This window comes from Streptomyces sp. NPDC051636 (assembly GCF_044453765.1).
GTDB lineage: Bacteria > Actinomycetota > Actinomycetes > Streptomycetales > Streptomycetaceae > Streptomyces.
The window spans coordinates 57,158-155,510 of sequence record NZ_JBITDA010000020.1 but is presented as its reverse complement, the minus strand read 5'-3'; the positions used below and the strand labels follow the sequence as shown (position 1 = coordinate 155,510).

The following is a 98,353-nucleotide window of genomic DNA, read 5'->3' as shown; positions in this document are numbered from 1 at the left end:
CGACGCGAGAGCGCAGCGCAGCGGAGCGGAAGCGCCCTTTACTCGGCTCGCGCAAGCACGACAATCGACGAGAAGCGGGCGGCCCCACGGTCACTCCCCAACCCGCCTGCTCTCCAGTGGGCCCAGATACGTCGGCGTCAGCCCGCCCGTGTCGATCACCCACCTCTGCAGCACCACCGTCGGATCCCCATCCAGAACTTCAGCCGGTGCACTCCGGCCCGCGCCACCGTGTGCCTCGTCGCCGTCCGGTTCACCTTGCCGGAGGTGTCGCGTGCCCAGACCGCGTTCAGCAAGCCGTCGTCCGCGCCGACGTTGATGTGCCCGGCAGCACCCAGACCTCGCCGCGGCGCGCGGGGAGGGGACGTCGTCCGGCCGTACGCCGGTCACCCGCTCGATGTCGTCCCGGAGATCCCCCGCGATCCGCACGACTCCCGGGTGATCCTCGGCGTTGACGACGACCGGCGCTTCCACCCCGGATTTGGTCAGTGGCATGACAAAGACTGAGAGGGGTGGCACGAGGCTACAACAGGTCGTACCCGCCGAATAGCTTCGAACAGCGAAGAGGCCCGCACGACCGAAGTCGTACGGGCCTCTTCAGGCCTACCGGTCAGAGACCTACCGGGTCAGTTCAAGATCACTTGGTGATCTTGGTGACCTGGCCGGCGCCCACGGTCCGGCCACCCTCACGGATGGCGAACTTCAGGCCCTCCTCCATGGCGATGGGCTGGATGAGCTCCACCTTCATCTCGGTGTTGTCACCCGGCATGACCATCTCGGTGCCCTCGGGGAGGGTCACCACGCCGGTCACGTCCGTCGTACGGAAGTAGAACTGCGGGCGGTAGTTGTTGAAGAACGGCGTGTGGCGGCCACCCTCGTCCTTGGAGAGGATGTAGGCCTGCGCCTCGAACTCGGTGTGCGGGGTCACCGTGTTCGGCTTGATGATGACCTGGCCGCGCTCGACGTCCTCGCGCTTGATACCGCGGAGAAGCAGACCGACGTTCTCACCGGCCTGACCCTCGTCCAGCAGCTTACGGAACATCTCGATGCCCGTAACCGTGGTCTTGGTCTTCTCTTCCTTGATGCCGATGATCTCGACTTCCTCGTTCACCTTGAGGACACCGCGCTCGATACGGCCGGTGACGACCGTACCGCGACCGGTGATGGTGAAGACGTCCTCGATCGGCATGAGGAACGGCTTGTCGACGTCGCGCTCCGGCTCCGGGATGGCGGTGTCGACGGCGTTCATGAGGTCGAGGACGGACTGCGTCCACTCCTTGTCGCCCTCGAGCGCCTTCAGCGCGGAGACCTTGACGACCGGGACGTCGTCGCCCGGGAACTCGTACTCGGAGAGGAGCTCACGGACCTCGAGCTCGACGAGCTCCAGGATCTCCTCGTCGTCCACCATGTCGGCCTTGTTCAGGGCGACGACGATGTACGGAACGCCGACCTGGCGGGCCAGGAGCACGTGCTCCTTGGTCTGCGGCATCGGGCCGTCGGTGGCGGCGACCACCAGGATCGCGCCGTCCATCTGCGCGGCACCGGTGATCATGTTCTTGATGTAGTCCGCGTGACCCGGGCAGTCGACGTGGGCGTAGTGACGCGCTTCGGTCTGGTACTCGACGTGCGCGATGGAGATGGTGATACCGCGCTGACGCTCCTCGGGCGCCTTGTCGATGTTGTCGAACGGGGTGGCCTCGTTCAGCTCCGGGTACGCGTCGTGCAGCACCTTGGTAATGGCGGCCGTGAGGGTCGTCTTACCGTGGTCGATGTGACCGATGGTGCCGATGTTGACGTGCGGCTTAGTCCGCTCGAACTTCGCCTTCGCCACTGGGGTCCTCCTGTGGAGTGGTTCTGTACGCCTTACTTCATCGGCGCCAGGTGATCTTTGCTGTTAAGTCCCGGAACCCGGGGCATTCATCCTGGAATGCGGCTGAATGCCCCTTGAGGCTCCGGAGTCAAGCCTACGGCGTGCGAACGGAGTGCGTTACTCGCCCTTGGCCTTCGCGATGATCTCCTCGGCGACGTTCCGCGGAACCTCGGCGTAGGAGTCGAACTGCATCGAGTAGCTTGCGCGACCCGACGTCTTGCTGCGGAGGTCGCCGACGTAGCCGAACATCTCCGACAGGGGCACGAGGCCCTTCACGACGCGGGCACCAGCCCGCTCCTCCATGGCCTGGATCTGACCACGGCGGGAGTTGATGTCGCCGATGACCTCGCCCATGTAGTCCTCGGGCGTGGTGACCTCGACGGCCATCATCGGCTCGAGCAGCACGGGGCTGGCCTTGCGCGCGGCCTCCTTGAAGGCCTGCGAACCGGCGATCTTGAAGGCGAGCTCGGAGGAGTCGACCTCGTGGTAGGCACCGTCGTGCAGGATGACGCGGACACCGGTCATCTCGTAGCCCGCGAGGATGCCGAACTGCATGGCCTCCTGAGCGCCGGCGTCCACCGAAGGGATGTACTCCTTCGGGATGCGGCCACCGGTCACCTTGTTCACGAACTCGTACGACGTGTCGCCGCCCTCGAGCGGCTCGATGCCGATCTGCACCTTGGCGAACTGGCCGGTACCACCAGTCTGCTTCTTGTGCGTGTAGTCGACGCGCTCGACGGCCTTGCGGATCGTCTCGCGGTACGCGACCTGCGGCTTGCCGACGTTGGCCTCGACCTTGAACTCACGGCGCATACGGTCGACCAGCACCTCGAGGTGCAGCTCGCCCATACCACCGATGATGGTCTGGCCGGTCTCCTCGTCCGAGTGGACCTGGAAGGACGGGTCCTCCTCGGCCAGGCGCTGGATCGCGACGCCCAGCTTCTCCTGGTCGCCCTTCGACTTGGGCTCGATGGCGACCTGGATGACCGGCGCCGGGAAGTCCATGGACTCCAGGATCACCGGCTGCTTGTCGTCGCACAGCGTCTCACCGGTCGTGGTCTGCTTCAGACCCATGACGGCGATGATGTCGCCGGCGCCCACCGAGTCGATCTCCTCACGCTTGTTCGCGTGCATGCGGTAGATCTTGCCGATGCGCTCCTTCTTGCCCTTGACGGAGTTCAGCACCGAGGTGCCGGACTCCAGGCGGCCCGAGTAGACCCGGACGAAGGTGAGCTTGCCGAGGTGCGGGTCGCTCATGATCTTGAACGCCAGCGCCGACAGCGGCTCCTCGTCGGACGGCTTGCGCTTGACGACCGTCTCCGGGTCCTTGACGTCGTGGCCCTCGATGGCCTCGATGTCGACCGGGGAAGGCAGGTAGCGCACGACCGCGTCGAGCAGGGGCTGGACGCCCTTGTTCTTGAACGCGGTGCCGCAGAACACCGGGGTCACGGTGGTGCCGGTGCCCTTGCCGGACGCGATGGTGATACGACGGATCGCGGCGTACAGCTGCTCCTCGGAAGGCTCCTCGCCCTCCAGGTACAGCTCCATGATCTCTTCGTCGTTCTCCGCGACGGCCTCGAGCAGCTTGCCGCGCCACTCCTCGGCGGCCTCGGTGTGCGTGGCCGGGATGTCGACGGTGTCGTACATCTCGCCCTTGGTCGCCTCGGCGGACCACACGAGCGCCTTCATGCGGACCAGGTCCACGACGCCCTTGAAGTCGGCCTCGGCACCGATCGGGAGCTGCATGACGATCGGCTGCGCACCCAGGCGGTCGCTGATCATGTCGACGCAGCGGTGGAACTCGGCACCGGTGCGGTCGAGCTTGTTGACGAAGCAGATGCGCGGAACGCCGTAGCGGTCCGCCTGACGCCACACCGTCTCGGACTGCGGCTCAACGCCGGCGACGCCGTCGAACACCGTCACGGCACCGTCGAGGACGCGCAGCGAGCGCTCCACCTCGACGGTGAAGTCGACGTGGCCCGGGGTGTCGATGATGTTGATGGTGTGGTCGACGTCCTCCAGCGGCCAGTGACAGGTGGTGGCAGCAGAGGTGATCGTGATGCCACGCTCCTGCTCCTGCTCCATCCAGTCCATGGTGGCAGCGCCGTCGTGGACCTCACCGATCTTGTAAGACACACCGGTGTAGAACAGGATCCGCTCGGTGGTGGTCGTCTTGCCCGCGTCGATGTGGGCCATGATGCCGATGTTGCGCACCTTGGCCAGGTCAAGTGAAGTGGTAGCCATAAGGCTTCAGTCTTCTCTCGGTCTCGATGTGGGTAGCGACTACCAGCGGTAGTGCGCGAAGGCCTTGTTGGACTCGGCCATCTTGTGGGTGTCCTCGCGCTTCTTCACGGCCGCACCGAGGCCGTTGGAGGCATCGAGAAGCTCGTTGAGGAGACGCTCGGTCATGGTCTTCTCGCGACGGGCGCGGGAGTAACCGACCAGCCAGCGCAGCGCCAGTGTGTTGGCGCGGCCGGGCTTGACCTCGACCGGCACCTGGTAGGTGGCGCCACCGACACGGCGGGACTTGACCTCGAGGGTCGGCTTGATGTTCTCGAGAGCGCGCTTGAGCGTGATGACCGGGTCGTTGCCGGTCTTCTCGCGCAGGCCCTCCATGGCGCCGTAGACGATGCGCTCGGCGGTGGAGCGCTTGCCGTTCAGCAGCACCTTGTTGATCAGGGAGGTCACCAGAGGAGAACCGTAGACCGGGTCGATGATGACCGGGCGCTTCGGGGCGGGGCCCTTACGAGGCATTCTTACTTCTCCTTCTTGGCGCCGTAACGGCTGCGAGCCTGCTTGCGGTTCTTGACACCCTGGGTGTCGAGCGAGCCACGGATGATCTTGTAGCGAACACCCGGCAGGTCCTTCACACGGCCGCCGCGCACGAGCACGATGGAGTGCTCCTGCAGGTTGTGTCCCTCACCCGGAATGTAAGCGGTGACCTCGATCCCGCTGGTCAGACGCACACGCGCGACCTTACGCAGGGCCGAGTTCGGCTTCTTCGGGGTGGTCGTGAACACACGCGTGCAGACGCCGCGACGCTGAGGGGAACCCTCGAGTGCGGGCGTCTTGTTCTTCTCGACCTTGTCCTGCCGGCCCTTGCGGACCAGCTGCTGGATCGTAGGCACTACTTCTCCGGTTTCTGTGTGCCGATAGGTACAGCTAACCTGGAACTTCGCCGACCCACGCGGTCGGGTGTGTCGAATCCGGCAGACTCCCGCCGCAAGGCGAAAAGGGCGCAGATTACGGTGGCCAGTGACGGCTCGCTATGCGGTTTGAAGGCACGCACGAGAGCCAGGGCACACCCCAGGCACAAGGTCTGAGCGTACCTACCTCACGGACTTCGGTCAAAACAAATGGAGCGCAGCCTGACACGCCGGGTGCCCCGGGTCACCCCGTTTGATTCACCCCAGTTGTCCCAGCCGCCGGAATGATCTTCCGGCTGCCCTCCCCATGATCTTCCGGCAATGGCCGGTTCGCGCTCTTCCGCGCTCGGCGTCAGCGGGCTTTCTGTACGTTGATCCGTCCGCTGCGGGGATTCGGGGGGCCGAACATGACGACGTGGACGCCGTCGTACTCAACGGACGACGGGGGTCTGGACGACCGGGTGCCGTTCCTGGCCCGGCTGGAGCGCGAGGACCGCTCGGCGCTGCTGGCTCTGGGCCACTCCCTGGACTTCACGCCGCGTACGGTGCTGATCCGCCAGCACGAGCCGTCGGCGCACGTGCTGTTCCTGGTGCACGGCTGGACGAAGGTCACCGCCTCGGCGGCCAACGGCTACGAGGCCCTCCTGGCGCTGCGCGGCCCCGGTGACATCGTCGGCGAGTCGGCCGCGCTGACCGGGCGCTCGCGGTCGGCGACGGTCACCGCGCTGGAGCGGGTGCGGGCGGTGGCGGTGGAGCGCGAGCGCTTCCGGGACTTCCTGGGCCGCTCCCCCGCCGTCTCCTTCGCCCTGCTCGGCCTCACCGCGGACCGCACCCGCGCGGCAGACCGGCGCCGGCTGGAGTTCGCGTCACTGAGCGTGCGGGAGCGGTTCGCCATCCTGCTCCTGGACCTGGCCCGCACCCATGGCCGCCGCACCCCCGCGGGCATCGAATTGGCCGTCCCCCTGAGCAAACAGGAACTCGCCGGCTCGGTGGGCGCCTCCCGCGAGATGGTCCAGCGCCTGCTGAGGGAACTCCGCGACAAGGACGCCGTCGCCACGGGCCGCCGCACGATGCTGATCATGCGCCCGGACATCCTCCGCCGTATCGCGGCGACGGACCCGGCGGCGGGGATCCCGTCACCGACGGGGCCTGGCCAACGCTGACCTGCCGCTGCGCAGCTCCTTCGCCGACCTGCCCGTCCCGCCATCGCCGTCCCCCCTGCGCCTTCTGTGTATCCCGTCACACTCGAAGTGGGTCATCCGCCCTCACAGGGACGCCCCCGCGGCCAGCAGTCTTCTCGTCTGCCCGCCACCCCCCTCGAGAGGCCGCGATGACCGACCCCGTGATCCGGACGATCCTGCTACTCGACATCGAGAGGTTCAGTGACCGGGACGACGTGGAGCAGGCCTATCTGCGGCGGATGCTCTACGACATCACCGACCGCACGCTGGAGAGCGCGGGCATCGACGAGACCCGGCGGCTGCGGGCCGACCGCGGGGACTCGGTGATGGAGCTGATCGACGCGGGCGCCCCGGTGACCGCGCTGCTGCGAGCCCTGCTCACCGAGGTGCCGGCGCAGTTGCGGACGGTCAACCGCATGGCGTCCCGGTCCGCGCAGATCCGGCTGCGCGGTGTCCTGGCCACCGGCTGGGTCGCCGTCGACGAACACGACGGCTGGGTCGGCTCCGACCTGAACCACGCCTGCCGCCTGCTGGACGCGGACGTGCTGCGCGCCGCCCTGCGCGAGCGCACCGGCGACTTCGCCCTGTGCGTCTCCCACGCCCTGTACGAGGGCGTCGTACGCCACGACCACCCGGGCATCCCGGCCGCCGACTTCCACACGGTGACGATGGCCGGCAAGAACGGCCCGTTGACGGCGTGGCTGCACGGCCCCGTACCGGCCACGACCGAGCACCGAGAGGACCACCGCGATACGGGGGAGGGGGAGGCGCCGGGCGGATCGGGGGACCGCCCGGCGCCGCGGGTGCCCCCGCAGGGCGGGGCCCCCGAGGACCGCCCGGCGCCGGAAGGACATCGGGGAGCCCCGGCGCCGGGTGCCGTCTTCCACTTCGACGGCGGCGCCCCCTCCTTCGGCGGCAGCCTGGTCGGCGGCGACCAGCACGGCGTCAGCGGCGGCCAGGTCACCGGCGATGTCAGCCTGGGCGGCCGCGAGCGGGGTGAGCGCGCGTGAGCACGCCCGAGCAGCCGGAGAACGGCAGACCGGCCCCGGCGGCCGGTCCGGAGCCCGGCGAGCCGCCCGCTGCGGAGGAGGACCGGCCGCGCACCGCCGAGGCCGGCGAGGAGCGTGACCAGCCACAGGACGCCTGGGCCGCCCGGCGTGACCTGATCGACCACAGCCCGCGCACCATGAACGTCGGGGACCGGGCCCGCTTCGGCGGCGGCCTGGCCGGCGGTGACCAGCACGCCGTCAGCGGCGGCCGGGTCACCGGCGACGTCATCATGGGCAGCAAGACCGAGTACCACTTCGCGATACCCGGCGCCTCCGCGCCCGCCTCGGCCTCCGGCGAGGTCCCGCGGGTCACCCTGGACCGCCTGGCCCGCACCTTCGTCGCCGACGAGGAGGTCATGACCGGCCTGCTCGAGCGGCTGCGCCGCGACCGCGTGCTGGTCCTGTCCGGCGCCCGTTTCACCGGCCGGCGCACCGCCGCCCTGATGCTGCTGCACCGCCTGGGCGCCGACCCCGTCCGCACCCTGGTCCGCGACACCGACCCGAGCGCGCTCGCCGAGCGGTTCACCGGTGACGACCAGGCCCGCGGCTACGTCCTGTGCGACCTCGCCACCCGCCGCGACCGCCCGCTGCGCGAACCGCACCTGCTCGCCGCCAGGGACCGCCTCGCCGAGCGGGACGCCTACCTGGTCGTCACCCTCGGCTCCTCCGCCGTACTGGAGGACGTACCGGCGGAGGAGTGGCATCCGCCCGCGACCGCCGAGGTCCTCGCCGCCCACCTGCGCACCCGCACCGACGAGGTGACCGCCGAGAAACTGCTCGGGCTGACGGCCGTGACCGAGTTCCTGGAGCGCGGGCACCAGCTGCGTGAGGTCACCGCCTTCGCGCAGCTGCTCGGCCGGTACGCGGCCGGGGAGGCCTCCGAGCAGGCGGTCGCCGACTTCTCACTGGTCTCGCTGGAGAACCAGGTCCAGGAGTGGTTCGAGGAGGACGAGAGCGCGATCCACCTGCGTGACAAGGCCTTCCTCGTCGCCCTGGCCGCCTTCGACGGCGGCCCGTACGCGCTCACCGCCGAACTGAGCGACCTGCTCTACCGCTTCCTGCAGGAGACCGAGAACCCGGCCCGCGTCCCGGAGGTCCCCGTCTTCGGCACGCACGTCGGCAAGCGGCTCCAGCTGGCCCGCGCTGAGCGATACGAAGACGACGAGCACACCGAATGGGGTCCGGTGACCCAGCAGAAGGCGAGGTTCCGCGACGAGCGGGCCTCCCTGGTCCTGCTGCGCGAGGTGTGGACCGGCCACCCCTCCGCCCGGCCCGCCCTCATCGCCTGGCTGCGCCGCCTCGCCGACGACGGCCGCCCGCTGGTGCGCACCCGCGCCGCCTCCGCCGTCGCCGTCCTCGCCCGCACCGACCTGCCCTCGGCGATGGCCCTGGTCATCGAACCCTGGGCGACCTCCAAACGCTTCCGGCAACGGCTGGTCGCGGTCAACGCCCTCACCCTCGCCCACCTCATCGACACGCCCAACATCCCGCGCATCCTGGACGCCTGGTGCGAGGGCGACGACGCGCGGCTGCGCTGGGTGGCCGTGCGGTCGTACGGGCTGATCGGACCGGAGCGTCCGGAACAGGCGCTGGCCGCGCTGCGCGGCGCCGCACGGCGGCTGTACGAGGACGGGCCCGGCGACCTCGACGGGTCGATGGCCCGCGAACTCGCCGAAGCCGTCGAGCTGTTGCTGCTGTCCCCCGCCAGCGACCGGGTCCTCGCCGAACTGCGCACCCACCTCGAGGACGACCGCGCGGTACGCGACCTCACGCTCGCGGGCTTCGTGAACGCCTGCCGCCGCACCGAGGGCGACGAACGGTACGGCACCCCGCTGGTGCTCGCCTGGTACGCCCGCGCGGCGACCACCGGTGACGCCCCGGCGCAGGGCATCCCGTACCTGTGGCGGGCCGCGCTGGCCGACCCGAACTCCACCCGGCCGGCGCTCGACGTGCTGCGCGAGTGGGTCCTGATCGCCGACCGCTCCTCGGCCACCGAGTGGGCGCTGGCCGCCCTGCTGCCCACGCTCGTCACCACGCCCGCCGAACACCAGCGGCTGAGCCACCTGCTGCGCACCATGCCCGGCGAGGACGGCAATCCCCCGCCCCCGGTGGCGGCCCGCCTGCTGACCACGCTTCCCACCCGCTGACCCACCCCAGAACGCCTCCCGCCCGTTCGCGGGGCCGCCCCAGGAGATCCGCCCATGCCCACCTTCCGCCAGCCCGAGTGGCAGCAGCAGGCCGACCGGCACTCGCACCTGCTCGACCCGGTCCTGACCGTGCGCCAGCTGTCCCGCTTCGAGTTCAGCCTCAAGTCGTACGTCCGCATCGACAACGCCCTGGTGTTCTCCACCGCCCAGGGCGGCTACGAGGCTTACCTGCCGCCCCGGCGGCCGACGCGCGCCGACATCGTGGCCAACCACTACACGGCCGTGTACGAGGTGGACATGGGTGTGCACCCGCACACTGACGACCTGCTGCTGCCCAGTGACAACGACGCGTTCGAGTTCACGGCGGCGGTCGACCTGTCCTGGCAGGTGCTGGACCCGGCCCGGTTCGTGGCCACGGGGCACCGGGACGTGCCCGCGCTGCTGCTGGGCGAGCTGCAGCAGGCGGCCCGGCCGGTGACCCGCCGGTTCGCCGTCGCCGACAGCGCGGCGGCGGAGGCGGAGCTGCTGGAGCGGATGCAGCTGCTGGGTCCGCTCGGCGCGCCGGCCGGCCTCCAGGTCACCTGGACGCTGCGGCTGCGCCGGGACCAGGCCAACATCGACCACGAGCTGCGCAAACAGGCCATCGGTCACTCCGCCGCCGAGCAGATCCTCGCGGCCCAGCGGGGCATGGACATCGACGTCGCGGTCGACCTGCGGGGCCGGCAGCAGGACGCGCTGCAGATCGAGCGGGCCATGGCGTACGGCCACCAGCAGCAGGCCTATCTCCTCCAGCAGCAGCAATGGCAGCACCAGCAGGCGCTGCTGGCGGGGCAACAGCAGCTGGAGCTCCAGCGGCTGGAGGCCGAGAAGATCAACTTCTACCAGTACCACCTCCAGCAGGGCGGCGTGCACGCCTGGGCGCTGCACCTCGCCCAGCACCCCGAGGACTCCCGGCTCGTCATGAACAGCATGCGCGAGGACCAACTCCGCATGATCCAGGCCCAGATGGAGCTGGTGAAGCAGCTGCTGAACGGTGACGCGGCGGAGAACTGGGAGCTGGAGGGCCCCAAGCAGCTGGCCCTGCGCACGGTCAACGACATCCTCAACCAGCGCCTGCCGGGCGTACCGCAGACCCCGCCGCCCCTGGCGCCGGGCGAGGGACCGGCCTACCCGCAGGCGGGGCCCGCCCCCGCGACCGGGAACGAGGAAGAGCACCGGACGACGCCGGGGACACCCACGGACGCCACGCCGCCCGTACCCGGTCCGTATGGAACGCCCGGCCCGGGTGCCTTCCCCGCACCCCCGTCTCCCCCGTTCCCCTCCACTCCGCCTGCTGCGGGGGCCTTCCCTCCGCCCCAACCGACCGCGCCGCCCACCGCACCGCCGGCCGCACAGGCGCCGTACCCCGGCGTGCCGCCCGTGACACCGGCACCCGCACCCGCACAGGCACACGCACCGGACCCGCAACCGCCCGCGTCCGCCTCCGCAGCCGTACCCGCTCCCCCGGCCGAGCCCCCCGCGTGGCAGCCGCCGCCCGGTTACGGGAGTGCTCCGACCCGGCCCGGCGAGGACTCGGCGGGCGGCGGCTCATGACCGACCCTGCCCCCGCCGCCCCCGCCGACCTCGTCCCCTTGTGCGAGCGGCTCCTCGCCGAGCTGCGCAACGAGGTCGCCCGGGCCGACAGCAAGGCGTCCGTGCTGGTGGCGGCGCTCGGGATGACCGCGGGGGTGTTCAGCGGCCTGCTGGCCGGCCGGGACTGGACGCCCTCGGAGCTGTCCGGTGTCGGTACGACGCTCTGGTGGGCCGGAACCCTCGCGCTCGGCCTGTCGCTGTTCGCCCTGCTGCTCGCCGTCCTGCCCCGGTTCCGCTCGGGGACCTGGGCGCCGGGCCGCCCTCTGTCGTACTTCGGCGACATCCAGCAGGCCGTCCGGATGGGCCGGTTGGAGGCCGCGCTCGGGGACACCCGGCGCGACCCGACGACCGGGCTGACCGCGGCCCTCGCCGAGATGAGCCGCATCGCCGCGCGCAAGCACCAGTGGATCCGCACCGGCCTGATCGCCTTCTGCACCGGCACGGTCCTGCTGCCCGCCTCGCTGCTGATCCGCTGAGCCGCCCCTCCCCACGCATCCCGCACACCGCTCCAGAAGCACGAACCGAAGGAACGACCATGACCCAGCCGCCGCCCTCACCCTCGGAGTACCCGGGACACCCGTACCCGCCGCAGTACCCGCAGGCCGCACCCCAGTACCCCCGGGCCTCCGCCCCCATACCGCCCCAGTACCCGCAGTCGCCGTACCCGCAGCCCCCGCTCACGCCCCCCGTCGCCCCGCCGGCCGTGCCGCCCCCGCCCGCCCCGGGCGACCCCTCCCACCCGCACCACATCAGCACCGACGCCCGCCGGGTCCACATCTCCGCGCACCAGCGCCGTACGGACGCCACAGCGGTCGGCGCCCTCCTGCTCTACCTGCCGAACTTCCTGTGCAGCCTCTTCGTCGTCGGCCTGGTCTCCCTCTTCTTCGGCAACCTCGCGTTCGTCGTGATCCTGCTCTGGCTTGCCAGCGGCGCACTCGTCTTCCACCGCCCCACGGAAAGCGCCCTCGCGCGCCATCTGCTCCGTCTGCGCTACCCCACTCCACAAGAACGAGCCAAACTCGAACCGGTCTGGCGGGAAGTCACGGCCCGTGCCGGCGTCGAGGGCCGCAACTACGAGCTCTGGGTCGAGGACAGTGACGCCCTGAACGCGGTCGCCGCGGCCGGCCACATCGTCGGCGTCACCCGGTTCGCCATGAACAACCTCCCCAACGGCGAACTCGCCGCCGTCCTGGCACACGAGCTGGGCCACCATGTGGGCGGCCACGCCTGGTCCGGGCTGCTCGGCTACTGGTACGCGCTGCCCGGCCGGATCGCCTGGCGCGTCCTGAAGGCCGTCTCCACCGTCGCCTTCCACGTCTCCAAGGCCTTCGGCTGCCTCGGCGTCGCCTTCGTCGTGCTGGGTGTCGGCGGCCTCGCCGTGGCGACCATCAGCACGCTGTACGGTCTTCCGCTGCTGATCCTCGGCGTGCCGTACGCGCTCGCCGCCGTCGGCCGCCGCTCCGAGCTGCGCGCCGACGAGCACGCGGCCGCCCTCGGCTTCGCGCCCATGCTGGTCGGCGTGCTGCACAGGCTGCACCAGCAGGAGGAGCAGGAGAAGGCCGCGCTCGCCGCGCACAACGGCGGGGTCCCGGTCGAGGAGAGCGCCCTGGCCAAGCTGCTGTCCTCGCACCCGGACCACCACACGCGGCTGCACCACCTGCAGCCGTACCTCCAGCAGCACGGCTGACTCGGGTCTGAGTCAGCCGAGCGGAGTCGCTGCGTGTGCGGGCCCGGTCACCGCCGGACAGACTGGGGCCATGCCCGCACCGCCGGCACGACGACCCGACACACCGCCGCCGCCACCGCCTCCGCCGCCTCCTCCTCCGGCCTCACCTCCGCCCTCGCCTCCGCGTGTGCCGAGGTCGGCCATGTGGGAGAAGGCGGCATACGTCGCGGCACCGGGGACGATCGTCCTCGGGTTGCTCTACTACTTCGGCAGCGTCTACACCCAGGCGTACTACTCCTCCCTGGGCGTTCTTTCCAGCGACCTCCAGCTGTCCGTCCAGAGCATCGTGGCGCAGAGCCCGCAGGCGATCTTTCTCCCCCTGTGCCTGCTGATGGTCTGCGGGCTGGTCGTGCTGCTCGTGCTCGGCAGAGTGGGGCACCTGCTGGCCCTTCCCGAGTACGCGACCAGGCGCCGTAAGGTGACCCGCTGGCTGCTCCGCGCCGGGTTGGGCCTGATGCTGCTGGGCCTCCCCGCCTTCTACTCGGATCAGCTGCTGATCCCGGTGCTCCCCCAAGGCTGGGCGACCGCCTTCGTGCCGCCCCTGGTGATGGGGCTCGGAGCCACGCTGGCCTTCTTCGCCGTCCAGTTGCGCCTCGGCCAGAGCAGGCATGTGAGCAGTCAGCGGGACCGGACCGGCGACCGGCTGTGGCTGGCGGCCGGTGCCCTGCTCATCGGCCTGCTGTCGTTGAGCCTGTTCTACGACATGGCACGGTATGTGAACGAGAGTGGGCGCGGTGCGGCCATCCGGGTGGCGGACGGGGGTTACCGGCGCGCCCCGCAGGTGTTGGTCCACTCGCGGATGCCCCTGCCCACCAATGCCCCCGACATCGTCCTCAGGGACTTCGGTGAGAACCGCGGACCGTTCCGTTACCAGTACCAGGGCTTCCGCATCGTCGCGAAAGCGCCGAACCGCTTCTATCTGGTCTCCTACGCCTCGCGCTACGCGAACCGCGTGATGGTGGTGCTTCCCGACGACGGCAACATCTGGTTGGAGGTCAAGGGCGAGTGAGGGCGAGGCGCCGGGGGAGGTCGCCTCAGCCGGGTGGGGAGGTATCCGTCGTCCCGGGCTCTGTCGTCGTCTCAGGCTCTGTCGTCGTCCCGGGCCCTGTCGTCGTCCCGGGCCCTGTCGTCGTCCCGGGCCCTGTCGTCGTCCCGGGCCCTGTCGTCGTCCCGGGCCCTGTCGTCGTCCCGGGCTCTGTCGTCGGCGGGCTGGAGGAGCCGGTGGTCGAGGTCGACGGCCCGACCGCCTCCCCGGAGAAGGTCGCGGTGACCGTGTCGCCCTGGGACGTCATGGCGGTCAGCCGCACGGTGTACCGGCCCGGTTCCGAGGCGATGTGGCGGAGGACGGCCACACACTGGCCCTTGGGCGGCACTTCGACGTTCTCACAGCCGGTGACCGAGGTCTGCGGACCGGAGCTCCGCCCATAGGGGGCTCCCGCGGCGATCGGTCCGGCGCTGATGTCATGGAAGGTCGTGGACTGATCGTCGTAGGGGTTGACGAAGGCCACCCTGCCGCCCGCCGGCTCGCCCACCTTCGCGGTCGGAAGAGGGATCGCCTCCGCGGAGTCCTCACCCGGAAAGAGGGTGGCCAGCGTGGAACTGACGACCGGCTCGGCCGTCTTTCCGGAGCCGCCCGCCGACTCCCCGAACCGGCACCCCGCCGTCATCGCCAGCGCGGCGATCACGGTTGCCCCGGCAAGGCCACGGGTCGTAGCAGACGTCATGGCGTCGGCACCTCCCATCCGGTCGGATCGGCCCCCAAGCTCGCACACCGGCCGTCAGGAGCCCGCCGGGGCCGCTCCGCTCCCCTCGCGCGATCACTCGAAAGAGCACCCGGACAACGCCGAAGGGCGGCCACCCCGCAGGGTGACCGCCCTTCAAGCGGACGCTCGCTTACTGGTTGTACGGACCGTAGTCGTAGTCCTCCAGCGGAACGGCCTGGCCGGAGCCCGTGCCGAACGGCGAGTAGTCGATGTCGTCGTAGCCGACGGCCGAGTACATCGCGGCCTTGGCCTCCTCGGTCGGCTCCACCCGGATGTTGCGGTAGCGGGACAGGCCCGTACCGGCCGGGATGAGCTTACCGATGATGACGTTCTCCTTGAGGCCGATCAGGGAGTCGGACTTGGCGTTGATCGCCGCGTCCGTGAGGACCCTGGTCGTCTCCTGGAAGGACGCCGCCGACAGCCACGACTCGGTCGCCAGCGAGGCCTTGGTGATACCCATCAGCTGCGGACGGCCGGAGGCCGGGTGACCGCCCTCCTGGACCACACGACGGTTCTCGGTCTCGAACTTCGAGCGCTCGACCAGCTCGCCGGGCAGCAGCTCGGCGTCGCCGGACTCGATGATCGTCACGCGGCGGAGCATCTGCCGGATGATGATCTCGATGTGCTTGTCGTGGATCGACACACCCTGCGAGTTGTACACCTTCTGGACCTCGCCGACCAGGTGGACCTGGACGGCACGCTGGCCCAGAATGCGCAGCACGTCGTGCGGGTTGGTGGCACCCACGGTGAGCTTCTGGCCCACCTCGACGTGCTCGCCCTCGCTGACCAGGAGTCGGGCACGCTTCGAGATCGGGTAGGCCGTCTCGTCGCTGCCGTCGTCCGGCGTGATGACGATCTTCTTGGTCTTCTCGGTCTCCTCGATCCGCACGCGCCCGGAGGCCTCGGAGATCGGGGCGACACCCTTCGGGGTACGGGCCTCGAAGAGCTCGACGACACGCGGCAGACCCTGGGTGATGTCGTCACCGGCCACACCACCGGTGTGGAAGGTACGCATCGTCAGCTGGGTACCGGGCTCACCGATGGACTGGGCGGCGATGATGCCGACCGCCTCACCGATGTCGACCAGCTTGCCGGTGGCCAGCGAACGGCCGTAGCACATCGCGCAGGTACCGACGGCGGACTCGCAGGTCAGGACCGAGCGGGTCTTGACCTCCTCGACGCCACGGCCGACGAGCTCCTCGATGAGGACGTCGCCCAGGTCGGTGCCGGCCGGGGCCAGCACCTGGCCGTCGACCACGATGTCCTCGGCGAGGCAGCGCGCGTACACGGACGTCTCGACGTTCTCCGCCTTGCGCAGGACGCCGTCCGCACCGCGCTCCGCGATCTGCAGCTTGAGGCCGCGCTCGGTGCCGCAGTCCTCCTCGCGGATGATGACGTCCTGGGAGACGTCGACCAGACGACGGGTGAGGTAACCCGAGTCGGCGGTACGCAGGGCGGTGTCCGCCAGACCCTTACGGGCACCGTGCGTGGAGATGAAGTACTCCAGCACGGACAGACCCTCACGGAACGACGCCTTGATGGGCCGCGGGATGGTCTCGTTCTTCGCGTTCGACACCAGACCACGCATACCGGCAATCTGACGCATCTGCATCATGTTGCCTCGTGCACCCGAGTTCACCATCATGAAGATCGGGTTGGTCTTCGGGAAGTTGTCGTTCATCGCCTCGGCGACCTCGTTGGTCGCCTTGGTCCAGATCGCGATGAGCTCCTGCGTGCGCTCGTCCTTGGTGATCAGACCGCGCTCGTACTGCTTCTGGACCATCTCGTCCTGTGCCTCGTAGCCGCGGACGATCTCCTTCTTCGCCTCGGGAACGACGACGTCGGAGATGGCGACGGTCACGCCGGAACGGGTGGCCCAGTAGAAGCCGGCCGCCTTCAGGTTGTCGAGCGTCGCCGCCACGATGACCTTCGGGTAGCGCTCGGCGAGGTCGTTGACGATCTCGGAGAGCTGCTTCTTGCCGACCTCGTAGTCGACGAACGGGTAGTCCTCGGGCAGCAACTCGTTGAAGAGCGCACGGCCGAGCGTGGTCTTCAGACGGAAGCTGTCACCCTGCTGCCACTCCGGCTCGCCCTCCTCGCGGACCGGCGGGGTCCAGCCGCGCGGCGGGATGGTGCCCACCGGGAAGCGGATGTCGACCGGCGCCTGGAGCGAGAGCTCGCCGGCGTCGAACGCCATGATCGCCTCGGCGACGGACGCGAACGAGCGGTCCTCGCCCTTGACGTTGCGGCCCTCGGCGTCGGTGGTGAGGAAGAACAGACCGAGGACCATGTCCTGGGTCGGCATCGTCACCGGACGGCCGTCGGCCGGCTTGAGGATGTTGTTCGAGGACAGCATCAGGATGCGGGCCTCGGCCTGCGCCTCCGCGGACAGCGGCAGGTGCACGGCCATCTGGTCACCGTCGAAGTCCGCGTTGAACGCGGTGCACACGAGCGGGTGGATCTGGATGGCCTTGCCCTCGACCAGCTGCGGCTCGAAGGCCTGGATGCCGAGGCGGTGCAGGGTGGGCGCACGGTTCAGCAGAACCGGGTGCTCGGCGATGACCTCTTCGAGGACGTCGTACACGACCGTACGGCCGCGCTCCACCATGCGCTTGGCGCTCTTGATGTTCTGCGCGTGGTTCAGGTCGACCAGGCGCTTCATCACGAACGGCTTGAAGAGCTCCAGCGCCATCGCCTTGGGCAGACCGCACTGGTGCAGCTTCAGCTGCGGACCGACGACGATCACGGAACGCGCGGAGTAGTCCACACGCTTACCGAGCAGGTTCTGACGGAAACGACCCTGCTTACCCTTCAGCATGTCGCTGAGGGACTTCAGCGGGCGGTTGCCCGGACCGGTGACCGGACGGCCACGACGACCGTTGTCGAAGAGGGCGTCAACGGCCTCCTGAAGCATGCGCTTCTCGTTGTTGACGATGATCTCGGGCGCGCCGAGGTCGAGGAGCCTCTTCAGACGGTTGTTTCGGTTGATCACACGGCGGTACAGGTCGTTCAGGTCGGAGGTCGCGAAGCGGCCACCGTCCAGCTGCACCATCGGACGCAGGTCCGGCGGGATGACCGGCACGCAGTCCAGCACCATGCCCTTGGGGCTGTTGGAGGTCTGCAGGAACGCGGAGACGACCTTCAGGCGCTTGAGCGCACGGGTCTTCTTCTGGCCCTTGCCGGTACGGATGATCTCGCGAAGACGCTCGGCCTCCTCGTCGAGGTCGAAGGACTCCAGGCGCTTCTGCAGCGCCGCGGCACCCATCGAGCCGTCGAAGTACGTGCCGAAGCGGTCCCGCAGCTCGCGGTAGAGCAGCTCGTCGCCCTCGAGGTCCTGGACCTTGAGGTTCTTGAACCGGGTCCACACCTCGTCGAGACGGTCGATCTCGCGCTGCGCACGGTCGCGCAGCTGCTTCATCTCACGCTCGGCGCCCTCGCGCACCTTGCGGCGCACGTCGGCCTTGGCACCCTCGGCCTCCAGCTCGGCCAGGTCGGCCTCGAGCTTCTTGGCGCGGGCCTCCAGGTCGGCGTCGCGGCGGTTCTCGATCTGCTGCCGCTCGACGGAGACGTGCGCCTCCAGGGAGGGCAGGTCGCGGGTGCGGCGCTCCTCGTCAACGTACGTGATCATGTACGCCGCGAAGTAGATGACCTTCTCGAGGTCCTTGGGGGCCAGGTCGAGCAGGTAGCCCAGCCGGCTCGGGACACCCTTGAAGTACCAGATGTGCGTGACGGGCGCGGCGAGCTCGATGTGGCCCATCCGCTCACGGCGCACCTTGGCGCGGGTGACCTCGACGCCACAGCGCTCGCAGATGATGCCCTTGAAGCGGACGCGCTTGTACTTGCCGCAGTAGCACTCCCAGTCCCGGGTCGGGCCGAAGATCTTCTCGCAGAAGAGTCCGTCCTTCTCGGGCTTGAGGGTGCGGTAGTTGATGGTCTCGGGCTTCTTGACCTCGCCGTGGCTCCACTGACGGATGTCGTCAGCGGTGGCCAGGCCGATCCGGAGCTCGTCGAAGAAGTTGACGTCGAGCACTATGCGTCAATCCCTCTCAGGGTCGTAAGTCTGTGGTCTGAAACGGGGGCCTGGGGGTCGGCGGGGCCCTGTGGCTGAGGGTCCCGCCGGACTCCCGTCAGACCTCTTCGACGCTGCTCGGCTCGCGCCGGGACAGGTCGATGCCGAGCTCCTCCGCAGCGCGGAAGACATCCTCGTCGGTGTCACGCATCTCGATGGACATACCGTCGCTGGACAGCACCTCCACGTTCAGGCAGAGCGACTGCATCTCCTTGATGAGCACCTTGAAGGACTCGGGGATGCCGGGCTCGGGGATGTTCTCGCCCTTGACGATGGCCTCGTAGACCTTCACGCGGCCGGTGACGTCGTCGGACTTGATGGTCAGCAGCTCCTGGAGAGCGTAGGCGGCGCCGTAGGCCTCGAGCGCCCACACCTCCATCTCGCCGAAGCGCTGGCCACCGAACTGGGCCTTACCACCCAGCGGCTGCTGGGTGATCATGGAGTAGGGACCGGTCGAGCGGGCGTGCAGCTTGTCGTCGACCAGGTGGTGCAGCTTCAGGATGTACATGTAGCCGACCGAGATCGGGTCCGGGAACGGCTCACCGCTACGGCCGTCGAACAGCCGCGCCTTGCCGGACGGGAGCACCATGCGCTCGCCGTCGCGGTTCGGGATGGTGTGCTGCAGCAGACCCGCGAGCTCGTCCTCGCGCGCACCGTCGAAGACGGGGGTCGCGACGTTCGTGCCCGGGTTGACCTGGTCGGCGCCGATGACCTGCAGGCGCTGGGCCCACTCGTCCGCGAGGCCGGAGACGTCCCAGCCGCGGCTGGCGAGCCAGCCGAGGTGGATCTCCAGGACCTGTCCCGGGTTCATCCGGGACGGCACACCCAGCGGGTTGAGGATGATGTCGACCGGGGTTCCGTCCTCGAGGAACGGCATGTCCTCGATGGGCAGGATCTTCGAGATGACACCCTTGTTGCCGTGCCGGCCGGCGAGCTTGTCACCGTCGGTGATCTTGCGCTTCTGCGCGACGTACACGCGCACCAGCTGGTTCACACCGGGGGGAAGCTCGTCGCCCTCCTCGCGGTCGAAGACGCGCACGCCGATGACCTTGCCGGTCTCGCCGTGCGGCACCTTCAGCGAGGTGTCACGGACCTCACGGGCCTTCTCACCGAAGATCGCGCGCAGCAGGCGCTCCTCCGGCGTCAGCTCGGTCTCACCCTTCGGGGTCACCTTGCCGACGAGGATGTCACCGGCGATGACCTCGGCACCGATACGGATGATGCCGCGCTCGTCGAGGTCGGCGAGGACCTCCTCGGAGACGTTCGGGATGTCCCGGGTGATCTCCTCGGGACCGAGCTTGGTGTCACGGGCGTCGACCTCGTGCTCCTCGATGTGGATCGAGGAGAGGACGTCGTCCTGCACGAGGCGCTGCGACAGGATGATCGCGTCCTCGTAGTTGTGACCCTCCCACGGCATGAACGCCACGAGCAGGTTCTTGCCGAGCGCCATCTCACCGTTCTGGGTGGCCGGACCGTCGGCGAGCACCTGGCCCTCGATGATCCGGTCGCCCTCGTTGACGATGACCTTCTGGTTGACCGAGGTGCCCTGGTTGGAGCGGGCGAACTTGGCCAGGCGGTACGTGATGTACGTGCCGTCGTCGTTGGCGGTGGTGATGTAGTCCGCGGAGACCTCCTGGACCACACCGGCCTTCTCGGCCTTGACGACGTCGCCGGCGTCGACGGCGGAGCGGTACTCCATGCCGGTACCGACGAGCGGGGCCTCCGACTTAATCAGCGGAACGGCCTGGCGCATCATGTTCGCGCCCATCAGGGCACGGTTGGCGTCGTCGTGCTCGAGGAAGGGGATCATGGCGGTCGCGACCGACACCATCTGGCGCGGCGAGACGTCCATGTAGTCCACGTCGTCACCGGCGACGTAGTCGACCTCGCCGCCACGGCGGCGGACGAGCACGCGGGCCTCGGCGAAGCGGAGGTCGTCCGTCAGCGTGGCGTTGGCCTGCGCGATGACGAAGCGGTCCTCCTCGTCGGCGGTCAGGTAGTCCACCTCGTCGGTGACCTGGCCGTCGACGACCTTGCGGTACGGGGTCTCGACGAAACCGAACGCGTTCACCCGGCCGTAGGAGGCCAGCGAACCGATCAGACCGATGTTGGGACCCTCGGGCGTCTCGATCGGGCACATACGGCCGTAGTGAGACGGGTGCACGTCACGGACCTCGAAGCCGGCCCGCTCACGGGAGAGACCACCCGGGCCAAGAGCCGACAGACGGCGCTTGTGGGTGAGACCCGACAGCGGGTTGTTCTGGTCCATGAACTGCGACAGCTGGCTGGTGCCGAAGAACTCCTTGATGGAGGCGACGACCGGCCGGATGTTGATCAGGGTCTGCGGCGTGATCGCCTCGACGTCCTGGGTCGTCATGCGCTCGCGGACGACGCGCTCCATACGCGCCAGACCCGTACGGACCTGGTTCTGGATGAGCTCGCCGACGCTGCGCAGGCGACGGTTGCCGAAGTGGTCGATGTCGTCGGTCTCGACGACGATCGTCTCGCCGCTGTCGCCGACCGTCTCGGTCTCGCCGGCGTGCAGCTTCACCAGGTACTTGATCGTCGAGATGATGTCCTCGACGGTCAGGATGCCCGCGTCGAGCGGAGCGTCCGCACCCAGCTTCTTGTTGACCTTGTAGCGGCCGACCTTGGCGAGGTCGTAGCGCTTGGGGTTGAAGTAGAGGTTCTCGAGCAGCGTCTGCGCGGCCTCACGCGTGGGGGGCTCGCCCGGGCGCAGCTTGCGGTAGATGTCGAGCAGCGCGTCGTCCTGGCCCTGGGTGTGGTCCTTCTCCAGGGTGGCGCGCATCGACTCGTAGTCGCCGAACTCCTCGAGGATCTGCTCGGTCGTCCAGCCGAGCGCCTTCAGCAGGACGGTGACGGACTGCTTGCGCTTGCGGTCGATGCGGACACCGACCATGTCACGCTTGTCGATCTCCATCTCCAGCCAGGCACCCCGGGACGGGATGATCTTGGCGGAGAAGATGTCCTTGTCGGACGTCTTGTCGATGCTGGAGTCGAAGTAGACACCCGGCGAACGGACCAGCTGCGACACCACGACACGCTCGGTGCCGTTGATGACGAAGGTGCCCTTGTTCGTCATGAGCGGGAAGTCGCCCATGAAGACGGTCTGGGACTTGATCTCGCCGGTCTCGTTGTTGGTGAACTCGGCCGTCACGAAGAGGGGCGCGGCGTACGTGAAGTCGCGCTCCTTGCACTCGTCGATCGAGTTCTTCGGCGGCTCGAAGCGGTGGTCACGGAAGGTCAGCGACATCGACCCGGAGAAGTCCTCGATCGGGGAGATCTCCTCGAAGATCTCCTCGAGGCCGGACTTGGTGGGGACGTCCTGACCGTTCTCGAGAGCCTCCTCGACGCGAGCCTTCCATGCATCGTTGCCGAGCAGCCAGTCGAAGCTCTCGGTTTGCAGCGCGAGAAGGTTCGGAACCTCGAGGGGCTCCTTGATTTTTGCAAAAGAGATGCGCAGCGGGGCGGTGCTGGCGCCGTTGTTCGTATTCGCGGTCGAGGCGTTGCGCGAGGCGGCCAAGAGGGGGTCCTTCCGAGGGCTCGGACTCACTACGCGCGTACCGGCCCCTCTCCCGCGCATAGAGACAGAAGTCCCAGGTCAGGGAACGTTCGTCGTCGATGCTCGAGTGAGGGCAGACCCCTGGTGACGGGCAGGGGACAGCTAACAGGCAGCGCAAAGGGTCAGTGTAGCCACTTGGCACACTGATGTCCAGTGCGGGTTTGTCGAGACCCTCGCTGTGCTCACCGCTCTTCTCAACGCCCTCGGCATGCTGCCCTCAACGCACGTTGATACTGCCCTCTTCGCCGTCGATCCATGCCTCGGATTCGGATCCTTGTGACGACGCGTCCTGAGAATTGCGCGCTGCGTGCGGTTCGTCAAGGCCCCCCTGGCCCGAACCGGGTGCCCGGGGACACGACGAAGATCACCATACCCCTCACCATCACAGGCGCAAGGCAACCGTGGCCGGACCCCGGGAACGCCGAAGAGCGACCACCCGGATGGATGATCGCTCCTCGGTGCGTGACCGTTACAGCCCCGAGGGGACCGTTTCAGCCATCGCGTGGGTCCTGCTCGACCCGTATGGCCTTACTTGACCTCGACGGAGGCGCCGGCGCCCTTGAGGGCCTCGGCGGCCTTCTCCGCGGCGTCCTTGGCGACCTTCTCGAGAACGGGCTTCGGGGCGCCGTCCACGAGGTCCTTGGCCTCCTTCAGACCCAGGGAGGTCAGCTCACGCACGACCTTGATGACCTGGATCTTCTTGTCGCCGGCGCCGGTGAGGACGACGTCGAACTCGTCCTTCTCCTCCTCGGCCTCGGCGGCCGGGGCGCCCGGGGCGCCGGCGGCGGCCACGGCGACCGGGGCGGCGGCGGTGACGTCGAACTTCTCCTCGAAGGCCTTCACGAACTCGGAGAGCTCGATGAGGGTCATCTCCTCGAACTGCGCGAGCAGGTCTTCCTGGCTGAGCTTCGCCATGATGGGCGATCCTTCCACTAATTCGGCTGGTGCCGGATGTACATGAGTGGCGGGCGTACGTTGGCCCGCTGTGACCTCTGCCGCCCGGGGGCGGCCGGGGTCAGAAAGCGAGCCGAATTACTCGGCACCGCCCTGCTCGGCCTGCTTGGCGCGAAGCGCGTCCACGGTGCGGACGAGCTTCGACGGGAGCGCCTGGAAGAGCGCGGCAGCCTGGGACTGCTTGGCCTTCATGGCGCCCGCCAGCTTGGCGAGCAGAACCTCGCGGGACTCGAGGTCCGCAAGCTTCTTGATCTCGTCGGCGGACAGCGCCTTGCCGTCAAGGACACCGCCCTTGATGACGAGATTCGGGTTGTCCTTGGCGAAGTCACGGAGACCCTTCGCCGACTCCACCGGGTCACCGGTGATGAAGGCGACAGCCGTCGGACCATTGAACTGGTCGTCCAGCGTCGTGATCCCGGCCTCGTTGGCCGCAATCTTGGTCAGCGTGTTCTTCACCACGGCGTACTGGGCGTTCTCACCGAGCGACCGGCGCAGGTTCTTGAGCTGCGCCACGGTGAGACCGCGGTACTCGGTCAGCACGGCAGCGTTCGAGTTGCGGAACTTGTCCGTCAGCTCGGCAACCGCGGCAGCCTTGTCGGGCCTCGCCATAGAGCCTCGGCCTCCTTCCGGGTGATTCGGACCGCGCGGACCCGAAGGAGGACTGGGGAAAACGAAACGCCCCGGCGCAGGCGCACGGGGCGGACTCGACCGGTCGCACGCGCGAGGACGCGCCTGCTCCGGGAGTTCTTCCACTGTCACCTGCGCGGGTCGCCCGCATTTTCAGCGGATCCTTCGGCCACCGCGCCCTCATTCGAGCGCACGGCAACGACCAGCGGTCTTTGGCTTCTGTAGGAGAGTACGTGAACGGGTCGCGGTCAGGCAAATCCGTCCGTTCGGCCGGAGGCCGGCCGGGTTCCGGCCGGCCTCGTCCCGCAGTTTCCCGATGTCAGGAGGTGGTGCCGGTGCCGCCCGACACGGTTCCGCTGGACTTCATCAGGTCCTTGAAGTCCTTGGTGTCACTGGCCGGGGGCTCCTGGGCGGAGACCTTCACGCCGTAGTCGGTGTAGTACGCCGTGCTGGTCATCGCGCCGTTCGCCGTGTCGGCCTTCTCGATCTTCTTGACCAGCAGGTCCTGGTCGTTGATCCAGATGTCGACGGTGTCCGTGGTGACGCCGGCCTGGTCGAGCTGCTTCTTCAGGTCGGCGAGCTGGGAGGCGCTGAGGTTGCTGCTCTTGTCGGCGAGGTCGGCGACGTTCACCGTGCCCGAGTAGTGCGTGGTGTGCACCCCGGACACCTTCTCCTCGCCGACCTTCTTCACGTCGCCGGAGGCCAGCAGCATCTTCACCGACTGGTTCGGCGTGGTGTTCTGCATCTGGTCCTTGAGGTACGCGCCCGAGCCGCCGGCCAGCTTGGCGAGGTCGTCGTACGCGTACTTGATCCAGTGCTTGCCGCCCGTCTGCTCGGCGAACTTCTCGCTCATCTTCGCGTAGTAGGCGTCCGGCAGATAGCGGGCCTCCATCGACGTCGAGCCCAGCTGGCGCATCGCGTCGGCCATCTGGCCGCCGGTGTACGTGATGGTGAGGTTGCCCCGCAGGCCGTCGCCCCAGGCGAGGGCGCCGTCCGCCGTCATGGACATCGCGTCGCCGACGGTCGTGCTGGAGCGGACCTTGGCCGACTCGGCCCGGTCGGTGGACTTCTCGGCCGAGCGCAGGGCGGCTATGGGGCTGACGTGCGTGACGCTCTTCCCGCCTGCCTTGTCACCCTTCCCCGAGCCGCCGTCGGAGGAGCCGCAGGCGGCCACTCCCGTCAGCGCGGTCACCACCGCTATGGAAAGGGTCACGCGGCGCGCGGTCGTGCTCTTCATCTCGTCCCACCCCTATGCGAGTTGTGTGCCTGCACCGTAACCCAGGCCACTGACAGTCACGCGAAAGGTCGCGCAAAGAAAGGACGGGCCCCGCACCTCGAAAGGTTGCGGGGCCCGTCCCTTTTTGTCGCGTCCTTGACGCGGCTACCGGGGTGAGCGCGGGGCTCAGACGGCGGCCGGGTCCTCCTCGACGAGGAGGTTGCGGGTGCGGTTCGGGTCGACCGGGATGCCGGGGCCCATCGTGGTGGTGATGGCGGCCTTCTTGATGTAGCGACCCTTGGCGGCGGACGGCTTCAGACGGAGGATCTCCTCCAGCGCGGCGCCGTAGTTCTCCACCAGCTTGCTGTCGTCGAACGACGTCTTGCCGATGATGAAGTGCAGGTTCGAGTGCTTGTCGACGCGGAACTCGATCTTGCCGCCCTTGATCTCGGTCACGGCCTTGGCCACGTCCGGGGTCACGGTGCCGGTCTTCGGGTTCGGCATCAGACCACGCGGGCCGAGGACGCGGCCGAGGCGGCCGACCTTGCCCATGAGGTCCGGGGTGGCGACGACGGCGTCGAAGTCCAGACGCCCCTTCGACACCTCGTCGATCAGCTCGTCGGCACCGACGATGTCGGCGCCCGCGGCACGCGCGGCCTCGGCACGGTCGCCGGTCGCGAAGACCAGGACCCGGGCGGTCTTACCGGTGCCGTGCGGAAGGTTCACGGTGCCACGGACCATCTGGTCGGCCTTGCGCGGGTCGACACCCAGACGGAAGGCGACCTCGACGGTGCCGTCGAACTTGGTCGTGGAGGTCTCCTTGGCGAGACGGACGGCCTCGAGCGGGGCGTACAGCTTCTCCCGGTCGACCTTGGCGTCCGCAGCGCGGAGAGCCTTGCTGCGCTTGCTCACAACTTGCTCCTGTGTGTTCTGAAAGGAGTCGTGGTCCACGGGCCGAGCAGGCCCTGCCACGTGCGGCCTTCTTCGGCCGCATTACTACGGGGTGGGGGTTCAGCCCTCGACCGTGACGCCCATGGAACGGGCGGTGCCGGCGATGATCTTCGCGGCGGCGTCCAGGTCGTTCGCGTTGAGGTCGGGCATCTTCGTCTGGGCGATCTCGCGGACCTGCGCCTCGGTGATCTTGGCGACCTTGGTCTTGTGCGGCTCGCCGGAGCCCTTCTCGATACCCGCGGCCTTGAGGATCATCTTCGCGGCCGGCGGAGTCTTGGTCACGAAGGTGAAGGAACGGTCCTCGTAGACCGTGATCTCCACCGGGATGACCCAACCGCGCTGCGACTCGGTCGCGGCGTTGTAGGCCTTGCAGAACTCCATGATGTTGACGCCGTGCTGACCCAGCGCCGGGCCGACCGGCGGGGCCGGGTTGGCTGCGCCGGCCTGGATCTGGAGCTTGATGAGCCCCGTGACCTTCTTCTTCTTGGGAGGCATTGCTCTCTCCGGGTCCTTAGTGAGAGTTTTCCGCCGTCCGATCCGGATCATCCGGATGGAGGCATACCGCACAACGATAACGGGTATCCATGTGCGGCTAAAAACCGAGCAGGTCAGACAGGCCGTAGCAGCCCGCCTGACCTGGTCGGAAGTATTCGGTCCGAAAGAACGTCAGTTCTTCTGGATCTGGTCGAAGGACAGCTCGACCGGCGTCTCGCGGCCGAAGATCTCCACCAGGCCCTTGACCTTCTTGGAGTCGGGGTTGATCTCGTTGATGGTGGCCTGGAGCGTGGCGAACGGGCCGTCGGTGACGGTGACCGAGTCGCCGACCTCGAAGTCCAGGACCTGGACCTCGACCTTGCGCTGCGGGGCCGGCTTGCCCTCGGCCTCGGCGGCCTCGCGGGCGGCCTTCTCCTCGGCCTCCGGGGCGAGCATCTTGACGATCTCGTCCAGGGTCAGCGGGTACGGGTCGTAGGCGTTGCCGACGAAGCCGGTGACGCCGGGGGTGTTGCGGACGACACCCCAGGACTCGTTGGTCAGGTCCATGCGGACCAGGACGTAACCCGGCAGCTTGTTCTGCTTGATCGTCTTGCGGTCGCCGTTCTTGATCTGGACGACCTCTTCCTGCGGCACCTCGGCCTGGAAGATGTAGTCCTCGACGTTCAGCGAGACGGCGCGCTGCTCCAGGTTGGTCTTCACGCGGTTCTCGTAACCGGCGTAGGTGTGGATGACGTACCACTCGCCGGGCAGGGAGCGCAGTTCCTCGCGGAGGGCCTCGACGGGGTCCACGGGCTCGGCCGGCTCTTCCTCGGCGGCCTCGGCGACCGGGGCTTCCTCGTCGTCCTGCTCGTCCTCGTCCTCGACGTGCAGCGCGGCCTCCTCGGCCGCCTCCCCCGCCTCGGCCTCGGCAGCCTCGAACTCGTCCTGCTCGTCCGCGCCCTCGACGATGTCGAGCTCGTCATCCACGGACGCATCCGGCTCGATGGCGTCGTTCAGGTTCGGGTCAGACACGGTGGCTGCTTCTTCCTGGATACATAGGGGTGGAACATGCGAAAACGGGCGCCGGTAACCACGGCGCCCTTCGCTCTTGGCTCAGCCGAAAACGTACTTGGCCGCGTGGTTGAGCCCATAGTCAATCACGGTCACCAGAGCGATCATGATGGCGACGAAGAAGATCACCACAGTGGTGTACGACGTCAGCTGGTTGCGCGTCGGCCAGACGACCTTGCGGAGTTCCGCGATGATCTGGCGGTAGAAGATCCCAAGACGCTTCAGCGGGCCCTTCTTGGCGCGCTTGCCGCCCTTGCGGGCCTTCTTCCTGGACTCCTGCACCTCGTCCTGGGCGTCAGGCGTGTCGATGGAGCCCACGGCGTCCGTCATTCGTCCTCACCTGATCCCGGGTCGTGGCCGTGCCGCGCCCGGTTCTGAGCCGCACGGCGGTGCATTGCTGTACGTACAAGCGCACACATCCTGGCGGTGTGTGTAGCAGGGCCGGAGGGACTTGAACCCCCAACCGCTGGTTTTGGAGACCAGTGCTCTACCAATTGAGCTACGACCCTTTGCGTGTCCCCCAACGTACCGCATCCGACCGGGTGCTCGGTGTGCACCGGTTGGGGCACGGCTGCTGAAGGCCAACGAGGTGAGAGTGTACGTGGTTGCGGGCCCGGCGTCGAACAGAAAGTGCCCGCACGGGCCGCCGGGCGGAAGATCGTCCTGGCCGGGGCCCAGATTCGGACCCTTGTTCACGACTCGGCCCGATGCTGTTCAGTGGGTGAAACCCCGGTGCCGGGCAGGTTTCCGGTCTGAAACGATGGGCCCCATGAGCGCTGCAATCCCTCCCACCGAGCGCCGGGTCTCCGCCCGAGTCGGCGCGATCTCCGAGTCCGCCACCCTCGCCGTGGACGCCAAGGCCAAGGCCCTCAAGGCCGCCGGGCGTCCGGTGATCGGCTTCGGCGCCGGCGAGCCCGACTTCCCGACCCCGGACTACATCGTCGAGGCCGCGATCGAGGCCTGCAAGAACCCGAAGTACCACCGGTACACCCCGGCCGGCGGTCTGCCCGAGCTGAAGGCCGCGATCGCCGCGAAGACGCTGCGCGACTCCGGCTACGAGGTCGACCCGTCGCAGATCCTGGTCACCAACGGCGGCAAGCAGGCCATCTACGAGGCCTTCGCCGCGATCCTCGACCCGGGCGACGAGGTCATCGTCCCGGCGCCGTACTGGACGACCTACCCGGAGTCGATCCGGCTGGCCGGCGGTGTCCCGGTGGAGGTCGTCGCGGACGAGACGACCGGCTACCGGGTCAGCGTGGAGCAGCTGGAGGCGGCCCGCACGGAGAAGACGAAGGTCGTCCTCTTCGTCTCCCCCTCCAACCCGACCGGCGCGGTCTACAGCGCCGAGCAGGCCGAGGCGATCGGCCGCTGGGCGGTCGAGCACGGCCTGTGGGTGCTGACGGACGAGATCTACGAGCACCTCGTCTACGGCGACGCGAAGTTCACCTCGCTGCCCGCGATCCTGCCCGAGCTGCGCGACAAGTGCATCGTGGTCAACGGCGTCGCGAAGACCTACGCCATGACGGGCTGGCGCGTGGGCTGGGTCATCGGCCCGAAGGACGTGGTGAAGGCCGCGACGAACCTGCAGTCGCACGCCACGTCGAACGTCTCGAACGTGGCCCAGGTCGCGGCCCTGGCCGCCGTCTCCGGCGACCTGTCGGCCGTCGAGAAGATGCGCGAGGCCTTCGACCGGCGCCGCAGGACCATCGTGCGGATGCTCAACGAGATCGACGGTGTGCTCTGCCCGGAGCCGGAGGGCGCCTTCTACGCGTACCCGTCGGTGAAGGCCCTGCTCGGCAAGGAGATCCGCGGCAAGCGCCCGCAGAACACGGTGGAGCTGGCCGCGCTGATCCTGGAGGAGGCCGAGGTCGCGGTGGTCCCGGGCGAGGCCTTCGGCACCCCCGGCTACCTGCGGCTGTCGTACGCGCTCGGGGACGAGGACCTGATCGAGGGCGTGAGCCGGATGCAGAAGCTGCTGGCGGGGGCGCGGGACTGACGCCGGCGTCTTCGTGCTTCACGCGCGCGTGCGGGCCGTTTCCCCTCGGGGAGGCGGCCCGCTGGTCTGTGCGAGCAAGACCACGAAAGGGGAAACGGCTACCGGTACGCCGGGGACGTACGGCAGGATCCTGGAATGGAGCGTGTACGTGATCTCTCTGAGCTGCCGAAAGCCCATCTTCACCTGCACTTCACCGGCTCGATGCGGCCGGGGACCCTGCTGGAACTGGCCGACAAGTACGGCGTCCGTCTGCCCGAGGCGCTGACCGACGCGCTGACCAGCGGGGAGCCACCCAGGCTGCGGGCCACGGACGAGCGGGGCTGGTTCCGTTTCCAGCGGCTCTACGACGCGGCTCGCTCGTGCCTGAGGGAGCCCGGGGACATCCAGCGGCTGGTGCGGGAGGCGGCCGAGGAGGACGTCAGGGACGGCTCGGGCTGGCTGGAGATCCAGGTGGACCCGACCTCGTACGCGCCCCGGCTCGGCGGGCTGATCCCTGCGCTGGAGATCATCCTGGACGCGGTGGACACTGCGGTGCGGGAGACCGGCCTGGGGATGCGGGTGCTGGTGGCGGCCAACCGGATGAAGCATCCCCTGGACGCGCGCACGCTGGCCCGTCTCGCGGTGCGGTACGCCGACCGGGGTGTGGTCGGCTTCGGGCTGTCGAACGACGAGCGCCGGGGCATGGCGCGGGACTTCGACCGCGCGTTCGCCATCGCCAAGGAGGGCGGCCTGCTGTCGGCCCCGCACGGCGGCGAGCTGACCGGCCCGTACTCGGTCCGGGACTGCCTGGACGACCTGCACGCGAACCGGATCGGCCACGGCGTGCGCGCGGCGGAGGACCCGCGGCTGCTGAAGCGGCTGGCGGACCGGGGCGTGACCTGCGAGGTGTGCCCGGCGTCGAACGTGGCGCTGGGCGTGTACGAGAAGCCGGAGGACGTTCCGCTGCGCACGCTCTTCGACGCGGGCGTGCCGATGGCGCTGGGCGCCGACGACCCGCTGCTGTTCGGCTCCCGGCTCGCGGCCCAGTACGAGATCGCCCGTCACCACCACGGCTTCACGGACGCCGAGCTGGCGGAGCTGGCCCGGCAGTCGGTCCGGGGATCGGCGGCTCCGGAGGACGTGAAGGCGAAGCTGCTGTCGGGTGTGGACGACTGGCTCAGCGCCCCGGGGTCCTGAAAGGGGCGTAGGGCGGGCAGGGCCGGAGCCCCGGTGCGGGTACGGGCCGGTGCCCGTCCGTCCCGGGCCGTCTACAGGCTGACGCCCACCGTCACCGGCTCGTTGACCAGCGTGATGCCGAAGGCCTCGCGGACGCCGGCGACGACCTCGCGGGCGAGGGCCAGCAGGTCCTCGGTGGTGGCCCCGCCCCGGTTGGTGAGGGCGAGGGTGTGCTTGGTGGAGATGCGGGCGGGCCCGGTGCCGTACCCCTTGCCGAAGCCGGCCTTGTCGATCAGCCAGGCGGCCGAGGTCTTGGAGTGGCCCTGGCCCGCCGGGTAGGCGGGCGGCTCGACGCCGTCGCCCAGCCGCTCACGCACGCGCGCGCGGAAGGCGTCGAACTCGGTGTCCTTGAGGATCGGGTTGGTGAAGAAGGACCCGGCCGACCAGGTGTCGTGGTCCTCGGGGTCCAGGACCATGCCCTTCCCGGCGCGCAGCTTCAGGACGGTCTCACGGGCGGCGGCGAGCGGCACCCGGTCGCCGGGCTCCACACCGAGGGCGCGGGCCGCCTCGGCGTACTTGATCGGCGCCGACAGCCCGTCCGCGTCCTGGAGGCGGAAGCGGACGCGCAGGACCACGTAGCGCTCGGGGTCGGCTTTGAAGCGGCTGTGGCGGTACGAGAAGGCGCACTCCTCGTTCGTCAGTGTGACCGTCTCGTGGGCCCGGCGGTCGTACGCGATCACCTCGGTGATGGTCGAGGAGACCTCCTGGCCGTACGCCCCGACGTTCTGGATCGGGGTGGCGCCCGCCGAGCCCGGGATCCCGGCGAGGCACTCGATGCCCGCGAGCCCGGCCTCCACGGTGCGGGCGACGGCGTCGGTCCACACCTCGCCGGCCGCGAGTTCCAGCGTCGTGCCCCGCAGTTCGAAGCCGGTGGTGGCGATGCGCAGGGCGGTGCCGTCGAAGCCCTTGTCGCCGATGACCAGATTCGACCCGCCGCCGATGACCAGCAGCGGCGTGCCGGTGGCGTCGGCCTCGCGGACGGCGTGGATCACCTCGGTGTCGGTGGTGGCGGTGACCAGCCGGGTCGCGGGACCGCCCAGCCGGAAGGTGGTCAGCGGGGCGAGGGGGGCGTCGTGGAGTTCCTGCACGCGCTCAAGACTACGAGACGGCACTGACAGCCCTGCCCGCTCGCCCGGCCGCGCGGCGACAGACTCCCCACGCGCGCGTAGAGCCCCGTCGGCGGGGACGGGACCGTACGCGCGCGTGCCGTGGATCGTGGGGCGGTCTGTCCGGGGGCGGTCAGTGGCCGGCGGTCTGCAGAACCGGAGCCTGGTCGCCGACCGCCTCACCGGCCTTCTCACCCGCCGCCTTCGCCAGCCGGGCGGCGCCGCGCCGGGTGGGGATCACCAGGGCCGCGACCGCGGCGAGCGCGACCACCGCGGAGCCGGTCACCAGGGCGGGCCGCAGGCCGTCGACGAAGTGCTGCGCGGACTCGTAACCGCCCTGCGCCGAGAAGATCGAGGACATGACCGCGATACCGAGGGCGCCGCCGACCTCGCGCAGCGCGTTGTTGGCGCCGGAGGCGATGCCCTGCTCCTGCGGGCGGACGCTGGACATCACCAGGTTGGCTGCGGGGGCGAAGTACAGGGCCATCCCGATGCCGCTGATGATGAAGCCGGGCAGTTGTGCGGCGTACGAGGCGTCGGCCGTGATGACGGAGGCCAGGTAGCCGAGCCCGACGGCCTGCAGGAACACCCCGGTGGCCACGACCGGGCGGCCGCCGATGCGGTCGGAGAGGATTCCGGCGACCGGCGCGACGAGCATCGGCATCCCGGTCCAGGGCAGCATCCGGACGCCGGCCTCGGTGGGCGAGTAGCCGAGCACTCCCTGCATGTACTGGCTGAGCAGGAAGATCGAGCCGAACATGCCGAGGAACATCAGCAGGCTGGCCGCGTTGATCCCGGTGAAGGCGCGGGAGCGGAAGAGCCGCATCGGGAGCATGGGGTTCTTGGCGCGGGAGCCGTGCAGTACGAACCCGGCCAGCAGCGCGGCGCCGGCGAACAGCCCGGTGAGGACGACGGAGTCGGTCCAGCCGTCGGCGGGGCCGCGGACCAGGCCGTAGACGATCCCGAAGAGGCCGCCGCTGGCGAGCAGGGTGCCGGGGACGTCGAGCGGGGCGCCGGTGCCGTGGGACTCGGCGAGGCGGAGGCGGGCGAGCGGCAGCAGGGCCAGGCCGAGCGGGACGTTCAGCCAGAAGATCCAGTGCCAGGAGACGTGTTCGGTGAGGCTGCCGCCGATCAGCGGTCCGGAGGCGACCGCGAGGCCGTTGACGGCACCCCAGATGCCGTACGCCGTCCCGCGCTTGGCGGCGGGCACGGCCGCGGTCAGCAGGGTCAGTGTCAGCGGCATCATCACGGCCGCGCCGACGCCCTGGACCGCGCGGGCGGCGATGAGGGAGCCGATGCCGGGTGCCATGGCGGCGGCCGCGGAGGCGCCGGTGAAGACGGTGAGCCCGGCGATGAAGAGCCGGCGCCGCCCGAAGCGGTCGCCGAGCGCGGCGCCGAACATCAGCAGGACGGCGAAGGTGAGCGTGTAGGCGCTCACGGTCCACTCCAGGTCGTCCAGGGCGCCGCCCAGATCCCGGCGGATCGAGGGCAGGGCGGTGGTGACGACGAGGTTGTCCAGGGATGCCATGAACCCGGCGACGCTGGTGATGACGAGGGCCCAGGCGGCTCTGCCGCGTCGTGCGGCGGGTGGTGCGGTCTGCTGTCCGATCTGCGTCTGCTGCTGTGACATGGCTCCCCCAGAGATTCATGATTAGTTATGGATTACTAACTTCCCCGGCCGTGAAAACGGCCCCGTACGGGCGGCGGCCCGCCCCCACTCGCGCCTACTTCTCCAGCCGGCCCGTGACTCGCGCCGACGGGTACAGCCCTTCCCACACCCGGTGCTCGGGCGGGAACCCCATGGCCACCAGGCAGTTGATGAGCATCCCGTAGGCCATGAAGGTCGTCGTCTCGTTCACGTCGGCGCCGAGCGGGAGGTGCACGTCCCACAGGCGCATCCAGCCGGCCCTCACGGACTCGCCGAACGCGTGGTCGCCCTCCTCCTCGGCTGCCGCGACCGCGACGTACGTCTGCATCTGCATCATCAGCCGCTCGGGCCGCTCCGCGATGACGGTGACGTAAGCGTTGGCCATGGCGTGCAGGGCCTCCTCGCCCTCCAGCCCTTTGGCGGCCTCCTCGAAGGTGTGGATGGTGTCCTCCACGCAGCGTTCGGCCGCCGCGAGGAAGATCGCCTTCTTGCCCGGGAAGAGCCGGAAGAGATACGGCTGCGAGACACCGACCCGCTTGGCGATCGCCTCGGTTGACGTCCCGTGGTAGCCGCCCCGCGCGAACTCGCTCATCGCCGCGCGGATGACGCTTTCACGCCTCTCGTCTGCGCTCATCCTGACCATGCGAGTAAGTTAGTACTCAATCACTAACTACGTCAAGGGCTGTCGTGGCTTGCCGAAGAACGCCGGTGGGCCGCGACCCTTTCGCGGGTGGCGCAGCGCCGGGAGCAGTAGCGGCGGTCGGGGCCCTGACCCTGCGTGATGAACACGTTCTCGCAGGTGGACGAGGCGCACACCCGGCCCGGTGGGCGCTGGTGATCCCAGAGGAGGACGGCGAGCGCCAGACACGAGGAGGCGAGGAGCCACTCGTCCCAGGGGGCGTCGTCGTCGCGGTCGAGGTGCGGGTGCCAGGGAGTCGCGCCGCCGTGCGAGGTGAGGCGCAGGGGTCCTGCCTGGTCACGGAGGAGACGGTTGAGGGTGGCGGCGGCCGTGTCGACGTGGTCGGCGGCGAAGACCTCGCGGAGGAGCATGGCGGCCGCCCGCATCCGCCCGATCTCCTGGGCGGTCAGGCGGAGGGGGCCGGTCTCGCCGTACTCGCGCAGGACGGCGGCGACCGTTTCCGGGTCCGGGCCGGCCGTGGGGGGCGGGGTGCCGGTCAGGGCGTTGATCAGAGCGGCGGTGCGACGGGCGTTGGTGAGGACGCAGTGGCGGGCGGACCAGTCGGGGGTGAGGGAGGGCACGCAGGAACCGTAACGCTTATTGAGCGGTTTGGTGTTACGTGCGTAACGTCACTCAGATGCAGATACGTTGCGCGGGTTTCTATCTGGCCGGGGCGGCGGCCGCCCGCACCGGTGACGAGATGTCCGGCCCGGCGCTCCTGCTGGCCGGTTTCGCGGTCTCTGGCTCGGTCACGGAGGCGTCGTCGCTGCTCGCGGCCGTGACGGCTGCGGCGGCGGTGGGCGGTCCCGTGCTCGGGGCGTTCCTCGACCGGTCGGCGCGACCGGGCCGTCTGCTGGCGGGCGCGCTGGCCCTGTACGGGGCCGGGCTGGTGCTGATCCTCGCGGCGCTGGGCCGCCTGCCGTTCGCCTTCGTCCTGGCGATCGCCGTGGGGACGGGCCTGTCCGGGCCGGCCCTGTCGGGCGGCTGGACCGCCCAGCTGCCCCGGGTCGTGCCCCCGGAGCGGCTACCGCGCGCGACCGCCCTCGACGCCATGACCTTCAGCGCGGCCGGCCTGGCCGGCCCAGCCCTCGCCGGCACCGCGGCGGGGCTGCTGGGGGCTCCGGCCGCGGTCGGGCTGTCGGTGGTGCTCATCGGGGCCGGCTTGCCGGTCGCGTGGGGGCTGCCGGGGCGGGTGGCGGGGGTGAGGCGGGACCGGGAGGCACTGCCCCAGGAGGCGACCGCCCACCCCGACCCGGACCCGAAGAAGCCACGAGGAACACGTGGCACGGTCATCGGCGACCTCGCCGCCGGTGTCCGGTGCATCGTCCGCAGCCCGTCCCTGGCCCGGGCGACGCTGACGTCGGTGGCGTCCTGTGCGGCGCAGGGCATGCTGGTCACCTGTACGCCGTTGCTGGGGGCACGGTCCCTCGGGGGAGCCGGGCACGGCGCCCGACTGCTGTCCGGCATCGCCGTCGCATCCCTCGTGGCGAACGCTGCCCTGGCCCGCTTCCCGGGCCGGCTCGCCCCGGACACGGTCGTCCGTACCGGCGCGCTGATCCAGGCCGCCGCCCTCGCCCTGGCCGCGACCGGCCGCCCGGCACTGCTGGCCACCGCGGTCCTGCTCGCCGGTGCCGGGGAGGGGCCGCAGCTGACGGCTCTGTTCGCGCTGCGGCACCGGGAGGCACCGGAGTGGCTGCGCAGCCAGGTCTTCGTCACCGGCGCCAGCCTGAAGATCACGGGGTTCGCCCTGGGCGCGGCGGTCGCGGGCCCGATGATCGGCCGGTCCCTCCCGGGCACGCTGCTCACCGCGGCCGGTGTGCAGGCCGTCGGGGCGCTGGGCGGCGCGGCGCGCCGGAAGGGCACGCTCGCCGCCGCCCGCCCGTTCAGCAAGCAGGGGGGAACCGACACGTAAGGGGCGCCCCACCATGGCGGGCGCCCCTTACCCTTACCGTCTGGCCTCCGGCCCCGCCGCTCAGGCGAGCCGTACGACCGCCCGGGACATCCCCAGCACCTTCTGCCCGCCGCTGGTCGCTGTCAGGTCGACGCGGACGGTGTTGTCGTCGAGCTTGGCCGCGACCTTGGCGCTGACCTCGATCGTGGCGCCGGTGTCGTCGTTCGGGACGACGACGGGCTTGGTGAAGCGGACGCCGTACTCGACGACCGCGCCCGGGTCACCGGTCCAGTCGGTGACCACGCGGATCGCCTCGGCCATGGTGAACATGCCGTGCGCGATGACGTCCGGCAGGCCCACCTCCTTGGCGAACTTCTCGTTCCAGTGGATCGGGTTGAAGTCCCCGGAGGCACCCGCGTACCGCACGAGCGCGGCTCGGGTCACAGGGAAGGTCCGGGCCGGCAGTTCGGTGCCGACCTCGACGTCGTCGTACGCGATCTTCGCCGTCATCGCTTCCTTACGCCTCCTCGTCCGCCGCGCGGGCCACGAGCTTCGTCCAGGCGGTCACGACGTGCTCGCCCGCCTCGTCGTGGACCTCGCCGCGGATGTCCAGGATGTCGTTGCCCGCGAGGGACTTGATCGCCTCGATGGTCGAGGTGACCGAGAGCCGGTCGCCGGCGCGCACCGGGCGGGTGTAGGCGAACTTCTGGTCGCCGTGCACCACGCGGCTGTAGTCCAGGCCGAGCTGCGGGTCCTGGATGACCTGTCCCGCGGCCTTGAATGTGATCGCGAAGACGAAGGTGGGCGGGGCGATCACATCGGGGTGACCGAGCGCCTTGGCGGCCTCCGCGTCCGTGTACGCCGGGTTGGTGTCCCCCACCGCCTCGGCGAACTCGCGGATTTTCTCCCGGCCCACCTCATAGGGCTCGGTGGGCGGGTAGGTCCGCCCCACGAAGGACTGGTCGAGCGCCATGGGCTCGGCACCTCCTGCTTGCTGTACTGACCGGTACGGGTCGTTCAACGACGCGAGGCCGCCCCCGATCACTCGGGGACGGCCTCGCGTACGAGCCTGATTTATCGCGTCTCGCGGTGCGCGGTGTGCGCCTTGCAACGCGGGCAGTGCTTCTTCATCTCAAGACGGTCCGGGTTGTTACGCCGGTTCTTCTTGGTGATGTAGTTCCGCTCCTTGCACTCCACGCAGGCCAGCGTGATCTTCGGGCGGACGTCGGTGGCAGCCACGTGAGTGCTCCTTGACGAACGGGTAGGTTAATCCAACGCAAGAAAGAGTAGCCGATCGAAGGACCGACCCCGCAATCGGCTACTGTCAGTAGCGGTGACCGGACTTGAACCGGTGACACAGCGATTATGAGCCGCTTGCTCTACCGACTGAGCTACACCGCTGAGATGCGATCGGGCCCCGCCTCGCGGCGGGAACCTCTCACACCAGAGCCCCAATACGGAATCGAACCGTAGACCTTCTCCTTACCATGGAGACGCTCTGCCGACTGAGCTATTGGGGCGAGCGATGAAGACATTACACGCTCGGCCGCCGTTCACCCAAATCCATTGCGAGCCACCCGCCCGGACCCGTCCAGCAGGCCTGTCTCCGGTCCCGCAGGTCCCTCTCGTACGGCTCCCCCGCAGGCCGCACGGCCCTTTCGCACGGTGCGGACCACGCCGGTACGACTATTGCGCTCCTCCCCGCCAGGCGCGGCACGCCACCCTAGGCTCGACTCACTCTGCGTGATCATGCGCCCGTTTGCGCAGCCTCTAGCCCCTGGAGCGCGATGCCCGCGAGCCACCCGCAGCCGCCTTCCTCGTCGTCGAACCCGTCGTCCCACTCGTCCGGCTCATCCGGCTCATCCGGCTCATCCGGCTCATCCGGTTCGCCGGGACTGCCCGACGCGGCGCCGCTGCTGCTGTGCGGGGCCCGGCTGACCGACGGCCGGACCGTGGACGTACGGCTGGGCGGCGGGCGCATCGAGGCGGTCGGTACGGCCGGCAGCCTGGCGCCGGGCCCGGCCCGGGCCGGCGGCACGCGCGTGGACCTCGGCGGCTATCTGCTGCTCCCGGCCCCGGCCGAGCCGCATGCCCACGGCGACACGGCGCTGTCGACCGAGGGCGGCGGCCCGGTCTCGTGCGACCCCGACGACGTCCAGCGCCGGGCCACGGAGGCCGCCCTGCTCCAGCTGGGCCACGGGGCGACGGCACTGCGGGCGCACGTGCGCGTGGGGGATGTCCAGGGGCTGGGGGCGCTGGCCGCCGTGCTGCGCGCGCGGCGGTCGCTGCGCGGGCTGGTGGAGCTGAGGGCGGTGGCGATGCCGCGGGTGCTGACCGGGGTGGCGGGGGCGGACGGGCTGGCGGTGCTGCGGGACGCGGTGAAGATGGGCGCGTGCGTGGTGGGCGGTTGTCCAGATCTGGACCCGGATCCGGCGGGGTACGTGGAGGCGGTGCTGGAGGTCGCCTCCGAGCACGGCTGCCCGGTCGACCTGCACACGGACGCCGCCGACCCGGCCCGCCTGACCCGGCTTGCGGTGATGGCGGGCGGCCTGCGCCCCGGCGTGACGCTCAGCCCGTGCGCCGGTATTGCCCGGCTGCCCGCCGAGGCGGCCTCACGCGTCGCGGACCGGCTCGCGGCGGCCGGAGTGGCGGTGGTGTGCCTGCCCCAGGGCGGCTGCGGGGGCGTCGAGGGGCGCGGCACGGCTCCGGTACGGCTGCTGCGCGCGGCCGGGGTGCGGATCGCGGCCGGCAGCGGCGCGCTGCGGGACGTGTCGAACCCGGTCGGCCGCGGCGACCCCCTGGAGGCGGCCTACCTGCTGGCCTCCCGCCACGGCCTGCGCCCCGAGGACGCCTACGACGCGATCAGCGCCTCGGCCCGCGCGGTGCTCGGTCTGCCCGAGGTGCGCGTGGAGGCCGGTTTCCCCGCCGAGCTCCTCGCCGTGCGCGGCGACCGTCTCGCGGGCGCGCTGTCGCTGGCGTACAGCCGGATCGTGGTGCACCGGGGGCGCGTGGTGGCGCGGACCAGCGCGGTGCGCGAGTACTGCAACTCGGCCGCGACGGCGGAACTGGGGCTGCCGCGACAGGGGCGGGGCAAGCTGTCCTGATCCCGGCGGCCGGGGCCTGGGGCCGCGGACGGGGCCGGGCCGAAGTCGTGCGGCAGATGCGGCCCTTCGGGCGTACGGTCGGAAACATGCGCATTGTCATCGCTGGTGGTCATGGTCAGATCGCGCTGCGGTTGGAGCGGCTGCTCGCCGCGCGCGGATACGAGGTCGCGGGCATCATCCGCACATTGGAGCAGGGCGACGACCTGCGGGAGTCCGGGGCCGAACCCGTCCTCCTCGACCTGGAGTCGGCCTCGGTGGAGGAGGTCGCGGCCCACCTGCAGGGCGCGGACGCGGCGGTCTTCGCGGCGGGCGCCGGCCCGGGCAGCGGCGCGGCCCGCAAGGACACGGTGGACAAGGGCGCGGCCGTGCTGTTCGCGGACGCGGCCGTCCGGGCGGGCGTCCGCCGATTCGTGGTCGTCTCGTCCATGGGCGCGGATCCGGCGCACGAGGGCGGCGACGTCTTCGACGTGTACCTGCGCGCGAAGGGCGAGGCCGACGCGTACGTCCGGGGTCTGGACGCCCTGGACTGGACGATCCTGCGCCCCGGCTCGCTGACGAACGACGCCGGCACCGGCCTGATCCGCCTGGAGGCGCACACCGGCCGTGGCTCGGTCCCCCGCGACGACGTGGCGGCCGTCCTGGCGGAACTGGTGGAGACCCCAGCGACGGCGGGCCTGACGCTGGAGCTGATCAGCGGGTCGACTCCGGTGACGGTGGCGGTGAAGTCGGTGGCGGGGAACTGAGGTTGACCGCGGGCGGTCAGAAAAGGGGCAGTTGGCCGGGGAATTCCGGCACGGCATACCCGTCCAACGACGGCTGAACGGCCCCGAGTTCCGCCTGCCGCCGTGATCCGGAGCACGAGACCAGCTCACCGCTGCGCCGGGCGCCGGGCGGGTCATGCCGCGCGAAGCGCCCCGCGACGACCGCGATTTCGCGACGGCACACCGGGCAGGTTCTGCGGCGGGGGGACCGTGAGGACGCGGAGGACATGCAGCCAGTGTGCCCGCGGGCACGGACAACGCCATGAGCCGCACGGTGACAGACGTCACGCGATCCGATGATCGGAATCTCCGCCAGACCTGAAGACGGAACGCAAAAGACCCCCTCCGCTCTGCGTCTCCGCAGATCAGAGGAGGTCTTCCCCAAAGTGGCGGCGCCAGGATTCGAACCTGGGAAGGCTGAGCCGGCAGATTTACAGTCTGCTCCCTTTGGCCGCTCGGGCACACCGCCGGGGGTGATGCCGGTCGAACCGCTTTTCCGCGGTGCTCCCTGGCAACGACGTAAACAATACCCGATGGGGAGGGGTGCTTCGCCACTCGATTGATCGGCCCCTCGGCGACGCGGGATGGCTAGGCTGGTGCGGATGCGGTCCGGCCTTCGTGCCGGGCTCGGCGGCCGCCTCCACGCACGCCGACACGCACCCGATGACGTTCCCGATCACGCACCCGGACAGCAAGGAGCCACAGGACATGGCCGACTCCAGTTTCGACATCGTCTCGAAGGTCGAGCGGCAGGAGGTCGACAACGCCCTCAACCAGGCCGCCAAGGAAATCTCGCAGCGCTACGACTTCAAGGGCGTGGGTGCCTCCATCTCGTGGTCCGGCGAGAAGATCCTGATGGAGGCGAACTCCGAGGAGCGGGTCAAGGCGGTCCTCGACGTCTTCCAGTCCAAGCTGATCAAGCGCGGTATCTCGCTGAAGGCGCTGGACGCGGGCGAGCCGCAGCTCTCCGGCAAGGAGTACAAGATCTTCGCGTCGATCCAGGAGGGCATCTCCCAGGAGAACGCGAAGAAGGTGGCGAAGATCATCCGCGACGAGGGCCCGAAGGGCGTGAAGGCCCAGGTGCAGGGCGACGAGCTGCGCGTCAGCTCCAAGAGCCGCGACGACCTGCAGGCCGTGATCGCCCTCCTGAAGGGCAAGGACTTCGACTTCGCGCTGCAGTTCGTGAACTACCGGTAGGACGACCGGTACGACGAGGTCTCACGTACGAGGAAGGGTGGGCGCCGGGCGGTGCCCACCCTTCAGTCGCGCGAGTTGCCGAACAGGATGCGGTAGACGATCAGCAGGACGAGCGAGCCGCCGATCGCGGCGGCCCAGGTGGCGCCGTCGTAGAAGTGCTTGGAGACCGGGTGGTCCAGCCAGCGCGCCGAGATCCAGCCGCCGATGAACGCGCCCGCGATGCCGATGAGGGTCGTACCGATGAAGCCGCCCGGGTCACGGCCCGGCAGCAGGACCTTGGCGATGGCTCCGGCCAGAAGTCCCAGGATGATCCAACCGATGATGCCCATGCCGTGAACCTGCCCTCCGTGCTGTGCCCGCACTGTCCGGTCCCTGAGATTCCGGTGAGGACCGGTTGTCGGTCGTGCGCGTGTTCATGCCGTGTTGATGAACAGGACGCCGGGGGCACACCGGGCGGTTGCGGCGATCAGTAGGGTGCGGCACATGACAGGCTCCGGTTCAGAACTGCGACGCACCCTGGGGGTGCGGGACGCCGTGGTCGTCGGGCTCGGCTCGATGGTCGGAGCCGGCGTCTTCTCCGCCCTGGGCCCGGCGGCGCGCGCCGCCGGGTCGGGATTGCTGCCGGGCCTGGCCGTCGCGGCCCTGGTGGCCTACTGCAACGCCACCTCGTCGGCGCGGCTCGCCGCCCTGTATCCGGCCTCGGGCGGCACGTACGTGTACGGGCGCGAGCGGCTCGGGGTCTTCTGGGGCTATCTCGCGGGCTGGGCCTTCGTCGTCGGGAAGACGGCCTCGTGCGCGGCGATGGCGCTCACCGTGGGCGCGTACGTCTGGCCGGGGCACGCGCACGTGGTGGCCGTCGCGGCCGTGGTGGCGCTGACCGCGGTGAACTACGGCGGCATGCAGAAGTCCGCCTGGCTGACGCGGGCGATCGTGTCCGTGGTGCTGGTGGTCCTCGCTTCCGTGGTGGTCGTGTGTCTTGCCTCCGGGCGGTCCGATGCCGGCCGGCTGGACATCGGGCTGTCGTCGGGCGGGGGCGGGGTGCTTCAGGCGGCGGGGCTGCTGTTCTTCGCGTTCGCCGGGTACGCGCGGATCGCGACCCTCGGTGAGGAGGTGCGGGATCCGGCGCGCACCATCCCCCGTGCGATCCCGCTGGCCCTCGGTATCGCGCTGGCGGTGTACGCGTGCGTGGCGGTCGCCGTCCTGTCGGTGCTCGGCGCGGACCGTCTCGGGCACGCGGGCGCGCCGCTGGCCGACGCGGTGCGGGCGGCCGGGGTGCCGGGTCTGGTGCCGGTGGTGCGGGTGGGGGCCGCAGTGGCCGCGCTGGGGTCGCTCCTCGCGTTGATCCTGGGCGTGTCGCGTACGACGCTGGCGATGGCCCGCGACCGCCATCTGCCCGGGGCGCTGGCCGCCGTGCATCCCCGTTTCCAGGTCCCGCACCGGGCCGAGCTGGCGGTGGGCGGAGTCGTCGCCGTGGTGGCGGCGACGGTGGACGTTCGGGGTGCCATCGGTTTCTCCTCCTTCGGTGTGCTGGCCTACTACGCGGTCGCCAACGCGTCGGCGTGGACACTGAGCCCGGCGCCGTGGGCGCGTGCGGTGCCGGCGGTGGGGCTTGTGGGGTGCGTGACGTTGGCGTTCGCTCTGCCGGTTGTCTCGGTGGTTGTGGGTGCGGGTGTGCTGGCGGCGGGGGTGGCGGCTTACGGGGTACGGCGGTGGGTGGGGCGCGCAAGAGGTAGTACAGGGGTGGCTTAGGGCCCGGGGCGAGCCCTGTCGGTCATGGGTTCATGATGCAAGCCGCCGCTGACAATCGGGCGGGCCTGTGGACGACGGGCGGATTGTGGACAACTCCGCCCCGTAACGGCCTGGCCTGATGAGCGGTCAGGCCAGGCATGGTAGGTGTCGCGGGCGGGTGGGGACGGGTCACTGAGGAGGTTCTCGGCGTCCGCGCACAGGGCCCATGTCTCGTGGTCCGTGGCATCGACGTCGTACGCCGTGACGGTGTATGCGGGCCGCCCCACCTTGTCCCCCCTTTGTCCCCGTGAACGCGTCAGCGCGTCGCGAACGGCTGGTCCGTCGGGACGATCTCGCGTCCCAGCGGGAGCAGGGAGACCGGGATCAGCTTGAAGTTGGCGATGCCGAACGGGATACCGATGATCGTGACGCACAGGGCGAGGCCGGTGACGATGTGGGCGATGGCCAGCCACCAGCCGGCGAGGACGAGCCACAGGACGTTGCCGACGAAGGAGGCGGTGCCCGAGTCGCGGCGCTCGACCGTGGTGTACCCGAAGGGCCACAGGGCGTACACGCCGATACGGAAGGCCGCGATGCCGAACGGGATACCGATGATCGTGACGCACAGCAGCACGCCCGCGAGCAGATAGCCGAGGAACAGCCAGAAGCCGCTGAGGATCAGCCAGATGACGTTCAGGATGGTTCTCACTGGTAACGACCTGCCATTTTCTCGAGCCGGGCGATGCGGTCCGCCATCGGCGGGTGCGTGGAGAACATCTTCGACAGACCCTGACCCGGGCGGAAGGGGTTCGCGATCATCATGTGGCTGGCGGTCTCGATCCGGGGCTCCGGGGGCAGCGGGAGCTGCTGGGTGCCGGACTCGAGCTTGCGCAGAGCGCTGGCGAGGGCGAGCGGATCGCCGGTGAGCTGGGCGCCGGAGGCGTCCGCCTCGTACTCCCTGGACCGGCTGATGGCCAGCTGGATCAGGGTGGCGGCGAGCGGACCCAGGATCATGATCAGCAGCAGGCCGAGCAGGCCGGGGCCCTCGTCGTCGTCGGAGCGGCCGACCGGGATCAGCCAGGCGAAGTTGACCAGGAACATGATCACCGAGGCGAGCGCGCCGGCGACCGACGAGATGAGGATGTCGCGGTTGTAGACGTGGCTGAGTTCGTGCCCGATGACGCCGCGCAGTTCCCGCTCGTCGAGGATGCGCAGGATGCCGTCGGTGCAGCACACGGCGGCGTTGCGCGGATTGCGGCCCGTGGCGAAGGCGTTCGGGGCCTCCGTCGGGGAGATGTACAGGCGCGGCATGGGCTGGCGGGCCTGGGTGGAGAGGTCTCGGACCAGGTGGTACAGGGCCGGGGCCTCGAACTCGCTCACCGGGCGGGCGCGCATGGCGCGCAGGGCCAGCTTGTCGCTGTTCCAGTACGCGTACGCGTTCGTGCCGAGGGCGACGAGGACCGCGACGATCAGCCCCATGCGGCCGAAGAAGCTGCCGATGAAGATGATGAGTGCGGACAGTCCCCCCAGGAGTACTGCGGTCCTTAGCCCGTTGTGCCGGCGGTGCACGGTACGCCCTCCAAGTGGTGCAGCAGGGGAACCCTTTGTTTGCTGGTCGCTTGCTGATCTCCATGCCACCGGTGCCGTGGTGTCACGTCCAGTGGACCCTCCCGCAATGGTCAACGCCAGGCGGGGGCCGCTAGTTCCCTGGTAGCGGCGGCGGCGCGCGTGGGCCGTCCGGGTGATGGGTCCGGCGGCGTCACGCGCGCGTGGAGGCAGGGTTCCCCGCGCGCGGGCGGCGAGTCCTCAGAAGAGGCCGGTGCCCGCGAAACGGAGCACGAGCTCGGGCGCTCCGGAGAGGGCGACGCCGAGGACGCCGGTGAGCGCGAGGGCGGCCGTGAGCGGTGCGGGGACGAGGTGCCGCGCGGGTTCGCCCTCGGGGGCGCGGAACAGCAGGGCCGTCCACTGGAGGTAGTAGAACAGCGCGATCACCACGTTGGCGGCCATGACCACCGCTAGCCAGCCGAGGCCCGCGTCGACGGCCGCAGAGAAGACGGTGACCTTGGCGAAGAGGCCGACGATGCCCGGCGGCAGTCCGGCGAGGCACAGCAGGAAGAAGGCCAGGAGCAGGGCGGTCAGCGGGTTGGCGGCGTACAGGCCCCGGTAGTCGGTGATCCGGTTGAGGGACCGCGTGCGGCCCACCAGCGCGGCCACGGCGAAGGCGCCGAGGTTCACGGCGGCGTACATCAGGGCGTACGCGACCGTGGAACCGATGGCCTTCTGGGCGTCCTTGGCGTACCCGGCGGCGGCGATCGGCACCAGCAGGTAGCCGGCCTGGCCGACGGAGGACCAGGCGAGCAGCCGTACGGCGCTGTACGCGCGCGTGGCCTGCTGGCGCAGGGCGCCGACGTTGCCGACGGTCATGGTGAGGGCGGCGAGCACGGCCAGTGCCGGGCCCCAGACGTCGGCGTACGACGGGAAGGCGACGACGGTGACGAGGATCAGGCCGGAGAAGCCGACCGCCTTGCCGACGACCGAGAGGTAGGCGGCGATGGGCAGGGGGGCTCCCACGTAGGTGTCGGGCACCCAGAAGTGGAAGGGGACGGCGGCCGTCTTGAAGGCGAAGCCGACGAGGGTGAGGACGACTCCGGTCTGGGCGAGGGTGTGGAGCTGCCCGTCGACGTGCTGGATGCGGTCGGCGACCTGGGTGAGGTAGAGGGTGCCGGTGGAGGCGTAGACGAAGCTGATGCCCATCAGGCTCACCGCGGTGGCGGTGACGGAGGACAGGAAGAACTTCAGGGCCGCTTCGGAGGACCGCCGGTCGCCGTGCCGGATGCCGACGAGCGCGAAGGCGGGCAGGGAGGCGACCTCCAGGGCGACGATCAGGGTCGCCAGGTCGCGGGAGGCCGGCAGGAGGGCGGCGCCCGCGGCCGAGGAGAGCAGCAGGAACCAGAACTCCCCTTCGGGGACCCGGCGATGGGCGTCCTTCAGCGTGGTGACCGACAGCAGGGCCGCGAGGAGGGCGCCGCCGAGGACGAGGAACTGGATGACGAGGGTGAACCGGTCGGCGGTGTAGCTGCACGCGTGCGTGGCGCCGGTGAGGCAGAAGGTGCTGCGGTCGCCGTCCAGGAGGGGCAGCAGCAGGAGGGCCGAGGCGGCGAGTCCGGCGACGGAGACCCAGCCGAGGACGGCTTTCCTGGCGTCGGACACGAACAGGTCGGCGACGAGCACGGCTAGGGCGACGACCGCCGCGGCGGTGGGCGGGGCGATCGTGAGCCAGTCAACGGACTGGACCGCCGACTCCGCCAGGGGCTGGGCCAGGGCGCTCATCGGGTGCCTCCTGCGAGGAGCTGCTGCACGGCCGGGTCGGTCAGGCCGAGGAGGGCCTTCGGCCAGAGCCCGGCGACGACGGTGAGGGCGACGAGCGGGGTCCAGGCCGCGAACTCGTAGCTGCGGACGTCGGCGAGCTTGGGAACGTCCTGCGGTACGGCGCCCATGCAGACGCGGCGGACCACGACGAGCATGTACGCGGCCGTCAGCAGCGTGCCGAACGCGCCGACCGCCATGAAAGTGAGGAACGCGGGGCGGCTGAGGTCGGCGGCGGGCTTGAACGCGCCGAACAGCGCCAGCACCTCACCCCAGAACCCGGCCAGCCCGGGCAGACCGAGGGAGGCGACGGCGCCGAAGGCGAGCAGGCCGCCCAGGTGCGGGGCCTTGCCGTACAGCGCCGCGCCGGTGCCCTCCGCCAGGGTGTCGAGGTCGGTGGTGCCGGTGCGGTCCTTCAGCGCGCCGACCAGGAAGAACAGCAGGCCGGTGATGAGACCGTGGGCGATGTTGGCGAACAGCGCGCCGTTCACGCCGGTCGGGGTCATGGTCGCGATGCCGAGCAGGACGAAGCCCATGTGGCCGACGGAGGAGTAGGCGATGAGCCGCTTCAGATCGCCCTTCGCGCCCTGCTTGGCGAGGGCCAGGCAGGCCAGGGATCCGTAGATGATCCCGACGACGGCGAAGGCGGCGAGGTAGGGCGCGAAGGTGCGGAACCCGTCGGGTGCGATCGGCAGCAGGATGCGGACGAACCCGTACGTACCCATCTTCAGCAGCACACCGGCCAGCAGGACCGAACCGACCGTCGGGGCGGCGGTGTGCGCGTCCGGCAGCCAGCTGTGCAGCGGCCACATCGGCGTCTTGACCGCGAGGCCGACTCCGATCGCCAAAACGGCGATGACCTGCACGGATGCGGTCAGCGACCGGCCGTTGTCAGTGGCGAGTGCCATCATGTCGAACGTGCCCGCCTTGATTCCGATCAGGAGCAGGCCGAGCAGCATGACGACGGATCCGAGCAGTGTGAAGAGGATGAACTTCCAGGCGGCCTGGGTCCGTCCCTCGCCGCCCCAGCGGGCGATGAGGAAGTACATCGGGATGAGCACCATCTCGAACGCGAGGAAGAACAGCAGCAGGTCGAGGACGGCGAAGCTCGCGAGGGTGCCGGACTCGAGGACGAGCAGCAGGGCGACGAACGCCTTCGGGGTCGGGCCCGCGGGCAGCTTGAAGTACGAGTAGAGCGCGCAGAGGAAGGTCAGCAGCGCGGTCAGGACCAGGAGGGGGAGGGAGATGCCGTCGATGCCGAGGTGGATCCGTACGTCGAGTGCGGGGATCCAGCTGATGTCGGTCGTGGCCTGCATCTTCGATGGATGGTCGTGGTCGAAGCCGAGCGCGAGGACGATCGCGGCGATGAGAACCGCGCCGGTCACGGTCAGACCATGGCGGAGCACGGCCTGCTCGGGCGACTTCCCCTTCAGCCCGGGCGGGGCGGGCAGGAGAGCGGCGAGCGCGCCCAGGAGCGGGCCGACGACGACGAATGCCAGAAGGAACTGCATCACGGACTCGCTGATATCGATCACGCCTGCTCACGCTCCCGAGGCGACGAGGAGGACGGCGACCGCCAGGACGACGGTGCCGGCGAGCAGCGCGCTCACATAGGTCTGCACATTGCCGGTCTGGGCACGCCGTACGGCGGTCCCGAGCAGCCCGGGCAGGGCGGCAGCGCCGCGTACGTAGGTGTCGACGACCTCGCGGTCGAGGAACCGGACGAGACTCGCTCCGGCCTGGACCGGGCGGACGAACAGCGCCGCGTACACGGCGTCCAGGTGGAAGCCGACGGCGGCGTGCCGGTGCAGCGGGCCGAGCAGCAGCCGTCCGGGGTCCGCCGGGTCGGGCGCGTGGGCCACGCCGCCGTAGGCGGGTGCGTGGCTGGCGATGGCCTCGGCCTCGACCAGTGCGGCGTCGCCCTCGGGGTGGGCGGCGACCGCTCCGAGGGGGACGCGGGCGGCCAGTGCGGTGGTGCGCTGCCAGGCGGCGTAGGTGACGATCCCGCCGACCAGGGCGAGGCCCGTGCCGAGGACGGACGTGGTGAGGGTCGGGGTCAGGTCGCGGCCGTCGAACCAGCCGGGCAGCGAGCGGTACGCGAACGCGCCGAAGGCCAGGGACGGGACGGCGAGCACCCACAGCACCACGGTCATGGTGAGCGGCTGGCGGCCGTGGTCCGGCGCCTCGGCACCGCGCCCGCGGAAGGCCAGCAGCCACAGGCGGGTGGCGTACGCGGCGGTGAGCAGGGCGGTGAGCATTCCGGCGACGAGGACGATCCAGCCCGCGCTGCCGGGCGCGTGCTCGGTGTGGCCGGTTGCGACGTGCTCGGCGGCGCCGAGGACGGACTCCTTGGAGAAGAAGCCGCTGAAGGGCGGGATCGCGGCGAGCGCGAGGAGCGCCACGGTCATCGTCCAGTAGGCGTCGGGGATGCGGTCGCGCAGGCCCGTCATGCGGGACGTGGCGGCCAGGGAGTTGGTGCCGGCGGCGTGGATGATCACGCCGGCCGCGAGGAACAGCAGCGCCTTGAACGCACCGTGCGAGAGGAGGTGGAAGACGGCGGCACCGCGGTCGCCGACGGCGAGGGCGCCGGTCATGTAGCCGAGCTGGCCGATCGTCGAGTAGGCGAGGACGCGCTTGATGTCGTCCTGGGCGAGCGCGGCGAGACCGGAGCCGGCCATCGTGACGGCGGCCATGACGGCGAGGACCACCATCGCGGCCGAGGAGGCCTCGAAGACCGGGAGGAGACGGGCGATGAAGTAGACACCGGCGGCGACCATGGTCGCGGCGTGGATCAGCGCTGAGACGGGCGTGGGGCCCGCCATCGCGTCGGGGAGCCAGGTGTGCAGCGGGAACTGCGCCGACTTGCCGGCCACGCCCGCCAGGAGCAGCAGGGCGATCAGTGTCGGGTGGTCCAGGCCGCCGCTCGCGACGGTGCCGAGGACCCGGGTGATGCGGAACGACCCGGCGTCGGTGGCCAGCGCGAACAGGCCGATCAGGAACGGCACGTCGCCGAGCTTGGTGACCAGGAAGGCCTTGATCGAGGCGGCGCGGGCCTCCGGGGTCTCCCAGTAGTGGCCGACGAGGAAGTAGGAGCAGATGCCCATGACTTCCCAGCCGACCAGCAGCACGATCAGGTCGCCCGAGTAGACGACCAGGAGCATCGCGGAGGTGAACAGGGAGACGAGGGCGGCGTAGGAGGGGTAGCGCGGGTCGTCGCGCAGGTAGCCGGTCGAGTAGACCTGCACGCAGGTGGCGACGACACCGACGAGCACGGCGACGAGGGCGGCGAAGCCGTCGATGTGCACGGCGAGCTCGACCGGGACCGAACCGGTGGGCGTGAGCTCGGTGTGGGCGTCGACGGCGTGGTCGCCGCCTTGGCGCACGGCCACCAGCACGGCCAGCACGAGGGCGGCCAGGGTCGGCAGGACGGCGAGCGGGCGGACGAACCCGGGGGCCGTGCGGCCGAGCAGCAGGCCGGCCGCGGCGCCCAGGAACGGCAGGAGGGGGACGAGGACGGCGAGGGTGGTCGTGGTCACGCGGTGGCCTCAGCCTTCTCGGCCGCGGGGGCGTCACTGTCGGGGCCGTCGGCGGCGTGGCTCTCGGCGGTGTCGCGGAGCTTGTCGATGTCGGCGGTGCCGCGGTTGCGGTGGACGGCGAGCACGATCGCCAGGCCGATGCCGATCTCGGCGGCGGCGATGGCGATGGTGAACAGGGTCAGCGCCTGGCCGGAGTGCAGGGTCTCCTCGGCGGCCTTGCTGAGCCAGACGTCGAAGGCGACCAGGTTGAGGTTGACGGCGTTGAGCATCAGCTCGACCGACATCAGGACCAGGATCGCGTTGCGGCGGGCTAGGACGCCGTACAGGCCGGTGCAGAACAGGAGGGCGGAGAGTACGGCGGGATAGGCGAGGTGCATCAGCGGACACCTTCCTTGTCGGCCGGGTCCTGTCGGGCACCGGGGACGCCCGGTGTGCCGGCCGCGTCCGCCTTCGCCTTGCGGGACAGGACGATCGCGCCGACCAGGGCGGCGAGGAGGAGGACGGAGAGGGCCTCGAAGGGGAGGACCCAGTTCTGGAAGAGGCTCGCGCCGGTGACCTTCGTCGAGCCGGCGGCCGGGCCGTCCAGGTCGATCCAGGTGGTGCGGAAGGCGTCCACGACCACCCAGACCAGGGCGGCCGCGGCGGCGAGGGCCACGGCGAGGGCGGCCCAGCGGTTGCCGGAGTCGGCGTCCGGGGAGCGGCCGATGGGGGCCCTGGTGAGCATCAGACCGAACAGGAGGAGGACGACGACGGAACCGACGTAGATCAGGACCTGCACCCAGGCGATGAACTCGGCGGTGAGCAGCAGGTACTCCACGGCGAGACCGCCGAGGGTCACCACCAGCCACAGGGCGGCGTGCACCAGCTGCCGGGTGATGACGGTGACCAGCGCGGCGCCGAAGGTGACCAGGCCGACGAGGAGGAAGGCGATCTCGACGCCGGTCGGGGAGAGGAAGCCGTGCGTTTCGGCGGCAAGGCTCACGAGTCCCCCTCCTGCGGCTCGGCCCGGGTCGCCGCCAGCTTCTCGGCGGTCTTGCGGGCGGCGGCGATCTCCTTCGGTTCCTCCGCGCCGGGGTCGAGGGCGGGCGGGGCCGGGACCGTCCACATCCACTCGCGGAGCTTGTCGCGCTCGTGGGTGAGGTCGCGGATGTCGGTCTCGGCGTACTCGAACTCCGGGGACCAGAACAGGGCGTCGAAAGGACAGACCTCGATGCAGATACCGCAGTACATGCACAGGGAGAAGTCGATGGCGAAGCGGTCGAGGACGTTGCGGCTGCGTTCGCGGCCGCCGGGGGCCGCCGCCGGGATCGTCTCCTTGTGGGAGTCGATGTAGATGCACCAGTCCGGGCACTCGCGGGCGCACAGCATGCAGACCGTGCAGTTCTCCTCGAACAGGCCGATGACGCCGCGGGTGCGGGGCGGGAGGTCGGGCTGGACGTCCGGGTACTGCTCGGTGACGGTCTTCTTCGTCATCGTGCGCAGGGTGACGGCCAGGCCCTTGGCGAGGCCGGAGCCAGGAATGGGGGCCATGGTTACGAGATCACCACCTTGACGATGCCGGTGAGGGCGATCTGGGCGAGGGAGAGGGGGACGAGGAGGGTCCAGGAGAGCTTCTGCAACTGGTCCTCGCGCAGACGGGGGTAGGTGACGCGGAGCCAGATGACGACGAAGGCGAGGATCGCGGTCTTCAGCAGGGTCCAGACCCAGCCGAGGCCGTCGGCGCCCAAGGGGCCGTGCCAGCCGCCCAGGAAGAGGACGGTGGTCAGGCCGCACAGGACGATGATCCCGGCGTACTCGGCGAGGAGGAACAGGGCGAAACGCAGGCCGGTGTACTCGGTGTACGCGCCGAAGATGATCTCCGAGTCGGCGACGGGCATGTCGAACGGCGGGCGCTGCAGCTCGGCCAGCCCGGCCACGAAGAAGACGACCGCGCCGACGAGCTGCCAGGGCAGCCACCACCAGTGGAAGGCGTGGAGGATGCCGGGGATCGACACGGTTCCCGCGGCCATCGCCACCGAGGCGGCGGTCAGGAGCATCGGGAGTTCGTAGGCGAGGAGCTGTGCGGCGGTGCGCAGGCCGCCGAGGAGGGAGAACTTGTTGGCGCTGGCCCAGCCGGCCATGAGCGAGCCGAGGACGCCGACGCCCATCACCGCGAGGACGAAGAACACGCCCGCGTCGAGGACCTGGCCGACGGCTCCTTCGCTCGGGCCGATCGGGATGGCGAGGAGCACCAGGAGGTACGGCAGGAGGGCCACGGCGGGGGCGAGCTGGAAGATGCGGCGGTCCGCGCCCGCCGGTACGACGTCCTCCTTCTGCGCGAACTTCACGCCGTCCGCGATGAGCTGGGCCCAGCCGTGGAAGCCGCCGGCGTACATCGGGCCGAGCCGGCCCTGCATGTGGGCCATCACCTTGTGCTCGGTCTGACCGACGATCAGAGGGAAGGTGAGGAAGACGACGAACACGACCAGGAGTCGCAGGGCGACGTCCAGCGCGTCGTTCACTGCGGGCCTCCTGAGGGATCGTTGGGGGCGGGGTCTTCGGCGGTGGGACTGCCGGGGGCGGTGCCGTCGGGGGCGTCCTCGGGCTTGGCCCCCTCGCGGGGGTCGGCTCCGGGCTCGGCATCCGGCTCGGCTTCCGCCGTGGGCTGGGGTTCGGCGCCGGGCGCGGACTCGGGCTCGGGCGCACGCTTGGCCCCGGGCCCGCGCTCGGCCTCCGGCTCACCGCCGGGCTCGGCCTCGGGCTCAGGCCCACGCTCGTCCTCCGGCTCACCAGAGGTGACCGCTCCGGACTCCGACGGTTCAGGAGCCGGCTCCGCGGGCGTGACCGCCTCAGGTGCCGCCCCCTTGGCCGGGGTCGCCTCCGGCGCATCCGGCGTCTCCGCCTCAGGTGCCGGTACCTCGGCGAGGGGCGCCTCGCGGGTCGGCTGCTCCGGTTGCCGCTTCGGGCCCGGCTTGTCCTCCGGTTCCTCGAAGGCTGGGCGGGCATGGTGCCAGGGGGCGTCCGAGCTGCGGGGAGTGGTGGAGCGCGGGGACGGCTGGGCGGACGTGCCGGGCGGTGTCGCCGTCGGTTCCGCCGAAGTCTCCTCCCCCGCCCGCTGCGAGGCGGACCCCTCACTCACACTCCGCGCCCGCCGCGGACCCGCCGAACCGGTGGCGCCCCCGGCACCCGCAGTCGCATCCCGCTGGCTCGCCGACCCGTCCGACGCGTTGCGTGCCCGGCGCGGTGTCTCCGCAGGGGCAGCCTCGGCGCCCGTGCCCACCGAGCCCGCGGCAGTCTCCGCCGCGGGAGCCGCCGAGGCCGCCGTCGCCGGGCCCTGGCTCACCGAGCCCTCCCCAGCCGTGCGCGTCCGCCGCACCGGCCGCTCCCCCGCCGCGCGCGCGGGCCGCTCACCGGCAGCCGCGCGTCCCGCGCCCCGGGCCGGGCGGGCCGGGGCCGGGGGGAGTTGGCCCTTGAGGGGGCCCCACTCGTTCGGGTCGGGGACTCCCGGGGGCAGCATCTGGCGGCGCTTGGGGCCGCCGTGGTCGGATTCGCCCGGTTCCTTGGCGCCGGGCCAGGCCTTGGCGACCCGTGCGGCCAGGACGAAGTCCTTCCGCAGGGGGTGGCCCTCGAAGTTCTCGGGGAGGAGGAGGTGGTCCAGGGCGGGGTGGCCCTCGAAGTGGACGCCGAACATCTCGTGCGTCTCGCGTTCGTGCCAGGCCGCGCCCGCGTAGACGCCGATGGCGGAGGCGAGCGTCGGGGCCTCGTGCGGGACCGTGGTGCGCAGCAGGAGGCGGCGGACCGGGGCGAGGGCGACGACGTGCGCACAGACGCGGAAGCCCGTGCCGGGTTCGTCGACCGCGCTCAGCCAGTCGAAGTAGGTGCAGGAGAGAGTCGTACGCGCCGTCCGCAACGCCGGGATCCAGGACGAGGGCGGTACGTCGACCGTCAGTACCGCGTACGACTCCTCTGCCGTGGCCTCCGTACCGAAGAGGTCCTCGACGGGGGCCGGGAGCCAGCCGACCGTGGTCATCGGGCGTCACCCTCCCGTGCGGCCGGGGGCCGGACCAGGCCGCTCTGGAGCGCTGCCGTAGAGGGGCGCGGGGCCGCGCCGGAGCCGTACCGCTCCCCGAGCGACTCCTGGGCGATCTTCTCCTGGAGCTTGAGGATGCCCTGGAGGAGAGCCTCGGGGCGGGGCGGGCAGCCGGGGACGTACACGTCGACCGGGATGATCTGGTCGACGCCCTTCGTCACCGAGTACGAGTCCCAGTACGGCCCGCCGCAGTTGCTGCACGCGCCGAAGGAGATGACGTACTTCGGCTCGGGCATCTGCTCGTACAGGCGCTTGACGGCCGGGGCCATCTTGTCCGTGACCGTGCCGGAGACCACCATCAGGTCGGCCTGGCGCGGGCCCGGTGCGAAGGGGATGACGCCGAGGCGGATGAAGTCGTGGCGGGCCATGGACGCGGCGATGAACTCGATCGCGCAGCAGGCGAGGCCGAAGTTGAAGACCCACAGCGAGTAGCGGCGGCCCCAGTTCAGGACCACTTTCATCGGTTCGGGGGCCAGCCGGGCGAGTGCGCCCAGCCGCTTCGGCTCCGGGAGCGGAACAGGCTCGGAAGGAGTGGGGGTCACGTCCATGCCAGGACGCCCTTCTTGTATGCGTACAGCAGGCCCACGGCGAGGAAGCCGAGGAAGATGAACATCTCCACCAGCGTCGTCGCGCCGTAGCCGGGGGCGGCGAAGATCGTCGCCCAGGGGAAGAGGAAGATCGAGTCGACCGCAAAGATCACGTACAGGAAGGCGTAGACGTAGTAGCGGACCTGGGTGTGGGCCCAGCCCTCGCCGACGGGGTCGACGCCGCACTCGTAGGTCAGCATTTTCTCCGGCGTGGGGACGACCGGCCGCAGCAGGCGGCCCGCCCCGAAGGCGACCGCGACGAACAGCACGCCGACGAGTGCGAGCAGTCCCACGACCGAATAGGACTGGAAGTAGTCCGCCGCGACGACGGCCGAGTCCCCCAACGTCTCCCGCAACGTGCGTCCCTCGCTCCCTGACCTGGTGCCCCTGGCGATCCGTGAACCGTGGTGGTTGACGTGATTCGACGATGTGTACGCACGGGAGTCTAGGCCCTGATAAAGAGAGGGTAAGCAGCCTGTCACGCGATGAGACGGGCGGGGCCCGCTGGGGTGGGGTTTTCCCCCGTGCGCGGGGGCGGCGGACCTCATGGCGCGGCGGCGCGGGGCACGGCACGCTAGCCCGTATGACCGCACCCGGGCCCAGTGCCGACGACGACCGCCTGCCGCCGGCGCGCTTCGCCTACGACAAGCACACCTGGAAGGAGATCGCGCATCTTCTGGCGAACCTGCCGGTGGCGATCCTCGGCTTCACCTACGTCTTCGCCGTGCTGCTGGTCAGCGGCATCCTGACGCTGACCGTGGTCGGGATCCCGCTGCTCGCGGCGAGCCTGCTGGGCGCGCGGCTGCTGGGGAAACTGGAGCGGCGCCGGGCGCGGGCGCTGCTCGGGGTGCGCGTGGAGGAGCCGAGTCCGCTGCCGCTCAGGAAGAGCGGCGGGCTGGTCCCGCGGCTGTGGATGGCGCTGAAGGACCCGGTGGGGTGGCGGACGCTGCTGTACGACGTGATCCGGCTGCCCTGGGGCATCGTCACCTTCGTCACCACGGTGACCTCGCTGTTCGTGTTGTGGCCGGTGCTGCCGTTCATCGCTCGGGGGCTGGCGAACGCGGACCGGGCGATGGTGCGCGGCCTGCTGTCGCCGTCGGACGAACTCGAACGCCGCATCGCCGAACTGGAGTCCGATCGCGGGGTCGTGGTGGACACGGCGGCGGCCGACCTGCGGCGCATCGAGCGCGATCTGCACGACGGGGCGCAGGCCCGCCTGGTCAACCTGGCGATGGGGCTCGGCCTGGCCAAGGAGAAGCTGCTGGAGGGCCAGGCCGACGAACACGTCGCGGCGATGGTCGAGGAGGCGCACGGCGAGGTGAAGCTGGCCCTCCAGGAGCTGCGCGACCTCGCGCGGGGCATCCATCCCGCCGTCCTGACCGACCGCGGCCTGGACGCCGCCCTGTCCTCGGTCGCCTCCCGCTGCACGGTGCCGGTGAAGGTGACCGCGGATCTGACGGAGCGGCCGGCCGCCGCCATCGAGGGCATCGCCTACTTCACCGTCTCCGAGCTGCTGCAGAACGTCAGCAAGCACAGCGGGGCGAGGTCCGCCTCGGTCGAGGTGTGGCGCTCGGCGGACCGGCTGCTGATCCAGGTCCGGGACGACGGCCGCGGTGGCGCGCGCCTGGACGGCGGCACCGGGATGCGGGGGCTGGCGGACCGGCTGGGCGCGGTCGACGGGCTGTTCGTCGTCGATTCGCCGCCGGGCGGCCCGACCACCGTCACCGCGGAGCTGCCCTGGCGGGACCGGACGGAGCCCCCCGGCCAGGGGTAGGGAAAACCCCCCGCCGAAGACGCCGACGGCCTCCATGGCCCGCCGACCTGCGGCGCAGCAGTCTGGACCTACGGCAACACAGCCGCCGGACGAGGAGAACGGGACGACGCCGATGGCCACGGAGTACGGACGGGAGTACGGGGAGCGGTACGGGCGCCGCAGCGGGCCCGGACACCACGGCACGGACGACTGGGAGGACCCCCGGCACCGCCCGCACCGGCTGCCCGCCGCGCTGCGGGCGCCCGTCGAGGCGCGCAGCCGGCGTGAGCTCGGCTACGTCCTGCTGAGCCTGCCGATCGCCGTTCTGACCTTCACCTACGCCGTGACGATGGTGGCCCTCGGCGCGGGCCTGCTGGTGACGTTCCTCGGCATCCCGGTGCTGGCCGCCGCGCTGGCGGGATGCCGGGGCCTGGGGACGCTGGAGCGGGCGCGGGCGCGCGGGCTGCTCCACCTGGAGGTGGCCGACCCGGAGCCGCTGCGGGTGCGCGGGAACGGCCCGACGGCCTGGATGGGCGCGGTCCTGAAGAGCGGCGCCTCCTGGCGGCACCTGCTGTACGCGCTGCTGCACTTCCCGTGGGCGGTGTTCTCCTTCGTCGTCGCCGTCAGCTTCTGGGCGTACGGCTGGGCGATGCTCACGTACCCGCTGTGGTTCTGGCTGTTCCCCCTGTACGGCGGGCAGGGCGGCCTCCAGCTGTACGGCGACGCGGACCACAGCGTCTACCTCGACAACCCGTTCGAGATCATGGTGACCGCGCTGGTCGGCCTGCTGTTCACGCTGGCCACGCCGTGGATCGTACGGGCGCTGACCCTGGTGGACCGGCTCATGGTGCTGGGGCTGCTCGGGCCGTCGCGGCTGGCGGAACGGGTGGTGGAGCTGGAGTCGGACCGGGGTGTCGTGGTCGACACGGCGGCGGCCGACCTGCGGCGCATCGAGCGGGACCTGCACGACGGGGCGCAGGCGCGGCTGGTGGCGCTGGCCATGGATCTGGGGCTGGCGAAGGAGAAGCTCGCCGAGGACCCGAAGGCGGCCGCCCGGATGGTCGAGGACGCGCACGGCGAGGTGAAGACGGCGCTCCAGGAGCTGCGCGACCTCGCACGGGGCATCCATCCCGCCGTCCTGACCGACCGCGGTCTGGACGCCGCCCTGTCCTCGGTCGCCTCCCGCTGCACGGTGCCCGTACAGGTCGAGGTGGACCTCGGCGAGCGGCCGGCCCCCGCCATCGAGGGCATCGCCTACTTCACCGTCTGCGAGCTGCTGCAGAACGTCAGCAAGCACGCCCGGGCCACGAGGGCCGCGGTGGACGTGTGGCGGTCGGAGGACCGGCTGATGCTCCAGGTCGTGGACGACGGGGTCGGCGGAGCCGACGTGGCCGCCGGGTCGGGGCTGGCCGGGCTGGCCGAGCGGCTGGACGCGGTGGACGGGATCCTCGTGGTCGACTCGCCGGCCGGAGGGCCCACCCGGGTGACGGCGGAGCTGCCCTGGCGCCGCTGACCGCCCGCACCTCTCGGCCGTGCCCGGGTAATCCCCTCGTCCGGGCACGGTCCGCTCCCGATGCTGGAATGCTGGACCTTCGTACGAAGGAGTACGAACGGACAGGCACTCGGGGTTGCGGGGGGCCGGAAGATCGTGGAGGACAGGGTGCGGGTGGTCATCGCCGAGGATTCAGTGCTGCTCAGGGAGGGCCTGACCCGGTTGCTGACCGATCGCGGGCACGAGGTCGTCGCCGGGGTGGGGGACGCCGACGCGCTGATCAAGACCATCGCGGACCTGGACGCGCAGGGCACGCTGCCCGATGTGGTGGTCGCGGATGTACGGATGCCGCCGACGCACACCGACGAGGGCGTCCGGGCCGCCGTCAGGCTGCGCAAGGCGCACCCCGGACTCGGGGTGCTGGTGCTGTCACAGTACGTGGAGGAGCGCTACGCCACCGAACTGCTGGCCGGTTCCAGTCACGGCGTCGGCTACCTGCTCAAGGACCGGGTCGCCGAGGTGCGCGAGTTCGTGGATGCGGTGGTGCGGGTGGCCGGGGGCGGTACGGCCCTGGACCCCGAGGTGGTCGCCCAGCTGCTCGGGCGCAGCCGCAAGCAGGACGTGCTCGCGGGGCTCACCCCGCGCGAGCGGGAGGTGCTCGGGCTGATGGCCGAGGGCCGGACGAACTCGGCGATCGCCAAGCAGCTGGTGGTCAGCGACGGAGCCGTGGAGAAGCACGTCAGCAACATCTTCCTCAAGCTCGGTCTGTCGCAGAGCGACGGCGACCACCGGCGTGTGCTGGCCGTCCTCACCTACCTGAACTCCTGACGGAGCGCGGGGTACCCGTGTCCCGGAACGGAAAAAGGCGCCTCGGGATGCGAGGAAGGCGTCTCGGATACCGAAACGGGCGTCGCGAATCGCCCTTCATCATGCGAATGACCGAGGGAAGGCGACCCTAAGCGACGTAGGGTTGATCCTGGGAAGGTCCGCGGGACGACCACGCCCCGGACAGCCGCCTCGAAGGAGGTCCAGTTCAGTGACCAGCCAGGTCAGCAGCGCAGCGGAACAGTCCGACGGAGCCGTCGTAGGAGAGCAGCGCAAACCGGCGGGGACGAAGGACGTCCGCCGGCTCGACCGAGTGATCATCCGGTTCGCGGGGGACTCGGGTGACGGTATGCAGCTCACCGGTGACCGGTTCACCTCGGAGACGGCGTCCTTCGGCAACGACCTGTCCACGCTGCCGAACTTCCCCGCCGAGATCCGCGCCCCCGCAGGCACCCTGCCGGGCGTGTCCTCGTTCCAGCTGCACTTCGCCGACCACGACATCCTCACGCCCGGCGACGCCCCCAACGTGCTCGTCGCGATGAACCCGGCCGCGCTGAAGGCGAACATCGGCGACCTGCCGCGCGGCGCGGAGATCATCGTCAACACCGACGAGTTCACCAAGCGGGCCATGCAGAAGGTGGGGTACCAGACGTCGCCGCTCGAGGACGGCTCCCTGGACGGCTACAGCCTTCACCCGGTGCCGCTGACGACGCTGACGGTGGAGGCGCTCAAGGAGTTCGACCTGTCCCGCAAGGAGGCCGAGCGCAGCAAGAACATGTTCGCGCTGGGTCTGCTGTCGTGGATGTACCACCGGCCGACGGAGGGCACGGAGAAGTTCCTGAAGTCGAAGTTCGCGAAGAAGCCGGACATCGCGGCGGCGAACATCGCGGCGTTCCGGGCGGGCTGGAACTTCGGTGAGACGACGGAGGACTTCGCGGTCTCCTACGAGGTGGCGCCGGCGGCCAAGGCGTTCCCGGTGGGCACCTACCGCAACATCTCCGGCAACCTCGCCCTGGCGTACGGCCTGGTCGCCGCCTCCCGGCAGGCGGATCTGCCGCTGTTCCTGGGCTCGTACCCGATCACGCCCGCCTCGGACATCCTGCACGAGCTGTCCAAGCACAAGAACTTCGGCGTGCGCACCTTCCAGGCGGAGGACGAGATCGCGGGCATCGGCGCGGCGCTGGGGGCGGCCTTCGGCGGATCGCTGGCGGTGACGACGACCTCCGGTCCGGGGGTGGCCCTCAAGAGCGAGACGATCGGTTTGGCGGTGTCGCTGGAGCTGCCGCTGCTGGTGGTGGACATTCAGCGGGGCGGGCCGTCGACCGGGTTGCCGACCAAGACCGAGCAGGCGGATCTGCTGCAGGCGATGTACGGCCGCAACGGTGAGGCCCAGGTCCCGGTGGTCGCGCCTCGCACCCCCGCCGACTGCTTCGACGCCGCGCTGGAGGCCGCCCGCATCGCGCTCACCTACCGCACTCCGGTGATGCTGCTGTCGGACGGCTACCTCGCCAACGGCTCCGAGCCCTGGCGCATCCCCGAACTGGAGGAACTGCCGGACCTGAGCGTGCAGTTCGCGTCCGGGCCCAACCACACGCTGGACGACGGCACCGAGGTCTTCTGGCCCTACAAGCGCGACCCGCAGACCCTGGCCCGCCCCTGGGCGATCCCGGGTACGCCGGGGCTGGAGCACCGGATCGGCGGGATCGAGAAGCAGGACGGCACCGGGAACATCTCCTACGCCCCGGCCAACCACGACTTCATGGTCCGCACCCGGCAGGCGAAGGTCGACGGCATCGACGTCCCCGACATCGAGGTCGACGACCCGCACGAGGCGAGCATCCTGGTGCTGGGCTGGGGCTCCACGTACGGGCCGATCACGGCCGCCGTACGCCGGCTGCGGGCGGCCGGGGAGTCCATCGCGCAGGCGCATCTGCGCCACCTCAACCCCTTCCCCCGCAACCTGGGTGCGGTGCTGCACAGATACGGCAAGGTGGTGATCCCCGAGATGAACCTCGGTCAGCTCGCCACTCTCATCCGGGCGAAGTACCTGGTCGACGCCCACTCCTACAACCAGGTCAACGGCATGCCGTTCAAGGCCGAACAGCTCGCCACGGCGCTCAAGGAGGCCATCGATGGCTGAGACGTCCACGGAAGGCACGGGCACGATCGAGGCGCTCTCCCTCGTGCCGAAGGCCGAGGCCAGGCAGTCGATGAAGGACTTCAAGTCCGACCAGGAGGTCCGCTGGTGCCCCGGCTGCGGGGACTACGCGATCCTGGCCGCCGTGCAGGGGTTCATGCCGGAACTGGGCCTGGCGAAGGAGAACATCGTCTTCGTCTCCGGGATCGGCTGCTCCTCCCGGTTCCCGTACTACATGAACACCTACGGGATGCACTCCATCCACGGCCGCGCCCCCGCCATCGCCACCGGCCTGGCCACCACCCGCCGGGATCTGAGCGTGTGGGTGGTCACCGGTGACGGCGACGCGCTGTCGATCGGCGGCAACCACCTCATCCACGCCCTGCGCCGCAACGTCAACCTCAAGATCCTGCTGTTCAACAACCGGATCTACGGCCTGACGAAGGGCCAGTACTCGCCGACCTCCGAAGTCGGCAAGATCACCAAGTCCACCCCGATGGGCTCCCTCGACGCTCCCTTCAACCCCGTGTCCCTGGCGATCGGCGCGGAGGCGTCCTTCGTGGCGCGCACCATCGACTCCGACCGCAAGCACCTCACCGAGGTCCTGCGCGCCGCCGCCGCCCACCCCGGCACCGCGCTGATCGAGATCTACCAGAACTGCAACATCTTCAACGACGGCGCCTTCGACGCCCTCAAGGACAAGCAGCAGGCCCAGGAGGCCGTGATCCGCCTGGAGCACGGCCGGCCGATCCGCTTCGGACCCGACGGCACCCGCGGGGTCGTACGCGACCGGCACACCGGTGACCTGAAGGTCGTCACCGTGACGCCCGACAACGAGGCCGACGTCCTCGTCCACGACGCCCACGCCGCCTCCTCCACCACCGCCTTCGCCCTGTCGCGGCTGGCCGACCCCGACACCCTCCACCACACCCCCATCGGTGTCCTCCGGTCCGTCGACCGCCCGGTCTACGACAACCAGATGGCCGACCAGCTCGACGCGGCCGTCGAACAGCAGGGCAAGGGCGACCTGGCGGCGCTGCTGGCAGGCGGCGACACCTGGACGGTCGTCGGCTGACGAAAGCGACGGTTCACCAGGCCCGGGGCTGCAGGTCCCGGGCCTCGTCGTTGACCCGGCGGCTCCTCCCCCGACCTACTTACCAAGGCGCCAGTACCTTACTTCAAGGTGGGTACTTTCGCACAGTTAGCGCTTCTCCTAGGGTTAGCAGTCGACGCACCCCACAAGGAGACGCAGATCATGAGCATCGTTGTCACCGGAGCCACCGGCCGGCTGGGCCGCCATGTCGTGGAGCAGCTGCTGGAGAAGGTTCCGGCCGAGCAGATCACCGCGGTGGTCCGCACCCCGGAGAAGGCCGCCGGCCTCGCCGAGCGGGGTGTACGGATCGCGGTCGCCGACTACAACGCCCCGGAAACCTTCGACGGCCTCTTCGCCGCCGGCGACAAGGTGCTGCTGGTCTCGGGCAACGAGTTCGACAAGGGCCGCGTCCAGCAGCACCAGGTCGTCATCGACGCCGCCAGGGCGGCCGGTGTCGCGCTCCTCGCCTACACCAGCGCCCCGGGCACCCTGACCGCCGCGCTCGCCGACGACCACCGCGGCACCGAGCAGGCGCTGCTGGCCTCCGGCCTGCCGTACGCGCTGCTGCGCAACGGCTGGTACCACGAGAACCACACCGAGAACCTCGCCCCGGTGCTCGAGCACGGCGCGGTCGTCCAGGCCGCCGGTGACGGCCGGGTCTCCTCCGCCTCCCGCGCCGACTACGCGGCCGCCGCGGTCGCGGTGCTGACCGGCGAGGGTCACGAGAACAAGACCTACGAGTTGGGCGGCGACGAGGCGTGGAGCTTCGCCGAGTACGCGGCCGAGCTGAGCCGGCAGACCGGCAGGGAGATCGCCTACCGCCCCGTCTCCGTCGAGGCCTTCGAGGGCATCCTGGCCGGCGCCGGCCTGCCGGGTCCGCTCGCCGCGATCCTGGCGGGCGTGGAGGCGTCCGTCGAGAAGGGCGAGCTGGTCGTCTCCACCGGCGACCTCTCCCGCCTGACCGGCCGGCCGACCACCCCGCTCGCCGAGGCGATCAGCGCCGCGCTCAAGGGCTGAACTCCCCCCGGCCCGAGCCCTTGGACCTCCGACCCCCGCCTGTCATGACCGTATAGCAATACGGGCATGACAGGCGGGGGTGTCCGGCGTTACCTTCGTGCAGGCGGACAGGACGTACGGAGTGAGCTGGAGGGACCGTGGGCGGGGAGTCGAGGGGTGAGCGGCGGACAGGTCTGCTGAACGGCTTCGCGGCGTACGGGATGTGGGGCCTCGTGCCCCTGTTCTGGCCGCTGCTGAAGCCCGCCGGCGCGGTGGAGATCCTCGCGCACCGGATGGTGTGGTCCCTCGTCTTCGTCGCCGTCGCGCTGCTCGTCGTACGGCGCTGGGCCTGGGCCGGTGAGCTGCTGCGGCAGCCGCGGCGGCTGGCGCTGGTCGCGGTCGCGGCCGGGGTGATCACCGTCAACTGGGGCGTGTACATCTGGTCCGTGAACAGCGGCCATGTCGTCGAGGCCTCGCTGGGCTACTTCATCAACCCCCTGGTCACCATAGCGATGGGCGTGCTGATCCTGAAGGAGCGGCTGCGGCCCGCGCAGTGGCTGGCGGTCGGCGTCGGCTTCGCGGCGGTGGTCGTCCTCACCGTCGGCTACGGGAGGCCGCCGTGGATCTCGCTCTGCCTCGCCTTCTCCTTCGCCACGTACGGGCTGGTGAAGAAGAAGGTCAACCTCGGCGGCATCGAGTCGCTGGCCGCCGAGACCGCGATCCAGTTCCTGCCCGCGCTCGGCTATCTGCTGTGGCTGACCGAGCACGGCGACTCGACGTTCAGCACCGGCGGCGCCGGGCACGCCGCGCTGCTCGCCTCGACAGGCGTCGTCACCGCCCTGCCGCTGGTCTGCTTCGGGGCGGCCGCGATCCGGGTGCCGCTGTCCACACTCGGCCTGCTGCAGTACCTGGCGCCCGTCTTCCAGTTCCTGCTGGGCATCCTGTACTTCCACGAGGCCATGCCGCCCGAGCGCTGGGCGGGCTTCGCGCTGGTCTGGCTGGCGCTGACCCTGCTCACCTGGAACGCGCTGCGCACCGCGCGCCGCGCGGCCCGGGCGCTTGCCGCCAGGACCGGGACCGCCGCTCCGGCGGACGCCGTGGTACGGCAACCGGAGGGCGTGACCTCCAACCCCGAGGCGGAACCGGCCTCCTGACGAGCCGCGGTCGGCTATATCTGGTCGGCATGACACAGACGCCCGCACCCCTGCACTGGAAACTCGTCGTCGACGCCGCCGACCCGCACGCACAGGCCGACTTCTGGGCCGCCGCGCTGCACTACGAGGCCGAGGACAACAGCGCGTTCGTCGAGCGGCTGCTGGAGCTCGGCGCGCTGCCGGGCGAGGCCACCGTGGAGTACCACGGCCGCCCGGCCTTCCGGGACCTGATCGCCGTACGGCACCCCGACGACCCGTACGACAAGGAGCGCGGCACCGGGCTCGGGCGGCGACTGCTGTTCCAGCGTGTGCCGGAGACCAAGACCGGCAAGAACCGGCTGCACCTCGATCTGCACCCCGGCGAGGGGCGGCGCGATGCCGAGGTCGAGCGGCTGACGGGGCTGGGGGCCCAGGTGCTGCGGCGGGTGAAGGAGCCCGCCGGGGAGTGGGTGGTGATGGCCGACCCCGAGGGAAACGAGTTCTGCGTGCAGTAGGCCCTCAGCCGCCTGACGCCTTGGCGGCGCGGTCCGTCAGGCGGACCATGCGGGCGCGGGCCGACTCCAGCCGCTCCCGGTCGTCGGCCGCCGGGCCCGGCTCGGCGGTGAGCTCCGTCCACAGCTCGATCAGGTCCCGCCCGAGGCGCAGGCCGTGCTCCGGGTCGCGCACCGCGCGCCAGGCGGTGGCCGCGCTCTGGACGTTGCCGTAGGCGGCGTCCGCGTTCCGGGCGCGGTGGTGGATGCGGGCCAGGTCGAGGGAGAGGTGGAAGGCGCGCAGCGGGTCGTCGGCCAGGTAGGCGATGTAGGCGGTCAGTTCGCGCAGGCGGAGCACCTCGGGGTGGCCGGCGCCGAGCATGCTGGACGCCTCGGCGACGGTGCGTTCGGCGAGTTCCGCCGCCGTCGCGATCCGGCCCTCCGTGACGGCCTCGTTGATCCGCGTCATCGGTTCGGTGAGCAGCGCGGCGCCCTCCGCGGTGGCGGTGACCGGGCCGTCGCCGAGGACCGCTTCGGCGACGGCGTCGAAGCCTCGGGCGGGCGTGTGCCGGAGGCCGGGGTCGGACTCCGGAACGAGGTCCGGCACCGGCTGCGGCTCGGGCCGGGGCTGGGGCGGGAGCGTGTCCCGGCGGGGCGGCTGAGGGGTGGCGCTCCGGGACGGCTGCTCGCAGGGGGTGGCCCGGGGCGGCTGCTGGGAGGTGGCGGTCCGTCCGCGCAGTTCCGGCTCGCCCGTGAAGCGGCTGGCGCCGTCCACGTCCACCTCCAGGGGGACGACGCAGCCGACGCGGTCGTCGTGGACCGTGGCGTGCACGGGCCGGCCGAGGCTGATGGCGAGACGCTGCAGGTGGTCCAGGACGGCCTGCTGGATCTCCTGGCCGGGGGCCGCCACGACCGCCACCCCGTCCACGGACGCACTGCCCGAGCCCGAGACGCGCACGTCGACCGGGGCCGCCGGGTGTACTTCGCTCCACTGGTCCCGCTTCTTCTCGAAGCTGAGTCGAGCCATCGGTTTCCTCACTCCCCGGCGTCGCGATCCACTCGTACGCGTCCCTACCCTCGAGTCTCTCCGCTCCACCCCGGCTCCCACGTCACCACGACGTCACAGCCTCGCACCAGCCGGACGGGACCGGACGACACCCCAGGTGATTGCGCATGCATATAATGCAGGTGCTTTTATTTCCGCGGTACGCCGATCACCTGGGGGACCCATGACCCGCCGCTTCCTGTTCGTGCTGGGCAGCGCCCGCGCCGAAGGCAACACCGAGCTGCTGGCGCGCACGGCCGCCGAACAACTGCCCGGCGACGTCGAGCAGCAGTGGATCAGCCTGGCCGAGCACCGGCTGCCCGACTTCGTGGACCTGCGGCACGACAGCGACCATGTACGGCCGCCCGCCGACTCCAGCACGGGCCTGCTGCTGGAGGCGACGCTCGCGGCGACGGACATCGTGATCGCCTCGCCGCTGTACTGGTACTCGGTGTCCGGCCTCACCAAGCGCTACCTCGACCACTGGTCCGCCTGGCTGCGCACCCCCGGCCTCGACTTCAAGGCCACCCTGGCCGGGCGCACGCTGTGGGGCATCACCGCTCTGGCCGACCGGGAGCCGTCGGTGGCGGACCCGCTCGTCGGCACGCTCAACAACTCGGCCGCGTACATGGGGATGCGCTTCGGCGGAGTACTGCTCGGCAACGGCAGCGCGCCCGGAGACGTACGCAAGGACACCGAGGCGCTGGCCCGGGCGAAGACGTTCCTCGCCGGCGAGGCGCCCCTCGCGCGCTTCCCGTACCAGGACCGCTGAGCGCCCCCGCCCGCTACGCCGTGATGTCCTTCGCCGTGAACCGCGCCCAGGCCGCCGAGCCGAACACCGCCGCGTACAGGGCCTGCAGACCGAGGTTCTTCACCAGGTCGTCCCAGTAGACCGGATCACGCATCAGGTCGGCGAAGGACAGCCAGTAGTGGGAGAAGAAGTACGGCCGCATCGCGTGCAGTTGGGGTATCTGGTCGAGGATCTGGACGGTGATGAGCAGGCCGACCGTGGTCGCCATGGCCGCGATACCGCTGCCCGTCAGCGTGGAGATGAACAGGCCGAGCGCCGCGACGCCGACCAGGGAAGCGGCGACGACCAGGGCGATCAGCAGCGCCCGGCCGAGGCCCTCGGTGAAGCTGATCTGTGTGCCCGAGATGGTCGTCAGGTCGCCGAGCGGAAACAGCAGCGCGCCCACTATGAGAGCCGAGACGGCTACGACCAAGGTGGCGACCAGACAGAAGACCACCGTGGTGGCGTACTTGGTGAGCAGCAGACGGGTCCGGCCGGCCGGAGCCACCAGGAGATAGCGCAGGGTCCCGGCGCCGGCCTCGCCCGCGATCGCGTCGCCCGCCACCACACCGATCGCCATCGGCAGGAAGAACGGCAGCGTCGCCGCCAGCGCCGTGAACACCAGGAAGAGCCCGTTGTTGGTGATCTGGGCGATGAACGCCGGGCCGTCGCCCCCGCCGCCCCGGCCGCCCGCCGACGAGCCGCCCCGCGTCTCGATCCTCACGGCCACCCCGACCAGCACCGGCACGGCGGCCAGCACGCCCAGCAACGCGAGCGTGCGCCAGCGCCGGAAGGTGACGGCCAGTTCGTTGCGCAGCAGGCCGAAGGTCCACAGCGGGGTGGGACGGCGTACGGCCACTGCCTCAGCCCGCGACATCGAAGCCCTCCCCCGTCAGCGCCACGAACGCATCCTCCAGCGAGGCCCGTTCCATCCCGAAGCCGCGCACCCGCACGCCGGCCTTCACCAGCGCCGCGTTCAGCTCGGCCAGGTCACGCTCGGGCGGCTCGCCGCTCACCCGGTCCTCCGCGACAACGACATCCCCGGCCCCCTGCTCCTTCAGCACCCGGGCCGCGTCGCCCGTGTCCGGTGTGGTGACCACGAGCCGCCCGCGTGTCCCGGCCGCCAGGTCGGCCACCGGGCCCTGGGTGATCAGCCGGCCCTGGGCCATCACCGCGGCGTGGGTGCACACCTGCTCGATCTCGTCGAGGAGGTGGGAGGAGAGGAACACGGTCGTGCCGTCCGAGGCCAGCTCCCGCACCAGGGCCCGGATCTCCCGCATGCCCTGCGGGTCGAGCCCGTTGGTCGGCTCGTCCAGGACGAGCAGCCTGCGCGGCTGGAGCAGTGCGGCGGCCAGGCCCAGGCGCTGCTTCATGCCCAGGGAGTACGCCTTCGCCTTCTTGCCCGCGGCGGCCGTCAGGCCCACCCGGTCCAGCGCCGCCGCGACACGGGCACGCCGGGTGCGCGGGTCGGCGGTCGGGTCGGCGGCGTCGTACCGCAGCAGGTTGTCGCGGCCGGTGAGGAAGCCGTACAGAGCCGGTCCCTCAATGAGCGCGCCGACCTGCGGGAGCACGGCGCGCGCGGCGCGGGGCACGGGACGTCCCAGGACGCGGGCCGTGCCGGAGGTGGGCTCGATCAGGCCCATCAGCATGCGGATGGTGGTGGTCTTGCCGGAGCCGTTCGGACCGAGGAAGCCGAAGACGCTGCCCGCCGGGACGGTCAGGTCGAGGCCGTCGACGGCGAGCTGTCCGCCGCGGTAGCGCTTGGTGAGCGCGCGGGTGTGGATGACGCTGTCACCCGCGCCTCGCGTGGCCTGCTCCGCGGCGGACGGTTCGTCCATCGGCTCCCCCGATTCGTCGTGCGTGTGCGTACGTGCCCTGCCGCCGGTGTCTACCGAGCCGCGTCGGCCGCCTTCACCAGCGCGTTCTTGTCCACGGCGCCGACGTACACCTTGCCGTCGTCCGTTATCAGTGCGTTGACCAGGCGGGTGGAGAACACCATGCCCTTGCCGAACTTGCCGGTCACGTGGTCGCCGAGCGAGCCGAGGAAGCCGCCCAGGTCACCGCCGCCGGCAGCCGCGGAGGGCAGGCCTGCCTCGGCGCCGGAGTGCAGGACGGCGACGGAGTTCCACCCCTTGCCGAGGACGTCGAAGCCCTGGAGGCTCTTCGCGAAGTCCTCCTCGGACTTCGGGGAGCTCTTCCCGGGCGCCTTGGCCGCGTGGTCGTCCTCCTCGGTGACCTTCGCGCCCCTGGGCGGGCTGAAGTCGAAGGTCGAGGCGGCCGGCTTGGCGAAGCTGACCTGGGTGAAGCCCGCGTCCACCACGGCCGCGCCACCGCTCGCCGGGGTCAGCGTGAACTTCAGCGGCAGCCCCGTCTTCGCGTCCACGGCGATGCTGATCGCGCCGACCGTGGTGCCGGACTGCCTGGGCTTGATGAGCAGCTTGTAGGCGTCCCGGCCGGCGACCTGCACGGTGCCGTCCACGGTCACGGACGTGGTGTCGTCGACGGACTTCAGGGCCTCGTCGGCGAAGTCCTTCGGCGTGGCGGGCGTCTTCTCCCGCCGCTCCTTGCCGTCCTGGTCCGCGGTGCCGTGGTACACCTCGTTGGACTTGCTGTCGTAGCCCCAGACGTCCTTGCCGTCGTGGATGAGGCTGTACTCGGCGGCCCGCTCGATCAGCGAGACCTTCTGCCGGTCCGGTCCGTCGGCCGCCACGCGCAGCGTGTGGCTGCCCGAGAGCAGTTCGGTGAGCTTGGACGCCGGGTCCGCCGACGATCCGTCACCGCCCCGGCCCGCCCCGGACATGAGGCCGCTCTCCAGGCCGCCGAGGTTCGGCAGGCCCAGGTCGGTGCTGACCCTTACCGTGCCGGACAGCTGCTGCACGTCCGACTTGGCGATCTTGTTGATGAGCTGCTGAGCACTGATCTTCGGCAGGTCGGGGTCGCCGGAGTCGGCGAGCGCCGGGACCAGCCCGATGGTCGCCGCCGCCACCCCCACCACCGCGACCGGCACGACGTACCGGGCCGCCTTGCGGCGTCCGGTGTCCGCGGTGTCGTCGGACGTGGTGTCGTCGGATTCGTACGGTGCCATGTGTGCCTTACCTCCGTCGTCGGCGGCGGCTGTCCTCGCACGAGTGGTCCACCCTGAGCCGCCATTCTCACCCGAATCGGTGAGGAGTGGTGATTTCCGTGGTTTCCATCTCACCAAATCGGCTGTGAGGAAGCGTCAGACCGGGGAGCCAACTCCGCGTACGCCTGGGGTATGACACGGGGTGGAGATGTCTCCCCCGACCCGTAGGGGTCGCAGAGGATCACGCCGGTCGGCACCGGGGCAACGGGCGGTTACCCCGCCCGGTGCACCACCGCATCGCACAGCTCCATGAGCGCCGCCTTCGCGTCGCACTCCCGCAGCGGTGCCAGCGCGGACCGCGCGTCCTCCACGTACCGCACGGTGTCCCGGCGGGCCTGCTCCAGCGCCGGGTGGGCGCGCAGCGCGGTCAGGGCCTCGGCGTGCCGGGTGTCGTCGGTCAGGTCGGAGTCGAGGAGGTCGCACAGGGCGATGTCCTCGGGCAGCCCCAGCCGTGCCGCCCGCTCCCTGAGGCGCAGCACGGGCAGGGTGGGGATGCCCTCGCGCAGGTCGGTCCCCGGGGTCTTGCCGGACTCGTGGGAGTCGGAGGCGATGTCCAGCACGTCGTCCGCGAGCTGGAAGGCGACGCCGAGCCGCTCGCCGTACTGGGTCAGGACGTCCACCACGGTCTCGTCGGCCCCGGACATCATCGCGCCGAAGCGGCAGGAGACCGCCACCAGCGACCCGGTCTTGCCGCCCAGGACGTCCAGGTAGTGCTCGACCGGATCCCGGCCGTCCTGCGGCCCCGCCGTCTCCAGGATCTGCCCGGTGACCAGCCGCTCGAACGCCACGGCCTGCACCCGTACGGCCTCGGGGCCGAGGTCGGCGAGAATCTGCGAGGCACGGGCGAAGAGGAAGTCGCCGGTGAGGACGGCGACCGAGTTGCCCCAGCGGGTGTTCGCGCTGTCCACCCCGCGGCGCACGGCCGCCTCGTCCATGACGTCGTCGTGGTACAGCGTGGCGAGGTGGGTGAGCTCGACGACGACGGCCGAGGGCACGACCCCCGGCGCGTACGGGTCCCCGAACTGTGCCGCGAGCATCACGAGCAGCGGCCGGAACCGCTTCCCGCCCGCGCGCACGAGGTGCTGCGCGGCCTCGGTGATGAAGGGGACCTCGCTCTTGGTGGCTTCGAGCAGGCCTTCCTCGACAGCCGCCAGTCCGGCCTGGACATCGGCTTCCAGAGCCTGGTCCCGCACGCTCAGCCCGAATGGCCCGACGACGGTCACGAGGGGTCTCCTGTCTGCTGGTGTCTGCTGGCGATTACACGGTTTGTCGATAGGTCGCTGCCCTCACTCAAGTCAGCGTATCCGGTCAGCTTTCGATCACCGAGGGCGCCCACTGTTACAGGCCGGGCGCTATCGGACCACGACCGTTATGTTTTCGATCGGTTGATAAGGACAGATATTTATCTACTTACCCGGAAGTACGACGCGACTGCGCCGCTTGGAGCAGCCCGATCCGCGCCGCCACGCCCGACGCGCTTACCCAAGACGTCGCCCTCCATGCCCCATTTGCCGCGATTGTTATTCCGTGAATTGGGTCACGCCACCCGACCGGCGTGTTTATCACCCCATACCGGCATTACGCCTTTCGGCATTGGCCAGTTGAGGCTTGGCGAGCGCAAAGGATCAAGCACCTCATACGCACCAGAACAAGGTCAACTAGGACGTTGTGTGAATCCGCTACTTGTTCTGGACATGTGCTCTCGCATACGTTCCGGGCCGTCGGGCGGACGCCTAATCCTGCCGCCGCCCGTCACACCCATTGACGAACTCATTCGCGTACGGCAGGAGCGGGGGACCCAGGTAAGCCGCCGGTCCGGGCGACATCCGTCGTCCCGGAACGGCTTGGGGTGAAGCCGTGCCGTCTTCGGGCGGCACGGCCGGGCACCTCCCAGCCCGAACCCGACAGCTCACCTCGCAGGCGACGGAGAGGAACTTCACCATGTCTGCTGCCGCTCAGCGCCGCCGTGCCCCCTTCGCCCGCCTCGTCCGCAAGGTCGCAGTCGCCGGTACCGGCGCCGCCGTGCTCGCCCTCCCGCTGATCGGCGCGACCAGCGCCTCGGCGGCCACCACCACGACGGCTACCACCACGACGGCCACCACCACGACGGCCACCACCACGACGGCCACCACCACGACGGCCACCAGCACGGTCGCGTACCCGAACAACCTCGACGGCTGGATCCGCCAGTCGCTCGCGATCATGGCCGAGAAGCACATCCCGGGCAGCTACAACGGCATCTACCGCAACGTGATACGCGAGTCGTCGGGCAACCCGCTGGCCATCAACCTCTGGGACTCCAACGCGGCCGCCGGTATCCCGTCCAAGGGCCTGCTGCAGGTCATCGACCCGACGTTCCGCGCCTATCACGTGGCCGGAACGTCGTTCAACATCTACGACCCGGTCGCGAACATCACCGCCGCCTGCAACTACGCCGCCGCGCGGTACGGCTCGATCGACAACGTGTTCGGCGCGTACTGACCGCTCCGCTCCCCTCAGGGGAAGAGTCTTTCGAGGACGACGGCGATGCCGTCGTCCTCGTTCGACAGGGTGACCTCGTCGGCCACCGCCTTCAGTTCGGGGTGGGCGTTGGCCATCGCCACACCGTGGGCGGCCCAGTCGAACATCGGGATGTCGTTGGGCATGTCCCCGAAGGCGACGGCCTGTTCGGCGCTCAGCCCGAGGCGCTCGGCGGCCAGCGCCAGCCCGGTCGCCTTCGTGACGCCGCACGGCTGGAGCTCGACGGTCCCCGGCCCCGACATGGTGACCGTCGCCAGCGACCCCACGACCGAGCGGGCCGTGGCCGCCAACTCGTCGTCGGACAGGGCATGGTGGCGCAGCAGGACCTTGCTGATCGGCGCGCGCCACAGGTCCTCGCGCCGCTGGACCCGTACGGCGGGCAGGGTGGGGTGGGGCATGAGGTACCCCGGTTCGATGAGTGTGAGCCCGTCCACCCCGTCCTGGTCGACGGCCACGTACACGTCCCCCACCTCGGCCTCGATCTTGCCGAGCGCGGTCTCCGCCAGCTCCCGGTCGAGGGTGACCGACCACAGCAGGCGGTCGGCGCCGGCGTCGTACACCTGCGCCCCCTGTCCGCACACCGCGAGTCCCGTACAGCCGAGGCCGTCGAGCAGCGGCCGCACCCGGGGTGCCGGGCGCCCGGTCACCACGAGGTGCCGGGCCCCCGCCTTCTCGGCCCGCGCGAGGGCGGCGAGGGAGCGGTCGGAGAAGGTGTCGTCGCCGCGCAGGAGCGTTCCGTCGAGATCGGTTGCGACGAGTGAGCATGCGACGGGTGAATGTGCGGGGGGTGCGGCCATGATCAGAGAATACGGACACCGCGCCCCCTGGACTCACCGCTGTTTTCAGCCCCAAGTGGTGCCCGCGGGCTCCTTGATGGTGGTGTTGAGACGGTTGAACATGTTGGTGACCGAGACGGTGAGGATCAGCGCGGACAGCTCCTTCTCGTCGAAGTGGCCGGCCACCTCGTCCCAGAGCGCGTCCGGCACCGGCTCCTCGGACCGGTCCGCGAGCCGCGTCATCCGCTCCGCCAGCTGCAGCGCGGCGCGCTCGGCGTCGGTGAAGAAGGGCGCCTTGCGCCAGGCGGCGACGGCCGCGATGCGCTCCTCGCTCGCCCCGGCCTTGCGCAGGTTCGCCGTGTGACCGTGCACGCAGGCACTGCACCCGTTGATCTGGCTGGCGCGCAGCCCGACGATCTCCGCCAGCTCGGCCGGCAGGCCGCCCTCGCCGATCGCCTGGAAGATGCTGCCGATGCCCTTCAGGGCGGCCGGGAGGACGTACGCCGGGTTGGTCATCCGTGCCTGCATGGTGCTGCCTCCTGTGTCCGACTGGTTCAACCGCTAAGTTGCTGTCACTGGGCTGACGGAGCGGGGGCGTGGAGTGTGACCGGTCGGCGCGAGAATTTCCGGACGCATCTGCTGCGGGCCGCGACCGGCGTCCTGGAGCGCTTCCCTGAGGAGCTGAAGCCCGAGATATACGCGCTCTCCTTCCGTATCTGGCGCGTCGACGACGACGACCGCCGCCCGTACGTGGCCATCGGCTACAACACCGAGACCCAGTACGAGCGGGAGACGTACCCGGAGGACCCCGGCGAGGCCCGCTGGAACTACGCCTGCTGGCTCCTGGACGGCTTCGAGATGCTCGGCAACGTCCCCGAGGACCCGGTCGGCGGCGCGCTCTACGAGGAGGAGGTGCGGCGGCTCGGACTCTGGTTCGAGGGCGACCCGGACGAGGTGGACGAGACGGACGGGGAGGACGAGATCGGCGCCAAGCGCGACCTGCTGGGCCTCCACTTCGCCGACGCCTGTGTCGGCCTCGCCCGCGACCTGCACTCCGAGGGCCGCATCGAGAAGATCCTCGGCCGCCCGCTGCCCGTCGTGATCTTCGATATGTACTGCCCCGGCTGGGAGATCGAGGCCACCGAGGCGGCCAATCCGCCCGAGCTGATCGAGGACTTCCTGGCGTGGCAGCGGGCGGCGGCGGCCGGGTAGGGCCTGCCTCCGCGGAGTGCCGGAGCCGCGGCCGGCCGCGGCCGAAGCGGATCACCGGGCCGTACGGCGAACACCGGCTGGCGGCGGCCGGGTGGGGCCTGCCCCGCGCAGAGACATGCCCTGGGGACGTGCCGTGGGCCGCGGCCCGTTCAGCCGTGGGCCGCGGCCAGGTGTTTCGCCAGGCGTGGGGAGGCGAACTCCGTGCCGCAGACGAACCGCATCACCGGGCCGTAGGACGACGCCGCCGGGAGGCCGGTGAAGTACAGGCCGGGAATGGACGAGACGAATCCCGCGCCCAGGCGGGGCGTGCCCCGGCTGACCGCGAGGCGGGTGCGCAGTTCGTGGCCGAGGAAGTCCATGGCCGCGATGTCCACGCGGTAGCCGGTGGCGGCGATGACGTGGTCGACGGGGAGCCGGGTGGTGTGACCGGTGTGGGTGCGGACGGTGAGGACAGGGTTGCCGTCGGTGGCGTCCGCGCCGACCACCCGGTCGACCTCCTCCACCTCGACCTTGCCCTCGAAGCGGTCGCGCAGCCACCAGGCGCCGAGCGGGCCGAGGACGCGGCGGACCAGGTAGTGGCGGGTGCGGGCCGGGAGGTGGCGGTAGGGATGCGGGTAGTAGGTCAGCGCCCAGAGGGACCAGGCACGGCCGAAGGGGGACTCGGGGCGCAGCTTCGGCTGCTGCCAGGGCGGGGCACCGAAGGCGACCCGGCCGCGGCCCCGCGACACCACCCTGACCCTGGCGCCCGCCTCCGCCGCCAGGGCCGCCGTCTCCAGCGCGGACTGGCCCGCGCCGACGACGATCAGTTCCCTGCCGGAGAACCGGGTGAGGTCGTGGTGCTGGGAGCTGTGGGACACCGGGCCGGCCGGGCTGGGACCGTCGGGCGCCGCCGACGCCAGCCCGGCCGGGAGGTGGGCCAGACCGGACAGGCCGGTGGCAACCACGACCGCGCGCGCGGTGAACAACTCCCCGGAGTCCAGTTTCAGTTCGAAACCGCCGCCTGCCCGCCGGTCCACGGACACCACCCGCACCCGCTCCAGGTCGGGCACCAGCTTCTGCTGGAACCACTCGCCGTAGGCGATGAAGGTCTCGACCGGGATGATGTCCTCGTCGGTCACCAGCCGGCGGATGCCCGCCGCGTCGCAGTAGTCGACGAGGCCGTGGCCGGGCTGGGGGCAGTCGAAGTTGGAGGCCACCGGGGTGGACTTGAGGAACATTCCGGCGGGCATGTGGTCACGCCAGCTGACCATGGGATCGCCGAAGACGCGGACGGGGATACCGCGCGCCCGCAGATGGGCGGCGGTGGACAGGCCGAACGGCCCGGCACCGATGACTACTACCGGTTGAATCACGAAGTCCCTCCCCAGGACGTGTTTCCGTCACTTCGTGGGTGGTGAACCGGTCCGGGCAAATCGTCCCGGGACACGGGCTAGCTGCTCGAACCGGTGCTGCTGCCGCGGCGGTTGGTCCGCCACAGCTGATAGAGGTGCTTCGCGCCCGGTCGCACGAAGCGCGCGAGCATCGTGAGGAACGGCAGCGGGTCGTCACCCGCGAGCCAGGCCAGCTCCGTCCCGCTCGCCCGCGCCGGCGCGTGCGGCGTCGTGTAGCCGCTGCGGCGGTAGGCGAGGAGGGCGGGGAGGTCGATGTTCTCCACGATGTAGCGATGACCGGCCCGCTGTTCCCCCTCCGGAACGGAACGGCCGGTCAGATTCAGGTGCATGGCGCGTACGACGTCCACGCCCGACTCGTTCTCGAAGAGCCGGAACTGGGCGCCCATGCGCGGGTTGAAGTCGAGGAGCTTGTACTGTCCGTCGCGCCGGTCGAAGCGCAGGTCGAGATCGATGATGCCGTGGAAGCCGATCTGTTTGATGAAACGCGCGGCGAGGTCGGCGAGTTCCGGGTTGTCGACGACGTACGCGTTCGCGGTCATGCCCGCGTGCGGCGGCCAGGAGCGCACCTTGACGCCGGTGAACATCGCGAGCGGGGTGCAGTCGGCGTCGAAGTAGGCGTGCACGATCCAGTCCTCGGCCTCCTCCCGGGGCAGGTACTCCTGGAGGATCACCCCGGGGCGCTCGCCCCAGTCGCGGGCCAGGGTGAGCAGCCCCTCACGGGTGGCGATCCGGGTGGTGCCGTTCACGGCGGGCCGTGCGCGCCGGACGAACGCCTCGCGGTTCTTGGCCACCACCGGGTAGCGGGCGGTGTCGGCGAAGGCGACGATCTCGTCGTACGACTGCGGGAAGGCCGCCGCCGGGCTGGCGATGCCGTGTTCCGCGCACATCTCGTGCAGCCCCTGCTTGCTGGCCAGATGGCGCGGCAGGCCGGACTCGACACGCGGGAAGAGGAACCGGTCCGTCAGCTCGTCCTGGTGCTCGGCGATCAGGACGGCGGCCTCTTCGTCGGTGGGGATGAGGACGGTGGGGCGGCCGATGCGCCGGCCGATGCGCCTGAGCCCCTCCACCAGGCACTCCGGTTCCTCCGCCCCGCTGGTCCGCCAGACGAAGGCGCGGGTGAGGTAACGGGAGGACGCGGCGGGCGTGTAACGGTCCTCGGTGATCGCATACATCGGAACACCCAGCCGGCCCAGGCTGCGGATGGCGCCGACGCCGCCGTGGTGCAGCGGATAGTCGCCGAACTTGACGATCAGACCCGGCACGTCTCTGTCCGCGTCGAAAGGCACACCGACGGAATTCCTGGCCACGGGTCCCCCCACGTGTCCCCCCTACGGACCGGACCCACCCCGTCCGTGTCCCCCAAAGGACGCTAAGCCGGAATTGGCCGCTCCGACAAGGCCTATTCGGACATTGCGAACTCTTTAGACACTCCTCAGGACGCTGCCCAGGACACGCAACTCACCCGTAACGTGTGGCTCGACCACATGCAACGGCCTGCAGCGATGGCACGGATGAGAGCGAGGCAGCACCCATGCCCCCCTTCGACGTCCCCGAGGGCGACCCCTTCGGCCCGCACAACCTTCCCTACGGCGTCTTCTCCCCCGCCGGTTCGGCCGAGCGCCGCGTCGGCGTCCGGCTCGGCGACCACGTACTCGACGCGGGCGCGGCGGCGCGGGCGCTCGGTTCGCCGTACGCCTCCCTGCTCGCCCACCCGACCCTCAACCCGCTGCTCGCCGCCGGCCGCACGGCGTGGTCGGACGTACGGCGGGCCCTGACGGCCTGGGTGACGGTGCCCGCGCACCGCGAGACGATCGAACGACTGTTCCATCCTCTGTCCTCGGTGTCCCTGCACCTGCCCTTCGAGGTCGCCGACTACGTCGACTTCTACTCCTCCGAGCACCACGCCCGGAACGCCGGGCACATCTTCCGCCCGGACGCGGAGGACCCGCTGACCCCCAACTGGAAGCATCTGCCGATCGGTTACCACGGCCGTTCCGGCACGGTGGTGGTGTCGGGGACGGATGTCGTACGGCCGTGCGGGCAGCGCAAGGGGCCGGGTGACCCGGCACCCGCGTTCGGGCCGTCGGTCCGGCTGGACATCGAGGCCGAGGTCGGCTTCGTCGTGGGCGTGCCGTCACAGCAAGGCAGGCCGGTCGCGCTAAGCGACTTCCGGGAGCACGTGTTCGGGCTGTGCCTGCTCAACGACTGGTCGGCGCGTGACATCCAGGCCTGGGAGTACGTTCCCCTCGGCCCCTTCCTCGGCAAGTCCTTCGCCACGTCCGTCTCCGCGTGGATCACCCCGCTGGAGGCGCTGGAGGACGCGCGGGTGACGCCGCCTGAGCGGACCCACCCGCTGCTGCCCTACCTCGACGACTCCGACGAGGAGCCCAGCGGCTACGACCTGCGGATCTCCATCGCGATCAACGGCCATCCGGTGTCCGAGCCGCCCTTCTCCACCATGTACTGGACGGCCGCGCAGCAGCTGGCGCACATGACCGTGAACGGGGCCTCGTTGCGCACCGGCGACCTGTACGGCTCGGGGACCGTCAGCGGACCGGAGGAGCGGCAGCGCGGTTCGCTGCTGGAGCTGACCTGGAACGGGCGGGACCCGCTCGAGCTGCCCGACGGCAAGCGGACGTACCTGGAGGACGGGGACGTCGTGACGCTGTCGGCGTGGGCGCCCGGGGCGGACGGGGCCCGGGTGGGGCTGGGGGAGGTCAGCGGGCGCGTTGCAACAAGCAGTTGACACAGGTTCCCGAGGCCGCATTGTTCGCTGTCACGGGGGTTCACATGCCGGAAGCCGGTTCTGATTCGTCTGCTCCCCCGGCCTCGCCGGCCGCGTCGCGCGCCCGTCGACCGTTACACCCGCTGGACGGGGGCTGGTGGGTGACGCGCTGACCCCGCCGGCCCGGGGTGCCGTCCGTACGGCCGGTCTCGCGTCGCGCCGGGTCCGCGACTACCTTCCGCCCCGGATGACCTGGCTGCCGGCCGCCCTCGCGGGTGCGCTGGTGGTGCTGCTGACCGTGACGGCCGCGGTGGCGTCGCCGGACAGCCCGGGGCGGGCGGCCCGCGCCCTCACCCTGACCTGCCGGGGCGTCACCGAGTCGTACGGTCCCCGGCCCGGGCTCCACTACGGCCTGCCCATGCTGGCCTCCCTCGCCGTCGCCACCGCCGTCTGCGGCCGGTCGCCGCGCCGGATCGCGACCCGGCCCGGCGACGAGCAGTCCCGCCGCGACCGGACGCCGGCGATCCTCGCGGCCCGGGGGCTGGTGGCCTCCTCCCTGTTGGGCGCGACCTCGACGGCCTCGGGCGCGCTGATGAACACCGTGTGCGACGGGACGGCGGGGACCGTGGCCAACGGGGTGCTGTGGCCGCTGGCGGTGGTGGCGCTGGTGACCGTCCCGTGGTCGCTGTTCACGGTCTGCTCGCCCCGGGCGATGTGGCGGCGCCCGTCTCGGCGCAGGGCGCGGCGTTGAGCGGCGCGGCCGTGGGGGTCGACACCACCAGTCCCGTCCCGCCGTACGAGCAGATCCGCGCCCAGCGCGCGGCCCTGATCACCACCGGCCGTCCGGCGGAGGGCGAACGCCTGCCGACCGTACGGCAGCCGGCGGCCGGCCTGGGCCCGGCGGCCGGGACCGTGGCCCGCGCGTACCGCGAGCTGGAGTCGGCGGCCCTGATCCGCACCCGGCGGGGTGGGGGGACCCGGGTCGCACCGTTGCCGGCGCCCGTACCGCGCCCGGGTCCGGCCGAACCGGCGGCGCTCGCCCGGAGGTTCGTCGCGGAGGCGCGGGCCCTGGGGGCGGCGGAAAGGGAGCTGCTGGAGGCCGTGCGGGGGGCGTTGCGGGAGTAAGGGGCCGGGGAGGCTCCGGAGCGGGTGGTGTTTGCCGTCGACGACTGACTCCGGGCGCCCGTCGGCGTCATACTGGCGGGACAGCGTGCACGACCAGAACCATCCCCGGAACCACCACCCGAACGACCCTTCACCCGCCCCTGTCTCCGACCAGGAACCGGAGCCCCCGGCATGACCGTCTGCCTGCTCCTGCTGAGCGTCGTCGCCCTGACGGCCGCCGTGCCGGTGCCGCGCGCGCTGACCCGGGCCGCGTGGCCCGAACGGGAACCCGTGGTCGCGCTGTGGGTGTGGCAGTGCCTGGTCGCCACCGTGCTGCTGTGCTGCCTGACCGCGCTGGTGCTGAGCGCCGCCGCCGTCTTCCGCACCGTCCGCGACCGCGTCTTCGCCCCGGCGCCGCCCGCCGTGACCGCCGCGTACGACCTCTCCGCCGCCCCGGTCTGGGCCGTCGCGCTCACCGCGCTGCTCGCCTGCGGAGCCGCGTGGACCACGGCGATGCTCGCCCGCGAGCTCGTCGAGGCCCGTCGGCGCCGCGGCCAGACCCGCGCCCACCTGCGCGAACGCGCGCCCGAGCTGCCCGCCGGGCTGTCTGCCGCGCGGGGCCCGATGCTGGTGCTGGAGGACGAGTACCCCGACGCCTGGTGGATGCCGGGCCACCCGCCCCAGCTGGTCGTCACCACCGGCGCCCTGCACCGCCTCACCGACCACCAGCTGGACGCCGTCCTCACCCACGAGCGCGGCCACGCCCGCGCCCACCACGACTGGCTGCTGCACCTGTCCACCGCCCTCGCCACCGGTTTCCCGCGCGTCCCGCTCTTCGCCCACTTCTGCGACCAGACCCACCGTCTGGTCGAACTGGCCGCCGACGACGCGGCTTCCCGCCGCTGCGGCCACCTCACCACCGCCCTGGCCCTGATCGAGCTCAACCAGCACCGCGGCGTCCTCTCCTGCGCCTCCAGCCGCCGGCTCCTCGGCGAACGCGTCGACCGCCTCCTGGAACCGCCTCCTCGGCTGCTCCGCAGCCAGCGCGCGCTGACGACGACGGTGGCGGCGCTGGTACCGCTGCTGCCGCTACTGATCACCTTCGCTCCGGGACTGACGGCACTGTCCTGACCGGCGTGCTGACGTACCCGCACAACCGCGGGCAGTCGTGCCGCCTCCGGCACCAGCTCACCTTCACCGCTCGGGCCACCGGTGGCAGATCTCCCCACGCCCCCGCGCAAACCCCCAGCTCAGCGGCACAACCGGCGGAGCATCAGGTGGCGCAACAATCCAGCAACACAGCTTTCCCTACCGCCTAGGTATGGTTCAGACATGCCACCCACCGACCGCATCCGAGACCACGCCGGTCAAGGCGCCGCGACCACCGTCGCCGCCCACCGCACGCGTCGCCGGCTGCGTGCGGACCAGGCCAGGCAGCTCGCCGATCTCCTCCGCCACCAGATCCTCACCGGCGCCCACACCGACTGCGCCCTCCCCCACGAGTCCACCCTCGCCACCGACTACCGCGCCTCCCGCAACACCGTCCGCCAGGCCCTCGACCTCCTCCGCGCCGAGGGACTGGTGGACCGCCTCCCGGGCGTGGGCACCGTGGTCGTCGCCCAGAAGTACCCGCACGGGCTCGACCGCCTGATGGGCCTCGCGGAAACCCTCCACGAACACGGCCGCGTCACCAACGAGGTCCGCACCATGGGCCCCGCCCCCGCACCCGCCCCGGTCGCCGAACGCCTCCACGTCCCGCCCGGCGCCGACGTCCTCTACATCGAACGCCTGCGGCGCCTGAACGGCCTCCCCCTCTCCCTCGACCTCACCTACATCCCGCTCGACATCGGCACCGCCCTGCTCGGCGCCGACCTGGAGAACACCGATGTCTTCCGCCTCCTGGAGGCCATCACCGGCCGGCGCCTCGGCCACGCCGAGATCACCCTGGAGGCGGTGAACGCGGACACCCACTCCGCCGCCGTACTCGAGGCCCCGCGCGGCGCGGCCGTCCTGATGCTGGAACGGCTCACGCACCTCGCGGACGGCCGCCCGGTCGACCTGGAGTTCATCCGCTTCCGCGGCGACCGCATCACCATGAGCGGCCTGCTGCACCGCTCCCTGTGACCACCGCCCTTTCCAAGAGCTCGACCTTCCTGGAGACAGCCATGCCCTTGGCGCCCCAGCGGACCGACGTGCCCGTGACCATCGACGAGTCGAAGTGCATCGACGGCTGCACCCTCTGCGTGGACATGTGCCCGCTGGACTCCCTCGCCATCGACGACAGCAACGGCAAGGCGTACATGCACGTCGACGAGTGCTGGTACTGCGGCCCGTGCGCGGCCCGCTGCCCCACCGGAGCCGTCACGGTCAACATGCCCTATCTGCTCCGGTGAGAGGCCCGAACTCCCATGAAACGCACCGTAATCGCCCTGTCCACGGCATCCCTGCTCCTCCCCCTGTCCGCCTGCGGCGGCGACGCACAGGCAGGTGACAGCTCCACGGTCACCGTCACCGTCGGCTATCAGTCCAAGACCATCAACACCGTCACCGCGGGCACGCTCCTGCGCTCCCTCGGCTACTTCGAACAGCAGCTCAACGCCCTCCACGACGGCCACACCTACAAGGTCGACTGGCAGGACTACGCCACCGGCGCCCCGATCACCGCCCAGATGACCGCCGGGAAGATCGACATCGGCTCGATGGGCGACTTCCCGCTGCTGCTCAACGCGGCCCGCGGCAAGCAGCTCGGCCGCCCCACCCACCTGGTGTCCGTCACCGGCTACAACCTGCGCGGCGGCCTCAACACCGTCGTCACCGCCCCGGATGCGAAACTCACCTCCCTGAAGGACCTGAAGGGCAAGAAGGTCTCCACGAGCGTCGGCTCGGCCGCCGACGGCACCCTCGTACGAGCCCTGCAGCGGGCCGGCATCGACCCGGACAAGGGCATCTCGAAGCTCAACCAGCAGCCCGCGGTCGGTGCTTCGGCCCTCTCGGCCGGCAGCGTCGACGCGCTGTCCCAGTTCGTGGCCTGGCCCGGCCTGCTCGCCTTCCAGGGCAAGGCGAAGGCCCTGTACGACGGCGCCCAGCTGAACCTCCCCACCTTCCACGGCGTCACCGCCCGCGAGGACTTCGCCAAGAAGCGCCCCACCGTCCTGGAGGCCTTCCTCAAGGCCCAGGCCGAGGCGACCGACTACCTCAACGCCCATCCCGTGGCCGCCGCCGAGAAGGTCGCCAAGGCCACCGGCCTGCCCGCCGAGGTCGTCTACCTCTACAACGGCGCCCATGGCATCGCCACCTTCGACCCCGCCGTCAAGCCCCGGCTCGTCTCCGCGCTCAAGCAGGACGTGGCGGTCCTGAAGTCCGCGAAACTGGTCGGGGACGTCGACGTCGACTCCTTCGTCGACGACCAGTACGTGAAGAAGGCCCTCGGCGCCTCCTACGCCAAGCAGCTCGCCGCGACTCCCGCACCGGCCGCGAGCGAGGTCTGGGAGAAGGACTCCGAGAAGACCACGGACTTCAAGTCCCCCAGCGCGCTGCTCGCCTACGTGGCCGAGCACCAGGGCGACATCCGCGCCGCGTACGTCCCCGACGCCACCACCGGCACCCTGTGGTTCGCCGACAAGGCGGTGTGGGTGGCCGACGGCGACCGGCTGCTGCCGTTCGTCGCCCCGGCGACCGCCCAGGCGTACGTCGCCGCGCACGGAGGCGCCCGCACGGTCACGTACAACGACGCGCTCGGACGGGCCTCGTGACCCGGCGCCCCCTCGCCCGGTATGCGCTGAGGGTCGCGTCGCTGGCCGCCGCGCTCGGCCTGTGGCAGCTGCTGACCAGCCTGGACGTCGACCTGTGGCTGCGCTTCTCGCAGTTCCCCACGGTCACCGACGTGGCCCACGGCTTCGCCGACCGGGTCTCCGGCGGGGACTACTGGACCGACCTCACCGACAGCCTCACCCGGATCCTCACCGGCTTCGCGCTGGCGGCCGTCCTGGGCGTGGCGACGGGCGTGCTCGTGGCCCGCTCGCGCCTCGCCGAGGACCTGCTCGGCCCGGTCCTGGAGGTGATCCGCCCGATCCCGGCGATCGCCCTCGTCCCGGTCGCGATCCTCCTCTTCCCCTCCAACGAGCAGGGCATCGTCTTCATCACCTGCACCGCAGCCTTCTTCCCCGTGCTGGTCTCCACCCGGCACGCGGTCCGCGCGCTGACCCCCGTGTGGGAGGAGGCGGTGCGCACCCTGGGCGGCGGCCGGTGGCGGATCCTCGGCTCGGTGGTCCTCCCGGGCGCGCTGCCCGGCATCTTCGGCGGCCTGTCGGTCGGCATCGGCGTCTCCTGGATCTGCGTGATCTCCGCCGAGATGATCTCCGGCCAGTACGGCGTCGGTTACCGCACCTGGCAGGACTACACGGTCGTCGACTACCCGGGCGTGTTCGTCGGCATGGTCACCATCGGCGTACTCGGCTGGGTCACCTCCACGCTCGTCGAACTGCTGGGCCGCCGGCTCACCCACTGGCTGCCACGGACGTCGTACGTCCCCGGGGCGCGTACCCCGCGGCGGGTGCACGGCGCCTCGGCCCCTGTACCGGTCGGGCCCACGGCCAAGGACGAGGTGCCCCATGACCAGCTCGTCTGACCTCCGCTCACCGGCGCGTGCCGGTGCGGGACTCGCCCTGCGCGGCGCCACTCTCGGACGACCGGGCGCGCCCGTGCTGCACGAGGTGGACCTCGGCATCGCCCCAGGCGAGATCCTCACCGTCGTCGGCCCCTCCGGCTGCGGCAAGTCGACACTCCTGCGCACGCTGGCCGGGCTGCTGTCTCCCCTCGCCGGAGAGGCCGCCCAGGACGGGCGCCCCCTGACGGGTCCCGCGGCCGACCGCGCCCTGATCTTCCAGGAGGACGCCCTCCTGCCCTGGCGCACCCTCCGCGCGAACGTCGAACTGCCCCTCGCCATCAAGGGCTTGCCGCGCGGCGAACGCCGCACCCAGGCGGAGTCCTGGCTGGACCGGGTCGGACTCGCCGAACAGTCACGGCAGCTGCCGCACCGCGTTTCCGGCGGCCAGCGCCAGCGCGCGCAGCTGGCCCGCGCCCTGGCCGGCAGCCCGCGCGCCGTCCTCATGGACGAACCCTTCGGCGCCCTCGACGCCCAGACCCGCGCCGGTATGCAGGACCTGCTGGTGGAGGTGTTGCGAGGCACGGGCGCCACCGTCGTCTTCGTCACCCATGACGTGGACGAGGCCCTGTTCCTCGGCGACCGCGTGGCCCTCCTGAACTCCGGCCGGCTCACCGCCGTACGCGACGTGCCGCACCCCCGCGACCGTACGGCGCACGACGACCCGGCGCGCGTGGCGCTGCGGCGCGATGTCCTGACCTCCCTCAGCATCTGAAAGGCATCCCGGTGGACACCCCGGACACCTCCACGGACACCCCTTTGGCGATCCCCGCCCTCGGCGACGCCGAGGAACTGACCTGCGACGTCCTCGTCATCGGTGGCGGCACCGCCGGCACCATGGCCGCGCTGACCGCCGCCGAGCACGGCGCGGACGTCCTGCTGCTGGAGAAGGCCCACGTCCGCCATTCGGGGGCGCTCGCCATGGGCATGGACGGCGTCAACAACGCGGTCATCCCCGGCCGCGCCGAGCCCGACGACTACGTCGCCGAGATCACCCGCGCCAACGACGGCATCGTCGACCAGTCCACGGTCCGCCAGACCGCCACCCGCGGCTTCGCGATGGTCCAGCGGCTGGAGTCGTACGGGGTGAAGTTCGAGAAGGACGAGCACGGCGAGTACGCCGTCCGCCAGGTCCACCGCTCGGGCTCGTACGTGCTGCCCATGCCGGAGGGCAAGGACGTCAAGAAGGTCCTGTACCGGCAGCTGCGGCGGCGCGAGATGCGGGAGCGGATCCGGATCGAGAACCGGGTGATGCCGGTACGGGTGCTGACGGCGCAGGGGCGGGCCGTGGGTGCGGCGGGCTTCAACACGCGGACCGGCCAGTTCGTCACCGTCCGCGCGGGCGCGGTGATCCTCGCGACCGGCGCCTGCGGACGCCTCGGCCTGCCCGCCTCCGGCTACCTCTACGGCACGTACGAGAACCCCACCAACGCGGGCGACGGCTACGCGATGGCCTACCACGCGGGCGCCGAGCTCACCGGCATCGAGTGCTTCCAGATCAACCCGCTGATCAAGGACTACAACGGCCCCGCCTGCGCCTACGTCGCCAACCCCTTCGGTGGCTACCAGGTCAACCGGCACGGCGAACGCTTCGTCGACTCCGACTACTGGTCCGGCCAGATGATGGCCGAGTTCGCGGCCGAGGTGGCCAGCGACCGGGGGCCGGTGTACCTGAAGCTGAGCCACCTTCCGGAGGAGTCGGTCTCGGCGCTGGAGTCCATCCTGCACTCCACCGAGCGCCCGACCCGCGGCACCTTCCACGCCGGACGCGGCCACGACTACCGCACCCACGACGTCGAGATGCACATCTCGGAGATCGGCCTGTGCGGCGGCCACTCGGCCTCCGGCGTACGGGTCGACGACCACGCCCGTACCACCGTCCCGCGCCTGTACGCCGCCGGTGACCTGGCCTGCGTGCCGCACAACTACATGATCGGCGCCTTCGTCTTCGGTGACCTGGCCGGTGCGGACGCGGCCCGGTACCGCGCGTACGCAGGGGAACTTCCGCAGGACCAGCTGCGGGAGGCGCACGAGTTGATCTACCGCCCGCTGCGCAACCCGGACGGCCCGCCGCAGCCCCAGGTCGAGTACAAGCTGCGCCGCTTCGTGAACGACTACGTGGCCCCGCCGAAGTCGGGCGCCCGGCTGTCGCTGGCCCTGGAGGCGTTCGAGCGGATGCGCGCGGACATCGCCGCGATGGGCGCCCGCACGCCGCACGAGCTGATGCGGTGCGCGGAGGTCACCTTCATCCGCGACTGCGCGGAGATGGCCGCGCGCGCCTCCCTGGCCCGCACGGAGTCCCGCTGGGGCCTCTACCACGACCGCATCGATCATCCCCTGCGCGACGACGCGTCCTGGTTCCATCATCTCGATCTGCACAAGTCCCCCTCCGGTGCGATGGAGTTCACGGCCCGTCCCGTGGCTCCGTATCTGGTTCCGGTCGACGAATTCACCCCGGTCGGCGGCCCTCCCCGTCACCTCGGCGAGGTTCGCCCCGAGGATGTGGCCACGGCCGGCTCCCGGGACGTGGCGCCGGTCGCCACGGGGCCGACCTCCGCACGCGTCGCCGAGTCCGTGGACCGCGGCTCTCGGGAGACCGCCTCGCCCCGGCTCCTGGAACTTTTGGAGCTGGCCGAGGAGGAACCCGAACTCGCCGCCATCGAGCCCTACTTGACCGACCCGGACGCTTCCGTGCGCCGGACGGCCGTCTCGGTCCTCACCGAGACCGTGCCGCCCGGCACCGGGCAGGCACTGGCCGGTGCTCTGACCGACCCCGACGCCGACGTGCGCGCGGCGGCCGCGGCCTCGCTGCGCGAGCTCGTCGAGACCCTCCCGCCCGAACCCGCCCTGGGTACCGCCCTCACCGGTGCGCTCGCCGAGGCCGACCCCGTGGTCCGCGCCGCCGCCCTCGACGTGCTGCGCGCCCTGCGCCTGGGTGACGCCGGCCTGTTCGCCGTGGCACTGGACGACCCGGACATCGCCGTCCGCATCGAGGCCGTACGCGGGCTCGTCTCGGTCGACGCGGTCGAACCGCTGGCCGGTGCGGCGGGCGACCCTTCGCGGGAGGTCCGCGTCACCGTGGCCAAGGCGCTGGCCGCCGTCAGCTCGGCGCCCCTGGCCACGAGCGCCCTGGAACTGCTCGCGGCCACCTTGAACCGGCTCACCGAGGACACCGATCCCCTGGTGCGCGGGGCCGCGCTCGGGGCGCTGGCCACCGTCGGCTGCCCGGCTCCGCTCGCCGCGCGTGCCGTGGCCGCCCTGTCGGATCCGGCCTGGCAGGTCCGGGCCGGAGCGGCGACCGCGCTCGGCTCCGCCGGCACCGACCTCTCGGTCCCCGCCCTCGCCAAGGCCCTCGCCGACCCCAACGCCGACGTGCGCAAGGCGGCCGTCCTGGCGCTGACCCGGCACGTCGCCGACGAGGAGGCCCGCGCGGCCCTGGCCACCGCCACGGCGGACCCGGACGCGGATGTCAGGGCGTATGCGGCACGTGGGCTGTGACGATCCCCCGCCTCGCCCCGGCTATATCCAGTCGTCGTGCTCCGGCTCCTCGTCCCGCTCGGGCCAGTCGTCGTCCGCGGTGGCCGGCGCCGGGCCGCCTGCGGTGGGGGCGTCCAAGGAGGAGAGCACTGCGAGCACGCCCTCTCCGTACGTCGCCAGCTTCTTCTCTCCCACGCCGCCGACGGTGCCCAGTTCCGTCACCGAGGCCGGCCAGACCGTGACGATCTCCCGCAGCGTGGCGTCGTGGAAGATGACGTACGCCGGAACGCCCTGTTCCCGCGCCTGCTCGGCACGCCAGGCACGCAGCGCTTCGAAGGCGGGAAGCAGTTCCTCGGGCAGCTCGGCCGCGACCGTCTTGGCCTTGCGGTCGGCCCGGCCGGAGGAGGAGGCCGGCCCCGACCGGGAGGTCACCGGCTTCTTCGGCTCCTTGCGCAGCGGCACCTCCCGTTCCCGCCGCAGCACCGAGCCGCTCGCCTCGGTGAGCACCAGCGTGCCGTACTCCCCCTCGACCGCGAGCAGCCCCTGGGCCAGCAACTGCCGGATGACGCCCCGCCACTCGCCCTCGGTGAGCTCCTCCCCGATGCCGAAGACGGACAGCTGGTCGTGGTCGAACTGGATCACCTTGCCGGTGCGCTTCCCCAGCAGGATGTCCACGATCTGCACCGCGCCGAACTTCTGCCCGCGCTCCCGCTGCAGCCGCACCACCGTCGACAGCACCTTCTGCGCGGCGATCGTGCCGTCCCAGGTCCCCGGGGGCACCAGGCAGGTGTCGCAGTTGCCGCAGCCCGCCGGGTCCGGGTCCTGGCCGAAGTAGGCGAGCAGCTGGCCGCGACGGCACTGGGCGGTCTCGCACAGGGCGAGCATCGCGTCCAGGTGGGCGGCGGCCCGGCGGCGGAACGCCTCGTCGCCCTCGCCGGACTGGATGAGCTTGCGCTGCTGTATGACGTCGTTGAGGCCGTACGCCATCCAGGCCGTCGAGGGCAGGCCGTCCCGTCCCGCCCGGCCGGTCTCCTGGTAGTAGCCCTCGATCGACTTGGGCAGGTCGAGATGGGCGACGAACCGTACGTCCGGCTTGTCGATGCCCATCCCGAAGGCGATGGTCGCCACCACGACCAGGCCGTCCTCGCGCAGGAACCGGGACTGGTGCGCCGCGCGCGTGCCCGCGTCCAGGCCCGCGTGATAGGGCACCGCCTCGATGCCGTTGCGGGTGAGGAACTCCGCCGTCTTCTCCACCGAGTTCCGCGAGAGGCAGTACACGATGCCCGCGTCGCCCGGGTGCTCCTCCCGCAGGAAGGCGAGCAGCTGCTTCTTCGGGTCGGCCTTGGGCACGATGCGGTACTGGATGTTGGGCCGGTCGAAGCTCGCCACGAAGTGCCGGGCCGTCGGCATGTTCAGCCGCTGCGTGATCTCCTGGTGGGTCGCATGCGTGGCCGTCGCCGTGAGGGCGATCCGCGGGACGTCCGGCCAGCGCTCGCCCAGGAGGGAGAGGGCCAGATAGTCGGGGCGGAAGTCGTGGCCCCACTGGGAGACGCAGTGTGCCTCGTCGATGGCGAAGACCGCGATCTTGCCCCGGGAGAGCAGGTCGAGGGTGGAGTCCAGACGCAGCCGCTCCGGCGCCAGGTAGAGCAGGTCCAGCTCGCCCGCCAGGAACTCCGCCTCGACCACGCGCCGCTCGTCGAAGTCCTGCGTGGAGTTGATGAACCCGGCGTTCACGCCGAGCGCGCGCAGGGCGTCGACCTGGTCCTGCATCAGGGCGATGAGCGGGGACACCACGATGCCCGTACCCGGTCTGACCAGGGCCGGGATCTGGTAGCACAGGGACTTGCCGCCACCGGTCGGCATGAGGACGACGGCGTCGCCGCCCGCCACCACATGCTCGATGACCGCTTCCTGCTCGCCGCGGAAGGCCTCGTACCCGAAGACCCGGTGCAGCGTGGCCAGCGTCTCGCTGTCCGTCATCCCTGGCATCTCACTGATCCCGCCCGTCCCGCCCATCGTCCTGTCCCCCGTACGTCGTCCCTCGACCACTGCGTCCACCATAGGTGCCCGCACCGACAGGACCGGAGTTATCCACAGGCCTGCCCCGGGCGCTGCACGTCAAGGACACGGACGTCGTTCACACGTTCGCGGAAGACCTGCCCGTTTCCGGCGGATAGTCTGAACGGACCGGCGAGACTCCGTCCCATGGGAGCACTGATGAGCGTCGCACCGAAGGCGTCCACGCCCAGCTGGCCGACCCCGCCGGAAGGCGGCTGGACCGCCGACGACCTGGACCGCCTCCCGAATCTTCCTCCGCACACGGAATTGATCGACGGGAGCCTGGTCTTCGTGAGTCCGCAGACCATCTTTCACGAGCGCACCATCGACTTCTTCAAGTGGCAGCTCCAGTCGCTGGCACCCGCAGACCTCGAGGTGTTCCGCGAGTTCACCATCGACCTGGATCACCAGAACCGCCCCGAACCGGACGTGGTCGTCGTACGCGGAGACGTGGTCGAGGACGCGGACCAGACCCGCTTTCCGGCAAAGGCCGTCGTCCTCGCCATCGAGGTCGTCTCCGAGGACTCCGTCTCCCGTGACCGCGAGACCAAGCCCCTGAAGTACGCCAGAGCCAGGATTCCCCACTACTGGCGGGTCGAGAACGAGAAGGGTCGCGCCGCGGTGCACACCTTCGAGCTGGAACCCACCACCGGCGCGTACACCAGCACCGGCATCTTCCGCGAGCGGATGAAGATGGATGTCCCGTTTCCGGTGGACCTGGACCTGACGGCGATCAGGGCGCGCCGGGACAAGGATCAGTGACCCCGTACACACGCCGCTGCCCGGCCCCCTGACGAGGGGGCCGGGCAGCGGCGCACACGAAGACCGGGTCAGCGCACGAACACCCCCGCCTGGCTCGCCAGGTCCAGGAAGTACTGCGGCGCCACACCGAGCACCAGCGTCACCGCCACGCCCACGCCGATCGCCGCCATCGTCAGCGGCGACGGCACGGCCACTGTCGGCCCCTCGGGCTTGGGCTCGCTGAAGAACATCAGCACGATCACGCGGATGTAGAAGAACGCCGCGATCGCCGAGGAGATCACACCGATCACGACCAGCGGGACCGCGCCGCCCTCCGCCGCCGCCTTGAACACGGCGAACTTCCCGGCGAACCCGGAGGTCAGCGGAATGCCCGCGAAGGCCAGCAGGAACACCGCGAACACGGCCGCCACCAGCGGCGAGCGGCGGCCCAGCCCCGCCCACTTGGACAGGTGCGTCGCCTCACCGCCGGCGTCGCGCACCAGGGTCACCACCGCGAACGCGCCGATCGTCACGAACGAGTACGCGGCCAGGTAGAAGAGGACGGAGGACACGCCGTCCTTCGAGGTCGCGACGACACCCGCGAGGATGAATCCGGCGTGCGCGATGGACGAGTACGCCAGCAGCCGCTTGATGTCGGTCTGGGTGATCGCGACGATCGCACCGCCCAGCATGGTGATGATCGCGACGGCCCACATGACCGGCCGCCAGTCCCAGCGCATCCCGGGCAGCACGACGTACAGCAGCCTCAGCAGCGCGCCGAACGCCGCCACCTTGGTCGCCGCCGCCATGAAGCCGGTCACCGGGGTCGGCGCGCCCTGGTAGACGTCGGGCGTCCACATGTGGAACGGCACCGCGCCGACCTTGAACAGCAGGCCCATCACCACCATCGCGGCACCGATCAGCAGCAGCGCGTCGTTGCCCATGGTGTTGGCCAGCGCCGGGTCGACGTTGGTGACCGTGCCGTCGACGACCTGCGCGATCGTCGCGTACGACACCGAGCCCGCGTATCCGTACAGCAGCGCGATGCCGAACAGGGTGAACGCCGAGGCGAACGCGCCGAGCAGGAAGTACTTGACCGCGGCCTCCTGCGACATCAGCCGCTTGCGGCGGGCGAGCGCGCACATCAGGTACAGCGGCAGGGAGAAGACCTCCAGGGCCACGAACAGTGTCAGCAGGTCGTTGGCCGAGGGGAACACCAGCATGCCGGCGACCGCGAACAGCAGCAGCGGGAAGACCTCGGTGGTGGTGAAACCGGCCTTCACGGCGGCCTGCTCGCTGTCGCTTCCCGGCACCGACGCGGCCTGTGCCGCGAAGGAGTCCACCCGGTTGCCGTCTGCCGCCGGGTCGAGCCGCCGTTCGGCGAAGGTGAACAGGCCGACCAGACCGGCCAGCAGGATCGTGCCCTGCAGGAACAGCGACGGTCCGTCGACCGCGATCGCGCCCATCGCCGCGATGTGCGCCTTGGTGGTGCCGTATCCGTCGGCCGCGAGGGCGACGACCGTGGCGAAGGCGGCGCACAGTGCGACGGCGGACACGAACACCTGCGCGTAGTAGCGGGACTTGCGCGGGACGAACGCCTCGACCAGCACCCCGACGATCGCCGCACCGACGACGATCAAGGTGGGTGACAATTGTCCGTATTCGATCTTCGGCGCGTCGATCTTCGAGATCGGGTCGGCCGCGGTTGTCCACAGGCTGTGGACGGCTGCTGCGCTCACTTGGCCGCCTCCACCTCGGGCTTGGGATCGGTCTTGTGTACGTCGGACATGGTCTGCTTGACCGCCGGGTTGACGATGTCCGTCACGGGCTTCGGGTAGACGCCCAGGAAGATCAACAGCACGATCAGCGGGGCCACGACCACCAGCTCGCGCGCGCGGAGGTCCGGCATGGCGGAGACCTCAGGCTTCACCGGGCCCGTCATCGTCCGCTGGTAGAGGACGAGGGTGTAGAGCGCGGCGAGCACGATGCCGAAGGTGGCGATGACACCGATCGCCGGGTAGCGCGTGAACGTGCCGACCAGCACCAGGAACTCACTCACGAACGGCGCGAGCCCAGGCAGCGAGAGCGTCGCCAGGCCGCCGATCAGAAACGTGCCGGCGAGCACCGGGGCGACCTTCTGCACGCCCCCGTAGTCCGCGATGAGCCGCGAACCGCGCCGGGAGATCAGGAAGCCCGCCACCAGCATCAACGCGGCCGTGGAGATGCCGTGGTTGACCATGTAGAGCGTCGCCCCGGACTGGCCCTGGCTGGTCATCGCGAAGATGCCCATGATGATGAAGCCGAAGTGCGAGATCGACGCGTACGCGACCAGCCGCTTGATGTCCCGCTGGCCGACCGCGAGCAGCGCCCCGTAGACGATGCTGATCAGCGCCAGTACCAGGATGACGGGCGTCGCCCACTTGCTCGCCTCCGGGAACAGCTGGAGGCAGAAGCGGAGCATCGCGAAGGTGCCCACCTTGTCGACGACCGCGGTGATGAGCACGGCGACCGGGGCGGTGGCCTCCTGCATGGCGTTGGGCAGCCAGGTGTGCAGCGGCCACAGCGGCGCCTTCACCGCGAAGGCGAAGAAGAAGCCGAGGAACAGCCAGCGTTCGGTGCTGGTCGCCATGTGCAGCGAGCCGTTGACACGGGCCTGCGCGATCTCCGTGAGCGAGAAGTTCCCCGCGACCACATAGAGACCGATCACCGCGGCCAGCATGATCAGCCCGCCGACCAGGTTGTACAGCAGGAACTTCACCGCCGCGTACGACCGCTGTGTGGACGCCGCCTCCTCGCCGTGCTCGTGGGCACGGTCGCCGAAGCCGCCGATGAGGAAGTACATCGGGATGAGCATGGCTTCGAAGAAGATGTAGAAGAGGAAGACGTCGGTGGCCTCGAAGGAGATGACCACCATCGCCTCGACGGCCAGGATCAGCGCGAAGAAGCCCTGGGTGGGCCGCCAGCGGCGGCTGCCGGTCTCCAGCGGGTCGGCGTCGTGCCAGCCCGCGAGGATGATGAACGGGATCAGCAGGGCGGTCAGCGCGATGAGAGCCACCGCGATGCCGTCGACGCCCAGCTCGTACCGGACCCCGAAGTCCTTGATCCAGGCATGGGACTCGGTGAGCTGGTAGCGGGCGCCGTCCGGGTCGAAGCGGACCAGGACGACGATCGCCAGGACGAACGTGGCGAGCGCGACCAGCAGCGCCAGCCACTTGGCGGCGGTGCGCCGCGCGGCCGGTACGGCGGCCGTGGCGACCGCCCCGACGGCCGGGAGCGCCGCCGTCGCTGTCAGCAGAGGAAAGGACATCGGTATCAGACCGCCCTCATCAGCAGGGTCGCGGCGACCAGGAGTGCCGCACCGCCGAACATCGAGACCGCGTAGGAGCGCGCGAAGCCGTTCTGCAGCCGGCGCAACCGTCCGGAGAGACCTCCGAAGGTGGCCGCGGTGCCGTTGACGACCCCGTCGACCAGGGTGTGGTCGACGTACACCAGGGAGCGCGTCAGGTGCTCTCCGCCGCGCACCAGGACGACGTGGTTGAAGTCGTCCTGGAGCAGGTCGCGCCGGGCGGCCCGGGTGAGCAGCGACCCGCGCGGGGCGACGACCGGGACGGGCTTGCGACCGTACTGCGCGTACGCGATGGCGACGCCGATGACCAGGCACACCATGGTCGCGCCGGTGACCGTCCAGGCACTGACCGGCGAGTCGCCCTCGCTGTGGCCGGTGACCGGCTCCAGCCAGTGCAGGAAGCGGTCGCCGATGCTGAAGAAAGCGCCGCCGAAGACCGAGCCGACGGCCAGCAGGATCATCGGGATCGTCATGACCTTCGGCGACTCGTGCGGGTGTGGCTCAGCGTGCTCTCCACGGTGCTCGGCCGCGGGCTCCGCGCTCGGAGCTTCCGGAGAGCGAGTGGGTTGGTTCTTCCAACGCTCCTCTCCGAAGAACGTCATCAGCATCACGCGCGTCATGTAGAACGCCGTGATGGCCGCGCCCAGCAGGGCCGCGCCGCCGAGGATCCAGCCCTCGGTGCCGCCCTTGGCGAAGGCCGCCTCGATGATCTTGTCCTTGGAGAAGAAGCCGGACAGGCCGGGGAAGCCGATGATGGCGAGGTAGCCGAGGCCGAAGGTGACGAAGGTGACCGGCATGTACGTGCGCAGGCCGCCGTACTTGCGCATGTCGACCTCGTCGTTCATGCCGTGCATGACCGAACCGGCGCCGAGGAACAGCCCGGCCTTGAAGAAGCCGTGCGTCACCAGGTGCATGATCGCGAAGACGTAGCCGATGGGGCCGAGGCCCGCGGCCAGCACCATGTAGCCGATCTGCGACATCGTCGAACCGGCCAGCGCCTTCTTGATGTCGTCCTTCGCGCAACCGACGATCGCACCGAACAGGAGCGTGACCGCGCCGACCACGGTGACCGCGAGCTGCGCGTCGGGCGCCGCGTTGAAGACGGCTCCGGAGCGGACGATCAGGTAGACGCCCGCGGTCACCATCGTCGCGGCGTGGATGAGGGCCGAGACCGGGGTCGGGCCCTCCATCGCGTCCCCGAGCCAGGACTGCAGCGGCACCTGGGCGGACTTGCCGCAGGCGGCGAGCAGGAGCATCAGGCCGATGGCGGTGAGCTTGCCCTCGGACGTGTCACCGGTGTGGCTGAGGACCGGCCCGAAGGCGAAGGTGCCGAACGTCGTGAACATCAGCATGATCGCGATCGACAGACCCATGTCGCCGACGCGGTTGACCAGGAAGGCCTTCTTCGCCGCGGTGGCCGCGCTGGGCTTGTGCTGCCAGAAACCGATCAGCAGGTAGGAGGCGAGACCGACGCCCTCCCAGCCGACGTACAGCAGCAGGTAGTTGTCGGCGAGGACGAGCAGCAGCATCGCCGCGAGGAACAGGTTCAGGTAGCCGAAGAAGCGGCGGCGCCGCTCGTCGTGCGCCATGTACCCCACGGAGTACAGGTGGATCAGCGAGCCGACGCCGGTGATCAGCAGCACGAAAGTCATCGACAGCTGGTCGAGGCGGAAGGTGACGTCCGCCTGGAAACCGGCCACCGGGACCCAGCTGAACAGGTGCTGGATCAGGGTGCGGTGTTCGGCTCCCTTGCCGAGCAGGTCGGCGAAGAGGAGCAGGCCGAACACGAAGGAGACGGCCGACAGGAGCGTGCCGATCCAGTGGCCGACGGCGTCCAGACGCCGGCCGCCGACCAGCAGGACGGCCGCTCCGAGCAGGGGCGCCGCGATCAGCAGCGCGATCAGGTTCTCCACGATTCTCCCGACCCCTTACAGCTTCATCAGGCTGGCGTCGTCGACCGAGGCCGAGTGGCGGGTGCGGAACAGCGACACGATGATCGCCAGACCGACGACGACCTCGGCGGCGGCGACGACCATCGTGAAGAAGGCGATGATCTGGCCGTCGAGATTGCCGTGCATCCGGGAGAAGGCGACGAACGCGAGGTTGCAGGCGTTGAGCATCAGCTCGATGCACATGAACACGACGATCGCGTTCCGCCTGATGAGCACGCCGGTCGCGCCGATCGTGAACAGAAGTGCCGCGAGATACAGGTAGTTGACGGGGTTCACTTCGACGCCTCCTCGGCCCGCTTGAAGTTCGCCGGCTCGATCGCCCTGCGCTCCAGGCGCTCCTCCGCGCGCTGCTCCAGGGCCCGCAGGTCGTTGAGCGCCTCCGCCGACACGTCCCGGATCTGGCCGCGTTCGCGCAGCGTCTTGCTGACCGTGAGCTCGGACGGGGTGCCGTCGGGCAGCAGGCCCGCGATGTCGACGGCGTTGTGCCGGGCGTACACGCCGGGCGCGGGCAGCGGCGGGATGTACTTCCCCTCGCGCACCCGCTGCTCGGACAGCTCTCGCTGGGTCTTGGCGCGCTCGGTGCGCTCCCGGTGCGTGAGCACCATGGCGCCGACGGCGGCCGTGATGAGCAGGGCACCGGTGATTTCGAAGGCGAAGACGTACTTGGTGAAGATGAGGGACGCCAGGCCCTCCACGTTGCCGTTCGCGTTCGCCTGGCCGGTGCCGTTGAACTCCTTCAGGGAGGCGTTGGCGATCCCGGCGAACAGCAGGACGCCGAAGCCGACCCCGCACAGCAGGGCCAGCCAGCGCTGGCCCTTGATGGTCTCCTTCAGCGAGTCCGCGGCCGTGACGCCGACCAGCATCACCACGAACAGGAACAGCATCATGATCGCGCCGGTGTAGACGACGATCTGCACGATGCCCAGGAAGTAGGCGCCGTTGGCGAGGTAGAACACCGCCAGAACGATCATGGTCCCGGCCAGACACAGCGCGCTGTGCACGGCCTTCTTCATGAAGACGGTGCACAGGGCGCCGATCACGGCGACGGTGCCGAGGACCCAGAACTGGAAGGCCTCTCCGGTGGAGGTGGAGTAGGCGGCGAGTTGCGCGGTCATCGGCCGATCACCTTCTCCGAGGCGGGTTCGCCCTCACCGAAGGTCGAGGAGGCCTCCTGGGGCACCTCGCCCTTGGAGCGGGCCACCTGCCGTACGGTGCCGGGCGCGGCCTCCGTCACCAGACCCTGGTAGTAGTCCTGCTCGTCCATGCCCGGATAGATGGCGTGCGGCGAGTCGACCATGCCCTCCTCGAGGCCGGCGAGCAGCTGCTCCTTGGTGTAGATGAGGTTGGCGCGGCTGGAGTCGGCCAGCTCGAACTCGTTGGTCATCGTCAACGCGCGCGTGGGGCAGGCCTCGATGCACAGGCCGCACAGGATGCAGCGGGCGTAGTTGATCTGGTAGACGCGGCCGTACCGCTCACCCGGCGAGTAACGCTCCTCGTCGGTGTTGTCGGCGCCCTCCACGTAGATGGCGTCGGCGGGGCAGGCCCAGGCGCACAGCTCGCAGCCGACGCACTTCTCCAGGCCGTCCGGATGGCGGTTGAGCTGGTGCCGTCCGTGGAACCGCGGAGCCGTGGTCTTCTTCTGCTCCGGGTACTGCTCGGTCAGCCGCTTCTTGAACATGGCCTTGAAGGTCACGCCGAAACCGGCCACTGGGTTCTGGAAACCGGGCTTGGACTGCCCGGCCTCCTGGGGCTCCTCAGCCATCGGACGCCTCCTTTCCATCCGAAGATCCGTCACTGACAGTGTCCGGGCCGCCACTGACAATCAGCTCCCGCTCGCGGCGCGAACGGCGCCTCGGCACCGGCGGCAGCTCCTGTCCGGGCAGCGGCGGCACGGGGAATCCGCCGGCCATCGGGTCGAACCCGGCGGGCTGGGCGGCGGGCGGCTCGGCCGTCTTCGCCTTGTCGCGGAAGATGTCGGCCACGAAGGACAGCAGGAGCAGGGCCAGGACACCACCCCCGACGTAGAGGGCGATGTCGGCGAAGTCGTAGTTCTCGTTCCTGAGGGTCCGCACGGTCGCGACGAGCATCAGCCACGTCACGGAGACCGGGATGAGGACCTTCCAGCCGAGCTTCATCAGCTGGTCGTAGCGCACGCGCGGGAGGGTGCCGCGCAGCCAGATGAAGAAGAACAGCAGCAACTGCACCTTGATGACGAACCAGAGCAGCGGCCACCAGCCGTGGTTCGCGCCCTCCCAGAAGGCGCTGACCGGCCACGGGGCCCGCCAGCCGCCGAGGAAGAGCGTCGTCGACACGGCAGAGACGGTCACCATGTTGACGTACTCGGCGAGCATGAACATCGCGAACTTGATCGACGAGTACTCGGTGTTGAAACCACCGACCAGGTCACCCTCGGACTCCGGCATGTCGAACGGGGCGCGGTTGGTCTCGCCGACCATCGTGACGATGTAGAGGATGAAGGAGACCGGCAGCAGGACGATGTACCAGCGGTCGTGCTGCTGCTCGACGATCGTCGACGTCGACATCGACCCCGAGTAGAGGAACACGGAGGCGAACGCGGCGCCCATGGCGATCTCGTACGAGATCATCTGCGCGCAGGAGCGCAGGCCGCCGAGCAGCGGATAGGTGGATCCGGAACTCCAGCCCGCCAGCACGATGCCGTAGATGCCGACGGAGGCGATCGCGAGGATGTAGAGCATCGCGATCGGCAGGTCGGTGAGCTGCATCGTGGTGCGGTGGCCGAAGATCGAGATCTCGTTGCCGGCCGGTCCGAAGGGGATCACCGCGATCGCCATGAAGGCCGGGATGGCCGCGACGATCGGCGCGAGGACGTACACCACCTTGTCCGCGCGCTTGACGATGAGGTCTTCCTTGAGCATCAGCTTCACGCCGTCGGCGAGCGACTGGAGCATGCCCCAGGGGCCGTGCCGGTTGGGGCCGATGCGCAGCTGCATCCAGGCGACGACCTTGCGCTCCCAGACGATGGAGAACAGCACGGTCACCATCAGGAAGGCGAAGCAGAACACGGCCTTGACGACGACCAGCCACCAGGGGTCGCGGCCGAACATCGAGAGGTCTTCAGCGGCGAGGTACGGGCTCATGCCTCCACCTCCTTGGGGGCCTCGCCGGCGAGGGCCGCCGGGCCGATGCGG

Annotated in this window: 89 protein-coding genes, 4 tRNA genes, 1 pseudogene and 1 riboswitch (1 of these 95 only partly in view); of the genes and pseudogenes, 36 read left to right on the top strand and 58 right to left on the bottom strand. The window is 70.5% G+C overall.

The features are described from left to right. Positions 1-90: 90 nt before the first annotated feature. The 5 genes and pseudogenes from ACIBBH_RS29605 to rpsL all read right to left on the bottom strand — a co-directional run. A pseudogene (locus tag ACIBBH_RS29605) lies at positions 91-308 on the bottom strand (hypothetical protein); the annotation flags it as partial. A 326-nt stretch (positions 309-634) separates the two neighbouring features. Continuing rightward, positions 635-1,828 carry an elongation factor Tu gene (gene tuf / locus ACIBBH_RS29600; RefSeq protein WP_399409778.1) on the bottom strand — a complete coding sequence of 398 codons (1,194 nt, stop codon included), beginning with the start codon at positions 1,826-1,828 and terminating at the stop codon, positions 635-637. A gap of 156 nt (positions 1,829-1,984) precedes the next feature. Then, positions 1,985-4,111: an elongation factor G gene (fusA, locus tag ACIBBH_RS29595; protein ID WP_399409776.1), complete on the bottom strand. Its 2,127-nt coding sequence runs from the start codon at positions 4,109-4,111 to the stop codon at positions 1,985-1,987. Between the two features lie 39 nt (positions 4,112-4,150). Further along, a complete protein-coding gene (gene rpsG / locus ACIBBH_RS29590; RefSeq protein ID WP_003998848.1) occupies positions 4,151-4,621 on the bottom strand; it encodes a 30S ribosomal protein S7 in 471 nt (156 codons plus the stop codon). 2 nt (positions 4,622-4,623) lie between these two features. After that, the gene (rpsL, locus tag ACIBBH_RS29585; protein ID WP_003948652.1) at positions 4,624-4,995 is read right to left on the bottom strand and encodes a 30S ribosomal protein S12; all 372 of its coding nucleotides are present in this window, start codon (positions 4,993-4,995) and stop codon (positions 4,624-4,626) included. Between the two features lie 425 nt (positions 4,996-5,420). Between rpsL and ACIBBH_RS29580 the strand changes: the two genes are divergently transcribed. The 7 genes from ACIBBH_RS29580 (at position 5,421) to ACIBBH_RS29550 (ending at position 13,757) form a co-directional block, all read left to right on the top strand. Then, on the top strand, positions 5,421-6,176 hold the full coding sequence (locus tag ACIBBH_RS29580) for a Crp/Fnr family transcriptional regulator (protein WP_399409774.1): 756 nt from the start codon (positions 5,421-5,423) through the stop codon (positions 6,174-6,176). A 167-nt stretch (positions 6,177-6,343) separates the two neighbouring features. After that, the gene (locus ACIBBH_RS29575; RefSeq protein WP_399409773.1) at positions 6,344-7,204 is read left to right on the top strand and encodes a hypothetical protein; all 861 of its coding nucleotides are present in this window, start codon (positions 6,344-6,346) and stop codon (positions 7,202-7,204) included. Further along, positions 7,201-9,390, top strand: a complete 2,190-nt coding sequence (locus ACIBBH_RS29570) for a hypothetical protein (protein ID WP_399409771.1) — start codon at positions 7,201-7,203, stop codon at positions 9,388-9,390. Before ACIBBH_RS29575 ends, ACIBBH_RS29570 begins: the two co-directional genes overlap by 4 nt. Before the next feature lie 54 nt (positions 9,391-9,444). Further along, positions 9,445-10,983, top strand: coding sequence for a hypothetical protein (locus tag ACIBBH_RS29565; RefSeq protein WP_399409769.1), 1,539 nt, complete (start codon positions 9,445-9,447; stop codon positions 10,981-10,983). Continuing rightward, positions 10,980-11,498, top strand: coding sequence for a Pycsar system effector family protein (locus tag ACIBBH_RS29560; protein ID WP_399409767.1), 519 nt, complete (start codon positions 10,980-10,982; stop codon positions 11,496-11,498). The genes ACIBBH_RS29565 and ACIBBH_RS29560 overlap by 4 nt, the downstream gene beginning before the upstream one ends. Positions 11,499-11,557: 59 nt before the next feature. Beyond that, positions 11,558-12,709: a M48 family metalloprotease gene (locus ACIBBH_RS29555; protein ID WP_399409765.1), complete on the top strand. Its 1,152-nt coding sequence runs from the start codon at positions 11,558-11,560 to the stop codon at positions 12,707-12,709. A 166-nt stretch (positions 12,710-12,875) separates the two neighbouring features. Then, positions 12,876-13,757, top strand: a complete 882-nt coding sequence (locus ACIBBH_RS29550) for a hypothetical protein (RefSeq protein ID WP_399409764.1) — start codon at positions 12,876-12,878, stop codon at positions 13,755-13,757. A 25-nt stretch (positions 13,758-13,782) separates the two neighbouring features. Here ACIBBH_RS29550 and ACIBBH_RS29545 read toward each other — a convergent pair whose 3' ends face one another. The 11 genes from ACIBBH_RS29545 to ACIBBH_RS29495 form a co-directional block, all read right to left on the bottom strand. Then, complete coding sequence (locus ACIBBH_RS29545) at positions 13,783-14,472, bottom strand: hypothetical protein (RefSeq protein WP_399409762.1); 690 nt, start codon at positions 14,470-14,472, stop codon at positions 13,783-13,785. Positions 14,473-14,641: 169 nt separating this feature from the next. Further along, complete coding sequence (locus tag ACIBBH_RS29540) at positions 14,642-18,541, bottom strand: DNA-directed RNA polymerase subunit beta' (RefSeq protein ID WP_399409760.1); 3,900 nt, start codon at positions 18,539-18,541, stop codon at positions 14,642-14,644. A gap of 97 nt (positions 18,542-18,638) precedes the next feature. Beyond that, positions 18,639-22,124 carry a DNA-directed RNA polymerase subunit beta gene (rpoB, locus tag ACIBBH_RS29535; protein ID WP_399409759.1) on the bottom strand — a complete coding sequence of 1,162 codons (3,486 nt, stop codon included), beginning with the start codon at positions 22,122-22,124 and terminating at the stop codon, positions 18,639-18,641. A 567-nt stretch (positions 22,125-22,691) separates the two neighbouring features. Further along, positions 22,692-23,078 carry a 50S ribosomal protein L7/L12 gene (rplL, locus tag ACIBBH_RS29530; RefSeq protein WP_399409757.1) on the bottom strand — a complete coding sequence of 129 codons (387 nt, stop codon included), beginning with the start codon at positions 23,076-23,078 and terminating at the stop codon, positions 22,692-22,694. Positions 23,079-23,195: 117 nt separating this feature from the next. Next, complete coding sequence (gene rplJ / locus ACIBBH_RS29525; protein ID WP_399409756.1) at positions 23,196-23,726, bottom strand: 50S ribosomal protein L10; 531 nt, start codon at positions 23,724-23,726, stop codon at positions 23,196-23,198. Positions 23,727-24,063: 337 nt separating this feature from the next. Beyond that, positions 24,064-24,981 (bottom strand): hypothetical protein, encoded by a 918-nt coding sequence (locus tag ACIBBH_RS29520; protein ID WP_399409754.1) that lies wholly within the window; start codon positions 24,979-24,981, stop codon positions 24,064-24,066. 165 nt (positions 24,982-25,146) lie between these two features. Further along, positions 25,147-25,872, bottom strand: coding sequence for a 50S ribosomal protein L1 (rplA, locus tag ACIBBH_RS29515; protein ID WP_399409752.1), 726 nt, complete (start codon positions 25,870-25,872; stop codon positions 25,147-25,149). A 99-nt stretch (positions 25,873-25,971) separates the two neighbouring features. After that, the gene (rplK, locus tag ACIBBH_RS29510) at positions 25,972-26,406 is read right to left on the bottom strand and encodes a 50S ribosomal protein L11 (protein ID WP_023547415.1); all 435 of its coding nucleotides are present in this window, start codon (positions 26,404-26,406) and stop codon (positions 25,972-25,974) included. A gap of 171 nt (positions 26,407-26,577) precedes the next feature. Next, positions 26,578-27,417, bottom strand: a complete 840-nt coding sequence (gene nusG, locus ACIBBH_RS29505; protein ID WP_399409750.1) for a transcription termination/antitermination protein NusG — start codon at positions 27,415-27,417, stop codon at positions 26,578-26,580. 81 nt (positions 27,418-27,498) lie between these two features. Next, positions 27,499-27,786, bottom strand: a complete 288-nt coding sequence (gene secE / locus ACIBBH_RS29500) for a preprotein translocase subunit SecE (RefSeq protein WP_399409748.1) — start codon at positions 27,784-27,786, stop codon at positions 27,499-27,501. A gap of 106 nt (positions 27,787-27,892) precedes the next feature. Beyond that, a tRNA-Trp gene (locus tag ACIBBH_RS29495) sits at positions 27,893-27,965 on the bottom strand. A 260-nt stretch (positions 27,966-28,225) separates the two neighbouring features. On the opposite strand from ACIBBH_RS29495, the gene ACIBBH_RS29490 reads away from it, so the two are divergent. Further along, complete coding sequence (locus ACIBBH_RS29490) at positions 28,226-29,452, top strand: pyridoxal phosphate-dependent aminotransferase (RefSeq protein ID WP_399409746.1); 1,227 nt, start codon at positions 28,226-28,228, stop codon at positions 29,450-29,452. Between the two features lie 135 nt (positions 29,453-29,587). Then, complete coding sequence (locus ACIBBH_RS29485; RefSeq protein ID WP_399409744.1) at positions 29,588-30,628, top strand: adenosine deaminase; 1,041 nt, start codon at positions 29,588-29,590, stop codon at positions 30,626-30,628. Between the two features lie 71 nt (positions 30,629-30,699). Here the strand turns inward: ACIBBH_RS29485 and ACIBBH_RS29480 are convergent, their stop codons facing one another. From ACIBBH_RS29480 to ACIBBH_RS29465, 4 genes are all read right to left on the bottom strand, one after another. Next, complete coding sequence (locus ACIBBH_RS29480; protein ID WP_399409742.1) at positions 30,700-31,755, bottom strand: UDP-N-acetylmuramate dehydrogenase; 1,056 nt, start codon at positions 31,753-31,755, stop codon at positions 30,700-30,702. A 151-nt stretch (positions 31,756-31,906) separates the two neighbouring features. Further along, positions 31,907-33,403 (bottom strand): DHA2 family efflux MFS transporter permease subunit, encoded by a 1,497-nt coding sequence (locus ACIBBH_RS29475; RefSeq protein WP_399409740.1) that lies wholly within the window; start codon positions 33,401-33,403, stop codon positions 31,907-31,909. A 94-nt stretch (positions 33,404-33,497) separates the two neighbouring features. Beyond that, on the bottom strand, positions 33,498-34,064 hold the full coding sequence (locus ACIBBH_RS29470) for a TetR/AcrR family transcriptional regulator (protein ID WP_399409739.1): 567 nt from the start codon (positions 34,062-34,064) through the stop codon (positions 33,498-33,500). A 32-nt stretch (positions 34,065-34,096) separates the two neighbouring features. After that, positions 34,097-34,681, bottom strand: coding sequence for a CGNR zinc finger domain-containing protein (locus tag ACIBBH_RS29465; RefSeq protein WP_399409737.1), 585 nt, complete (start codon positions 34,679-34,681; stop codon positions 34,097-34,099). Positions 34,682-34,737: 56 nt separating this feature from the next. Between ACIBBH_RS29465 and ACIBBH_RS29460 the strand changes: the two genes are divergently transcribed. Beyond that, complete coding sequence (locus ACIBBH_RS29460) at positions 34,738-36,012, top strand: MFS transporter (RefSeq protein ID WP_399409735.1); 1,275 nt, start codon at positions 34,738-34,740, stop codon at positions 36,010-36,012. Between the two features lie 60 nt (positions 36,013-36,072). On the opposite strand, the gene ACIBBH_RS29455 is transcribed toward ACIBBH_RS29460, so the two are convergent. The 5 genes from ACIBBH_RS29455 to ACIBBH_RS29435 all read right to left on the bottom strand — a co-directional run bounded on the left by ACIBBH_RS29455 (position 36,073) and on the right by ACIBBH_RS29435 (position 37,511). Then, positions 36,073-36,501 carry a MaoC family dehydratase gene (locus ACIBBH_RS29455; RefSeq protein ID WP_399409733.1) on the bottom strand — a complete coding sequence of 143 codons (429 nt, stop codon included), beginning with the start codon at positions 36,499-36,501 and terminating at the stop codon, positions 36,073-36,075. A gap of 7 nt (positions 36,502-36,508) precedes the next feature. Continuing rightward, a complete protein-coding gene (locus ACIBBH_RS29450) occupies positions 36,509-36,964 on the bottom strand; it encodes a MaoC family dehydratase N-terminal domain-containing protein (protein ID WP_399409731.1) in 456 nt (151 codons plus the stop codon). A gap of 101 nt (positions 36,965-37,065) precedes the next feature. Then, a complete protein-coding gene (gene rpmG / locus ACIBBH_RS29445; protein WP_006347275.1) occupies positions 37,066-37,230 on the bottom strand; it encodes a 50S ribosomal protein L33 in 165 nt (54 codons plus the stop codon). An 89-nt stretch (positions 37,231-37,319) separates the two neighbouring features. Then, positions 37,320-37,392: transfer RNA gene (locus ACIBBH_RS29440), tRNA-Met, on the bottom strand. Positions 37,393-37,438: 46 nt separating this feature from the next. Then, positions 37,439-37,511, bottom strand: a tRNA-Thr gene (locus tag ACIBBH_RS29435). A 267-nt stretch (positions 37,512-37,778) separates the two neighbouring features. Here ACIBBH_RS29435 and ACIBBH_RS29430 point away from each other — a divergent pair. Beyond that, positions 37,779-39,095, top strand: a complete 1,317-nt coding sequence (locus ACIBBH_RS29430; RefSeq protein WP_399409729.1) for a hydrolase — start codon at positions 37,779-37,781, stop codon at positions 39,093-39,095. A gap of 86 nt (positions 39,096-39,181) precedes the next feature. Continuing rightward, a complete protein-coding gene (locus ACIBBH_RS29425) occupies positions 39,182-39,838 on the top strand; it encodes an SDR family oxidoreductase (RefSeq protein WP_399409727.1) in 657 nt (218 codons plus the stop codon). 16 nt (positions 39,839-39,854) lie between these two features. Here ACIBBH_RS29425 and ACIBBH_RS29420 read toward each other — a convergent pair whose 3' ends face one another. Both ACIBBH_RS29420 and ACIBBH_RS29415 read right to left on the bottom strand, forming a co-directional pair. Continuing rightward, positions 39,855-40,085 carry a hypothetical protein gene (locus ACIBBH_RS29420; RefSeq protein ID WP_399409725.1) on the bottom strand — a complete coding sequence of 77 codons (231 nt, stop codon included), beginning with the start codon at positions 40,083-40,085 and terminating at the stop codon, positions 39,855-39,857. Positions 40,086-40,243: 158 nt separating this feature from the next. Beyond that, a tRNA-Tyr gene (locus ACIBBH_RS29415) sits at positions 40,244-40,325 on the bottom strand. A gap of 239 nt (positions 40,326-40,564) precedes the next feature. On the opposite strand from ACIBBH_RS29415, the gene ACIBBH_RS29410 reads away from it, so the two are divergent. Continuing rightward, on the top strand, positions 40,565-41,053 hold the full coding sequence (locus ACIBBH_RS29410; protein WP_366838784.1) for a YajQ family cyclic di-GMP-binding protein: 489 nt from the start codon (positions 40,565-40,567) through the stop codon (positions 41,051-41,053). Between the two features lie 62 nt (positions 41,054-41,115). Here ACIBBH_RS29410 and ACIBBH_RS29405 read toward each other — a convergent pair whose 3' ends face one another. Continuing rightward, positions 41,116-41,382, bottom strand: coding sequence for a GlsB/YeaQ/YmgE family stress response membrane protein (locus ACIBBH_RS29405; RefSeq protein ID WP_399409723.1), 267 nt, complete (start codon positions 41,380-41,382; stop codon positions 41,116-41,118). Between the two features lie 154 nt (positions 41,383-41,536). Here ACIBBH_RS29405 and ACIBBH_RS29400 point away from each other — a divergent pair, with 154 nt between their 5' ends. Then, positions 41,537-42,802: an APC family permease gene (locus tag ACIBBH_RS29400; RefSeq protein ID WP_399409721.1), complete on the top strand. Its 1,266-nt coding sequence runs from the start codon at positions 41,537-41,539 to the stop codon at positions 42,800-42,802. 295 nt (positions 42,803-43,097) lie between these two features. On the opposite strand, the gene ACIBBH_RS29395 is transcribed toward ACIBBH_RS29400, so the two are convergent. The 12 genes from ACIBBH_RS29395 to ACIBBH_RS29340 all read right to left on the bottom strand — a co-directional run bounded on the left by ACIBBH_RS29395 (position 43,098) and on the right by ACIBBH_RS29340 (position 54,695). Continuing rightward, complete coding sequence (locus ACIBBH_RS29395) at positions 43,098-43,490, bottom strand: YccF domain-containing protein (RefSeq protein ID WP_399409719.1); 393 nt, start codon at positions 43,488-43,490, stop codon at positions 43,098-43,100. Beyond that, positions 43,487-44,350, bottom strand: coding sequence for a zinc metalloprotease HtpX (gene htpX, locus ACIBBH_RS29390; protein ID WP_399409717.1), 864 nt, complete (start codon positions 44,348-44,350; stop codon positions 43,487-43,489). Before htpX ends, ACIBBH_RS29395 begins: the two co-directional genes overlap by 4 nt. Positions 44,351-44,587: 237 nt before the next feature. After that, positions 44,588-46,111, bottom strand: coding sequence for an NADH-quinone oxidoreductase subunit N (locus ACIBBH_RS29385; protein WP_399409715.1), 1,524 nt, complete (start codon positions 46,109-46,111; stop codon positions 44,588-44,590). Next, positions 46,108-47,682, bottom strand: coding sequence for an NADH-quinone oxidoreductase subunit M (locus ACIBBH_RS29380; RefSeq protein WP_399409714.1), 1,575 nt, complete (start codon positions 47,680-47,682; stop codon positions 46,108-46,110). The genes ACIBBH_RS29385 and ACIBBH_RS29380 overlap by 4 nt, the downstream gene beginning before the upstream one ends. A gap of 6 nt (positions 47,683-47,688) precedes the next feature. Then, complete coding sequence (locus tag ACIBBH_RS29375) at positions 47,689-49,683, bottom strand: NADH-quinone oxidoreductase subunit L (protein WP_399409712.1); 1,995 nt, start codon at positions 49,681-49,683, stop codon at positions 47,689-47,691. After that, positions 49,680-50,060 carry an NADH-quinone oxidoreductase subunit NuoK gene (gene nuoK / locus ACIBBH_RS29370; protein WP_399409710.1) on the bottom strand — a complete coding sequence of 127 codons (381 nt, stop codon included), beginning with the start codon at positions 50,058-50,060 and terminating at the stop codon, positions 49,680-49,682. Before nuoK (ACIBBH_RS29370) ends, ACIBBH_RS29375 begins: the two co-directional genes overlap by 4 nt. Continuing rightward, positions 50,060-50,665 (bottom strand): NADH-quinone oxidoreductase subunit J, encoded by a 606-nt coding sequence (locus ACIBBH_RS29365; protein ID WP_399409708.1) that lies wholly within the window; start codon positions 50,663-50,665, stop codon positions 50,060-50,062. Before ACIBBH_RS29365 ends, nuoK (ACIBBH_RS29370) begins: the two co-directional genes overlap by 1 nt. Then, a complete protein-coding gene (locus ACIBBH_RS29360) occupies positions 50,662-51,213 on the bottom strand; it encodes a NuoI/complex I 23 kDa subunit family protein (protein WP_399409706.1) in 552 nt (183 codons plus the stop codon). The genes ACIBBH_RS29365 and ACIBBH_RS29360 overlap by 4 nt, the downstream gene beginning before the upstream one ends. A gap of 2 nt (positions 51,214-51,215) precedes the next feature. Then, complete coding sequence (locus ACIBBH_RS29355; RefSeq protein ID WP_399409704.1) at positions 51,216-52,184, bottom strand: NADH-quinone oxidoreductase subunit H; 969 nt, start codon at positions 52,182-52,184, stop codon at positions 51,216-51,218. Continuing rightward, positions 52,181-53,692: an NADH-quinone oxidoreductase subunit C gene (locus ACIBBH_RS29350; RefSeq protein WP_399409702.1), complete on the bottom strand. Its 1,512-nt coding sequence runs from the start codon at positions 53,690-53,692 to the stop codon at positions 52,181-52,183. Before ACIBBH_RS29350 ends, ACIBBH_RS29355 begins: the two co-directional genes overlap by 4 nt. Continuing rightward, the gene (locus ACIBBH_RS29345; RefSeq protein ID WP_399409700.1) at positions 53,689-54,300 is read right to left on the bottom strand and encodes an NADH-quinone oxidoreductase subunit B; all 612 of its coding nucleotides are present in this window, start codon (positions 54,298-54,300) and stop codon (positions 53,689-53,691) included. Before ACIBBH_RS29345 ends, ACIBBH_RS29350 begins: the two co-directional genes overlap by 4 nt. Continuing rightward, positions 54,291-54,695 carry an NADH-quinone oxidoreductase subunit A gene (locus ACIBBH_RS29340; RefSeq protein ID WP_399409698.1) on the bottom strand — a complete coding sequence of 135 codons (405 nt, stop codon included), beginning with the start codon at positions 54,693-54,695 and terminating at the stop codon, positions 54,291-54,293. The genes ACIBBH_RS29345 and ACIBBH_RS29340 overlap by 10 nt, the downstream gene beginning before the upstream one ends. Before the next feature lie 227 nt (positions 54,696-54,922). Here ACIBBH_RS29340 and ACIBBH_RS29335 point away from each other — a divergent pair, with 227 nt between their 5' ends. From ACIBBH_RS29335 to ACIBBH_RS29300, 8 genes are all read left to right on the top strand, one after another. Beyond that, positions 54,923-56,113, top strand: coding sequence for a sensor histidine kinase (locus ACIBBH_RS29335; protein ID WP_399409696.1), 1,191 nt, complete (start codon positions 54,923-54,925; stop codon positions 56,111-56,113). Positions 56,114-56,225: 112 nt separating this feature from the next. Then, the gene (locus ACIBBH_RS29330) at positions 56,226-57,605 is read left to right on the top strand and encodes a sensor histidine kinase (RefSeq protein ID WP_399409694.1); all 1,380 of its coding nucleotides are present in this window, start codon (positions 56,226-56,228) and stop codon (positions 57,603-57,605) included. Positions 57,606-57,752: 147 nt separating this feature from the next. Further along, positions 57,753-58,412, top strand: a complete 660-nt coding sequence (locus ACIBBH_RS29325; RefSeq protein WP_399409787.1) for a LuxR C-terminal-related transcriptional regulator — start codon at positions 57,753-57,755, stop codon at positions 58,410-58,412. Positions 58,413-58,620: 208 nt separating this feature from the next. Further along, complete coding sequence (locus tag ACIBBH_RS29320) at positions 58,621-60,549, top strand: 2-oxoacid:acceptor oxidoreductase subunit alpha (RefSeq protein WP_399409692.1); 1,929 nt, start codon at positions 58,621-58,623, stop codon at positions 60,547-60,549. Continuing rightward, a complete protein-coding gene (locus ACIBBH_RS29315; RefSeq protein ID WP_399409691.1) occupies positions 60,542-61,621 on the top strand; it encodes a 2-oxoacid:ferredoxin oxidoreductase subunit beta in 1,080 nt (359 codons plus the stop codon). Before ACIBBH_RS29320 ends, ACIBBH_RS29315 begins: the two co-directional genes overlap by 8 nt. A 180-nt stretch (positions 61,622-61,801) precedes the next feature. Continuing rightward, positions 61,802-62,656 carry an SDR family oxidoreductase gene (locus ACIBBH_RS29310; protein WP_399409689.1) on the top strand — a complete coding sequence of 285 codons (855 nt, stop codon included), beginning with the start codon at positions 61,802-61,804 and terminating at the stop codon, positions 62,654-62,656. A gap of 137 nt (positions 62,657-62,793) precedes the next feature. Continuing rightward, positions 62,794-63,789: an EamA family transporter RarD gene (gene rarD / locus ACIBBH_RS29305; protein ID WP_399409688.1), complete on the top strand. Its 996-nt coding sequence runs from the start codon at positions 62,794-62,796 to the stop codon at positions 63,787-63,789. 29 nt (positions 63,790-63,818) lie between these two features. Then, positions 63,819-64,283: a VOC family protein gene (locus tag ACIBBH_RS29300; RefSeq protein ID WP_399409686.1), complete on the top strand. Its 465-nt coding sequence runs from the start codon at positions 63,819-63,821 to the stop codon at positions 64,281-64,283. Positions 64,284-64,287: 4 nt separating this feature from the next. On the opposite strand, the gene ACIBBH_RS29295 is transcribed toward ACIBBH_RS29300, so the two are convergent. Next, positions 64,288-65,286: a hypothetical protein gene (locus ACIBBH_RS29295; RefSeq protein WP_399409684.1), complete on the bottom strand. Its 999-nt coding sequence runs from the start codon at positions 65,284-65,286 to the stop codon at positions 64,288-64,290. 202 nt (positions 65,287-65,488) lie between these two features. Here ACIBBH_RS29295 and ACIBBH_RS29290 point away from each other — a divergent pair, with 202 nt between their 5' ends. Continuing rightward, entirely contained in the window at positions 65,489-66,076 is a 588-nt protein-coding gene (locus ACIBBH_RS29290; protein ID WP_399409682.1) for a flavodoxin family protein, read from the top strand. 13 nt (positions 66,077-66,089) lie between these two features. Here the strand turns inward: ACIBBH_RS29290 and ACIBBH_RS29285 are convergent, their stop codons facing one another. The 4 genes from ACIBBH_RS29285 to ACIBBH_RS29270 all read right to left on the bottom strand — a co-directional run bounded on the left by ACIBBH_RS29285 (position 66,090) and on the right by ACIBBH_RS29270 (position 70,441). Beyond that, entirely contained in the window at positions 66,090-66,971 is an 882-nt protein-coding gene (locus ACIBBH_RS29285) for an ABC transporter permease (RefSeq protein WP_399409680.1), read from the bottom strand. After that, positions 66,958-67,932, bottom strand: coding sequence for an ABC transporter ATP-binding protein (locus ACIBBH_RS29280; RefSeq protein WP_399409678.1), 975 nt, complete (start codon positions 67,930-67,932; stop codon positions 66,958-66,960). Before ACIBBH_RS29280 ends, ACIBBH_RS29285 begins: the two co-directional genes overlap by 14 nt. Before the next feature lie 50 nt (positions 67,933-67,982). Next, positions 67,983-69,179: an outer membrane lipoprotein carrier protein LolA gene (locus ACIBBH_RS29275; RefSeq protein WP_399409676.1), complete on the bottom strand. Its 1,197-nt coding sequence runs from the start codon at positions 69,177-69,179 to the stop codon at positions 67,983-67,985. A 251-nt stretch (positions 69,180-69,430) separates the two neighbouring features. Further along, positions 69,431-70,441, bottom strand: coding sequence for a polyprenyl synthetase family protein (locus tag ACIBBH_RS29270; RefSeq protein ID WP_399409674.1), 1,011 nt, complete (start codon positions 70,439-70,441; stop codon positions 69,431-69,433). Positions 70,442-70,970: 529 nt separating this feature from the next. Beyond that, positions 70,971-71,154: riboswitch (cyclic di-AMP (ydaO/yuaA leader) on the top strand. Between the two features lie 5 nt (positions 71,155-71,159). Between ACIBBH_RS29270 and ACIBBH_RS29265 the strand changes: the two genes are divergently transcribed. Beyond that, complete coding sequence (locus tag ACIBBH_RS29265; RefSeq protein WP_399409672.1) at positions 71,160-71,699, top strand: transglycosylase SLT domain-containing protein; 540 nt, start codon at positions 71,160-71,162, stop codon at positions 71,697-71,699. Positions 71,700-71,713: 14 nt separating this feature from the next. Here ACIBBH_RS29265 and ACIBBH_RS29260 read toward each other — a convergent pair whose 3' ends face one another. Further along, positions 71,714-72,535 carry an HAD family hydrolase gene (locus ACIBBH_RS29260; RefSeq protein WP_399409670.1) on the bottom strand — a complete coding sequence of 274 codons (822 nt, stop codon included), beginning with the start codon at positions 72,533-72,535 and terminating at the stop codon, positions 71,714-71,716. A gap of 45 nt (positions 72,536-72,580) precedes the next feature. Then, positions 72,581-73,042, bottom strand: a complete 462-nt coding sequence (locus tag ACIBBH_RS29255) for a carboxymuconolactone decarboxylase family protein (RefSeq protein ID WP_399409668.1) — start codon at positions 73,040-73,042, stop codon at positions 72,581-72,583. A 75-nt stretch (positions 73,043-73,117) separates the two neighbouring features. Between ACIBBH_RS29255 and ACIBBH_RS29250 the strand changes: the two genes are divergently transcribed. After that, complete coding sequence (locus ACIBBH_RS29250; RefSeq protein WP_399409666.1) at positions 73,118-73,726, top strand: hypothetical protein; 609 nt, start codon at positions 73,118-73,120, stop codon at positions 73,724-73,726. Between the two features lie 149 nt (positions 73,727-73,875). On the opposite strand, the gene ACIBBH_RS29245 is transcribed toward ACIBBH_RS29250, so the two are convergent. Together ACIBBH_RS29245 and ACIBBH_RS29240 are read right to left on the bottom strand one after the other, a co-directional pair. Next, a complete protein-coding gene (locus tag ACIBBH_RS29245; protein ID WP_399409664.1) occupies positions 73,876-75,078 on the bottom strand; it encodes an FAD-dependent oxidoreductase in 1,203 nt (400 codons plus the stop codon). 77 nt (positions 75,079-75,155) lie between these two features. After that, a complete protein-coding gene (locus ACIBBH_RS29240; protein WP_399409662.1) occupies positions 75,156-76,403 on the bottom strand; it encodes an ATP-grasp domain-containing protein in 1,248 nt (415 codons plus the stop codon). Positions 76,404-76,648: 245 nt separating this feature from the next. Between ACIBBH_RS29240 and fahA the strand changes: the two genes are divergently transcribed. The 10 genes from fahA (at position 76,649) to ACIBBH_RS29190 (ending at position 87,107) form a co-directional block, all read left to right on the top strand. Beyond that, positions 76,649-77,863 carry a fumarylacetoacetase gene (fahA, locus tag ACIBBH_RS29235; protein WP_399409660.1) on the top strand — a complete coding sequence of 405 codons (1,215 nt, stop codon included), beginning with the start codon at positions 76,649-76,651 and terminating at the stop codon, positions 77,861-77,863. 136 nt (positions 77,864-77,999) lie between these two features. Then, positions 78,000-78,593, top strand: a complete 594-nt coding sequence (locus ACIBBH_RS29230) for a hypothetical protein (protein ID WP_399409658.1) — start codon at positions 78,000-78,002, stop codon at positions 78,591-78,593. Further along, a complete protein-coding gene (locus tag ACIBBH_RS29225; RefSeq protein WP_399409656.1) occupies positions 78,590-78,967 on the top strand; it encodes a GntR family transcriptional regulator in 378 nt (125 codons plus the stop codon). The genes ACIBBH_RS29230 and ACIBBH_RS29225 overlap by 4 nt, the downstream gene beginning before the upstream one ends. 171 nt (positions 78,968-79,138) lie before the next feature. Further along, on the top strand, positions 79,139-80,077 hold the full coding sequence (locus ACIBBH_RS29220) for a M56 family metallopeptidase (protein ID WP_399409654.1): 939 nt from the start codon (positions 79,139-79,141) through the stop codon (positions 80,075-80,077). Between the two features lie 201 nt (positions 80,078-80,278). After that, positions 80,279-81,070: a GntR family transcriptional regulator gene (locus ACIBBH_RS29215; RefSeq protein ID WP_399409652.1), complete on the top strand. Its 792-nt coding sequence runs from the start codon at positions 80,279-80,281 to the stop codon at positions 81,068-81,070. A 41-nt stretch (positions 81,071-81,111) separates the two neighbouring features. Next, entirely contained in the window at positions 81,112-81,339 is a 228-nt protein-coding gene (locus ACIBBH_RS29210; protein ID WP_399409785.1) for a ferredoxin family protein, read from the top strand. Between the two features lie 15 nt (positions 81,340-81,354). Next, positions 81,355-82,698, top strand: coding sequence for an ABC transporter substrate-binding protein (locus ACIBBH_RS29205; RefSeq protein ID WP_399409650.1), 1,344 nt, complete (start codon positions 81,355-81,357; stop codon positions 82,696-82,698). Continuing rightward, complete coding sequence (locus tag ACIBBH_RS29200) at positions 82,695-83,573, top strand: ABC transporter permease (RefSeq protein ID WP_399409648.1); 879 nt, start codon at positions 82,695-82,697, stop codon at positions 83,571-83,573. Before ACIBBH_RS29205 ends, ACIBBH_RS29200 begins: the two co-directional genes overlap by 4 nt. Beyond that, entirely contained in the window at positions 83,557-84,324 is a 768-nt protein-coding gene (locus ACIBBH_RS29195; RefSeq protein ID WP_399409646.1) for an ABC transporter ATP-binding protein, read from the top strand. Before ACIBBH_RS29200 ends, ACIBBH_RS29195 begins: the two co-directional genes overlap by 17 nt. Before the next feature lie 11 nt (positions 84,325-84,335). After that, the gene (locus tag ACIBBH_RS29190) at positions 84,336-87,107 is read left to right on the top strand and encodes a fumarate reductase/succinate dehydrogenase flavoprotein subunit (RefSeq protein ID WP_399409644.1); all 2,772 of its coding nucleotides are present in this window, start codon (positions 84,336-84,338) and stop codon (positions 87,105-87,107) included. A 21-nt stretch (positions 87,108-87,128) separates the two neighbouring features. On the opposite strand, the gene recQ is transcribed toward ACIBBH_RS29190, so the two are convergent. Next, positions 87,129-89,102 (bottom strand): DNA helicase RecQ, encoded by a 1,974-nt coding sequence (recQ, locus tag ACIBBH_RS29185; RefSeq protein WP_399409784.1) that lies wholly within the window; start codon positions 89,100-89,102, stop codon positions 87,129-87,131. A 201-nt stretch (positions 89,103-89,303) separates the two neighbouring features. Between recQ and ACIBBH_RS29180 the strand changes: the two genes are divergently transcribed. Then, on the top strand, positions 89,304-89,906 hold the full coding sequence (locus ACIBBH_RS29180; protein WP_399409642.1) for a Uma2 family endonuclease: 603 nt from the start codon (positions 89,304-89,306) through the stop codon (positions 89,904-89,906). A gap of 68 nt (positions 89,907-89,974) precedes the next feature. On the opposite strand, the gene nuoN is transcribed toward ACIBBH_RS29180, so the two are convergent. The 8 genes in view from nuoN to ACIBBH_RS29140 are tightly spaced (at most 15 nt apart) and all read right to left on the bottom strand, a layout consistent with a single transcriptional unit that may run on beyond the window. After that, complete coding sequence (gene nuoN, locus ACIBBH_RS29175) at positions 89,975-91,624, bottom strand: NADH-quinone oxidoreductase subunit NuoN (RefSeq protein WP_399409640.1); 1,650 nt, start codon at positions 91,622-91,624, stop codon at positions 89,975-89,977. After that, entirely contained in the window at positions 91,621-93,192 is a 1,572-nt protein-coding gene (locus tag ACIBBH_RS29170) for an NADH-quinone oxidoreductase subunit M (RefSeq protein WP_399409638.1), read from the bottom strand. The genes nuoN and ACIBBH_RS29170 overlap by 4 nt, the downstream gene beginning before the upstream one ends. A gap of 5 nt (positions 93,193-93,197) precedes the next feature. Further along, a complete protein-coding gene (gene nuoL, locus ACIBBH_RS29165) occupies positions 93,198-95,144 on the bottom strand; it encodes an NADH-quinone oxidoreductase subunit L (protein ID WP_399409636.1) in 1,947 nt (648 codons plus the stop codon). A 15-nt stretch (positions 95,145-95,159) separates the two neighbouring features. Further along, complete coding sequence (nuoK, locus tag ACIBBH_RS29160; protein ID WP_028420845.1) at positions 95,160-95,459, bottom strand: NADH-quinone oxidoreductase subunit NuoK; 300 nt, start codon at positions 95,457-95,459, stop codon at positions 95,160-95,162. Continuing rightward, on the bottom strand, positions 95,456-96,298 hold the full coding sequence (locus ACIBBH_RS29155; protein ID WP_399409634.1) for an NADH-quinone oxidoreductase subunit J: 843 nt from the start codon (positions 96,296-96,298) through the stop codon (positions 95,456-95,458). The genes nuoK (ACIBBH_RS29160) and ACIBBH_RS29155 overlap by 4 nt, the downstream gene beginning before the upstream one ends. Next, the gene (gene nuoI / locus ACIBBH_RS29150) at positions 96,295-96,945 is read right to left on the bottom strand and encodes an NADH-quinone oxidoreductase subunit NuoI (RefSeq protein ID WP_399409632.1); all 651 of its coding nucleotides are present in this window, start codon (positions 96,943-96,945) and stop codon (positions 96,295-96,297) included. The genes ACIBBH_RS29155 and nuoI overlap by 4 nt, the downstream gene beginning before the upstream one ends. Continuing rightward, on the bottom strand, positions 96,938-98,302 hold the full coding sequence (gene nuoH, locus ACIBBH_RS29145) for an NADH-quinone oxidoreductase subunit NuoH (protein WP_399409630.1): 1,365 nt from the start codon (positions 98,300-98,302) through the stop codon (positions 96,938-96,940). The genes nuoI and nuoH overlap by 8 nt, the downstream gene beginning before the upstream one ends. Next, on the bottom strand, positions 98,299-98,353 hold the 3' portion of the coding sequence (locus tag ACIBBH_RS29140; protein WP_399409628.1) for an NADH-quinone oxidoreductase subunit G. The gene runs 2,450 nt beyond the window's last position; 55 of the gene's 2,505 nt are visible here — the last part of the coding sequence; its start codon lies beyond the right edge, outside the window; it ends in the stop codon at positions 98,299-98,301. Before ACIBBH_RS29140 ends, nuoH begins: the two co-directional genes overlap by 4 nt.

What these genes read in the sequence shown, in the direction of transcription:
- fusA (WP_399409776.1), bottom strand. Translation starts at nt 4,111, where the DNA reads ATGGCTACCACTTCACTTGACCTGGCCAAGGTGCGCAACATCGGCATC.
- rpsG (WP_003998848.1), bottom strand. Translation starts at nt 4,621, where the DNA reads ATGCCTCGTAAGGGCCCCGCCCCGAAGCGCCCGGTCATCATCGACCCG.
- ACIBBH_RS29580 (WP_399409774.1), top strand. Translation starts at nt 5,421, where the DNA reads ATGACGACGTGGACGCCGTCGTACTCAACGGACGACGGGGGTCTGGAC.
- ACIBBH_RS29575 (WP_399409773.1), top strand. Translation starts at nt 6,344, where the DNA reads ATGACCGACCCCGTGATCCGGACGATCCTGCTACTCGACATCGAGAGG.
- ACIBBH_RS29565 (WP_399409769.1), top strand. Translation starts at nt 9,445, where the DNA reads ATGCCCACCTTCCGCCAGCCCGAGTGGCAGCAGCAGGCCGACCGGCAC.
- ACIBBH_RS29560 (WP_399409767.1), top strand. Translation starts at nt 10,980, where the DNA reads ATGACCGACCCTGCCCCCGCCGCCCCCGCCGACCTCGTCCCCTTGTGC.
- ACIBBH_RS29555 (WP_399409765.1), top strand. Translation starts at nt 11,558, where the DNA reads ATGACCCAGCCGCCGCCCTCACCCTCGGAGTACCCGGGACACCCGTAC.
- ACIBBH_RS29545 (WP_399409762.1), bottom strand. Translation starts at nt 14,472, where the DNA reads ATGACGTCTGCTACGACCCGTGGCCTTGCCGGGGCAACCGTGATCGCC.
- rplL (WP_399409757.1), bottom strand. Translation starts at nt 23,078, where the DNA reads ATGGCGAAGCTCAGCCAGGAAGACCTGCTCGCGCAGTTCGAGGAGATG.
- rplJ (WP_399409756.1), bottom strand. Translation starts at nt 23,726, where the DNA reads ATGGCGAGGCCCGACAAGGCTGCCGCGGTTGCCGAGCTGACGGACAAG.
- ACIBBH_RS29520 (WP_399409754.1), bottom strand. Translation starts at nt 24,981, where the DNA reads ATGAAGAGCACGACCGCGCGCCGCGTGACCCTTTCCATAGCGGTGGTG.
- rplK (WP_023547415.1), bottom strand. Translation starts at nt 26,406, where the DNA reads ATGCCTCCCAAGAAGAAGAAGGTCACGGGGCTCATCAAGCTCCAGATC.
- secE (WP_399409748.1), bottom strand. Translation starts at nt 27,786, where the DNA reads ATGACGGACGCCGTGGGCTCCATCGACACGCCTGACGCCCAGGACGAG.
- ACIBBH_RS29490 (WP_399409746.1), top strand. Translation starts at nt 28,226, where the DNA reads ATGAGCGCTGCAATCCCTCCCACCGAGCGCCGGGTCTCCGCCCGAGTC.
- ACIBBH_RS29485 (WP_399409744.1), top strand. Translation starts at nt 29,588, where the DNA reads ATGGAGCGTGTACGTGATCTCTCTGAGCTGCCGAAAGCCCATCTTCAC.
- ACIBBH_RS29475 (WP_399409740.1), bottom strand. Translation starts at nt 33,403, where the DNA reads ATGTCACAGCAGCAGACGCAGATCGGACAGCAGACCGCACCACCCGCC.
- ACIBBH_RS29470 (WP_399409739.1), bottom strand. Translation starts at nt 34,064, where the DNA reads ATGGTCAGGATGAGCGCAGACGAGAGGCGTGAAAGCGTCATCCGCGCG.
- ACIBBH_RS29460 (WP_399409735.1), top strand. Translation starts at nt 34,738, where the DNA reads ATGCAGATACGTTGCGCGGGTTTCTATCTGGCCGGGGCGGCGGCCGCC.
- ACIBBH_RS29455 (WP_399409733.1), bottom strand. Translation starts at nt 36,501, where the DNA reads ATGACGGCGAAGATCGCGTACGACGACGTCGAGGTCGGCACCGAACTG.
- ACIBBH_RS29450 (WP_399409731.1), bottom strand. Translation starts at nt 36,964, where the DNA reads ATGGCGCTCGACCAGTCCTTCGTGGGGCGGACCTACCCGCCCACCGAG.
- ACIBBH_RS29430 (WP_399409729.1), top strand. Translation starts at nt 37,779, where the DNA reads ATGCCCGCGAGCCACCCGCAGCCGCCTTCCTCGTCGTCGAACCCGTCG.
- ACIBBH_RS29425 (WP_399409727.1), top strand. Translation starts at nt 39,182, where the DNA reads ATGCGCATTGTCATCGCTGGTGGTCATGGTCAGATCGCGCTGCGGTTG.
- ACIBBH_RS29420 (WP_399409725.1), bottom strand. Translation starts at nt 40,085, where the DNA reads ATGTCCTCCGCGTCCTCACGGTCCCCCCGCCGCAGAACCTGCCCGGTG.
- ACIBBH_RS29410 (WP_366838784.1), top strand. Translation starts at nt 40,565, where the DNA reads ATGGCCGACTCCAGTTTCGACATCGTCTCGAAGGTCGAGCGGCAGGAG.
- ACIBBH_RS29405 (WP_399409723.1), bottom strand. Translation starts at nt 41,382, where the DNA reads ATGGGCATCATCGGTTGGATCATCCTGGGACTTCTGGCCGGAGCCATC.
- ACIBBH_RS29400 (WP_399409721.1), top strand. Translation starts at nt 41,537, where the DNA reads ATGACAGGCTCCGGTTCAGAACTGCGACGCACCCTGGGGGTGCGGGAC.
- ACIBBH_RS29385 (WP_399409715.1), bottom strand. Translation starts at nt 46,111, where the DNA reads ATGAGCGCCCTGGCCCAGCCCCTGGCGGAGTCGGCGGTCCAGTCCGTT.
- nuoK (WP_399409710.1), bottom strand. Translation starts at nt 50,060, where the DNA reads ATGCACCTCGCCTATCCCGCCGTACTCTCCGCCCTCCTGTTCTGCACC.
- ACIBBH_RS29360 (WP_399409706.1), bottom strand. Translation starts at nt 51,213, where the DNA reads ATGGCCCCCATTCCTGGCTCCGGCCTCGCCAAGGGCCTGGCCGTCACC.
- ACIBBH_RS29350 (WP_399409702.1), bottom strand. Translation starts at nt 53,692, where the DNA reads ATGACCACGGTCGGCTGGCTCCCGGCCCCCGTCGAGGACCTCTTCGGT.
- ACIBBH_RS29345 (WP_399409700.1), bottom strand. Translation starts at nt 54,300, where the DNA reads ATGGACGTGACCCCCACTCCTTCCGAGCCTGTTCCGCTCCCGGAGCCG.
- ACIBBH_RS29335 (WP_399409696.1), top strand. Translation starts at nt 54,923, where the DNA reads ATGACCGCACCCGGGCCCAGTGCCGACGACGACCGCCTGCCGCCGGCG.
- ACIBBH_RS29330 (WP_399409694.1), top strand. Translation starts at nt 56,226, where the DNA reads ATGGCCACGGAGTACGGACGGGAGTACGGGGAGCGGTACGGGCGCCGC.
- ACIBBH_RS29315 (WP_399409691.1), top strand. Translation starts at nt 60,542, where the DNA reads ATGGCTGAGACGTCCACGGAAGGCACGGGCACGATCGAGGCGCTCTCC.
- ACIBBH_RS29310 (WP_399409689.1), top strand. Translation starts at nt 61,802, where the DNA reads ATGAGCATCGTTGTCACCGGAGCCACCGGCCGGCTGGGCCGCCATGTC.
- ACIBBH_RS29300 (WP_399409686.1), top strand. Translation starts at nt 63,819, where the DNA reads ATGACACAGACGCCCGCACCCCTGCACTGGAAACTCGTCGTCGACGCC.
- ACIBBH_RS29295 (WP_399409684.1), bottom strand. Translation starts at nt 65,286, where the DNA reads ATGGCTCGACTCAGCTTCGAGAAGAAGCGGGACCAGTGGAGCGAAGTA.
- ACIBBH_RS29290 (WP_399409682.1), top strand. Translation starts at nt 65,489, where the DNA reads ATGACCCGCCGCTTCCTGTTCGTGCTGGGCAGCGCCCGCGCCGAAGGC.
- ACIBBH_RS29285 (WP_399409680.1), bottom strand. Translation starts at nt 66,971, where the DNA reads ATGTCGCGGGCTGAGGCAGTGGCCGTACGCCGTCCCACCCCGCTGTGG.
- ACIBBH_RS29280 (WP_399409678.1), bottom strand. Translation starts at nt 67,932, where the DNA reads ATGGACGAACCGTCCGCCGCGGAGCAGGCCACGCGAGGCGCGGGTGAC.
- ACIBBH_RS29275 (WP_399409676.1), bottom strand. Translation starts at nt 69,179, where the DNA reads ATGGCACCGTACGAATCCGACGACACCACGTCCGACGACACCGCGGAC.
- ACIBBH_RS29265 (WP_399409672.1), top strand. Translation starts at nt 71,160, where the DNA reads ATGTCTGCTGCCGCTCAGCGCCGCCGTGCCCCCTTCGCCCGCCTCGTC.
- ACIBBH_RS29260 (WP_399409670.1), bottom strand. Translation starts at nt 72,535, where the DNA reads ATGGCCGCACCCCCCGCACATTCACCCGTCGCATGCTCACTCGTCGCA.
- ACIBBH_RS29255 (WP_399409668.1), bottom strand. Translation starts at nt 73,042, where the DNA reads ATGCAGGCACGGATGACCAACCCGGCGTACGTCCTCCCGGCCGCCCTG.
- fahA (WP_399409660.1), top strand. Translation starts at nt 76,649, where the DNA reads ATGCCCCCCTTCGACGTCCCCGAGGGCGACCCCTTCGGCCCGCACAAC.
- ACIBBH_RS29220 (WP_399409654.1), top strand. Translation starts at nt 79,139, where the DNA reads ATGACCGTCTGCCTGCTCCTGCTGAGCGTCGTCGCCCTGACGGCCGCC.
- ACIBBH_RS29215 (WP_399409652.1), top strand. Translation starts at nt 80,279, where the DNA reads ATGCCACCCACCGACCGCATCCGAGACCACGCCGGTCAAGGCGCCGCG.
- ACIBBH_RS29210 (WP_399409785.1), top strand. Translation starts at nt 81,112, where the DNA reads ATGCCCTTGGCGCCCCAGCGGACCGACGTGCCCGTGACCATCGACGAG.
- ACIBBH_RS29205 (WP_399409650.1), top strand. Translation starts at nt 81,355, where the DNA reads ATGAAACGCACCGTAATCGCCCTGTCCACGGCATCCCTGCTCCTCCCC.
- ACIBBH_RS29195 (WP_399409646.1), top strand. Translation starts at nt 83,557, where the DNA reads ATGACCAGCTCGTCTGACCTCCGCTCACCGGCGCGTGCCGGTGCGGGA.
- recQ (WP_399409784.1), bottom strand. Translation starts at nt 89,102, where the DNA reads ATGGGCGGGACGGGCGGGATCAGTGAGATGCCAGGGATGACGGACAGC.
- ACIBBH_RS29180 (WP_399409642.1), top strand. Translation starts at nt 89,304, where the DNA reads ATGAGCGTCGCACCGAAGGCGTCCACGCCCAGCTGGCCGACCCCGCCG.
- ACIBBH_RS29170 (WP_399409638.1), bottom strand. Translation starts at nt 93,192, where the DNA reads ATGTCCTTTCCTCTGCTGACAGCGACGGCGGCGCTCCCGGCCGTCGGG.
- ACIBBH_RS29155 (WP_399409634.1), bottom strand. Translation starts at nt 96,298, where the DNA reads ATGACCGCGCAACTCGCCGCCTACTCCACCTCCACCGGAGAGGCCTTC.
- nuoI (WP_399409632.1), bottom strand. Translation starts at nt 96,945, where the DNA reads ATGGCTGAGGAGCCCCAGGAGGCCGGGCAGTCCAAGCCCGGTTTCCAG.
- nuoH (WP_399409630.1), bottom strand. Translation starts at nt 98,302, where the DNA reads ATGAGCCCGTACCTCGCCGCTGAAGACCTCTCGATGTTCGGCCGCGAC.